Consider the following 113088-nt stretch of genomic DNA (forward strand, 5'->3'; position numbering starts at 1 on the left):
ATGGTGGACACCCTACTGCTGATGGTATGGTGGAAACCGCTTTAGAACATATTCGTATCTTAGAATCTTTAGAATATGATCAAATGAAAGTTTCCATCAAAGCCACAGATGTACCTTTAATGATTGAAGCGTATCGCAAATTATCCAGCAAAATACCATATCCATTGCATTTAGGTGTCACAGAAGCTGGCACTATCAAACAAGGAACGATTAAATCGGCTATCGGTATTGGAACACTCTTGGCAGATGGTATCGGTGATACAATACGTGTGTCTTTAACAGGCGACCCTATCCATGAGGTAGAAGTGGCAAAAACTATTTTAAGCTCCTTGGAACTTCGTACCTTTGGAGCGACTATGATTTCTTGTCCTACCTGTGGCAGATGTCAAGTCAATTTATTCAATATGGCAGACATTGTTGAAGAACGATTGAAGGCTATAAAAGCCCCAATCCGTGTAGCTGTTATGGGATGTGTAGTAAATGGACCTGGAGAAGCACGAGAAGCTGATTTTGGTATTGCAGGAGGTAAAGGACAAGGTATTATTTTCCGCAAAGGAAAAGTATTAAAAACTGTACCAGAACAAGAATTGGTAGAGACCTTATTTGCTGAAATCGATCAATATCTTTTAACATTAGAAGATAATTAAGAGTATGAATCATATAGAATATAAAGGAGTATGTTATGTTAGCAAGTCGCTTATATGCACCAACATTACGGGAAATGCCATCCGATGCTGATGTAATTAGCCAACAATTAATGTTGCGCGCTGGCTTTGTTCGTAAAGTGGCTGGTGGTTTATACACCTATTTACCATTAGCGTGGCGCAGTATCCATAAAATTAATGCTATTATCCGTGAAGAAATGGAAGCAATTAACAGCCAAGAAATTATGATGCCCATTCTTCAACCTAGTGAATTATGGGAAGAATCTGGTCGTTGGGCTGCGTACGGTGCAGAAATGATGCGTATTTCCGACCGTCATGGCCGTGAATATTGCTTAGGACCAACTCATGAAGAAATGGTAACTAATCTAGTTCGAGGGGAAGTCAATTCCTATCGTCAATTACCTTTAAGTTTATATCAAATTCAAAATAAATATCGCGATGAACGTCGCCCACGCTATGGATTGATGCGTAGCCGTGAGTTCATCATGAAAGATGCCTATTCCTTTGACATCGATGAAGAAGGTATGAGCAAGTCTTTTTGGGATATGTATGAGGCATATAGTAAAATTTTCAAACGTTGTGGCTTAACATGTAAACCAGTAGAAGCAGATAATGGTGCTATTGGTGGTTCCGGTAGCTTTGAGTTCATGGCTTTGGCGGAATCCGGTGAGGCAGATGTTATCCACTGCACAAAATGTGATTATGCTGCAAATATTGAAATTGGCCAACCAAAAGCATTGGAAGTGGATACAGAAGAAGCTAAGGCATTGGAAACAGTATCTACACCAGATGCTAAGTCAATTCAAGCAGTAGCCGATATGTTACAATTGCCATTGGAAAAAACAATTAAAGCAGTAGTCTATAACATTGAAGGTAAAGTTATTCTTGCCATTGTTCGCGGTGACCATGAAGTGAATGAAATCGCTGTACAACGAGCTGTAGAAGGTGGCATTGAACCAGAAATGGCAACCCCAGAAGACTTAACACGTGTAGGCTTAACAGCTGGATTCATTAGCCCAGTGGGACTTTCACAATCAGAAGAGTTTGCCATTGTAGTGGATGAAACTGTGATGAACTTACATAATGTATGTGGCGGTGCTAATACAACAGATGCGCATTATATCAATATCAATCCTAACCGTGATTTCAATATGGATGATATCATTGTGGCACCAATCCGTTTGATTACTCTCGATGATCCATGCCCTAAATGCGGTGGTCAACTACGCATCGACAAAGGCATCGAAGTGGGGCAAGTATTCAAATTGGGTACGAAGTACTCTGAATCTATGAATGCCACAGTATTGAACCAAGGTGGCCGTCCAACTCCATTCCAAATGGGTTGCTATGGTATCGGTGTAGGACGTACATTGGCGGCTGCTATTGAACAAAGTTATGATGAAAATGGTATCATTTGGCCAGTAGCGATCGCTCCATTCGAGGTTGTTATCGTTCCAATTAATGCGAAAGATGATGCTTTGATGGAAGTGAGCGAACGCTTGTATAAAGAGATGAAACAAGCTGGTGTTGATGTACTATTGGATGATCGTAAGGACCGTGCAGGTGTTAAATTTAAAGACGCAGATTTGATTGGCTATCCTGTACGCATCACGGTAAGTAAAAATACTATCGAATCTGGCGAAGTAGAATTACGTATTCGTAAAGATGGTTCTACAAGCACTCTTAAAATTGATGAGGTAAGTACCTCTGTACAAGGATTACTTCGTCTGTTGAAAGATGGATATAGCATTTAATTACAAAAAACCGCTTATTCATCGTATTCGTGAACACTTACGAACACTTATGAATAAGCGGTTATCTTGTTTTGTATTGTGGTGGAGACGAGGGGACTAGAGCCGATTAAGACTAATATATCAATGGTTTATATAATTAGTAAGTAAAAAATGGGCAAAAAATGGGCAAGGGCAATTTTTGCCAAATTTTACTCATATTGCATTCCAGTGGACATTCTATTGTAGATAGACATCTACTTAACCAATTTCTCCGCAACCAATTCCATAGCATTTACAGCTTCTTTATTCATGGAAGCGGTGACATGAGTATAGACACCCAAGGTTGTACTAGGATCATTATGGCCAACACGTGCCATCGCTGCTTTAAGTGGCACATTGGCAGCCGCTAATAAGCTAATATGAGTATGTCGAAATATATGTGTACTCAAATGCTTGTGATAGTTTAACTTTTTCAACACCTTATTAACAAAATGGTGGTCAAAAGGGTAGCCACCTTCTGTAGTAAAAATGTAATCGTTATTGCGTTTTTGATGTTTCCAAAGCTCACGGACTTTGTTGGACAACATGAAAGATTCTAAGATAGATTCTGAACGTGAGTCTAAATCTACATAGCGAATTGAATAGACATTTTTAGGGGTTGTACGAGATAATTGTGATGTAGTTCCTTTATCAACACATAAAGTGCCATTTACGTGGATGCGGTGATTGTCTTTATCGTAATCACAATCACGCAGCGCAACCATTTCCCCAAACCTCAAGCCCGTAAGAGATTGAAACTCACATAATTTAGCCACAACGGGATTAGATATTTCCAATAAGGAAATAACTTCTTTCAATTCTTCTGGTTCTAGGAATTTATCTTTGGCACGATCAATGTCAATCATAGATATTGGCTTGCGCTTTAATTCTAAACGCTCAATTATGCTGATATCCTTAATTACACCTAAACGGAAGTTATACCGCAATGCTGACCTAAATAGGTGCAAGAGTTGCTTAGTTGTGCTATATGCATGCGTTTCGTAGTACACATTAATTGCATGCTGCACCATGGAAGCGGTAAGATTCTGGTAAAGCGTTTCACCTGGAATGCTAGCTAATAACCCTGCACGTGCATGATGTAGGTTCCTAATAGTGGAAACCTTAATAAAATTGCTGTGGTACTCAATATAGGAATCTAATAACTCACTCAATGTAATTGCGGTAGAATAACCTGCAATGATTTCATCGATACGGTCTTGTAGATATTGTTGAGCAGTCTTTTGTGTAAGACGTGATTTATTAGGATACACAACACTAACCCTTTTCTTCTTGCCAGTAAGAGGGCACGTATACCGCTCAATATAGGCATAGGAAATATTGTCATTTTTATCTTTGCGTTCTTCAATCCACATGTAATGCACATCCATTCTATTCTAATAATTTAAAAATTGAGTAGAACTTCCCCTGATCCATTTGGAGTAGGGGGTTCTTTTTTTTATAAACTTGATTTGTTTCCATTTTGTTGGAGCCAACAAATTCATAGAGTTACCTTATCTACTTTTTAAAAACAAAATATACTCAAGCAGCTTATCCAACTGTTCATTATTGAAGTCTTGGATATTTTCCAATACTTCTTTTTGCTTTAAAGTTAAATTTTCAATGAATGTTGTATTATTAACATTATAATCTATGGGAAAATCATACCCCATAAGCCATGCGGAAGTGACACCTAAAATAGAGGAGAGCAAATCTATCTTGGATTGTTGTGGTTTATAATCTCCTTTTAAATAGGTGCTTAAAGAGGACTTTCCAATACCAGTCAAGTTACTTAAATCAGTTTGGCTCAAATGTTTTCGTTGCATTGCTATTTTTAATCGATTAGCAAATGTATCTTGAATTGAATTAGACTGTATAGAATGACCTGTTAATGCAGTAAGTTGATCTGCAAAGTAAATATCTTCACGCCATCCCAGTAAATAAGCGGGAGGAACATTTAGAACTGTTGCGAATTTTTCAATTTTGTTGCGGGTAATATCTACTAATCCAGATTCAATTTTGTTAATTGTTGAACGGGAAGAGTATCCCATTTGTTTTGCCAACTCATCTTGCGTTAATCCTAATTCAATTCGCCTTGCCTTTATTTTTTCATAAATTGTATTCATAAAAACATATCCTCCATTATCTTTTTCGTTCTTCAATCGACATTATCATACACATCCATTCTTTTGTAATAATTTTCAAATATTGTGTAGCAATTCCCCCATTCTATTAGAGTGAGGGATTCTTTTTACATTTTTTTAAATCTATGATGATTTAGAAAGTTTAATAAAATTAATATAATCAAAGAGTTTATCATATTGTTCATCAGTAAATGATGCGGTTTCAGCAAGAAGAGTTTGTTGTTTAGCGGTGTAGGTGATAGGTTCCCATCCCATAAGAACTTGAGGGGTTGTATTTAGAACTTTAGCAAACTCTACCGCTATTGAGATACTCACGTTTGTAATATTACCAGATTCGTAGCGCTGCACAGTTCCTTCGCTTAAACCTAATTGATTAGCTAGCTCTAATAAAGTTAGCCCTTTTAATTTTCTAAAATAACTAATATTTTTTCCTATAGTTTGATTTATAATATCTTTACTCATGAGATTACTCCTCTTAGAAAATTTAAAAAAGTTACTATAGTTAAATCGCTTATCATATTCATCATTGGTAAATGAAGTGGTTTGAGCTATAAGTGTTTGCTGTTAAGCGGTGTAGGTGGTAGTGCATCACTAAATGTATTTACAGCACATGACAACAATGCCAATGAGTTGCAATTCCTCAGCTTGTTCATAGGAAAGAATTATATCCGTATGAATAGGGTTAGTAGAATCAGGTCGAAGGATAACACGATTATTAGTTTGATCGTTAAAGAAATGTTTTACCGTATATTCGCCATGTAGTTCAACGACCACTACATCACCATTTTCTATATGAGAGAAAGAAGGAAGCGGTGTGCACATAATTGAATCACCATCATTAAATAAACGGTTCATACTATCCCCATTAACATGCATAATAAACACATCAGTATTGCCAGCATAGTTACCCATCATACAATCAGGTAATTGGATGGTGGGTAACTCTGAAAGACCCTCAATTGTTTTTAAGGTTCCAGCAGAAACACTAATAGGAATATAGGTGTAGGATGAGTAATTCTGACAAGTATCTATGATTGCACTATTATTAGCAAAATTTATATTATTGGAAATAGACGACATATTGGTGCTATTAGATGTAAAATCAATAACTTGATCACCATCCAATTGTGTTAATAACGTATTAATTGGTATATTAAGACCTTCAGAAATTTTTTTCATAGTAGCAACTGAAGGAGCAATAGGGTTTCCACTTCTGGAGTTTTTTTCATTTTCCAACATTGATATGTATTGTTTTGAAACACCTATTTTATCGGCTAAAAGTTGTTGCGAGAGTTTATGTTCTCTTCTATATTCTTTTAATAGTTGACTCAGTCTCATGGTGTTCTCCTTTATAAATATTAATGTCAACTACAGTTTACCATTGAGGAAAAATTATGTCAAATCTGCTTGACATCGTTTTTTTATTGATGTATACTATGCACAATAAGGTAGTCAAGCATGCTTGACATTTTAAAGGAGGTATATTTTGAATAGATTAAGAGAATTTAGAGAAAAAGCAAAGTTAACGCAACAAGAACTTGCTAATCGTGCTGGAATTTCCAGGGCGACAATTATCGATATTGAAAATAATAGCAAATCCGATATAAAGGTATCTACATTAATTGCGTTGGCAGATGCGTTAAATAGTGATCCAGGGACTATTTTTTTTAGCTCAAAAGTCAAGCATGCTTGACTTATTGTCTAAAAACAAAAATCTAACTCATAAAGTAACCAGGTGAAGCGGACTTTCAGAAGGAGGAATTATGCTACCAGGATTAACAGAAGAACAAAACTCATATTTGGAAGCCTTACACATCAAGGCCATTGATGATTCAATAGAACTAGGCAGGAAATATCATAAAACTAAAAACCACAAATATTTTGAAATGGGCGAAGCTGAATTAGCAAAAGCAAGAGCCTATCTAAAATTAGGTGACTTTGATCCCGATGCAAGACTTTGCGAGATGTAAGGAGGAATACAACATGCTACCAGAACTAACACCAATTCAAAATCGATATTTTGAACAGTACTATCTAACCGCGCTAGACCAAGCGGAAGAAAGCTTTGCATTGGCCACTGCGACAGGCTCAAAGGATCATGCACAGGATTACGTCACATCAATCACAGTGGCAAATTTGCTGTACGGATTAGGGAACTTTGAGAAAGACCCACGACAAAGTGGGTGTAAGAGGTAAAGGGGATGAAAACACGGAAAGGGATGATATACCGTGGAAAAACAGTAATAGGATTCGTTGAATTGCCATTCAGTAGTAACACGGAGGAACATTGTTTGAACATAAGGCATGAAGAGTATAAACAAAATATGCATCACATTACAGGAAGAGGCGAACTTAGCTTTTGCATCCTACGACCAAAAACAAGCATGCCCCTAGGAATACGACCTTTCAACTATAAAAATCGGCACAAGAAAGTAAGAGTTTAGTGCACTTACAACCAGGTGAAGCAGATTTTCAGAAGGAGGTAATATAACATGTTGCAGAAAGAAGGTAAATTAATCATTACTATTTCAGTGGATACTACCGAATTAGATGAAGCGATTAAGAAGATGAAAGAGTTACTTGAATTGCAAGAAAAAGTAAAGAGCAATTCTAATATGGAGATGACAAATGGATAAAGAAAAAGAGCCCCTACAAGAGAGGACCGTAACTAAAGGTGAGGGATGGAAATTAGTTAGAATTACACTACGATGCGTATTCTTACTAATGATACTGTTAGTTGTCGATGATATAACACGTATCACCTACCCAATGATTGCATTGTTTTTTATAGAATGCTTGTTTATTTCATTAGAGGTTTTAGAATCTAAAATTTAATAAAGGTTTCTATTAGTTTTTCAAACAATGCGGTAATGAACTTAGAGAATATATAAGAAATAACACTTTCCATAGTTGCTTTAGAAAGTTTAGGAAAATGTGTTTTACACCAGTCAAGCAACCTTTTATCTTTAATTAACCATTCCAAAATACTTAATTCTGAAGGGTTCAGATTTGTATTAAGAGGCAATACTTTGAGTGAGTTAATAGGTGGGATATCGTGTTTTAAAGCTGATAAGTCGATAATATCTGGCACTTGATAGGTTGAAACAGCATTAAAAATAGCATTAGTTAGTGTTTCATAGTTCTCCATTCTTCTTATTATTTGGTGGATTTCTAAAAAAGACATAGAAGAATAAAAAGTGGTATGTGTGGAGTTTAATTGCTCGTAAACTTTGTAAGCGGCTGAACAAAGAGGTGCCGAAGAAATACAAGCATTAAATAATGATGAGTGGGTTGTTAAAAATTTACTGGCAGGTAAAGTTATAACGCGTTCTATCAACTCACGATTCTTTACATATATCTCTAGAGCTGTTTTGTTTTTTTCGTTATTTTTCATAGGAATCACCCCCTTTCAGTGTGATTATAACATATAGATGAGGTGACTAGATTGGATGAAGATAATAAAGTTCTGAAAGAAGCTTTAGAAAAGGCGATAGTGAATGACATAAGGAATAAGATACTCAATTTATTATTAGGGTGGCCGTACTATTTATGCATGCTCATTATAATCATAGAAATATTGATAAAAAAAGGAAAGTAGACATACTGAGTTAATAAAAAATAGATGTAAAAAGGAGGTGGAGAGGTGGATACAGAAAAAGAGCCTCTAAAAGAGAGGCCCATTACAAAAAAAGATTTATACATGATAGCAAATCAAATTGTGGTCACAATATTGGGATATGGATTGGCATTTTTAAATACCCCTAATAGTGACTTAATGTTTTATGGATTATTATCACTAGCTGTTGTTTCGCACTTACTATTAGCCTTGCCTTTATTTTGTGAATCTATAAAATCTTGATGAGCTTGTAGAGCATCGAGGTGGGCTTGTTGAGCATCTTGATGAGCAACATACCCGGCACAAGCAACAACTATTATAGAGATAATAGTCACTAAGTTTGTTATAAAGGCAGCTTTATTAGATTTATACAGTGATTGAAGTTTTTCAGAAAAGTTTTCTAGCAAACTGCTAGGGAATAGGATCTCCTCTGGTGATGAATCAGTCATTATTTGAGAGGTATAAGAAGATAGTTCGCATAGCAAATCAGATGGAATATCTATAATATCATCTATAAAATCATGTAAATAATCTGCATCACAACTTTGAAGTTCTTGTGATAGATGTTCTAATTCTAAAGAATTTAATAATTGTTGTAGTCGAATTGTAGAGGAATGTTCAAAAAAATAAGATAAGGACTTAAAGAGTTTATCCTCTAATTTAGTGGGAAACAAATCTACCGGCTGAGAAACTTTTTGGATGCTCGTGAATAATTCATTAAAAAGTGATGTTGCAGCATTAATGCGACTAATAGAATCGGGTAAAGATTGAAAACATTTTTTATTGGACATGTAATCACCTCCTTTCATGGTGATTATAACACAGAAAGAAAAAGCAGGAGGTGGAAATATGGCTTGTGAGACAAAAGAAAAAAGTAGGGAAGAGCAGTCATGTAATGAAGAAACTGCAAGAGTTTCATTTTATTGCATGATAGAAAATCAAAAGAACTTAATAGAGGTTCTGAAAATCCTGAATAAATGTGAAACGATGACTTGTAGTAATGAAATGAAAAGTGAATATAAGAAACTCATCAAAAAGATAGAAAATGCATATCTTAGAGAAGCTAAATATGTAATGGGTGCAAGAGGGGTATCGTAATTATGAAAGTAGAAGTAATTGAGGTTAAGCCTTTACAACAACAATATGCCAGGGTCGGTAATGTTGCGACACTATTTGATTTAGGAAGAACAAAGACATCTGAGTTAATTAATGCTATGGAAAAAACTAAACCATGGAACGAGTACATAATTACAATCAATGAAAGGGCAAAACTGGTAAGAGTAGATGCATTTGAAGCGTATCTCAAGAGTATTAGAATGCAATGAAGACAATCTGTATAATTTGCAATGAAAAGAATAAAAGGACAAGGGCATATGTCCGATGTTCACTGCATAAAGGAACAATCTGCATGGAGCACTGCGAACATTGCAGATACAGATACACATCAAGGGGCAGTACACACTGCACATATAAAGAAGGAGGGAATACACATGAAAAGCAATAACTTTAAGCCACGATGGGGGAGAATCATCGGAGCTATTATTATCGTACTGGTGTTGATTATGGGGATTGTACAAGTATTCAGTGAAAGTACATCAGTAGAAACACAGAAAAAAACTATTACGATCATGTACCAGGTAGAAGAAGGTGACACATTATGGTCGATTGTGAAAGATTTGATGGGGGAATCGGTGAATGCACAACAGGTAATCTATCAAATTAAACAAGATAATAAAATCCAGGACACACTTAATGCAGGGCAGGTAATTAAAATTCGGATGCCAAAGCAATGAGCGATTTACTCATTGAATTACATGAATTACGTAGAGGGATGAACCAAGCCCTACGGATTGCCAAAGAAAGAGGAATGGACTTGGCAAAAAAAGAAGCCACATACAAAGTGGCCAAAGGAAAATTAGTATTATGTGAGCGAGAAAAGAAGACTCCAGTATCGGTCATTAATGACATCGTGCTGGGGGATCCTATTATCAGTGAATTACGGCAAGAACGAGATATTGCCAAAGCACTATATATTAACGCCCAGGAAGCTATCAATGTGAGGAAACTAGAGTTGCGTATTGTAGAAGCACAATTGGGACGAGAATGGAACGAGGTGAAATAAAAGAATGAGACCAAGAAAAGGATTGAGGGCACGAACGCCATTAAAGCGGTATACTCCCCTAAAGAAACAAGGAAAGAAAGGGGCTAAATATGAAAGAGAATTAAACCGTGTGCGTAAACAAGTGAGAGAGCGGGATGAAGATAGATGTATACTTTGTTATCAACCATACCAAGAGATTCATCACATTGTACCACGGTCAGCAGGCGGCACCAATGATTTGGATAATCTATGTTGCTTATGTTGGGAATGTCATCACACCAGGGCGCACGGATCCAATGCAAAAGAAATCCAAAAAGTATTGCAACAATTAATTAGGCAAAAAAAATAGAGCACACGCATGTGCTCTATCGGCTTGCAGACATAAGGTCATAAAAAACCACTCACATACAGTATACCATATGTCTACAAAAACATCTATAAATAGCGGTAGTAAGCCGTTAATTTATAACTTGATAGTATATATTATTAACTCAGACATAAGGAAATATTATGCGTAAGAGAAAGACCATTACAACAAGAAATATAAAATTCACATGGGATTATCTTACGGGTAGATCCTACGTAAAAGGAAAGGGACGAAGAAAAAAAGAAAATGTCAGCCCCGAAGCGATAAAAAAATATAATGCTAAACGGGCAGAGGTAAAATTATGTGCTTTGATAGATACAAATTTCATATCTATGGATTGGTACCTAACATTTACATTCAAAGAAAAGGTGACATTTGAAGATGCTAGGCACTGCATGCAGAACATGATAAAGAGAATGCAGCGACTCTACAAGAAAAATGGTGAAACACTCAAATATATATATGTGGTAGAAGGTGTGAATAGAGTACACTTTCACATGCTAATCAACAATGCATTTCCAATCACAACAGAAATGATAGAAGCATTATGGTCACATGGCTACGTAGATATGAGGGTGTATCATGGCAAGGCAGAAGATGCCACGGCACTGGCATCATATCTATTGAAAGAAACGAAAACAGAGAATTATGAGAAAGTGGAAGTATTCAAAAGAAGGTGGTACGCAAGTACGAATTTAGAGAAACCAAAAGAAAGTACAAGAACTTTGGCATCGAATCGGTGGCGTGATGATATTCACGTACCAGATGGATATTACCTTGACAAAGATAGTCTAATTGAGGGAGTAAACTTGGAGGGATATCCATATAGATTTTACAAATTAATTAAATTAGATACCAGGAGGCATAGATGGAAAATGTCAATCACGTAACAGTAGCAGGGCACTTGGTAAAAAGTGCTGAAGTGCGTTATACAAGCACAGGCAAGGCAGTGGCATATTTTGTAGTTGCTGCAAATAAGAAAATATCTGAAGAAAAACAAATCGTATCTTACATTCCAGTGAATGCATGGAATCAGGCAGAAGAACTTGGGGCATTAGTAAAAGGTGATGCGGTGCTAGTAACTGGAGAGTTGCGTACAGGATCATACGAAAAGAATGGTCGGACTATTTACACCTGGCATGTGCAAGCATCGAACGTCATGGTAGCACCGTTTGTTAATAACAAGGGGAATGAAAATTTTGATTCATTTGCAGATGAACGCAGAGACGAAATACCATTTTAAGGAGTGAAGTATGGGACGAAAAAAAGAACATAAGAAAGCCAAGACGTGTATCCACAGCCATGGAATGAATGACAAAGGCATCGTACGTACCACAATGGAATGTCCACACCATATTCACAATGTAATGGTAGGGAGAATGCATGTAGTGTTGGCCGCAAAATGCGACACGTGTAAAAGTTATAAGGCAAGGAAGGAGTGATTGGGTGATTATCAGAAAAATTTCAATCGTAGGAGAAACGCAGGTCTTTGAGTATATCAAAAATAGTGACACAGGTACTCGGTGTGGATATGTCATGCGCCTTAAAGAGGAAGGTAGACAGTCCCTATATGATGCATGGGAAGGCTTAGAAAAAATTATCCATAATCACCACAAAGACATCACAGGGACATCAGTATTCAAAGGGGCAAAGGTATTACTAAGACAACTAGAATTAAAGTATATTTCAACAAAGATGGAAGGAAAAGAGATTAGAATACCATCGCACATTCGATTCAATGGAAAAGCAATAACAGAAGATAAATCATTTAAATTTACAACAGAGTGGATAGGAATAGATGACAATGAATTAGAATCGGTTCAAACTATGATCCTTGAAACGATTGAGTACATTAAAGGTAGAAGGGCGCAAGAAAATCTATTCGATGAGTAATCTTAGAGAAGGAGATATGATGCGTAAAGAAAAAAACAAGCATGGACTATTGCCGTGCCCATTTTGTAATAACAAAGAAGTAAGAACCATTGTAGGGGTTGGAACAGGTGCCAAGCATAATATGGTGGTGTGTGATAAATGTAGTGCCATAGTATCGTTTGAAGATGAACCACAGTATTTGGCAATGGTTAGGGCATGGAATCGTAGATAGGGGTGAGCATTAATGAACTTGCCAATGTTCAGCTACTTATGGAACAAACACTGCAGTGAGTTATTCAAAGATGTAGAAATGACAGAAGATGAAGCCAAAATAGTGGCTGACGTAATCATTGAAAGTTATGAAGAAATTTTAAGAAGAATAAGGGAGAATCAACATGCAAAGGAAATGCCAGGGATGTAATAAGACATTCACACCGCCTAACTATACGATGATGCGGTGCAGATCGTGTGCAAAAGGTGTAGGGTGGCCAAAGGAACTAACTGAAACGGAAATAAAAGAGCGTGCCTACAAAAAGGAAGAAAAACAAGGTGGAAAAGAAGATAGTATAAGATGGGCGGATCATAAGCCTAAACGTAAGAAGGCGAAAAACACTTCATGCACATGTAATGTATGTGGAGCTGAGTTTTTGGGAACCGATAAACGCTGCAGATTCTGCTCACCAAAATGTAGAAAAATAGGGGAATCACAATACAATAAAGAACAGTACAAAATAAGAAAAGCAGCAAGAGGAGCAATAAAATGAAAACATCAAGAATGGGTGAAGTATTAGCAAGCTATCCAGCAAAGAAAACACAAGAAGCGGAAGACATGGTAAATAGTCCTAAGCACTATAAATTGCGTGGATTAGATATTGAGTCTGTTGATGTAATTAAAGCCACTCTAACCCCTGAAGAATTTCAAGGGTGGTTAAAAGGGAATGCTATGAAATATTTACATCGGCTAGGCAAAAAGGATGATGCGGTACAAGATGCAAAAAAAGCGATGAAGTATTTGGAGTGGCTAGTTAAGGAGATGGACGAATGAAAATACTATTGACAACGATGGTGAAAGCAACGATAAGAGAATATAAAAATAAACAATTTGACTGGGTTATTCGTATGTCATTTCATGTATTGGATTCTATGAAGGGGGAAATTAAGCACATACAATTCCCACCAAATTACTGTCTACAGTATAGAGATTCGAACGTGGTAGACATAGCAGATTTATCAGCGACGACATCAAAATTACGTATAGAAATAGAAGCGGCGAAAGCAGTATTACTTGACATATTAGATTCAGAACGGTCCCAAATAGATAATGATATGCGTATCGCCGGTGTGGTGTGCTTACTAGAGCAAGTAGAAGCAGAACTCACTAGTTCTGAAAGTTTGCAACGAGATATTCTAGTGGAACCGGAAGACTTTATGGATGGATTATCGGCTTGTATAAAGCTATTAAAGTTACATCTTGAATTGTTTACAGTAAGCGACAGGGATATAGAGTAATGGCGATTAAATATTTAAATAATCAAAATAAGAGACGACTGCTTATGCTGCGCTGTATGTCATCTGAGTGTAAAGGGATTGTCGAATCTCTGTTGCAATAAAAGATATCACAATCTTAAAAGGAGGAAAAATGAAAGTAAAAATTCAGAGAACACATCAAAATGGTAGAATCCCTACATATGCAACTGATGGAGCAGGGGCGTTTGACTTCTACAGTGCAGAGGAAGTAGATATTAAAGGATTAGAAGTAATGGCAATCGATTTAGGAGTAGCCTTAGAAGTGCCAGAGGGGCATGTAATGTTACTCTTTCCTCGTTCAAGTATAGGAAAAAATACACCTTTGCGAATGGCCAATAGCGTGGGAGTAATTGACAGTGATTACAGAGGTACTATTCATGCACTATATGAAAACAATGATATTTGCCCTACACTGATTAAAAAAGGCGACAGAATCGCCCAAGGAATCATATTACCAATTCCTAAGATAGAGTTTGAAGAGGTGAAATTATTATCTGGAACAAAACGTGGTCATGGTAGGTTTGGAAGTACTGGAGTATAAAAATGACGGAAGAAGAAATTAAACAAGCAAAAGAGGAACTCAATGAACTCACATTGACGATGGAATACTGGCAAGGTAAACATGATAAGAAGTTCAAGGTGTTAATGGATAAAGCATGGGATTTATTGGTAAAACTAAGACCAGTGATAAGTGAATATGAATATTGGGAACTATATGATTATTATGGTCAAGCAATAACATGGGATTGATTGAATGAAGCTGAAATATTTAAACAAGCAAAACAAAACCCATCTATTGATACTAGCACTAATGGCTAGTGAAACAAGAAACATAAGTGAAAGCCTAAAGTTAGATGGGGCACAAAAGCAAAAGGCATCGACAATTAGCACACATGCCAACACGCTATTTGGTGAAATCATGGAAAGTTTAGATGATAATCAGAGGGCACAAATGTTGCGGTTGATTCGTGATAAAACGATTGAGGTGGTGCCATCTAATGTATTCACTCGTAAAGAAAAAGAGAGTGAAGAAGATGAATGGGTTAGAACATTGGCGCAAAAGGCATTTGAAGCGAACTGTATCAAATGCGAACGAAAAGACCACAATTCATGCGAATTAAAATGTGCATTGATTAATATGTCAGTGCCAATGATCCATGAAGAGACCGAGGATTGTCCTTACCGAGTTCTATATGATGCGGACGGCAATTTCATTAGGGATTAATAATAAAGTGAGGTGATACGTTGACAATACATGAAATGTTAATGAAGATTAAAAATTTAAATAGAGACATAGATTATGTGTATAAACAGCTCCAACAAATGAAATCACAAATAGATGGATTACGAGCCACGGATTATTCAGCATGTCATGTCGACGGCGGAACACCTAGCGACATTGCGGATAGGATTTACAGAATCGAAAAAAGGCGCAAGGAATTGATTGAGTTACAAAAAGAATTATATGATTTTTTAGAAACTATTAATGATGTGCTAGACAGAATGCCAGATCAAACCTATGCTATCGTAATTCGTCAACGGTATTTATTTCACGAAAACTGGCGAGACATCGCTAGCATGATAGGAGTTAGCCGTGAATGGCTAAGAAAAAAAATACATCCTATTGCTGTAAAAAAATTTGAAGAAGAGTTGGCAAGAGTTGGCATAGTTGGCAAAATGAAATGATATAATACTAGTGTAAAGGTTTAACAATCAACCTACTTTCATAAAAATATAAAAACCACAAAAAATGACATCAAATGCTGCGATGTCATTTTTTGTTTAAAGGGACATCATTAGATGTCCTTTTTATCTTAGAAAAGAGGTGAGAATATGACGGATGTACATTGCAACAAAAAACAATGCTTAAATAATTGTAAGGGATGGTGTAAGGCCAAGGCGATACACATTGACGGTATGTGCAAGTCATATGCTCCTGCATCGTCATTGATCAACAAGAAGAATACAAACATAGTGAAGCGGTCGGGACGATACAAACAAGGTCCTAGCGATGTATTGAAATAAGGGTGTCTTTCAAAAAAAGGGGTATGCTTATAAAAATGAGCGAGGGTATTTTTAAAAACTTCTATAACTCTAGGCGTTGGCGACGATGCGCTAAAGCCTATGCCAAATCAAAGCTACATATATGCGAACGGTGTGGGGGATATAAAACAGGCACTAAGGATGATGGCACACGGCAACGATGGGTAGTGCATCATAAAAAGCCAATGGATGCCATGACGATACAAGATGACAATCTTGCTTATGGTTGGGATAACCTTATGTTCTTGTGCATAGAATGCCATAATGCTATACATCATGAGATGGAGACCTACAGCAAGCATGAAGTATTGACTAGTGGCGCTAGGTTACTACGAGCACGCAAGCGTGAGGTTTCATTTGATGAGAATGGCGATGTAATTTTGATAAATGATATTGATAACACTGATGAGAACACCCCCCCATAAAGCAGCCTAAATAATCAAAAACTGCACACCGGGGCCGCAGATTCGTAGAACATACAGGCCTCGCACGTGAGGGGTGTAGTTAACAATAGCAAGAAAGGAGCGTGAGAAGGTTGACAAACGATGAAAAGGCTAAGGCAAAAAAGAAGAGAATATCTGAATATAACAAGATTTTCAAAGATTTATCACTGGAAAAAAAGAAGTTAATAAAAAAAGCCATTGAACAAGCCGTACACATGGAATTTCAACTGGATCAGCTCCAAACAGCACTAGAAAAAGTCGGATTTGTTGAAGAATATCAAAATGGAAATAACCAATATGGCAAAAAAGAAAGCACTGAATCAAAGGCGTATAACCAGTTGATGAAGAACTATACGGCGGTTGTAAAAATTCTACTTGCTGAATTGCCACGTACTACACCAGTTGATGAGGATGACGAATTTAAAGAGTTCTTGAAGCGGGTGAGCAATCGATGAACCCGATTAGAGAATACTACAACGCTATCGTGGATGGTGAGGTAGTCACATCGGATCGAGTGAGACGTGTGTATAAGCATTTAGTAGAAAAGTTAGAGAATCCAGGGCAATACATCTATGATAAAGACCGTGCAGCGCTTGCAGTCGACTTTATAGAAATGTTTTGTAAGCATTCAAAGGGGAAATGGTCGGGTAAGCCTGTTATATTGGAATTATGGCAAAAAGCACTAGTCAGTGCACTGTTTGGTTTTATAGACAAAGATACAAAGCTTCGTGAATACACGGAGCTTATTTTAATTGTGGCTCGTAAAAATGGAAAATCTACGTTATCTGCTGCGATTGGTTTATATTTGCTGATAGCTGATGGTGAAATGGGTGCAGAAATCTATAGCGCTGCTACGAAACGTGACCAAGCCAAAATCATATGGGAAGAATCAGCTAATATGATTAAAAAATCTAAGTCACTAAGTAGGGTATGTAGTATTCGGGTAAATAAAATTATCAGTAGCACCAATGAAGGAAAGTTTATACCACTGTCTTCGGAATCGAATAGCCTTGACGGATTGAACGTACACGGCGCCCTAATTGATGAGTTGCACGCCATCACCGATAAAAATTTATATGATGTTATCGTGGACGGAATGAGTGCCAGGGAACAACCATTGACGGTGATTACATCCACGGCAGGGACGGTGCGTGAAAATATCTACGATATCAAATATGACGAAGCATGCCAAGTAGTCGATGGCTATGATGACCCAGAAGGATACCAAAATGAAAGAATTTTACCAATCGTCTATGAGTTAGACAAACGGAAAGAATGGACTGACCCGAGTTGTTGGCAAAAGGCGAACCCTGGTCTAGGCACTATCAAAAAAATTGAGCAATTGGCAGATAAGGTTAAGACGGCACAGAACAATCCTATCTACGTCACAAACCTTTTGACCAAGGATTTCAACGTTCGGGAAACATCGAGCGAAGTATTCCTTACGTTTGAACAACTTAACAACACAAGCGAATTTGATATATCCATACTAAAACCACGGTACGGCATTGGTGGCATTGACCTATCAGCCACAACAGACCTTACGTGTGCCACTATGCTATTTATGGTACCTAATGATCCTGTGAAGTATGTAAAGCAGATGTATTGGATACCAGAAGAGGTATTTGATAAACGTGTGGCGGAAGATAAAGTACCTTACGATGTATGGTATAAGCGCGGATTCATTCGTAAGTCACCAGGTAACAGAATCGATTACCGATTGATAGTGGATTGGTTCATAGAGCTACAACAAGAAGACGATATTTATTTGTATAAATGTGGCTATGACGGATGGAGCGCTGCGTATTTGGTGGAAGATATGAAAAACAAGTTCGGACGTTCCGTTATGGAAGCGGTTATACAAGGTAAAAAAACGCTTAGCGGGCCCATGAAGGCACTTGGAGCAGAGTTAGAGGGTAATCGTATTAACTACGGTAATAACCCTGTTCTAAAGTGGTGTATGGCCAATGTAGAGATTGATATAGATAGGAATGGAAATATTCAACCAGTCAAATCAATTCATGCAAAGAAACGAATAGATGGTTTCGCATCGCTCTTAAATACCTACGTGCAATATGAACGTTGCCAGGAAGATTACCACAACATCATTTAAAGGAGGTGAGACAATGAATGTTAGAGGGCTATTCAATAAAATATTTGGATACTTTATAGATGAACCAAGGAGACTGCAGAATGCAGAGTTCTTAGATGGATATACGAATGTATTCACACCGTTTCATGGAGTACCATATGATGATGCGACCTTTAGAGATTGTACGGATTCTATCGCAAGACATCTTGGGAAAATGAAATTAAAGCATGTACGCCAAACAGCCCATGGAACAGTTGAAGGAAACGCCACACTAAATTATTTGCTATCTACAAGACCGAATCCGATGATGACGGCTACAGAGTTCTTAGAAAAGGTTGTGGCGCAGTACTACAACTACAATAACGCATTTATTTATATTCAACGTGATATAAATGGAGCAGTACTGGCACTATATCCTGTTGATTTCGGTAGTGTAGAAATAAAAACGGATAGCAACGATGATTTGTACGTAAAATTCCAATTCCTGAACGGGAAAAGTATTACTGTACGATATGATGCGGTCATCCACATCAAGCGACATTTTTCTACACATCAATTATTCGGTGAAGATAATTCCAAGGCGATTAAGGAAGACTTAGACATGCTCCATGCGGTCAAGTCATCTATCATCAATTCTGTAAAGAATGGTAGTGCCCTTCGAGGAATTATCAACTTTGAAGGCACGTTGCGTGAAGATGATCAAGAAAAAGCATGGAAGCGGTTCACGGAAACCTATGCCAGTAGCAAGAATGGGTCGGGTATTGCCACATTAGACAATAAGGCGAGCTTTCAACAGCTAACAACAACTATTAGCACGTTTAATAAAGGTCAAATGGACTTCGCAAGGGATACAGTATATAAGCATTTTGGTATCAACGAAAAGATTATAACTGGAAACTACACCGAAGACGAATATATTGCATTCTATGAATCTGTATTAGAGCCAATCGCAATTAAGCTGACACAAGAATTTACAGAAAAGCTATTTACGAGCCGAGAAAAAGGTCATGGAAATGAAATCATTATGGAAAGCAATCGACTTTCCTACATGAGTGTTGCTAGTCGTATCAAGGTATGCGAAACATTGCTGCCTACTGGAGCTATTACAGTCAATGAAATTCGTGAAATTTTTGGTTATGAAGGAGTTGAAGGTGGAGACGATAGGCTAGTAAGCTTAAACTTCACAAAATACTCTGATTTAACACAGTATCAATTAGATGATGAGAAGGGAGGTGAAGGGAATGAAAAAGGGAAAAGAGTACCGCACGATGGAGATACGAGCAATGCTATTGGAAGCGTCGGAGGAAACTCAAACAAGAATGATTGAGGGATATGCTGCTGTATTCGAAGAAGAAACCATTATGTATGTTTCTGATTATAGTGGCTATACGTACAAAGAAGTCATTGCACGTGGAGCCTTTGATAATACTGACTTTACACATTGTGTATTGAATTATAATCATGGTGGGATGATGATGGCTAGAACGCAAAGTGGTACATTACGACTTGCTACAGATAGTAGAGGGTTGAAAGTGGAAGCGGATATGGCCAATACATCAAATGGGAATGATGTATATGAGCTTATCAAGCGTGGAGATTTATCGAAAATGTCATTTGCATTTACAGTGGCAAAGGAATCAGAAACGGTGGATAGGGAAAATAAAATATACACAAGATACATAGAACAAGTAGACCGTGTATATGATGTATCTATTGTAGATAACCCAGCCTATGAGGGAACCACTGTTGCATCTCGAGATCGGGGCGCACGTGATTGGGCTCATGAAAAGGAACAACGAAAACGATTGTTATTGAAGTTAAGAACTATGTAGAAAGGAACTATTATGAATAGATTAAAAGCTATTTTACAACGCAAAAAAGAAATTCGTGCATTATTAGAAGATACAGAGCAACGCAACTTGGATCTCGATGCATTAGAAAAAGAATTAGGCGAATTGGAGCAAGAAGAAACAGAAATTCGTCGCCGTGTAGAAATTTTAGAGAAAGCACCAAAAGGAACAAAAGAAGTAGAAAAACCAAAACAAGAAGAGCGTGAAGCGGTAGATATCTATGATTCTGTAGAGTATCGAAATGCATTCATGAACTATGTGGTGAAAGGCACACCAATTCCACAAGAATACCGTGCCAATCAAAACACATTAACTACAGATATTGGTGCCGTAATTCCTCCAACAACATTGAATAAAATCATTGAGAAGATGGAAAGCGTAGGCATGGTATTACCATTGGTAACGAATACATCCTTTAAATCTGGTTTAGCCATCCCTACATCTAATGTAGTGCCAGTAGCAACCTGGGTAAACGAAGGTCAAGGTTCTGACCGCCAAAAGCAAGCACCAGTAGGCAATGTAACATTCAGTCATTTCAAATTGCAATGCCGTGTATCCGTCTCCTTGGAAACATCTGTAATGGCATTATCTGCTTTTGAATCTATGTTGACGGCGAACATCGCAAAAGCAATGGTAAAATCCATCGAAACAGCCATCATTAATGGTACTGGTACAGGTCAACCTACAGGCATTTTAAAAGAAGCTGCTGAAGGTGTAAAAATCGATGTGAAAGCCTTTGATTATGCTACTTTGGTAAAAGCTGAAGCGGAATTACCTGTAGAGTACGAGCAAGGTACTATTTGGGTAATGTCCAAGAAAACATTCATGGAAATTGCTGCAATGGTTGATACAACAGGTCAACCGATTGCACGTACTAACTTTGGCATCGGTGGCAAGGTAGAACGTACTATCTTGGGACGTACTGTATTACTAGTACCGTACTTGAAAAACTTTGATGTAGCGCAAGCTGGAGACATCGTAGCGTTCATGTTCCGTTTTGAAGATTATGTGTTGAATACAAACTATCAAGTAGGCATTAAAACATATGAAGACAATGAAACGGACGATATCGTACGTAAATCTACAATGATTTGCGATGGTAAACCAGTTCAGTATCATTCTTTAGTTAAGTTAGCTAAGAAAGGCTAGGTCTTTAGATGGTTATTCTTGAAGATTTAAAATTGTTCTTGCGAATTGATGAAGACATCACAGACGATGACCAATATTTGGAAGAGTCAATTATCGCAGCGACAATTTACATTGAACAAATGACAGGAAAACCATATAAGAATGATCCATTGTACGATAGAGCCATCACATATATGGTGGCTCATTGGTACGAAAACCGAGATATTAACTCCACAAAAACTTTCGTACATGATTTGCCATACACATTAACACCTATTATTCAACACATTGCACTTTCACAAGCCTATTTGACGGCTAAGGAAATGGAAGATGTTAAGAAACAGACAGATGAGGTGAATACTCATGCTTAATATGGATGGAATTGGACGATTAAATAAGCAAGTAGATGTATTTCAATATAAAGACGAAAAAAAGGATGGTATTACTAAACAAGTGTTAGTAAGAGCCATCCCTAATCGTATATGGGCAAGAATTGAACCATTACGTGGACGTCAATATATGGAAGTGTATAAAGAAAAGCTAGAAGAAGTCCATAAAATCACAATACGATATCGTAAAGGGATTACGGCAGGGATGTTGATCAAGTACCAAGACACAACATACAAAGTCAATACAGTGGTAGACCCTTATATGGGTCATGTAAAACTGGAGTTGATGTGCAGTATTCATACGGCAGGTAAGAAGAAATGAAGATAGAAGAGTTTATCTCTAAAATGGATTCTTTCATCAAGGAATATCCAGAAGAATCGAAGAAAGCCTTGCGTAAAGAAGCGAATGCTATGCGAAAGGAATTAGTAGATGCATCACCAGTAGGGCGTGGCAAGAAAAAGAAAATCTCTAAAAGTTGGAAAATGAGCATGAAAGGCTCAACTGATACAACTCAAGAAGCAACTATACGAAATACATCGCCGCACTATCATTTGGTAGAGCGTGGTCATGTCATGCGCCACCCATCTGGCAAGGTATTAGGATATAAGCAAGGAACATATTTCTTCAAAAATACAATAGATAAAAGGAAAGATAGTTTCACAGAGAATATTGCCGAAAACCTATTTAAGCAATTGAAAGGAAAGTTATAATGGCTAAACGAGTATCACAAGTAAAATTGTGGAAACGTATAGCAAATATGATAGGGGATGAGTTTGATACCAAAGTGTATTCCGATGAAGTAAGAGAAGAGTTTGAAAAACCATGTTTTTTCATAAAATCTCTTATGCACTCACAATTACAGAATAAATTCTACATCAAACGAAATCTATCAATCATATGCACGTACTTTTCTGATGAAGATAACAAAAACGAAGACCACTATCTGGAGATGACTGACCGATTCTTACTGTTATTTCAACGAGGAATACATATAGAGGATAGGTATTTTGATGTTACAGACATCCATGGGGATAGAATTGGTGAAGATGACGACATCATGCAATTCACAATTGAAATTTCGTACATGGATACAACTGGAGTTCTTGAAGAAAAAGCAGAGAACGGGGAATCCATGGATACAGTTCAAGTTAGATATGAAGTAGAAACTGAGGAGGGAAAAAATGGCAAAATTAGGAATGCCTAGTGTAGTTGTCAAATTTGTGGAAGCGGGAATTGAGGCAATCCAACGTTCACAACGTGGTATTGTTGGATTAATTCTTGAAGATACAAAAATAGCAATCACTAAACTAGGACAAAAAACAGATGAACATGAAGCATTGAAGAATCCATTCACTGTATACACAGTGGATGATATTCCATCTGAATTAAGTGAAAAGAACAAAGATTATATTTTGAAAGCGTTAAAAGGGTACAATAAACCACCATTGAAAATTGTTGTATATATGATGGAAACTGCACAAGGTGGTGGCGCAGACAAATTCCAAGATCCATTAAAAGCAATGCTTACGGAACGATTCGATTATTTGGCAATTCCAACAATCGAAACGGCTCAGTTAGAATACTTAGGAACATGGGTTAAAACAGCACGAGAAAATAAATTTAAAAAGGTTAAAGTAGTATTGCCTAATCACCCTGGAGACTATGAGGGGGTCGTAAACTTTGCTAACACAAAAGTAGTGACAGCTGATAGAGAATATAAGCCAGCAGAGTATACTGCACGCATTGCAGGTTTAATTGCTGGAACCAATATGACACAATCCGCAACATATGCACCATTGAATGAAGTCATTGATTGCGATCGTTATACACAAGACGAAATGAATCAAATGGTAAATGAAGGAAAATTCTTCATTTGGTTTGATGGTGAAAAGTTCAAAATGAGCCGTGCCGTTAACTCATTAGTAACAACGAGCCAAGGCAAATTGGAAGGATTCCAAACGATGAAAATCGTTGACATCATGGACATGATGTACGACGACATCAAAAAGACGGCAGAAGATTCTTATATTGGTAAATATACGAATGACTATGAGAACAAGTGCTTATTGATTTCAGCCATTATGGGATATTTTAAGCAATTGGAAAACGAACGATTACTTCAAAAAGGATACAGTACATGCGAAATCGATACGGAAGCAGTCAGAACATATCAACTATCTCATGGATTGTATACTAAAGAAGAATTGGCTAAGATGTCCGATGAAGAAGTCAAACGCTTGGATACGAAAAAAATTGTATTCTTGAAAGCAAAAGTACGACCATTAGATGCAATGGAAGACATCCAATTGCCTATTTCTATTTAATAAGGAGGGACTATGAAGAATTTTGCACCACAACAGGTCATGACAGGGTCACACGGTCAAGTATGGATTGATGGTGACCTCGTTGCAGAAGTCACAGCCTTTAAAGCTGTCACTAAATTAAAAAAAGAGGAAGTTAAAAAGGCAAAAACCATGTCAACACAGTACAAATATGTAGGTTACGAGGGGAGTGGCAATATCACTATGAACAAAGTATCCTCATTATTAATTAAAAAATGTGCTGATAACATCAAGAAGGGTCGTGCTACGGTATGTCATGTGGTGGCACAATTGGATGACCCTGATGCGGTGGGCGTAGAAACTATTAGCATCTATGATGTGACATTTGACTCCCTCACATTGGCGAACTGGAAAGTAGGAAGTATTATTGAGGAATCCGCAGATTTCACATTCACAGATTTTGATATTATAGATGTAGCATAAGGAGAATAGAAGATGAGTTTATTAGAAAAATTGTTATCTGCAGATATTGGAATTATTACAACTGAATCTAAAGCAGAATTAGAGGTGCCACGTTTAACACAATTATTGGGCGAGCCATTTGTAGTAGAATTAAAAGAATTACCATTCCAACAAATTGAGGAAGCACGTAATTTTGCGACTACTGGTAAGGGAAAACATAAAGTGGTAGATAATGGAGAGTTCACATGTATCGTATTATCTAAAACTATTGTGACACCAGATTTAGGTGACCGTGATTTACACCAAAAATTTGGAGTTACCAATAAGTTAGACTGCATCAAAAAGTTATTCAAGCCAGGCGAGATTGACTTATTAGCAACAAAAGTATTTGAGTTATCTGGCTACAGCGATGAAGCGGTTAAGGATATTGTTGAAGAAGCAAAAAACGAATAACATCCGATGGTGATATGAACTTGGCATTTTATTTATTTGCCAATCATCATATGAAACCGTCGGATGTATTTAAAATGGGGCATGGAGAAAAAACAATTCTTCGTGCCTTTGTTGATGAAGAAATCCGATTATACGAGGAGGCACGGAAACAAAATGAGTAAAGTAATAGATTTAGTCATGCGCCTGCAAGACGGTGTAACATCCGTGCTTTCAGGTATTAATGCTCGTATGCAAGATACGGCAGTCGCTGCTAACAGCGCAGGTAGACGTGTACAAAAAGTCGGAGAAGGTATTACAGGCATTGGAGATAAGCTAATGCCTGTAAGTGCTGCTATTGTTGGTGCTGGAGCTGCTGCAGTTCATGCATTTGTAGGATTTGACAGCGCCGTTACATCGGCAGGTGCAAAGGCAGGTGCTACCGCAGAAGAAGTAGAGCGCTTGCGTGATGTTGCAAAAGGGTTAGGTGCTGACTTCCCAATTAGTGCAACAGAGGCGGCAGTTGCTATGGATGGATTAGCTGCTAGCGGTATGAATGCCAATCAAATTATGGGAACTCTACCGTCAATCGTGGAGGCCTCAGTAGCTTCGGGAGAATCATTAGAAGTAACATCTAATGTAGTTGCTGGAGCATTGAATACGTGGGGGCTAATGACTGGCAATGTGGCAGAGAACTCACAACGAATGGCTGACGTTATTCAGATGGCGGCGAACAAGTCAAAGCTTGGCATGGCAGATTTTGGAGTGGCCATGCAATATGCAGGTGCTCCAGCGGCTGCACTAGGTATCCAAGTAGAAGAACTTGCCACATCTATGGCGATTATGTCGAATAATAACATAGAAGCGAGTACAAGTGGTCGTGCCTTACGGATGATGTTAAGCAGATTAGTAGACCCACCAAAAGAAGCAAGCGAAGCACTCGCTAAGCTGGGTGTAAATGCAGTAGATAGTAGCGGTAAGTTTGTAGGTCTTGGAAATGTATATGATCAATTGCGTTCGAAGATGCAAGGGCTAACAGAGGCAGAGAAATTTAAACTAGCTGGAGATATTGCTGGTACAGAATCTGCATCCGCACTGTTAGCCGTATTAAATACTAGTACGGAAGATTATAATGAGTTGCGTCAAGCGATGGATGACGCTAGCGGTTCATCTAAAAAGCAAGCTGATTTAATGAAACAAACCCTGTTAGGGACATTTAAGGACTTAGCTAGTAAGGTGGAAGCATTAGGCATTTCATTTGCTGAGGTACTACAGCCTAAGATTAAAAGTGTATCCAATTCCTTGGGCGCATTAGCTACATGGTTTAAAAATTTAAATCCAGCGGTAAAAGATATGATTGTCAATATTGGACTAAGCGTTGTAGGATTTACGGCACTTACAAAGATATTGGGACCAGCCGTGAGCGGTATAGGAAGTCTAATGCGAGTGTATGCAGATATTGGCAAGGTGTTAGCGGGTTCACCGATTCAAAACAAACTGTTAGAGGTCTCCATTCACGGTATCATTAAGGCGTACAACCTATTAGGAAGTGTTGCAGGAAGAGTAATTCCATGGATTGCTAGATTATTACCAATGGCATTTACAGGTCCCGTAGGATTGGCAGTCGGTGCTATTGCATTGATTGGTATTGCAATTTGGAAGAACTGGGATACAGTAAGACCAGTATTAGAATCATTCGGTAGAGGGTTCATGGGGTTGGCTAGATATGTAGGAGATGTAGTCGCTAAAATATGGACACACCTACAACCATTCGTTACTAAGCTAACCGAAACATTTGGTAAAGGCATAGACCGACTTATGGCATCTTTACAAAGAATCGGAAAAGTATTGTCCCCCGTGTTAGATTTCATCATGTATACGGTAGGTGCCATTGCTGCCGTAATTATTGGCGGTCCATTAGCTGTGGCCATAGGACATTTAGTGATTGGGTTTAATCTTGCCGTTGCGGCGATTGAAGGAATCCTTACAGGGTTAGTGGTTGCCATTACAGGCATTATAGACGGGATTTCACAAATATTGAGTGGAATCATCGACTTTATCACAGGAGTATTTACTGGTAATTGGGCATTAGCATGGAGCGGAGTTGTAGGAGTATTTTCAGGAATTATTACAGGAATCACAGGTATTTTAGATGGAGTAATTGAAGGAATTAGAGCTTCTATCAATAGTTTAATTTCATCTATCAACGGCATTTCATTCACAACACCAGATTGGATTCCTGGAATTGGTGGAAAATCATTTGGACCATTAAACATTCCACTATTATATAGTGGTACAGACAATTGGGGTGGTGGTCCCGCCATGGTCCACGATAGAGGTGCAGAAATTATCAACTTGCCTAGTGGATCACAAGTCATTCCACATGCACAATCATTACGCAGTGCGTATGATCAGGGGAAACGAAGTGGAAATGGTGGAGGTGGTGGATTACAACTCACCATCCAAAACTTGAATGTACGTAACGATGGTAAAAGTGTAGAAGAATTGGCCAAAGAAATTATGGAGCATATTCATTATGAAATGTCGATTCGGTCGATTAACAAAATGGAAGGAGCCGTATAATGTCATTTTTTGATACAGTCCTATCCTTTTTTGGTGGTAAAGAACTCCCACAAGGTTGTACATTCACTCTATCATGTGCAGGAGAAAAGGTAGTCATGCCAGTGACCCCAGAGTCATTTAAAGCAGGCATTACATACAAGAATAGCACAATAGAAATCAATGCCATTGGTGAAATCAATATGATAGGTAATAGAGGCCTTGAGGTTATTTCATTTGATGGTTTTTTTCCTGCACAAAAATATGAATGGTCAGAAACAAATGATACGATGCCTTACAATTTAGTGAGGAAAATTAAACGATTTGCAACTATGAAAAGGCCGTGTAAGATAGTTATCTCTAACACGGCTATTTCAATGCCGTGCACAATAGAATCATTTAATTATGATGAACATGATGGAACAAGTGATGTGTACTATAGTATTTCCTTGAAAGAATACAGATATGTAAGGCCTACATCCGAAGTAAAGAATGACACAACAGGCTTGTACAGTCGCATCGCAGAAGCGCCAGAAGAAAAAGACGTGGTTGCTTATGAAGGAAATCACCTACTTGATACAGCAAATAAAATGGTATCAAAAGTGATGCCAATTGCAGAACAAGGGCAGAAGGCTATTAAAGCCTATAAAGCTATGGTAAAAAGTGGAGTAAATCCAATCAATGCCGCCATAAAAGTTAGTAAAAGAAGCGCAACAATTAAAGGAAAGGTAATACCATTATGAACACCTTAATTGAGCACATTACATATGATGGCCACACGCATGATATGACCCATTTAGTAGAGTCTTTCACCTGGTCGGGAAGTCAAGAGGAAGCAGCACGAAAAGTTGAATTGACTTATGCATATAATCCTAAAGACTTGAGTTTCTACAATCATCAAATACATCTTGGCGATAAGATTGCAATCACAGTGGATGATCATAAAATATTTGAAGGTAGAATATTCTTTAGAAAACGAGATACAAATGCATTCACAATGGCTATCACTGCATACGACCCAATGATCTACTTAGCAAAGTCAAAGGTGTATTTAGTATTTAACCAGGTAAAGGCAGTCGATGCATTCAGACGACTATCTGCAGAAGTAGAAATTCCATTTACAGCATTACCTAACATAGGGACAGTCGTAAATTTTGTGGCAGATGGCAAAAGCTGTACCGAAGTCATGAAAATGTTATATGACAATATCAAGGCAGATACAAAGAAAGATTTTATGGCTGTGCACTTACTAGATGGCATACATTTAGTAGAAAAAGGAACATTGATAGATGGATTTATTGCCAGCGATTCTTACAACGTAATAAACTCATCACATTCAGAATCAATTGAAGATATTGTGAATCGTGTAAAAACCGTTAATGAATCTGGAAATGTAATATCCACAGAAAGTGATGCGGAATCCATTAAAAGATACGGAATTTTCCAGGACATATATAAGCAACAACCAAAACCAAAAGGGAAAACAGTTAGTAATGTTTCTATGGCCAAGACAAAACCAAAGGGCGTAAAAAATGATTCTAGCATATCAGCACTAGGGAATATTCAGTGCATTTCAGGATATTCCATTATGGTAGAAGAAGAACAGCTACGAGGAAAGTTCTACATTAAAAGCGACACACATAGATTTCAAGGAAATATACACACTATGGATTTAACATTGGAATATATAGAAGAACAAGGGGGTGGCAATACAAATGGCAAGCAAAAACAATGATCCTTATTTAGGGGTGATTGACTTGATGCACAATATTGGTGGTACAGCTGGAAGACAAGCTATGCCAGGAATAGGAACCATCGTATCACCGCCACCTAACTTAGTTGTTGCTTATAATGGAATGGAATTGAATAAGTCGTTCTTATGGGTAGATGAGTATTGGTTGCAAGGTCATTATAGAGAATCTAAAGGACATATTATAAGCGAAACACAACCACGTGCAGGTGGAGTAGGTGCTGCTGAATACCAAAGCCACACGCATGATATTCATAATGATTATACGAAAACAAGGATTATGACTGATACATGGCATGCAGGCGATAAGGTTATGTTGATCCCCATTGTAGGAGATGATAACTCTACAGCAGAACAATACTTTGTATATGGTAAATGCAGGAGGTTGGACGGCAATGGCTAATCCATTTATTAAAGGTGGTACTGTTGCCACGGCAGATATTCAACGAAACTTACCATTATGTAAGGAATATGCTTGGGATTTCGCCAGAGATAATTTTATCTATGGAAAAGATAAACAGCCCAAAATTGTAACAGGAAATAAGGCGATTGAAATATGGGTGTGGAAAACTCTTAGAGTAGAACGATATAGATTTAGAGCATACTTTGATGACTATGGTATTGAGCTAGAACGATTCATAGGGAAAGTTACGAATGATTCTATCAGCCACTTTGACTTATTTGAATACGTGAAGGAAGCATTGTTGGTAAATCCTTATATTATCGAAGTAGAAGAAGTTGATTTCACGCAAGAACATAAGCAAGTAGTGTTACATATAGCATTACAAACCATATATGGTCATATAACGATTGGAGTGGAGGTATAATGTTTGAAATACAAACTAGACAAGATGTATTAAAAAGATTACTTCAAGATTTTAAAACAATTGATACAAATGGCATGTCAACGCATGAGGGAACATTCGCATTTGATACATTAAGTGCCAATGCTGTAGAGTTTGAAAAGAGTTACGCAGAAATGCAATTAATACTGGATGCAGCATTTCCACAAACATCGTGGGGGCAGTATCTAACCATGCATGCAGAAGCACATGGAGTAATTAGGAAGAAGGCTACAAAGTCAAAAGCAGTAGTTAAGCTAACAGGTGTGGCAGGAACTATAGTGCCTAAAGGTGTAACAGTAGGCACGGCAGAAGGCAAATTATTTCAAACTATTGAAACGGTAACAATTGGAAATACTGGTGATGCAATAGCAAATGTAGAATCCGAAGAAATTGGTAAAGATAGTAATGTGAATGCTAATACAATTACGGAGATTATTACAAACGTTGATGGATTAAAGTCAGTAATAAACGAAGAAGTAAGCTATGATGGATTCGATGAAGAAAACGATACGGATTTACTACAACGCTTGCTATTCAAAGTACGACAGCCAGCCACCAGCGGTAATGTATACCATTACATGCAATGGGCTCAATCCGTCAACGGTGTAGGGCAAGTAAAAGTATTACCACTATGGAATGGTGCTGGAACGGTTAAGGTGCTACTAGTAGATGTGAATAACGAATCTGCAAATACATCGTTATTAGATCGAGTAAAAGCAGTCATTGCAAAAGAAGCGCCAATTGGTGCTACGGTAACAGTGACTACACCAACGATTATGAATGTAAACATCTCATTTAGGGTAACAAAAGGACAAGCTAACAATGAAGCGGTCAAACGAATACTGAATGAAGAGTTTAAACGCCAAACATTTAGTATGAACTACATTTCCTATGCCAATATAGGGAAAGCATTATTGGCCAATGCAGAAACAGGGATTATTGATTATTCCGACTTACGAGTGAATGGTGGCACAACTAATATCACAATTACAGATGATCAACTCCCACGAGTCAATGAGGTGACAATCAATGGATAATTTTATTCGTTGGAAGACGGTAGATATACTTAAGTATCTACCGTTTTTTATTACAAAAGATGAATTGTTCAAAACAACAAATGATGCGGACAGTCGTGAGCATGAAAGAATTAGGGTTAAATTGTTGAAAATATTGGCTCAACTCAACATACAGAATGCAACTGACGGTATAAAGTTATGGGATACATTCATCGGAATTGACACATCTGCAGATGGTATTGATGTAAGAAGAGCGAGAATCATAGAACGATTGAATCATAATTCTAGTAGCACTAAAGAATTTCTTGAATATATTGCCAATCAATACATTTCAGATGAATCCGCAAGAATATCTTTATTCAATGAGCATTATGCGATGGACCTTGAATTTAATAAGGAAATGTGTTTTGATTTAGCGAAAATGAAAGAAGCGATTGATACATACAAGCCAGCACACATTGCTTATAGAACAATTGAAGTATCAAGCTTATCACATGATATTCAAATAGGTATATTTCCTTGCATTTCGGAAAGCACATATATTGGCTTTGACTCATCACTTAGCAATGAAGTGATTTCGTTAGAATTAAAAACAGTGAATGCATTGGCGATCACTGAAAATACGGTTATTAGTTAAAGGAGGTAATCATGGCACAGTTTCCAGGGTTGCGACTAACACAGCAAGGCAACCAAATGATTATACGATCTACTAGCGGTAGAGAAAGTGACCAATTGATCGTTACTAAGGCAATATTAGGCGATGGCAATTTAACATCATCCATTGAAGGAATGACAAATATTGTTAGCCCAAAATTGAATGTAAGCCTTACAAATATGTCAAACGGCGAAAATGGTACAAGAGTATTCAAATTTGAATTTGACAATAAAACCGTGAATACTGGATTTTACTGGCGTGAAGTTGGCGTGTATGCAAAAAATGGACAAAATGGCCAAGAAAAGCTAATTGCATATTCCAATGCTAGCGGATTAACATCATATATTCCAGATAAAAATAGTCCGATTCCGATGCAATCGTTACAAGTTGCAATAGCAGTTGGCGATTCCACGAATGTAGCAGCACAAATCGATTTAGGAGTATCAGTTTCTAGGGCTGATGTGGAAACTCTAATTAATACACACAAGGCAGATGCTAATGCTCACGGATTGGAGAAGTACGCAGGAGGCACAACCATTCCAAGTAACATTCGTAATTGGAACGACCTTACTAAGCCTGGCATCTACGAGTGCAACGCAGGTGTTCTTGGTTGGAGCAATGCACCATCATCCAGTAAAATCTATCCATACGGGCAGATTCACGTTACGAAAACAGAGGGTAACGTCATCACACAAACGTTTTACTCGCATGGTCAAGGTAAAGCGATTAAGCAGGCCAGCCGTACGTTCTATGTTGCCTGGGGAGCATGGCAATACTTTGGAGATTGGGAAAATACGATTACAGGTATTGCCAAACATAACGAGGGAATTAATGTCACAAAAGGTGATGCAACGGAACTGATTAAACTGATTACAAACAACAAGTCCGATTCTAACACCTTGTTGGCGCCTACATTGTCGGTTGTAAAATCATTGATTGGTGACGTGAATATAGACGTTCCTAGCATTCTGAAATCTAAAGGAGTTCGCTACGATTTTAGTAACGAAAATGCCTGGTACATCTGCTTTGGCGAAGCTTTTGGCGGTTTAATTATCCAAGGGGGAACTACTGCTAGTATTTACGATACTAAAGTAGATATTAATTATCCGATTTCCTTTAAGAGTAAAGTTTTATGGGGCGGTGTTACGATTGATCATAGTGGTATATCTAGTGGCGGGCTAGCAGCATATTTCCAAAGTGCCGATCTTAAAAGAGGGAAAGTTACATCGGATGCTATCAGCGATGCCTTTACAGCGGATATTAAATATATCGTAATCGGATATTAGTCTCCAAGGGGGAAAACGCCAAGAAAGAAACGAGGATTTAGTAACATTTCCTATTGCATTCTCTCATAAAATTTTAGGCATCCAATTGACAAAAGGGTGGGGCGTTAATGCTCCAAGTTACAAAAACGCCACATTGACTAATTTCACCATGTATTCCCACGACAATAGAAATTATCTAACTACATGGCTAGCTTACGGAAGTTAAATTCCTATCGCAATCCAGCAACCATTATTGCGAGATTTAGGATAATTAGTGTTGTTGCTTCCGCTTACAATCTTAAAATTGCTTGTTGTGATAGACTTTGGCCGCGCCATCATTTCGTGCCATGCCGTTGGCTCATCTAACATCATAGGCAGTACAGCCAATACTTTAGTGAATCTAATGGAATATGTAATATTTGCAGTTTCAGGAATGAATTTTCCCCCTTGGTGATTACTTACCAATGGCAATCCACTGTAACTTGGAAACGCCATTTTGTGCAGTTTGGTATTTAAACTTCGTTAAACTGATTACAGAAATTGCGCTTGTTGTCCATTCGTCTCGATCAAGAGTTTCAGCCGTATTTGTAGCTGTAACAATTGGCGTTCTTGTAAATGTTATAGGGAAATTAATAAAATCATCAAATATCCTGGAGGATACTTCAACATTAGCTTTTCCCCCTTGGTTATTTGCCAATTGCAATCCAATGGAGTTTTGGAAGATTTGCATCATCGCTACTTACTGTAAAGCTTGTTGTTGTTAATTCAGTAACAAGTGGGTAATGCTTATACGTATTAACCCAAGTCTTGCCAAGAGAGTTTACAAGGATGCTAAATACCGTTTTAAATGACAAAGGAAACGATTTTGTTGATCCTCGTGTAGATGTTACATTCTGTAATATTCCCCCTTGGTCATTTCAACGCCCTAATTGCCTTACGCAATTGATCGAGTGACTTATGGGTGTACACGCCATCTGTTACATTACTGCTAGCATGACCAAGCAGTAAGCGCTTAGCATTGTAGTTGGCACCTTCATTATCCAAACGTGTAGCGAAGGTGTGACGGCAGTCATGGGTGGTGTGTTTCGCATTAATAGCATGTATTGCCTTATTAAACTCACGGCTAAGTGATGAATAGGTACGGCATTCATGAATGACGTAGATCGCATCAAGCCTATTTGCGATGATAGGCCATATTCGATCGTGGATTGGAATCGTGCGGATACCTGATTTCGTCTTAGCCGATGTAATGCGGAGCGTACGTTGCTTGCGATTAACATCACGAGCCTTGAGGTTGATTAATTCCGATGCACGCATACCTGTATATAAAAGAATCAGCGGAATGTCATGCAGTGGTGATTCTAACCGCCATAAGCGGTTGATTGCTTGAGTAGTGAATGGCTTATGCGGTCGTACTGGTTTGTTATTCCCTAGATTTAGGAATTTGGCATAGTTGGTGGTGCACCATCCATTGATTATTGAATAGTCATATAGTTGACTAATAAGAGTTCGAACTTTCTTACAAGAACTGTAAGAAAGACCGCCATTAAGCATATTGTCAATAATTGACTGCAATTGTAAATATGTGATGTCGCTCATGGAAACATCGTGAATGCTCACTAGGTGCGCAAAGGCAGAACCGTAGTTGTTAAGGGTGTTAGTGCTTACACTCTTAGCGTGCGATGGTAGCCACATTTCATAGACATTAGTAAGGGTTGGGGACTGGCGAATTTGTTGGAGTGCATCCACCGCTTCATCGTAGGTGGCATAATAGCCAACTACAGAATAAACAACATAAGGGCGCTTAGTTGCGCCCTTTAATTTTTGAATTAATTTCATTTTGATTACCTCGTTGAAAGGAGAATAAAGAAATGGAAAATCAATATGTATTTATTTTAAATGAAAAAGGTGAGCGAATCACGTCTCTATTAATTGGCGTGCATGGAGAGACAGAGGAGGAATGTCTCGAACTTGCTAAACGAGATTATCCAAATCATACGTATGTCACTGGTGGGGATGAAATGCAATCGCAGTTTGTCGATTACAAATGCTACATCGATGGAAAATTTGTTGATTACGTGCCAGAAGTCATTGAGCCAACAAAAAAAGAAAAAATTGAAGCCTTGAAGAAAGAGGCGGAGGCTGAACGTGAAAAGCTGAAAGAAGTATTCTTGACTAAGCAAATGAAAGGCTTACCCACTGACGACATCAAGGCGCAATTCAAACAAATTGACATTGACTTAATCAAGAAGATTAAAGAATTGAAATAGGAGGTATTGGCGATGCAAGATAAATATTGTGAATGGTGCGGAAGTGTACTTTTAGAAAACGGTCGTTGCCCTGTAGAAGATTGCGTGCAAAATGTGCTGCTAGATGCATTACATGATGCAGAGCAAGAAGAAGGTAAGAAAGATGACAATTCAAACACATAATATTTTAATGGAGCAGGGCGTTCCTTGCTCCTTCTTACTTGAATATAACAAAGAAGTTAAAGCAGAGGATCTATTCGCTGTAGTGCGGGTAGATACTAACGATGAGAAATTCGTGGCGAAGTTCAATATCACCAAGGTAGAGAATGTAAGCGAGGATGCAGTAAGTACATTCAAACTCACTTTAGGAGGAGACATTCCGCAGGGGCGACACGTCTATGATGTTTTTGTGTATGATCAAAATAACAAGCCTAAATATAAAATTTTAAAAGGTCACATCTTAGTTAAAGGTAGCGTATCAGATAGGGGGCGATTGAATGGATGACGTAGTGCGCATTATTGATAGTGAAGAGCACGATGTCGTTAGGGTCGCTGACTATTCGGGAACAGGGGGCATTGGTCCACGTGGACCTAAAGGTGATAAAGGCGACAAAGGTGAGCAAGGACCCCAAGGCATTCAAGGTGAACGTGGTCCAGAAGGTCCGATAGGTCCAGTAGGACCTAAAGGAGCCACAGGGGAGCGAGGCCCTAAGGGTGATGATGGTCAGCAAGGCCCACAAGGGCTAATTGGATTAACAGGCCCTAAAGGCGAACAAGGTGATGTAGGTCCGAGAGGTCCACAAGGATTAGAAGGACAGCAAGGCCCTAGAGGGTTGCAAGGCATTCAAGGTGACGTGGGCCCAAGAGGGCCACAGGGAGAGCAAGGACCGCCAGGTGCAGTAGGACCTATTGGGCCACAAGGATTACAAGGCGCTCAAGGTCCACCAGGTCCTAAAGGTGATGTAGGCCCTCAAGGTCCACCTGGTCCAGTAGGTGCCAATAGTGCGCCTCAAACTCTATCTTATACTAATGGTCAATTAAGTATTAGCGGTGGCAATACTATTACAATTCCGACCACATCGACCACATCAAGTGGTGGTAGTGCTGTAGAACCTACTACGCAAAAGAAGTATACATACAAAACTCCTAAGGGAGCTTCTTGGATGAATGGTGAAAGTCATTTCCTATTTACGAGGATTGGAAATACCGTTGTTGTCGGAGCTAAAGGTGACTCATGGGCTAGTATTTCCATAACCCCGCCAAATGACCAAAATTTCGCTAAATTGCCGAAGCGTGAGTCAGATGTAAATGGTCATGGAGGCACATGGTTACTTGTGCAAAAACCCAATGCTAGCGGGACATCTTTCCAAGGACATCAAATTATCCCGCAAGGGTTTACACCGATAGGGTCAGTATATGCAGATATTGTTGATGATAACGGAATGCGAATAGGTTCCGTTATGTTTGGAGACAGTGATAATCTGAGGTTAATTCGTTTCCATTTTGAAGGAAAAGGAACACAGGCAAGGAACGCAATCCCTACACGGATATTGCGTTTGGGTGTTTGTACGTGGGTGACTGAGGACGATCCGCCAACGAAAGAAATCAACGACCCATTTCAAGGACAATTAACTATTTCGACGATTAAGAAAGGCTAAAGAATGAACTATGGATTACTTGAAATTGTAACGCTGATAAGCGGCGTATTTGCCATCGCCAAGATGGTGGTTTGGTTGTATGATTCAAAAGTATCAACCGAACGAGAAATGGAACTCCAAAAGGTCAAGAATGATTTCCTACTCAAGCAAGACGAACTCCAAAAACGGCTTGAAATCCAAGGAGCGATGGCGGAAAACACCGTGAAGATGAATACTCAAGCCATGCAACACTTGACGAAAAGCATTAGCGACCTAAAGGAAACGATTAAGGATACGCAAGAGCAAATGGTATTTTTGACAAAGGAACAAGCAACGTTAAAGGCATCCGTGAAATCAGCACATTACAGAATCGACGAATTAAGAGAGCGAGGATGCGACAATAGAGTTAAACGAAATTGTAATGATTAATAAGGCAAAAGATGTAGTGAGAAATATCCCAAGAATGGCTTTATATGAACGTGGCCAACATATGAGATTGGAGATTTTATGATTAAAGAAGAGTTAATTAATAAGGCTAAAGGTGTATTTCAAAATATCCGAATAAGCAATATACATCCTACTGGAGTATTGGCGACACGGCTATTGGTGCTGGTAATGCTAGTGCCTATATTGCTAGTGGTCGTTGAGTACGTGCTTGCCTTTACCAAAGGGCAAGTATCAGATGACATGGGAAAGCTAATTGCGGTCGGCATTAACATTATCGACCACATCTTTATTCCGTCGGTGTTGACAGCGCTCGTAGGGTTCCTAGCCCTATGGGTGGATAGAGATAATGACGGTATTCCTGATCCGTTAGAAAAGGAGGATAAAAAATGAGAGTTTTCATTAATCCTGGGCACCACCCAGGAATAGACAGCGGGGCGGTTAACCCTAACAAAGGAACAAGAGAATGTGACATTGTAAAAGAAGCTGGTGAAATGCTTGCTGATTACTTAACTAATGCAGGGTGTGAAGTTAAAATCATGCAAAATGATGACCTTGATATGGTATGCGCCACATCCAATGAATGGGGTGCTGACTTATTTGTATCTTTGCATTGCAACGCATGTAATGATCATACTGCACGTGGCACGGAAACTTGGTATAAGTCATTCAATGGGCAGAGACTCGCAAACTACATCCAATCACAAATTATTCGGAGCACTACCACTATTGACCGTGGCGTTAAACAGTCCGACGGCTTATGGGTGTTGAAACATACAGATGCAGTGGCAGTTCTTGTTGAGATGGCTTTCATCGATAATGACGATGATTTGGAATTTATGAATGCTAACCTTGATAAGATTGTAAGGGCCATTGCAAGAGGTGTGACGGATTACCAAGGAGGGATTTAATGCATGACAGACTTAAAACGTATTTCACTCGGTATTCTGGCACTGTGTATATTATGTTGGCCATCCTTATCATTGCATGCGGATGGTTTATCTTCGATGGAGGTAACGACTCAGACTATCAACGTGCCACTGACCACTTGGAACGAGTTAAAAGCGAACAACGGGAAAGCCTTGAACTTAATCAGACAGTCAAGGATTCCATTGACAGAAGTACAAGCCTTAACCGTGAAGCAGGCGAACGAATTAGCCGAGCTCAAGAATATCAACAACGAGCAAGCCAAAGTTTTGAGCAAGGCACAAAACGACTTGATGAAGCAGAGCGCTTACTTGAACGAAATGAACAACTCATTAGAGATGTTGAGCAAAGACATCAAGCGCAATCATCAAACGGAACGACGGCTGCACAGACAGCGCAATACGTGGGTGTTGATTAGCAGCTTGTTACTTGTTGGCTTATCCATTAAATAAAACTTGATTTTTCTTAAATTTGTGATACAATTAAATCATCCAATGTATAATCGTATGAAAAGAACCCCTTACCTTAGTTGTAGGGGGTTCTTTTCTTTTTATAAAAGTTTAAAAATAATTGCTGACAACTACCCGTCAGTTTTGGAAAAATAAAAGCATGGGAGATACCTTGGTATAGCCTTAGAAATAATACATTATAATGGATTAAAATAAATGCACGCAGTTTTACAAATTAACTAAAACAGCTATCCATGAATTGCGTGCATTTTTCAATTAATCAAGTTTGAAAAAATAAGGTGATGTCAAATTGATGAAGAATAGTAATAAGCCTACAGACTACAATAGATCGGTAGGCTTGTTTATATAAAGGGATTTTTATTAATATTATATAGTGCACAGAGTGGACACTACCATTGAATCTCGGAAGACGCATAGTTATCGCATTTATAAGGCCTATTGCCCATTTTTTTAGCGAAATTTGCCCATTTTTAAATAAAAATGATACACAAATCAACTTATTCTCACTAGAAATGGCTTAATAAAGCTGTATTCTCATATCGAACCCCGTCACGCACTTTGTGGATTTTGAATGGGCAAAAAATGGGCAAAATCCCCCAAACTATACGAACACTTACGAACATTAAAAATAGTATAGAACACTAAAAAACCGCTTATTCATCGTATTCGTGAACACTTACGAACACTTATGAATAAGCGGTTATTTCATTTGGTATTGTGGTGGAGACGAGGGGAGTCGAACCCCTGTCCAAACATGTTGCCCCCTAGACCTCTCCGAGCGCAGTTGATGTTTTTAACTTCGAATAGTGTTTGGACATCAACAACCTAAGCTATTCTAGCTCATGAGATTTAACTAGCTTTAATTGAGCGGATAAAACTAGCTAGCCCGTAGTTTGACGCCACATCCCTCTCCACGGGCGAGAGAAGGTGTGACGTAGCTTATGCAGCTAATGCAAAATTTTCTTCTGCGTTTAATTTAAGTTTCACTGTTTTATGGTCAAGTGAGACACCAGCTCGCTTTCTAAGATACATCCATACCTGTCGAAACCTTTACGTCCCCATATGTAATTATTGTCTTATAATTATATAGATATATCTTGTGAAAGTCAAATGTAATATGTACTTTTTTTTAAAGATAGTGTATACTATTAAATATCATTCCTAGTACAGCGTCACAGGAGGAATCCTATGTCATATGAAACAGAAACAGTAGCTGAGTTTGAAAGGTTTTCATCATTATCTGATGAAGAGATTGTTGATATCTATCAACGTGAAAACAATCATTTTGCTACTGATTATATTGTTCAACGATATAAAAATTTTGTACGCTCTAAAGCTAGGTCCTATTTTTTAATGGGTGCTGATAAAGAAGATATTATTCAAGAAGGTATGATTGGTTTGTATAAAGCAACGAGAGACTATAATCGAGACCGTGAGGTCAGTTTTAAATCATTTGCTGAATTATGTATTACAAGACAAATCATTTCTGCTATCAAAGGGGCTAGTCGTCAAAAGCATATTCCTTTGAATTCCTATATCTCTTTAAATAAACCAGCCTATGATGATTCAGAGCGAACTTTAATAGAAGTACTGGAAACAGAAAAAAATTTAGACCCAGAGGAAGTAGTTATTAATAGAGAGCAATACGCTCTTATTAAAGAAGTGATGGAGGCTGTTCTGAGCCCTCTAGAATGGGATGTATTACGTGGATATATGGATGCCAAATCCTACCAAGAAATGGCAGAAGAACATCATCGTTCTATAAAATCTATTGATAATGCATTGCAACGAGTAAAGAAAAAAATGGAAGTTTACTTCGGGCATAACCGTTAATACAGAAAGGAAGAGATTCATGAGAGATTTTCTAATGGTTGTTGAAATTATTATTTCTATTCTTTTAATTGTGGTAGTAGTAGCACAGACCGGTAAAAGTGCAGGTATGGGTGGTGCTGTTTCTGGCGCAGCTGATTCCGTATTCGGTGGGAAAGAACGTGGTGTAGATGGATTCTTATCACGGTGTACAGTTGTGTTAGCGACACTATTCATTTTGGTTAGCTTAGCATTAGATTTAGTGTTAAGTTCTTATTAATACACAAAAAACCCTACCCTATGGTAGGTTTTTTTTATAGATATATTGAGGTACTATGAGAGACGAAATCTTACAATTTTTTAGAGATATATGGCCTGAATCTTATCATATAGAAGATGTTCCTTTCATCTTGGGCTATAAAGATGAGGAAATTAAAGCATATTTTTCTATTTTACATGATTTAGAAACTGCAGGCTCTATTTGCATTAAAGATGGTGAATATGCAACCTATCAAAAAACAGAAAATAGGAAATTACTAGGTATCTATAAAGCTAGTAAAAAAGGGTTTGGATTTGTTATACCTACAGAGGGACACTTACAAGATGTATTCATTCCCAATGGTTGCTCAGGCACAGCCATGCATGATGATGAAGTAGAATATATAATCAAACGAAAAGGAACTATTGAGCGAAAAGCTGAAGGTATTATCCATCGTATTGTGACTCGAAATACGAATCGTGTAGTAGGTGTTTTTGAGCGTCTAAAAACAAGTGGATTTGTTACACCTCATAATGAACGATTAGGTGAGGATATTTATATTCCTTTAGAAGCTACTTTAGATGCTAGAAGTGGTGCTACCGTAGTGGTAGAATTAACTGCTTGGCCAGAAGAAAATCGTAAAGCAGAAGGAAAAATTGTAGAAATTGTAGGGGATAGTTCTACCCCAGATTTAGATGTCTTGTCAGTGATGGCTACCTTTAATTTGCCAAAAGAGTTTCCAAAAGATGTGCAAAAAGAGGCCCGGAAGATTTCTTTCGCAGTTACTGATGATGCAGACCGCTTAGATTTGCGCCACCAAGAAATGATCACCATCGATGGAGAAGATGCGAAAGATTTAGATGATGCTGTGCATGCGAAAGTATTGGACAATGGCAATATTGAATTGGGGGTTCATATTGCAGACGTCAGCCATTACGTGCCAGCTGGATCAATCATTGACCAAGAGGCATACCGCCGTGGCACCAGTGTGTATTTGGTGGATCGTGTGATCCCTATGTTACCAGTGGAGCTATCAAACGGTATTTGTTCCTTACAAGCCAAGGAAGATCGCTATGCCATGTCCTGTATTATGGAAGTAAGTCCTCAAGGTAAGGTATTGCACTATTCCATAAAGCCATCCATTATTCATATCACTCGTCGTTGTAGCTATAAGGAAATCTATTTAGCTTTAAAAGAAAATATCATTCCTGATGATTTGGCACCACTCATGGCAATGGTGCGGACCCTAGAAACATTGGCATACCAATTAATGAAGATGCGTCAACAAGCAGGAGCCATAAGTTTTGAATTCCCAGAATATAAGGTTCTTTTAGATGCTACCGGCATACCGCAACGAATCGTACGAAAAGATAGAACCATTGCAGAAAAATTAATCGAACAATGTATGTTATTAGCCAATGAAACGGTAGCTACATTTCTTAGTGAACGATTAGATACTTCTGTGTATCGTATTCATGAAGAACCAAAAGATACGAAGTTAGAACAACTCATTACAGTATTACACCATGCAGGATATCCTGTAAAACTGCCGACTAAGGTTGAGCCTAAACATATTGAGGAGTTATTACAATCTGTGTCTGGTACAGAGATTGAACCTGTGGTACAAATCATGGTCCTTCGTTCTATGCAACAAGCAAAATATAGTTCTGAGAATATGGGACACTTTGGTCTGGCATCTTCTACGTATACCCATTTTACATCACCTATTCGCCGCTATCCAGATTTAATGATTCATCGGCTATTGCGCTATGTCCTAGAAGGCAAACCAAAACGGCTCACGCCGATTGCTGATGAGTCCTATTTAACACATAGTGCCAGTCATTGCTCAGAGCGTGAACAAATCGCTACAGAAGCAGAACGGGAAACTTTGGATATGAAAAAGGTTCAGTATATGGCGCAATATGTTGGTGAAAGTTTCGAGGGACATGTAAGTTCAATTACTGCCTTTGGTTTATTTATTGAACTTAATAATGGGGTAGATGGTTTGGTACCGTATAATTTAATGGATGATGACCATTATGTCTTTGACGAGCCACATTATATGGCCTATGGTAGACGAAGTGGAAAGGAATATCACTTAGGTACACCGGTGACAGTAACATTGATTAAAGCTGATACAGAGCTTCGCCAAATCGATTTTGTCATTGGTGAAGTGGAATCCATTGATGGATACTTACGGCGAGGGCAAGGTCGTGAAGACTCACTTTCAAAACCGAAACGGGGAAATAGAAAATCCTATAAGAAGCAAAAAGAAGAGAAACGAAAACGTCGAGATAGACAAACTCATGATATAATAGAAACGACAGGTACCACGAAAGCGGTAGAGCGAATGCTACGCAAGTTGGATACAAAAAAGAAAACAGCATTTTATGAAACGATACACAAAAAAAGTAATCATAAAAAAAGAAAGAAACAGAGGAAACGGTAATGGCGAAAGATAACAATGCATTAATTGTAGATAATCGCAAAGCTAGGCATGACTTTCACATTCATGAAACCTATGAAGCAGGGATTGCCCTTACGGGAACGGAAGTGAAATCCATTCGAGCTGGTCGCATCAATTTAAAAGATAGTTTTTGCCGCATTGAACATGGTGAACTTTTCTTATACCAAGTACATATCAGTAAATACGAGCAAGGCAATCAATTTAATCATGAGCCAGAACGGACACGTAAATTGCTTATGCATAAACGGGAGATTCATAAATTATTAGGGCAAGTAAAAGAAAAAGGTTATTCTTTGATTCCCTTGAACTTTCACTATAGTCATGGATATGTTAAAGTCACTATTGGCCTTGTAACAGGTAAGAAAAATTATGATAAACGACAAGATATGGCGGAGCGTGATGCAAAACGTGATATTCAGCGCCGTATGAAAGAACAAAATCGTTAAGAAAGGAAAGTCTATGTTAGTCGATTTCCACATGCATACGAATGTATCAGATGGTACATATATGCCAAGAGATTTGGTGGCATTAGCAAAGGAAAAACATTTACAAGCTATTTCTATTACAGATCACGATGAAGTAGGAGCCTATGCGCAATTAACGGCAAATGATAGAACAGGGATTCAAATCTTTCATGGTTGCGAGTTTAGTACCTATTACCATGAAAAAGAAGTTCATGTGTTGGGATATCAGTTTTCCTTAGAGCATCCAGAACTACAGGATTATATTTCTCATTTTAAAGAAGTACGACGCTCTAGAATTCATAAAATGGTAGATAAATGTGCGGACGCAGGATATGATATTTCCTACGAGGAATTAGTAAATACATTCACTGATGCAGTGTCCTTTGGACGCCCTCATATTGCGCAATTACTTATTGCTCATGGGTATGTGGAAACCGTAGGAGAAGCCTTTGATACGATGTTAAACCCAAATGGTCCTTGCTTTGTACCAAAAGAAAAGTATGAGCCTCAACAAGCTATTGATTTGATTCATCGTGCTAGTGGTATAGCTGTACTTGCACACCCGAAACTAGTAGAGAATGATACCTATGTGAATGAGTTACTAGACCTACCATTTGATGGTGTCGAGGTGTATCATTCTAGTCATTCCACCAAGGATAGTACTAAATATCGCAAGATTGCAGAGACTCGTGGATTGTTAATATCTGGTGGATCCGACTTTCATGGCATTCAAGATCGTTTCCCTGAAAGTATCGGTCTTGGAGAATACGAAATACAACATGAGTGGGTAGCTAATTTTATGAAAGCCTTACAAGGCGCATAGAGGTGTAGTATGGATGTAATCGCATTTATTGGCCCTAGCGGAACAGGTAAAAGTCATAGAGCATTGGTGGTGGCACATGAACATCACGCATCTTGTATCATTGATGATGGAATTTTAATTCATAATAATCGTATTGTAGGTGGTTTTTCTGCAAAAAAAGAAGAAAATCGCATTAAAGCAGTTCGACGTGCTATCTTTCAGGATAAAAAACAGGTAGAAAGCGTAAGAAAAGCGCTAGATGAAATTCAACCAGAACGCCTTATGATATTAGGTACGTCGGAAAATATGATTGGAAAAATCACGAAAGCCCTCGGCATCCCTGGGCCGTCCTATTATATCCATATTGAAGATGTAGCCACCCCAAAAGATATTGAAAAAGCACAACACGCTAGATTAAAGGAAGGAAAGCATATTATTCCCGTTCCAACTGTTGAATTGAAGCCTCATTTTAAAGGCTTTTTAATCGACCCTATTAAATCTTTCTGGCGAAGAACTAGATTATCTTCGAAACAAGATGAAGGATGGGAAAAATCTGTTATCCGTCCAGCTTTTAGCTATTATGGTAAACTAGTTTTTGAAGATGCAGTGATTCAAGCACTCATCAGGAATAGCATTGAAAAATCTCCAGGTGTGACAGATGTACGCAGTATGGACATTAAGAAAAGTAAAGAAGTCACTAATGGTTTAATCTTACAAATTGACGTTACCGTTATGCTAGGATTCGTGGTAAAGGAAATCATGGATACCTTGCAAAAAACGATACGTCAAGAAATTGAATATATTACAGGCATGTCTATCGAAAGGCTTGCCATTAAGGTAGGTGGCACCATTGAGCCATCAAAAGTAAAATACAAGCATAAGGAGTAATATGAAGTCATACTATATTTATACATATGGTTGCCAAATGAATGAAAGTGATTCAGAACGATTGGCACATCAATTAGAGTCTGTTGGATATGTACCTACAGAAGATGTAGATTCATCGGATTTGATTATTTTAAATACTTGTTGCGTTCGTGAAACAGCGGAAAATAAAATTTATGGCCGTATTGGCGAGTTAAAGCATTTGAAAGAAAAGAATAAAAACTTAATCATTGCCATCACTGGCTGTATGGCACAAAAGAACCAAGCGGATATGTTCAAACGAGCACCTCATATTGATATTGTATTGGGTACGCATAATATCCAACATATCAATGAAATGGTAAAAGAAGTGCAACGTACGAAAAAACGCCAAGTCAATGTAGAAATGGATAACACTGTATTACCAGAACTAGCGGCGAAACCAAATGGTACTTTCTTTGCATGGGTACCAATTATGAATGGTTGTAATAAGTTCTGTACATACTGTATCGTACCCCATGTGCGGGGCCGTGAAATTAGCCGTCCTGTAGAGTCCATTGTGAAGGATGTGCGTGAACTAGGTGAAAAGGGCTTTAAAGAAATCACTTTGTTGGGACAAAACGTAAACTCCTATGGTTTGGATTTTAAAGATGGTACAGACTTTGGTACTTTAGTAGATGCCTTAGATGGCATTCCAGGTATCGAGCGTATTCGTTATATGACAAGCCACCCCCAAGATATGACGAAAGGCATGGTAGATGCCTTAGGTCGTTCTTCTAATATTGTGACACAATTGCATTTACCAGTGCAGTCTGGATCTGACAATATTTTGAAACGCATGAATCGTCATTATTCTGTGGAACAATATAAAGATTTGTTGCAATATTGCCGTGAAAAAATCGATGGAGTTACTATCACTACAGATATTATTGTTGGATTCCCTGGAGAAACAGAGGAAGATTTCCAACAAACATTGCAATTATTGAAAGATGTACGCTATGATATGGCATTTACTTTCATCTATTCCAAACGTTCTGGTACTCCAGCGGCGGAATTTGAAGAGCAAGTGCCAGAGGAAGTGAAACGTGTTCGCTTACAAGCCTTGATGGATGTGCAAAATGAGATTTCCCTCGAGTTGAATCAGGCCATGGAAGGCAAGGTCTACGATATCATCGTAGAAGGACCGAGCCGTACTGATGAAAACATGTGGTTTGGACGTACATCGGGCAATAAAATGGTCCTATTCCCTAAACAAGAGACCTTAAAAATTGGGGATACTATCGATGTACGTATCGATAAAGGGCAAACGTGGGTATTATACGGCACTGTACTATAGAAAGGAGTTAGCAGGATGGGCAAGAAACAAACGCCTATGATGGAGCAGTATTTTAGTATTAAAGCTCGCTATGAGAAGGAACTATTATTTTTTCGGTTAGGTGACTTTTACGAGCTTTTTTATGACGATGCTATCACCGCATCACGAGAATTGAATATAACCTTAACAGGTCGCAATGCGGGTGAAGAAGATAAAGCTCCTATGTGTGGCGTTCCCTTCCATTCTGCGGAATCCTATATTGAAAAACTCATCAGTAAAGGATACAAGGTAGCCATCTGTGAACAAGTGGAAGATCCTAAAGAGGCAAAGGGAATCGTAAAACGTGATGTGATCCGGGTTATCACACCAGGTACAGTACTCAGTGAAAACGGTACAAAAGATGGGGAAAATAATTTCTTAGCCTTGACCTATGAAACAGGGGGGCAGCGCATTGTGTTGTTCACAGATATCACTACTGGTGAAGTGATTTGGGAACGTATGGATAGTTCTAGTGAAAGTTCTTTATTTGATGCTTTCACTATGTACCAACCAAAAGAGCTTATCCTAGCTGGTAGTAGTGAATTACCTACTAGTATCCAAGATTTTTTGACACGTCAAATGTCAGGCATAGCCTTGTCTCCGTTCACGCCTACAGAAACTATAGACAATATTCGTCTAAAAGGTCGTGAACATTTTTCTGACGCCGGCTTGCTAGAAGAAGATGTATTAGAAGCCTTAGGTTATGTCATTCTCTATTTACAAGAAATTATTAAAACAGATACGTCTCACATTAATTATGTGCACCAACTATCTGTGGGAGACCGCATGATATTGGACACATCTTGTTTACGCCATTTGGAGATTACAAGAAATGTTCGAGATGGATCTAAAAAAGGTACGCTCCTAGATGTACTAGATAAAACATTAACCCCTATGGGGGCTCGCATGTTGAAACAGTGGATTGAGCATCCTTTAATGGATATCCATCGCATCGTACGCCGTCAAATGGGCATAGGTGAATCTATTGATAATCCGACCATGCGTAGTCAACTGCGTTCTTTATTAACTTCTGTCTATGACTTTGAACGCATTCTAAGCCGTGTAGAAACGGGGAGTGTGTCTCCTAGAGATTTTACATCCTTACGAGAATCTTTGCGGGTCTTACCGATGATTCAAGAGGTAATACAACATTGTACCTCTAATATTCTTCAAGACTGTCATAGTATGATTCACACCCATAATGACCTATGTGACCTATTAACACGCGCTATTGTGGATCAGCCGTCGTTGGCGTTGAAAGATGGTCATGTTATCCGTGATGGATACAGTGCAGAATTAGATGAATTGCGTTCTTTGGCTACCAATAGTCAAGAGTGGCTACATCGCTTAGAAGAAGAGGCGAAACAGGCTACAGGGATTCGCCTAAAAACAGGATACAATAAAGTATTCGGATACTATTTTGAAGTATCCCAAGGGCAAGTGGGTCTCGTACCAGATTATTTCATTCGTAAGCAAACCTTAACCAATGCAGAGCGCTATATTACGCCAGAGCTAAAAGAGTTTGAAATAAAAATGCTCAATGCAAAAGAACAGATTCAAAAGTTGGAATATTCTTTGTACCAAGACTTGCGTTTGATTGCTAAAGCACATATTAAAGAGATTCAAGAAACGGCTCGTGGCATTGCACAGTTAGATGTGATTTTGAGCTTAGGGGAAGTGGCCTTTACTAATAAATATGTATGTCCTACTATTGTTACAAATGGGGCGATTTCCATCAAAGATGGTCGCCATCCAGTGATTGAAACCTTGCTGAAACAGGAATTGTTCATTCCTAATGATGTGGTGTTGAACCATTCCGAAGAGGAGTTTATCCTCATCACAGGTCCTAACATGGCAGGTAAATCTACCTATATGCGTCAAGTGGCTTTGCTCATGATTATGGCGCAAATTGGCTCATTTATTCCTGCTAGAGAAGCCACCATTGCTCCTGTGGACAGAATTTTTACCCGCGTCGGTGCCAGCGATGATATTTCCACAGGCCAAAGTACGTTCATGGTGGAAATGAAAGAAGTATCCTATATCCTAGAACATGCAACGTGCAACAGTCTAGTCATCCTCGATGAAATCGGCCGTGGTACGTCTACCTTTGATGGTCTTAGTATTGCTCGTGCCGTGGTGGAGCACATTTGTGAAACCATTCACTGTAAAAGTTTGTTCGCTACTCACTATCACGAATTGATTGAACTGGAAGACCAATATAGTAAACTGAAAAACTATACGGTGGCGGTTAAGGATAAAGGCAATGATGTGCTATTTTTGCGCCGCATTGTAAAAGGTGGAGCAGACCGCAGTTATGGTATCCATGTGGCTAAATTAGCAGGTCTTCCTAAGGCTGTTCTAGATCGAGCTAACGCAATTCTATCTCATTTGGAAGATGGAAAAGTGGTATCGGAAGCAGTGCCTAAGAAAAAAGAAAAACAAAGTGTTACAGGCCCTCTATTCGGGAGTGGTGATTTATTTACACAACCTGTTCTGGATCAATTATTAAAGCTAGACATAATGAGTATGACACCCATAGAGGCCATCAGTGAATTATATCGTTTACAGGAAGAGGCGAAACAAGGAGGTGGCAAGTAATGCCAACCATTCATGTCCTAGATGAAACGACTATTAATCAGATAGCAGCTGGCGAAGTGGTAGAACGCCCTGCCTCTGTTATCAAAGAGTTAGTAGAAAATGCTATCGATGCAGGGGCTACTTCCATTGAAGTAGAAATTGCAGAAGGTGGCATCGAATACATGCGTATCACCGATAATGGGTGCGGTATGTCCGAAGTAGATGCACGGCTAGCCGTATTGCGTCACGCTACTAGTAAAATTCGCAGTGCCGACGATTTATACGATATTGCCTCTTTAGGTTTTCGTGGTGAAGCGATTGCCAGCATTGCTTCTGTATCTAAGTTTACCTTACGGACTCGTCAGGAAACGGATACTATGGGCACACGGATTTATATCGAAGGTGGTCATATGGTAGATTGCGATCCATGTGGCACATCAGTGGGCACCTCCATTGAGGTGAAAGATTTATTCTATAACACCCCTGCTCGTAGAAAGTTTTTAAAATCTACTCGTACAGAAGCGAATAAGATTCAAGATATGATTGGCAAACTGGCACTGAGCCACACCCATATTGCTTTCAAATGTATTGTTGATACACGAGTTACCATCATGACACCAGGGAATCATAAGATGGTGGATACTATCGCCGCTCTCTATGGATTTAAAGTCAGTGAAGACGTATTTCCCATTGCTTATGAGGCGGAAGGTATTTATGTGGAAGGTGTGGTCAGCAAGCCAACGGTACTAAAAAGTAGCCGTCAATGGCAGACGACCATCGTAAACCAACGTGTTATTTCCGACAAAGCTATCTACAAGGCTATCGATACAGCGTACCATGCCCTATTACCGAAGGGTGGCTATCCCTTGGTAGTGTTACAAATTGTAGTACCTCCAGGGACCGTAGATATCAATGTACATCCACGAAAAAGTGAAGTGAAATTCTCTGACGATAAGCCGGTTTTTAAAGCAGTGTATAACAGTATTTTACAAGCCTTAGAACATCCGACTCATCACAGGACTAGCCAGCAAGAAGAAACCATTGCTACAGCCATCGACTACGATAAAGTATTCACTGGACGTTCCCAAGGATTTACAGTGATGCGTGAAAAAACAGAGGCTCTCGTGGATACAATCCGTCAAAAGGGATATACAGCGCCACAGCGCACTGTGTATGAGCAAGGTAACTTTAACAAAACCCTAGATGTAAATGAAAACTTTGTGCCTAAAAGTTATACCCAAGAGGATAAAGATCGGTTCAGAGCTATCCGTGAATCACGGCCTAATTTAGTACCAAGTTCTGTAGAGCCATATATAAACCATGCTGGAAATGAATCCGTATCGATATATTTAAGTACAGTACAAGGTCTAGCAGGTGATTCTCGTACTGGAGATGCTCTTGGTATAGATAGTTCCTATGATACTGATCATGGTAATTCATATGATACTAATGCTAGTAAAACAGTAGCTAATCACGGATTACTTCCTATGGGCCAAGTAGCCTCTTGCTATATTTTGGCAAAAAAAGGCGATGATTTATACATTATCGACCAACATGCAGCGCACGAACGTGTGCGGTATGACAAACTATGCAAATCATCCGAGTCCATTCCTATGCAGGAATTATTAATGCCTATGTACATGGATGTTAGCGAGGAAGAATTAACATTGGCGGAAGAACAGAGAGATGCATTGTTAGACTTAGGATTCCAAGTAGACCAAGGAGGACCCACTTCCTTACGTATTGATGGTCATCCTGTGGATATTATTGAAAGTAAAGTTCCAGAGATTTTACAATACGTATTTTCCTATATGCATGATCATCAAAGTCCAAGTGCAGCGCAATTACGACATGAAATGTTGGCCTATGCTTCCTGTCGTGGTGCCATTAAAGCGGGGCATAATCTAAACTTGGTACAAATTGATGCTTTACTGCAAGACCTATTCAGCACAGAAAAGCCCTATGTGTGTCCTCACGGACGACCTACGATCATTAAATTTACACCAGACGAATTAGGAAAATTATTTTTACGGAGTTAATATGTATCTTATTAGCACAAGTTCAAAGACAAATGCATATCTCATTGAACAGGCTAAGGATCTAAGTCAACTCCTGCAAATGCCCTATGTGCCGCGTAAGCATCAGTCCGTGGAAGAATTATTAGATGCACATCATTGTGCGGGTGCCTTAGTAGTGACCAAGGAAGGTCCTTCTTTTGTAACAAAAGAGGGAATACCTCATCAATTTCATCTATCTATGGCACATTTGCGCTTGTTAGAAATCGACCGTGGACATACAGACCATCTTCTGCGAGCTATCGGCTATGAAACGGCCACATCTGTTTTAGATTGTACTGCCGGCTTAGGATCCGATAGTGCTATTATCAGCTATGGTTGTCCACAGTTAACACGTCATACGGCTATTGAAGGACATCCTATCTTGGGGTATATCACCAATTATGGATTTCGACACTTTCAACATAAGAATCCAAGCGTAACAGAGTCGTTGCGCCGTATTCAACTGGTCATTTGCAATTATCAGGATTTTTTAAACCAGATAGAACCTAATCGGTATGATGTTATCTATTTGGACCCTATGTTTGAAAATCCTGTTTATGAAAGTCCTCAATTTCAGCAGTGGCGTGGTCATTTACTAGAATCTAAGATACATCCAGATATTGTAGAACTCGGCTTGGAAAAATCGAAACGTTTGGTCATTAAAGAGCGCAAAGGCAGTCGTCTATTCAAAGACATACCACCTATAGAAATGGTAGGTGGTAAATATAGTTCCATTGCCTATGGTATCTATGAAAGGAGGTAAGATGAATCAGTTAATCACTATTTTGGGGCCTACCGCAGTAGGGAAAACAGCCCTTACCTTGCGGATGGCAGAAACCTTACAATCTCCCGTATTATCTGGGGATGCATACCAAATCTATAAAGGGTTGACCATTGGCACTGCCAAACCTACCCTTGAAGAATTGAACAGAGTGCCTCATTATTTCATCGATACCCATGAGCCTAATGACTCGTATAGTGTGGCAGAGTTCAATACACAAGCTAACACTGTCATAGATGCTGTTAACAAAAATGGTAAGATCCCCATTTTATCCGGTGGGACAGGGCTGTATGTGCAATCCTTGCTCGAAGGATATTACTTTTTAGATGTGCCTCGCAATGAAAGTTTACGCCTTGAATTAGATAACATTTTTGATACCTCTGGATTAGAAGGTTTGCAAGCCTATGCTAATGAATTGGCTGAAAAAGAAGGTCTTACCTTACCATTTCAAGATAAACATCGCCTATACCGTGCGATCGAGTGTGTCTTAGCTGGTGAGGGACATGCCTTATTAACGCCATCAAAAGAAGGATTAGTCTTTCATGGTCCTGTCATCGGCTTAGAACGGTCCAGGGAAGAACTATACGAACGGATTAATCTTCGAGTAGAGTATATGGTTCGAGATGGCTTATTCGAGGAAGTAGAACACCTATTAGATGCTGGGGTAAAAGCAGATTCGCAGGCTTTCAAAGGCATTGGATATAAAGAGATTATTCCTTACTTTCACGGGGAATATTCAAAAGAACGAGCTATTGAATTAGTCCAACAACATACACGACAATTTGCAAAGCGGCAAATTACGTGGTATAAAAGGATGCCATATATTCAGTGGATTTCTATCACTCCGAATCGCAGTGAAGAAAGCATTTATGAGGAAGCTATGGAGCTGGTTAAAACTAGTTTTGAGTTTTCTATACATAGAAAGGAATAGAATGACTGTAGAAGAAATCCGTCAACAGGCTCTTGAGTTAGCTGAAAAAGAGTTCAAAAAATTTGAGCCTGTGGCGTTATATAATACAAAAAAAGTACTGGAAGCATTTAAAGAATGCCAGCTTTCAGATTATCATTTTAATGGCACCAGTGGCTATGGTTACAATGATGTGGGTCGTGAGAAACTAGACGAAGTATTTGCTCACGTATTTAAAGGAGAACGTGCCATCGTCCGTCCTCATTTTGTGTCCGGCACCCATGCATTAGCCACCACATTGCAAGCTATCTTAGGAAACGGGGCGAAAGGAAAAGAGTTTGTCTATGCTGTAGGGCAACCATATGATACGATGCAATCCGTCATTGGTGCATCACGCCATGTGCCAGGATCATTAACAGAGCAAGGTTTCATCTATAAAGAAGTTCCTTTGGTGAATAACACTTACGATTTAGAGGGCATTCGCCAAGCTGTTACAAAAAACACTCGTGTAGTGGTCATCCAACGTTCTAGAGGGTATAGTACGCGAGAACCTTTATCTGTAGAAGACATTGGTATCATTGTGAAAGCTGTAAAAGAAGTGAATCCTGAGACCATAACCTTTGTGGATAATTGTTATGGTGAATTTACAGAAACTAGAGAGCCTCTAGAAGTAGGAGCCGATATTATGGCAGGCTCCCTCATTAAAAATGCTGGTGGCGGTATTGCGCCTACCGGTGGCTACGTGGTAGGTCGAGATGACCTAGTGGAACAAGTGGGGTATCAGTTAACAGCTCCAGGCTTAGGAGACCATATGGGATCCTACGCACCGGGATATCGCTTATTCTTCCAAGGACTATTCTTAGCACCACATGTAGTATTACAAGCTCTAAAAGGGGCAGTCTATACAGCAGCGGTGGGAACCTTATTGGGATATGAGGTATTTCCAAAAGTCGATGCACCACGTTTTGACTTGATCCAAGCTATTAACTTACATGGACCAGAAGAAATGGAATACTTCTGCCGTGGTATGCAAGCCTATAGCCCTGTAGATGCCCATGTACATCCAATCCCAGGAGATATGCCTGGCTACGAAGATAAAATTATCATGGCAGGTGGAACCTTTGTACAAGGATCTTCCATTGAACTAAGTGCAGATGGACCTGTACGACCACCGTATACCATCTTTATGCAAGGCGGACTTGTGTTTGAACACTCCATGCTAGGAATCTTGGGGGCTGCGGAAGAAATATTAAAACATAGAGGGTAGAATATTTTTTTACTAGTATGGAAAGGGGGACGATGTGAAAGAAAGAATGGATGGAGATTGTCGGTTCGATAGTAGCCTTACTGCTAGAAGAAATCTCTCAATATATATCCGTTGTGACACGTGAAAAGTATGAAAACAATATTGAAAGTGTACGTAGTATTAGTAATTGTTGTGTTTATCGCCAAAATTTACACAGGGTTAGATTGGAATTCATGGATTAATGGCTTTGTTGTTAGCTATGCAATTACAATTATAGCTAAATTCATGGGTGGTGATAAGGATGCCTAGAGGTGGAGCACGAGAAGGTGCAGGCCGTAAAGTTGGGTGGCGTAAAGGATATAGCGAGGCTAAACAAGGTCATCAAATCCGATTGCACGAAGATGAATGGGAAGTCGTTAAAGCATTTGCCAACTTAGTAAAACAAGATATTTCTTAGTTATATAATGAAAATGGACACCCATTAAAATTAAAAATCCCAATACTCACATTATAAATTACATCTGTTTATTTTGAAATATTATATATTTAATATGCTATAATCTTATAAGAGGTAATTATGAATAAAAATAATATACAAAAACTGTCAATAAGTGCATTGCTACTGTCTATAGGGCTTTTTCTTCCATTTCTTACCGGACAAATACCTGCTATTGGCAGTATGCTTTTGCCGATGCATATACCGGTGTTGCTGTGCGGATTTATTTGCGGACGGAAGTACGGTTTTGCACTGGGCTTTATCCTTCCTTTATTTCGTTCCTTCCTTTTTGGGATGCCGCCCGTCTATCCTGTTGCAATATCAATGGCATTTGAAATGGCAGCCTATGGCAGTGTATCAGGACATCTGTTTTTTAAATCCTCTCTAAAGGGATTATATAAAATTTATTATGCACTTATTAACGCAATGATTGCAGGAAGGGTGATATGGGGATTATCACAGCTTGTTTTACTTAATGTAAAGGGAACAGGTTTTACCCTGTCGGCATTCCTTGCGGGTGCATTTGTTAATGCAATACCCGGTATAATAATTCAATTAATACTTATTCCGCTGATAATCACTGCACTTTCCGGAGCAAAATTATTAAAATTCAGGAATACCGGTATATGATTATGCTTATAAAAGATATTTATTCGGTTATAGATACAATGATTCTAAAAAAATCCGATTTAATTATCGGTATAGACGGAAGATGCGGAGCCGGTAAAACCACTCTTGCAGATATACTTGAAGAAAAATATAATGCCACAGTTTTTCATACTGACGATTTTTATCTTCAAAAACATCAAAGGACAGAGGGAAGGCTTCTTGAAATCGGAGGAAATATAGATTATGAACGCTTTGAAAATGAGGTTATTAATAAACTGATTTTCAAGGAAAATATTTTATACCGTCCCTTTGATTGTAAAATAATGGACTTTCCAAAATCCGGAGAATGTATAAAGCGGTATTCAAATATCAGTGTGATAGAAGGAAGCTATTCTCTGCATCCAAGATTTGTTAAAATCTATGATCTTAAAATCTTTTTGGATATCACAGTGGAAAGGCAGCAAACCCGACTTTTCATTAGGGAGGGAGCCGATAAACTGCAGGAATATAATAAAAAATGGATTCCTAAAGAAAAGGCATATTTTAATAAATTTAAGATAAAAGAGAATTCAGATATTATCGCTATTATTTAGAATTAAATTCCGGCCGCAAAAATCAGATTTTCTTATCATGATCTTTTATGCTGATTAAAAAAAGCCTAAAGATATATTTTGGTTAGGGTGTCAAAAGCAGATATTTATACGCCCACTTTCCTCTCCTAAATTATTTTCGAGTGAAAATTTATTGTATTATTTATGATATTGCTTTATATGCAGGGGTATCTTCCACTATTTTCTAGGCTATTGCCAGATTTTGGGCAGACTGTCCCCCTATGCGTCGGTTATGTCTTAACAGCTTGTTAAAATTATATGTCCCGATCTTGAGCAGAACGAATTGCCTAGACCTCAGGTATCCGAATGTCGGTATATCATCTATACGAAAACGTCTGCGCAGTACGGATGGAATTCCTTCTACTGCGTTCCGCTTTTTCGTCAATTGTATATATTTGTCTGTGGATAATTTTTCCATGTATCGAGCTCTTTCTGCCATGGTGGCCGAAACATGAACTGCGTAGTTTTTCCTTTGAGGTTTGCATCTGCAGGTTTCCGCCATAAGCTCCATCGGTAATCATGATTTCGGGTTCGGCATCTTCTGCACGACGTTCAAGATATTCCTTGAAAAAGGCACTGTCACTGTGTATGTTTTGCTCATACCCAGTCATGGTAATGAGGCTGTCACCATTTTCGCCAACCGTTTCAACAAGATTACAGACATAGCCTTTATGATTTTTGCCCGCTTTACTCCGATAGGTTGCATCCGGATCCGATGGATTCTGAAGACTGGATGCAGTAATTTCATTTTTGTTTTTGGGCAGAGTTTTCCGTCCACATCGCTCTTGCTCTGTTCAGCAAGAACAGGTATGAGCAGCTGATACTCAGAAAATTCATACCAGGATTCATCTGACATGAGTTCTTTGACTTTTTCGGCCTCTTGAAGTGCTTTCTCTAAACGGGGCATGACATCGTCACTCTTGCAATAGTAAATGGCCCGGTTGTAGTCATCTTCATTCAGGTAATGCATAAGGTCAGCAGCGATCAATTCCTCGTTACCAAGTCTGTGGATCAGACGAATGGCATTGGAAGTGCTTTGATATATGATTTCAAGCCGAGACATACGTTTGCATCTGGATGCGATCATCAGACTGTCCATGCGCTTGATATTGGAATTGAGGTTCATATATTTATCATATACATCTGCCAGATGCATCATTTCCTCTTCAAGGAGGTTACGGCCTGTTTCCATTTCATAGTTGTAAAGTCGTTCGCGGAAACGGCTGAACGTCCTGTCACTGACAGGCTGTTCCTTTAAATGTGTGGTGTGAAGTGCATACTGATAGCGGACGTCACAACAGATAGATTCAACAAGTTCATCATCAGTAAGGCCGTTATTTTCTTTGAGTATCAGACTACCAACCGTAAAATTAACAGGTGTATTTGGCCTTGATGCGCTATTGCAACTATAAAGTACAGAAAAACGTTCTTCATTAATTGCCGGAAAGACAATATCGGCAAAATCTTTACACCAGGAATTCATGATCATCTTTTGTGTTCTTGGCGTTTGGTTTATAAAACTGTCATGCAGGGTAATCTGCTGATTTTGATTTGGCTTAAAAGACATATCGGAACACCTCTCATTTGATATGTCTCTATTATACTACCTGACTTCCGTCGTTTCTCTCAAAACCTAGTACTCTAGTTATCCAAGAGCATGCAGTTTTGAAAGAAATTGTCGACTTCAGCTTTTGTTAAATAGAGGGCATCAAGGTTACTAAAACCAACCAGTTTTTTAATCTTTTCGTTAATAGCCTGATCTCTTGATATATTGATATATGTATTATCACCTTTATTTACCACCCTAAAATCACGCATAAAGTTGATCAAGTCATAAGAGTTTATTTTATTCTTGAAGCACTTGATTTCTAATACTCTTAAAAGAAACAAGCTAAGGTAGCATATCAAAAAATGCCCATAGATTGTTTCTTTTTTCTGTAAATAAACAGGTCTTGCATCCAGGTATGATTTTGTAAGTCTAAAAGATTCCTCGATCTTCCATAGGCTATGGTATGTTTTATATACCTGTAAAGGCTCCATATCTATCTCGGATGTCACTAAAAGATTATATCCTGCATATTTAAGGTCTTCATCAATCTTAGATTTATTTAAATCTATTATAGGCTTTATTGTCTTGCCTGCACTATCTTTAGTTATAATATCTACATATTTAGCACAATCTCCAAGTTCATCTTTTGCTATATTTTTGTATGTAGAAAACTTTGAAGCTTTATCAACCATCTTCATTATTTCAAGCCTTTGTTTCTTTGCAAGGTTAGGATTATAAGAGACGATACGCTTTTCCTTTACAGAGAACCTTGTAACACTTTCTTTTCCTGTTTCCGGATCAATCTCTTTAAAACTGTAATCAAAGCTGTCAATACATGATTTAAGACGAAAAGATATATTACCTTTTTCATCAGTGTAGTTAGAAAAGACATTTGCGTCATTTTCAAGTAGAATCCATTTCTTTTCCTTTTCACTTAGATTCTTACCATGTATTGATTTTGAGAATATATAGCCGTCATTAGCTTCTTTAGCGGCAGTATAAATATTTCTTGCACAATTAAGGCCTTTATCAGCCACCTGTATGGTCTTACCTGATACGTTATGTCGTTGCTTCATTTCTTCAATAACTTTTCTGATATATGGTTTTTCCGATTCATTTCCGGGATACATTTGCATGGAGACAGGTACCAGATCAGTGTCTAAAAGTAAAGCTTGCCCTATTATCGGAGAGTGCCTATTCTCTTTTGAAGGTCCCTTTTGCTTGTCATCGCTAGGAAGATCAATTTCAAAGTAATAATTAGTACAATCGAAAAATACATTGCTTAAATCTCTTTTAAAATATTTTTCATAAGAGTGATTAAATAAATCAATGTACTTTTTATAAGACTCTCCTATGAAAGAACACCCGTCATATACTTGGTCTTCAGAGATTGTTGAGCTGCCATAAAGGTATGGAAAGACATGAGAGGCTGCCTTTGACTTAGAGCATGGTGATATAACCCTTGCATAAATAAGTTGAGTAATTAAGTCAAATACAGAGAACTGAAAACGCATTTGAGAAGCAATTATATCAATAGTTTCCTTAACATCAAGCTCATCAATTAATGAGTAGAGCAAGAAGTGTCCTATATTAAGTTCAACAGGGGTAAAAAATGCACGAGGACGTGATTCTTCAGAAAGAGCTTTTGTTCTATTTTCATTTTGATCTTTTACATAGTCGCTGTAAAATTTAACAGGATCCGGAATCTCACCTGAAATCAAATCCTCAACATAACCAAAAGATTTTACATTTTTTGTTCTCGGTTGCTTTTTATCCTTATCCCAAAATGATTCATACATCTGAAGATAAGTCCCTTTTTTCTTCTTTTCTTTTCTCAAAAAATAAGCCATAACCACCTCTAAAATAAAAGTACTATGAAGTACTATGGTTATAACATACTTTAAAAATTTAATCAAATTTTTTGAAATATTTTTTGTGCAAGAAAAGCCTTTAAAATAAAGGGTTTAAAAAAATTGCGTAAAATTAAATAGGCTATTAGAAATTTAAAACGTCGGAACTTTCATAGTACTTCGACGGAAGACGGGAGTGAAATTTGGCTTGACAATACAGGGCATAGGAAATATAATTGATATAGATTATCACATACAAATTTAAAGTAAATCAGTTCTTAACTTTATTTTGATGTTAAAAGGTTTTATGATATCAAAAGATGTTTACTATTAATTAGAAAGGCTGGATAAATGGGAAAAGGCATCTTTAAAAATAAAAAATTATGCATATTGGTTCTCTCTGTATTGTTATTGCTTTTAATACTAACTTTTATTTGTTTAGGAAGATATCCAGTTAGCCCCCATGAAGTATTTATGATTATATACAAAACAATAACTGGAGATGTTAGTGGCTTAGATGCACATGTAGCAAGCGTAGTGATTGACATAAGACTACCTAGAATACTTATGGGAGTTTTAGTAGGCGCTGGGCTATCGCTGGCAGGGGCAGCATATCAAACTGTTTTTTCAAACCCATTAGTTAGCCCAGACTTACTAGGAGTGTCTTCAGGAGCAGGTTTTGGGGCAGCTTTATCTATATTATTATCTCAAGACATGATAGTAACCCAGCAGGTTTCTTTGTTTTTGGGGCTTTTAGCAGTCTATATAGTTTTAAACCTATCTAGGGTAAAAAAACGAACAGATTTGTATGTATTAGTTTTATCTGGAGTAATTGTAAAGTCACTATTTGATGCTTTAATATCATTTACTAAATATATAGCAGATCCAGAAGACAAGCTTCCAACTATTACTATGTGGTTGATGGGAAGTTTAGCAAGTGTATCCTATAGAGATGTTGCTATTTGTTCAATAATAATAATACCCTGTATTTTCGGCTTCTTCCTCTTAAGGTGGAAATTGAATCTTTTATCTCTAGATTCTGACGAGGCTAGGTCTTTAGGAATTAATGTAAAAAAATTACGTATTGGGGTTATCTTATTATCAACATTGATAACTGCAACTACAGTTTCTGTATGTGGAATTATAGGATGGATAGGTTTAGTAATTCCCCATATGGCAAGAATGGTTATTGGAAATGATAATAGGTACCTTATTCCAACTTGTTGTGTTATGGGTGCAATTTATTTATTGTTGATAGATACCCTTGCAAGAGCAGTTACAAGCAATGAAATTCCTATTTCGATATTAACAGCTATTATAGGAGCGCCATTATTCGCTACTATACTTAGAAAAAATTCAGGTGAGAGAAGATGATACTACAAGTTAAAAATGGTACTTTTTCATATGGTAAGAAAAAAATTTTAAAAGATATTTCATTTGATTTAAGAGAAGAAGAAGTAATGTCCATTCTTGGGCCCAATGGGGTGGGCAAAACTACTTTGTTAAGGTGTCTTATGGGATTTTTAAAATGGGACACGGGAAAAGCCTTGCTTTTTGGCAAAGATGTAAATGAATATGGTGAAAAAGAATTATGGGAAAACTTAAGCTACGTTCCTCAAGCTAAGAAGAGTGTCTTTAGTTATGGGGTTTTAGAAATGGTTGTGATGGGCCTAGACAAGGAAAACAGCTTTTTCCATATACCCACGAAGGAAGATTATGAAAAAGCTTATGAAGCTTTAAAAGAATTAGGAGTTGAAAAGCTATCAAATAGATACTGTGATGAGTTATCCGGGGGAGAGCTTCAAATGGTTATGATTGCGAGAGCTCTTGTTTCTAATCCAAAACTGCTTATTTTAGATGAACCCGAGTCAAATCTGGATATGAAGAATCAAATTAGAATATTAGAAGCAATTAAACATATAAATGTAAATAAAAAATCTGCTTGCATAATAAACACTCATTTTCCCGGTCATGCATTGCAGATATCTGACAAAACCTTGTTTATCGGTAGTGACTACAAAAAAACCTTTGATGAAAGTTCAAAAACAATTACTGAAAGCAACTTACAAAAGTATTTTGAGGTTAAAGTTAAAATTTTAAATTTTCAAGCAGAAGAAATTGAATACAAAACAATAGCACCATATAAAACTATTGAGAACCAATAAAAGGAGGTTAATGATTTGGAATATAGAAAATTAGGATCTACAGACATACAAATTTCAAGGATATCTATGGGAAGTCATCACTTAAAGAATCCAGAAGATATAGATAAACATGCAGAAAATTTCTTTTATGCATATGAACAAGGAATAAATTTTTTTGAAACCAGCGATACTTATGGAAATAATTGTTCAGAACTTATATTAGGTACAGCAATAAAAGAAATGAAGAAGCAAAAAAAACCATTTTATATTATGTCAAAGACGCATGCTGGAGACTCTAAAACATTTCGAAAAAACCTTGAAAATTCTTTGAAGAATTTAGGAATAAGTTGTATTGACTCTTTTACTTGTCTTTGGGGTGTAAAATCTTTTGAAGAATGGAGAGGAGCTAAAAGCTATGGAGCCATAAGAGAGATGGAAAAAGCAAGAGAAGAAGGGCTTATTAAGCATATTACTTTTTCTTCACACTTAAAAAATAAAGAACTAATTAAGATGATAGAGGAGTATAAATTTGATTATAGCTTACAGGGTTTTAATATAATTAATTCCAAATACAGATTAAAAGGAATAATGAAGACTTATGAAAAAAAGATAGGTACAATAGCTATGAACCCGCTGGCAACAGGAGACTTGTTGTTTTATAAAGATATTTTTAACGCTATTCGTATAAAAGAAGACCAAACTTTGGTTCAGGCGGCATATGCATATGTTTTGTCCTTTCCTTTTATAGATTCTGTACTTGGAACCTTTAATTCAAGAGATGAAATTAATGAAGCAATTAAAACCCTATATCAAAAACCATACTCTGCAAAAGAAAGGGGTGAACAAGAAAGCAAATTAAAAGAAAGAATTAATCAGGTTGATTTAGAAAGAAAGATAGAAGTTGGTAAAGCTCTTAGACAAAGACCTCATATATTAAGAGAAGAAGTTGCAGATTTGTTTAGAGTTTATCCACTAAGTATATAATTTTCAAAGGAAGAAGAATGAAAAAAAGTATTAGTTTATTATTCATTTTAGCTTTAGTCTTAATTTTAAATGCTTGCTTCGGCAACTCTCAAAGCAATAAAAATGAAACCAGTGAAAACAATCAAAGCGGATATTCGGTTACTGATGTTAGAGGAAAAACGATTAAATTTGAAAAAGCACCGGAAAGAATTGCAACGGTAGATAAGCCTTTTCCGTCTATAATATATGCAATTGATGGAAGGACAGATAAAATTGTAGGAAGTAACCCATCTTCTATTAAGGCCCTTGAGGAAAGTGTTTTAAAAAACATGTATCCAGAACTAGCTAATGCGAATACTAAATGGGTTTCAAAAGACTCAGTTGTTAACGTGGAAGAGTTATTGAAGCTAAAGCCAGATGTTGTGTTTATTTATTCAAATGGTAAAAAAGAAATTGAAAAAATGGAAGCGGCAGGACTTAAGGTAGTAGCTTTAAAGAGGGCAGAATTTGACAGTATAAAAGAAAATATAAAAATAATATCTGAAGTACTTAAAAAGAAAGAACGTGGCGACTTATTAGTTGAATATATGGACAAAGGAATTAATGAAGTAGCATCAAAGTTAGCTGAAATAAAAGATGAAGATAAACCAAAAGTTGTAGAGTTTTATAGTGACATGAAAATAGCTGTAAATCAATACAACCATTGGATGAACCCAAGTGGAGCTTATAATCCGGCCCACAAGCTTGAAGGTAAATTAGCTGAAGTGGACATGGAGCAGATGCTACTATGGAACCCTGATATCATTTATTTAGGAAATCAGTCAGACTTAATGCCGGAAGACTTTATTGAAAATAAGCAGGAAGGTAGAGATTGGTCAATAATTAATGCTGTAGCTAATAAACAAGTATATAAAATTCCTATAGGTGTTTATAGGTGGGATCCACCCGGGGTTGAAACTCCGCTTATGGTTAAATGGGCTGCAAAAATCCAGTATCCACAATTATTTTCAGACATGGACATGGAAGTAGAGTTAAAGAAATATTTTGAATATGTATATGATTACACATTATCAGATGATGAAGTTGCTACAATATTGCGTAAGTAGTTAAATGGAGGAGAAAGAATGAATAAAATAAAAGTATTAGAAAAGGGACAAGAATTAGAATATAGCTTTGATGATTTACTAAACTATCATGGCGTAGGTTATCCTGGGGGAGTAGCTCATGCATTTCAGGTCATGAGCAGAGCATTTCCACTTTTAAATGATGGGAAATTATTAGAAAGAAGAGAGATATATCTGATTACAGCATTTCCGGGACCAGGAGGGATAGATGCTTTTGAAATGGTAACAAGATGCGTAACAGATGGTAGAATTTCTGTTGACATTAACTTAAAAGAAGCTGAAGGAATCTTAGAAAGTCCTCATGGAAGATATTATTTTAAATTCAAATATAGAGATAAAACAGTTGTTATAACCATAAAACCAGGCTTTGTATTAAAAGAATTTGTTGAATTAGCAAGAAAAGAAGATAGAAGTGAAGAAGAAGAGGCTACTTTGGTTCAGATGAAAAAAGATATGGCAGCAAGACTATTAGCCGCCAAGCCCGAAGAAGTATATGACGCAAAAGTTCTATAAAAGAAAAAGGGGCTGTTGCAAAAGTCCCATCATAGAAAAAGACGAGGAAATATAAAAATCGGCTCTATAATAAATGTTGGGGCTACTCATATAAGAGTAGTCGCCAACATTTTTTGTTGCAATAAAATAGACATATACAAACTCATACCGTATCATTAAAAGCAACCAAACCATTAAGAAAGGATGAGTCATATATGTCTAACGTCAATTATACAGAAATTGTCTTTAAAATTAAAGAGGAACATATTAAATATATGAAAGTTAATGAAGATGGTTCTATTCACTATACACTTGAGATGCCGGTAGCTGAGCAAGTATGTCCACATTGTGGAGCAAGCACTAGAAAGTCTAAAGGTAAACGTCCGAGAGAGGTTAAGTTTGGTACTGCACAGCATCACAGAGTGACTGCTACCTACTTACAGAGACGTTACAAGTGCCAGGAATACAATCATACTTTCATAGAAAAGAACCCTTTTATTTGCCGCTATTTGCGACTCAGTAAAACTAATATGGAGTATCTATTTAGACAATTAGGTGAAAAAGGATCCTACACTGAGATGGCTAAACGCAGTGACGTCTCTGTATCTACAGTCATTCGGTATTGCTCTAAATTAGCCATTCCAAAGCCTACACAATTGCCTACTGTACTGGGTATCGATAAATATAAAGGGAATGCCGAAGGTCAAATGTACCAAGTTATCATAACCGATTTAAACAATCATTCTATCGTAGATATTTTACCTAAACGAAATACGCAAGCTCTTATCCAATACTTCAAAACCTTTTCTAAAGAGGCTAGAGAACAGGTTAAATACATCATTATGGATATGTCTCCATTATTTAGGTTAGTGATGCAAACGGTGTTCCCTCACGCGCATATTGTAGCAGATCGTTATCATGTGTGTCGCTTGGTCGATTGGGCTCTTGAGCGTGTACGCAAGCGTGAGCAAAAGAGGCTAGTGGCACATTCTAGAACACTCAAATATAACCGAAGGGTTCTTATGAAGAACCCAGGTAAATTAACTGAAAGCGAGCGAATAAAGCTGTTAGAAATATTACGTATATCCGATGACCTACGGCGTGCATATGGGCTTAGATTAGCCTTTAGAAAGATATTTAAGATATACAGCATACCTAACATAGAAAGATATATACAATAAGCCAAAAGAATAGCACTAGCTATTTAGATAGCTAGCGCTAAGAACTTTTTATATGAGTAGCCCCCACATTTGACAAAGCATCTATAAAAACAATTTCAGCTTTCGTTGACTTATTTTTATTTCTATTTTTTATCTGTACTGATTCTATGACAGTACATGCCTAAAGTGGACAGAGAGAGCGCGCGATTCAAGAAATTACTAATCATTGCAAATCGGTATTCTTATTATAGATTACGCATTTGCAAGTTTTCTCGACAAGAATGGCACAATAGAGCCTTTATTTTCGATATACTCTTCTATGTCTTCTGGCGTCATTAATAATAATCTAATTGACCATTTATGCATAAGGTCCAAATCGAAGCTGAATTGCCACAGTTCACGCATTCGACACATTCTTTCAATTCTATAAAGAAGAGTTTTAAAGATATATCTTTCTACATAGAGTGGCGGTGTACTTCTTCCGTATTCCCAATTCTCAAAACTTCTGCTAGGAATCATAAGGAAGGAGGCAGCCGTCTTTCTTGTTAAACATAATGATTCCCGAAGATCCTGAATAGTAGGTAATCCAATAATATACTTATACAACCACCAACAAAATTCAACAGCTTTAAATTCGACATATTTGTCTTTGTCTTTTCCTTCCTTTTCAATAAATGACTCATATGTGTCATAATCTTTGAATACTAAATTAGACATACAGTCAAAATAATGGTCTACGATTCGACCACCTTCAGCACAGATATATAAACTACTAGATTCATTCAAATACTCTTTTAATAAACTATCTTCAATTTCATTATGTAACTCTAACAATTCTTTTTTATATTTTAAATCTTCTACAGGCTCGAGACTTTCAAAAAACTCTTTGATTAACTTCATAGACATTACCTCTTTCTTTAAAATATTACGCTATCTAAGTAATTTATTTATCTATAATATACTGCTATCTAATATAGATGTCAAACTAATCACTTGTTTTTCTCATCTCAGATGGTATGTACAAAAACATTTTATAACTAACTAGGATTAGGTCTCATCAATGTGAAAGGGCTAGACCTGGTGCTATTACTAAAGAGATCCACTAAGAAGTTACATACTAGAAAAGATAAACGTGCATTAGGAAGATCGATTGGTTAACGAGTAGCTAGTGTAGATGAACGGACTGAGTTCGGTCATTAGGAACTAGACAGTGTTCGTGGTATCAAAGATAAAGAAGGTAATATTTTACTTACCTTTGAAAAACGAAAAAGCCGTTTATATGTGGTTTTGCGATGTACTTCAGCAAAAGCTGATGATGGGAAAGAAAACTTGAAAGAATGGTTGCTTTCAGTCCAAAGCAAATTACCATTGCTCAAAGTATGTCATACAATTACTGCAGATAACGGTCGAAAATTTGCTAGTATTTCAAAGTTGGCAGCATTGGGCATACAGGTATATTATTCCCATTCTAACTCTGCCTAGGATCGTGGCTCTAATGAACTCCATAATGGATTACTGCGACGATGCATTCTTAAAGGGACTCCCATAAAAAGTGTTCCCGAAAGTGTCCTAAACAATTCTGTAGCTTAGTGAAATACATTACCCAGAAAGATTTTGGGATATGAGTCTCCAGTGGATGCTTTCAAGAGGAATTTAAGTTTTAAAAAAATTTTGAACAATTTTATATATGTGTTCAATTTTTAATTTCAATTTAAGAAAACAAGATATTAATAAAGCGAGAGAAAAGTTAAAAGAATTAGAATTTTAAGTACATTTTCTAAAAAATGGAGGGATGATACTATGATGGATATGCCGTATTTCTTAGAAAATGAAGAATGGTATACGGAATATAGAGATGGAAGAGGGCGAGTGAAGTTTAAACTAACAGACAAAGCTCCTAAAAAAGCGATAGAATCATATTATAAATATTATAAAACTTTAAAGTACGCAGAAAAACATAATATTAATCTCTAAACCACTTTTCTATATAAGTGGTTTTTCTATTAGTTATCATAACCGATTTGAGCTATCATACGTTTAAGTGATTGTCACACTCCCCTAAAATACGATATAATATATTGATATGTATAAGTATAATTTTTTGTTCAATTATACATCTTCAGACTTTCAATCTGTTTTGATGTATCAATTTGATGGTAGGAGATAATATGGACAAAGTATATGCAGTAGCTATGAGCGGTGGCGTAGATAGTTCTTTAACCGCTTCAATGTTATTAGAACAGGGGTATAAGGTATTTGGTATTACCTTGCGTTTGTGGGTCAGCGACACGGAGGAAGACGAAATTCCCCAAGCTGTGGTGGATGCGAAGAAGATGTGCGATTTTCTTGGCATTGAACATCATGTAGTAGATGCGAAAGATATTTTCAAAGATAATGTAGTAGATTACTTTATCACGGAATATTCCAATGGTCGTACACCGAATCCATGCGTGTTCTGTAATCGCAATATTAAATTCGATTTGTTATTACAACGTGCCTTATCCTTAGGGGCTACACACATGGTGACAGGTCATTATGCGCAGGTTATGTACAATGAGGCAGCACAGCGGTATGAATTACATAAAGGTGACGATCCAACGAAGGATCAAAGTTATGTATTGTACACATTAACTCAAGATATTTTAAAACATTTAGTCTTTCCTTTGGGGAATCAACCAAAAACGAAAACTCGCGAAATGGCTCATGAAAAAGAATTGCCTGTATGGGATAAACCAGATAGCTTAGATATCTGTTTCTTGCCGAATCACAATTACCAAGGGTTTATCGAAAAAACATCGAAATCGAAACCTAAATCAGGGCGTATTATCCATGAAAATGGTGAGGTGTTAGGCACGCATAATGGATTATACAATTATACAATTGGACAACGTAAGGGCTTGGGCATTGCCTATGCATATCCTCTCTATGTTGTGAAATTAGATGGCGAAACGAGTGAGGTTATCGTAGGTCCTAATGAAAGTTTATTCTCTCGCACGATGTTGTGTAAAAACTATAACTTCCTAGACGGAGTTGTGCCCACATCATTACAAGCAGAAGGTAAAATTCGGTATGCCGCGAAACCATCACCATGTACTGTTACTTTCACAGAGGACGGTACTATGAAAGTTGAATTTACGGAACCACAACGCGCCATTACACCGGGGCAATCTGTCGTATTCTACGAAGGAAGTCGAGTTCTTGGTGGTGGTGTAATAGATATTGTTTGTTAGAAAGGGAAGTCATGAGTACATCACATATTCGTAATTTTTGTATCATTGCTCATATTGACCATGGTAAGTCCACGCTGGCGGATCGTTTAATCGAAGAAACTGGGTCTTTGACGAAACGAGAAATGCAAGCCCAAGTCTTAGACTCCATGGACCTAGAACGGGAACGGGGCATTACGATTAAAGCCCAATCCGTTCGTTTATTGCACACTGCAAAAGATGGACAAGAATATACATTAAATTTAATCGACACACCGGGTCACGTGGACTTCAGCTATGAAGTATCACGTTCCTTGGCAGCTTGCGAAGGAGCCTTGTTGGTAGTTGATGCTGCACAAGGTGTTGAGGCACAAACTTTGGCCAATGTCTATTTAGCATTGGAACATGATTTGGAAATCATTCCTGTCATTAATAAAATTGATTTGCCAAGTGCAGATCCTGAACGTGTGAAACGTGAAATTGAAGATGTTATTGGATTAGATGCATCCGATGCTATTCTGGCCAGTGCTAAGTCTGGCATTGGTATTCAGGATATCTTAGAAGCGATTGTAGAGAAAATTCCTGCACCACCAGATCATTCTGATAAACCAGCACGTGCCTTAATTTTTGACTCTCGCTTTGACTCCTACAAAGGTGCCATTGCATACGTGCGTGTACAAGAAGGTTCTTTGAAAGTAAAAGATACCATCCGTATGATGCACAGTTCTAAGGATTTTGAGGTCACTGAATTAGGTGTATTTACACCGCATCTGTTGCCAGTCCAAGAATTACCATGTGGCTCTGTAGGCTGTGTGGCAGCAAGTATTAAAAATGTTCGTGACTGTCGTGTAGGGGATACGATCACAAAAGCAGATAATCCAGCTGAAGAACCATTACCAGGATACCGTAAAGCCGTGTCCATGGTATATTGTGGTCTATACCCAACAGATTCCAAAGATTATGAAAACTTACGGGATGCCTTAGAAAAACTAAATTTAAACGATGCTGCTTTAGAATACGAAGCAGAAACATCCTTGGCACTAGGTTTTGGATTCCGTTGCGGTTTCCTTGGACTATTACACATGGATGTCATCCAAGAACGATTGGAACGGGAGTATAATCTATCCTTGATTACGACTGCTCCAAGCGTAAACTATAAGGTATACAAAACAAATGGGGAAGTCATCGAAGTGGATAACCCTGCTAAATTACCGCCACCAACTGAAATTGACTATGTAGAAGAGCCATATGTAAAGGCTACCACTATCGTTCCTAAAGATTATGTGGGGGCCATTATGGAACTTTCACAGGACAAACGTGGGGAATACATCAGCATGGAATACATTGATGAAAGCCGTGTATCTATCGTATACCACTTGCCGCTAGGGGAAATCATTTACGATTATTTCGATAAATTGAAATCTGCTACGAAAGGCTACGCATCCTTGGACTATGAATTGATTGGCTACCAACAATCTCCAATGGTGAAAATGGACATCTTATTAAATGGAGATCCTGTCGATGCCTTGAGTATTATTGTTCACAAAGATCGGGCTCAATTACGTGGCCGTGCCCTCGCTGAGAAATTGAAAGAATTGATTCCACGTCAAAACTTTGAAATTCCAATCCAAGCGGCAGTAGGAACAAAAATTGTAGCTCGTGAAACGGTAAAAGCTTGGCGTAAAGACGTATTGGCAAAATGTTACGGCGGTGATATTTCCCGTAAACGTAAATTGCTAGAAAAACAAAAAGAAGGTAAAAAACGGATGAAAGCTGTAGGGTCTGTAGAGATTCCACAAGAAGCATTCATGGCGATTTTGAAAGTAGAAAACTAATGAATACCACTCGTATTCCAGTAGGTCACAGGGGAATGTATATCCACATTCCCTTTTGCCGTCAAAAGTGTACCTACTGTGATTTCCCTTCGTACCAAGGATTAGAAGACTATTTTGATGTGTACGCCTATACGTTGCGCCAAGAGATTGAATCTAGTCAATCCCTGTTAGGAACAGAGCCTTTCGATACGATTTACTTCGGCGGTGGAACACCGACTGTATTGTCCATCAAGGAATTGAATCGTATATTAGAGACAGTGTACAAAACATATACGGTTAGCAGTGATGTAGAAATTACCATTGAGGCTAACCCTGGTGAAGTGGATGCACAATACCTGAAACAATTGCATGAACTAGGAATTAACCGCATTAGCTTTGGTGTGCAAACATTTCGTGATGACCATTTGCGTGTATTGCACCGAACCCATACGGCAAAGATGGCACAACAAGCAGTTCTAGATGCCTATGAGGTAGGGTTCCGCAATATTAGCATTGATCAAATTTATGGATTACCCCGACAAACATTGGAAGATATTTCTTATAATCTAGAAGTCATTCAGTCTTTGCCCATAAATCATATCTCTATCTATGGCCTGCAAGTGGAACCTAGTACCTTATTACATCGCCAAGTTATGGATCATTCGGTCATATTACCGTCTGAAGATATATGCGAACAGATGTACGACTACCTTGTAGAAGGGTTAGAAAAACAGATGTTCGATAGATATGAAATTGCTAGTTTTGGTAAAGATGGAGCTTTCAGTCGTCATAATATCAAATACTGGCATGGCGCTGATTACATCGGCTTTGGTGCTGGTGCTCATTCCTTTGTTGGGAATCGGCGCTTTCAGAATACCCCTTACGTGGTGCCTTACATCCATAAAATTGAAATGGGTGAAAGTCCATGCATTGAGGAAGAAATCATCACTAGCCCTCGTGACTATGAAGATTTTAGCTTTCTTGCGTTGCGCACGAAGTGGGGATTAGTACCTAGTTTGTTTGAAAGTCGATTTAATTTAGACTTTCACAATATATATGGATCTGTTGTAACAGATCTAATACGTAAACAATTGCTTGTTTATGAAGATGATGCATATCGTCTCACTAAGGAAGGGGCCAAGCACGGCAATTATGTGTTTAGTCAGTTCCTTACGTCCTAAGTAGGAATGTACGCCCATACAGTTAATTTAGGAGAGTTTTATGAAAACAGCAGTTATTTTACATGCCTTATTCAGTGAGTTCACATACGAACAAATGGAGGCAATTTTTAGCCTAGCGAAAGAACATAGCGGAAAGTTCCGTATCGTTCCTACAGGCATTCAAATTTATGACATTACAAAAGAACAAAAAGAATCCATCTTAGAACACTTACCAGATGGAGTGGTGCAAGTACAACATAAATCGGTGAACTCCATCGTGGCATGCAGAGGTACAGATGGATGTAGCCATGCCTTTATGGAAACCATTCCGATGGCGACCATGGTAGACCAAAAACACTACGGCAAAGATATGCCGAACAAAATTCGCATCGGCATCAGCGGTTGCCCACGATGCTGCGCTGAATCCATGATTAAAGACATCGGCCTAGTGGGAAAACCAAATGGCTTTACCTTAGTAGCAGGTGGCACAAGCGGTGCCTTACCTCGAAAAGCAATTACCTTGCTAGAAGGATTATCCCCGGAAGAAGCAGAGCAGAAAATCTCAGAGCTTTTAGAATGGTATAGCACTAATGCGAAGCCAAAAGAGAAGTTTGAACATGTATTACAACGATTGGGGAATCCGTTCCAGTAAAACGTCACTTGTGATGCTATGTAGCCTGTGGCTAACTAAACTAAATATATTAAAAGGAAGAGCACGGTATACTCCTCACAAACGGTATTTCATAATGTTTGAAGTCGTCACTTCTTCTGTTATGTAATCTTGTGGCTATTGACTAACTAGCAAAGGGAAACGAGCAACATATTCCTCCAGAAACTGATACAGTGGTTAGGTTTCCTCCGGAACATGTTGCTCGTTTCTAGTTATGTGTGATTTAGGTAGTAAGGGGAGCCACAAGATCTGCTACGCATAATGGTGTTCCTCAAGGGGAAAAAATTAGTAGAGTTTGCTACTAAGGAGTCGCCTAACAGTTTTACTGAACTACATGTTGCTCGTTTCTTGTGTATACGTGATTTAGGTAGTAAGGAGGCCACAAGATATGTTACGCATAATGGCGTTCCTAAGGAGAATATGAGTACGATAACACATAAAAAGACCAGTACGAGTTACATGCTTGATGTCTTGTACTGGTCTTATTAATGAATATAGATATTATTTTGTTGTTATGTTAGGTGTATTATGATGCCAATCATTTGGAAAACCTAATCGTTTTGAGATATCATTAATGCTTATAGATGTAAGTCGTTTTTCTAGGATGTTAAATTGTTTTCTTATAGTATTTTGAAGAGTTGCATATTCATGATGGCTTAAGAAACAGTGTAAAGATATCATTACAGAATATGGTGAGTTTCTCAATTGATTGTGCTTAATGTTAAAGGCTTTATGCAAAGGAGCCCAATATTTAGAATCTCGTTTACATTTTGAATCAAGTAAACGATTTGTATGCGCACAAATATTTCTAATATCATTTATATTTTCAACAAATGATATCATAACCTCAGGAGGAAATGGTGCTGTGGTAGAAATATGCTCTTCAATAAAAGTGAATAAGTCTTTAGAGATTATATTTTGGAGTTTTTTAGTACTATTTATTAGAATATGTTTCAAACAACCAAAATCTAAAAAATTTATTAGTACCCAGATAGGAACATCGTTGTAAGTGTTAATATAATGAGCAATGCTATTATTAGGTTTAGTTTTATACTTAGAAATTACATGAGATATTCTAGAAATACTTTTAATAGATTCAAGGGAGCGAGTTTTGTCGTAGCAATTTATATCTAAATATGCATAAGGAATTGTAGAATATAGTTGGGAAAATCTATGTGATAAAATTGCCTTTAAATGAGTTTCCATAGCTATTATAGCTTCAAAAAATGCATGTTTTATTTCCCGTTCGAATACAAAAAGATGTGTAATTTCATCGAATGTTGAGCCATTGGTATATTGTTCTTTATTCCTCGGAAAAAACTTACCGTACCCATTAATAATGTTATAGTAGTTTTGGGTTAATAAGTATTTTTTTGCATGCTTTATATCTTTTATTAGTAAACCTCTATCCTTTAATAGTTTTATCTGTTGAACGATTGATAGAAATGGTTTCAAAAAAATAACCCCCTCTATATAATAGAGGAGGTTACTTTCCGCACAGGTCCCCGTAGGGATTGTTGCACTAATCTTGCCTCTATTATACTGAATGAAGAAATATATGTCAATTTTAATTACTACTAATTCTTATAAATGGAAACATAGGAATTATGTATTATATTACATCAAATGCGATATCTTAGGTAATGAGAGTAAATTAACGGATAGTTTTATAGTACACCCCAGCTTTTGGATTAGTGATACGTAGTTTAAGCGGTTCTTCATCATTAATGATGTATAACGTATCTTCTTCAAGTCCAGTCCATTCTAATGATATGGAAGTTTCACCTGTAGTGATACCAAGTTCTTCCAAGGGTGGAATATACAGCAGTCGTAGTCCTTTAGGTAGGAGCGTACTGCTTTTTTTTATGAACTGTAATTGTTCTCCGTGTTTTGCATAGTCCAATATGTGTGCTAATTCGTTATGATGATCTTCGTTTATTAAATCATGAACTTGTGCTTGCTCGACATGTACAAAATTTTCAATGTCATCACGTTGTAATACAATAAATTTCATATACTACCTTTCCTTTATAGAAATCATTAATCTAAAACAAGATTAAGCTAAGGCCTAGCATCTTACAAAGCCTAATATCTTAATAGTTACCAATATTTAATCTTAATATCATTATACTATCAATTCTATGACGATACAATTATAAAAGGGAGTATACATCGATTAAATCTCACACCGAGTAGATGCGTTAGTGAGGTATGTCTATATAATGCACTATGTAAGAGCTAACGTAGAGGATCACAGCAACGCTCGCCCTCAAACTTCCACCAGATTGGATGCGTTGGTGAGATATGTTAAGCTAATGGGCTAATTGATGACAACCCTAGAAGAGCACGGCATGTTCCGGAGCAAACCTAACGAAGTATCAGTTTGCGGAGGAATGTGCCGTGCTCTTCCCTTTGCCCGAATCAGACCATGAAATACCTCACCAAACCAGACAATCAAAAAGTTTGTTTTTTTGACTAATACGGTATTTACTGAACTTTCACCAATTTTTCACTTGACATATGTTGTAAATGTGATACTATATATCTTGTAGTTAGCACTCAACCTTAGTGAGTGCTAATAATAACGAGGTGATACTATGGATGAAAGGAAAGAGCGCATTCTGCGTGCTATCATTCAAGATTACATTAAAACAGCGGAACCTGTTGGTTCTCGTACCATCGCAAAGAATTATGATTTAGGCATCAGTCCTGCGACGGTACGAAATGAAATGGCTGATTTAGAAGATCTTGGCTTTCTTGAACAACCTCATACATCAGCAGGTCGGATTCCTTCGGCAAAAGGCTACCAGTACTATGTAGACACTTTACAGGAGTTTGAAGACGCTGCTGCTGAAGATATTCCTGTAATTCAAGAGTTATGGCAGACTCATCAACAAGAACTTGATGATTTTTTTGTAGAAATAGCAAAACTTATTTCTCGTATTAGTCATAATGTGAGTATGTTTTTAGCTCCCGCCCATGATTCATCTACTATAACCTATATCCATGTTCTTCCTATCGATGAACATAGAGCGGTCATGGTGGTGGTAACGAATACAGGTGCTTTGGATAATGAGCCAATTTATTTTACAGAACCTATTAATAAAGAAGAATTAGCTATGCATGCACATCGCTTTAATAGTGTACTTCATGATGTATCCATCCAGGATATCACGCAAGAAAACTTAGACAAAATGCGGGTAACTTTAGATTTACAAGATACAACGTATGTAGTTTTTTGTGACACATTATATCGAGCCATTGCTAAGCGAAAACTATTCTATACAATAGGAACTACATCCTTATTAGAACAACCAGAGTTTAACGATATTAAACGGGCCCAACCACTGTTAGCCTTATTGGAACAACAAGATGAATTAACCCAATTATTAACGCCAAACTCTAGTAGTCCTATCGATGTAAAAATAGGTCACTCCAACGAACTGGTGAAAGATATCAGCGTTATCCAAGCAAGTTTCAATGTTCCTCATCAAGTAGGTACCCTCGCTATTGTAGGGCCTACACGAATGGAATATGGCCGTATTATGGGTATCCTAGCCTATATTAATAAGTGCATGGAAGAATTACAAGAACAGAAAAAGAAGCTGTAAAGAGGTGAAGTATGGAAGAAAATAAACAAGAAGAAACAGTCACTCCTGAAGTGGAAGTTTTGGAAGAAGAAGCTCCTGAAGCAGTAGACCCTACGAAAGAATGGGAGCAACGATACATGCGTTTGCAAGCAGATTTTGAAAACTTCAGACGTCGTACAAACCAAGAAAAAGAACAATTAGGGGTATTTGTTAAATCTCATGTTATTGAAGGTTTACTCCCAGTATTAGATAATTTTGAAAGGGCACTTTCAGCACCTGAAACGCCAGAAACGAAGGCTTTCATGGAAGGATTTGTAATGATTCAACAAAGCTTGATGGCAAGCCTATCAAAACAAGGATTAGCGGTGATTGAAGCTGTGGGTCAACCATTTGATCCAAATTACCACCAAGCTATCATGCGTGTGCCAGCTGAAGATATGGAAGATGACACTGTGTGTGAAGTATTACAAACTGGCTATACTGTAGAAGGCCGCGTGGTACGTCCAGCCATGGTGAAAGTAGTCCATAACGGATAATTAATTATTATAATTAACATATTAGAAGAAGTATTAGGAGGTCATGTTAAATGGCAAAAGTAATTGGTATTGACTTAGGTACAACAAATTCTTGTTTCGCAGTAATGGAAGGCGGCGAACCAACTGTTATTACAAACCAAGAGGGAGCTAGAACGACTCCTTCCGTAGTAGGTTTTGCAAAAAATGGTGAACGTTTAGTAGGTCAATTAGCTAAACGTCAAGCAGTTTCTAACCCTGAAAACACAATCATTTCTATTAAACGTCATATGGGTACAGATTACAAAGTGAATGTAGAAGGTAAATCCTATACACCACAAGAAATCTCTGCTATGATTCTACAAAAAATTAAAGCTGATGCAGAAGCTCATTTAGGGGAACCAGTAAAACAAGCAGTTATCACTGTTCCTGCATACTTCACTGACTCTCAACGTCAAGCTACAAAAGACGCTGGTACAGTAGCAGGCTTAGAAGTATTACGTATCATCAACGAACCTACAGCAGCTGCTTTGGCATACGGTGTAGATAAAGGTGAAGACGGTAAAATCCTTGTATTCGACCTTGGTGGTGGTACATTCGACGTATCCATCCTTGAATTGGGTGAAGGCGTATTTGAAGTATTGGCAACATCTGGTAACAACCATTTAGGTGGTGACGACTTTGACCAACGCATTATGGATTATTTAATCAGCGAATTCAAAAAAGAAACTGGTATCGATTTATCCAATGACAAATTAGCTGACCAACGTTTAAAAGAAGCTGCTGAAAAAGCTAAAATTGAGTTGTCTGGAGTGGCTAGCACACAAATCAACTTGCCATTCATTACAGCTGATGCAACAGGTCCTAAACATTTAGACGTAACATTGACTCGTGCTAAATTCGATGAATTGACTCGTGACCTTGTAGAAGCAACTATCGAACCTACTCGTAAAGCTATGAAAGATGCTGGTTTATCTGCTTCTGAAATTGACAAAGTATTGTTAGTAGGCGGATCTACTCGTATTCCTGCAGTACAAGATGCGATCAAACGCGAATTAGGTAAAGAACCAACTAAAAATATCAACCCTGACGAATGTGTAGCTATCGGTGCTGCGATTCAAGGTGGTGTATTAGTAGGTGAAGTAAAAGACGTATTGTTACTTGACGTAACTCCATTGTCTTTAGGTATCGAAACTATGGGTGGCATCTTCACTCGAATTATCGACCGCAACACAACAATCCCTACATCTAAATCTCAAGTATTCTCCACAGCAGCAGATAACCAACCTTCCGTTGATATCCATGTATTGCAAGGGGAACGCGACATGGCAGCATCTAACAAAACATTGGGCCGTTTCGAATTGTCCGGTATCCCAGCAGCTCCTCGTGGAGTACCTAAAATCGAAGTTACATTCAACATCGATGCTAACGGTATCGTTAATGTAAAAGCAAAAGATCTTGGTACTGGTAAAGAGCAAGCAATCACAATTACATCATCTTCCGGTTTAAGCGATGAAGAAATCGAACGCATGGTAAAAGAAGCTGAAACACATGCAGCTGAAGATAAAGCTAAAAAAGAAGAAGTAGAAGTGAAAAACAATGCTGATAACTTGGTATACCAAGCTGAAAAAGCAGTGAAAGACTTTGAAGGTAAAGCTGATGCAGCACAATTAGAAGCTGTTAAAAAAGCGACAGAAACGTTAAAAGCATCTATTGAATCTGGCGATATTGAAAAAATTAAAGCTGATAGCGAAGCATTGACAGCTCCTTTATACGAATTGTCCTCTAAAATGTACGAACAAGCGCAAGCTCAAGGCGAACAAGGTGGACAAGAAGCTCCTAAACAAGATGATAATGTAGTAGACGCTGACTACACAGTAGTTGACGAAGACAAAAAATAATAAGAAGGGACATAGATAATGGCTCGTGATTATTATGACGTCCTTGGCGTCAACAAAAATGCATCCCAAGATGAAATTAAGAAAGCATTTCGTAAGAAAGCACGTCAATACCATCCAGACGTAAACCGTGATAATCCTGAAGAGGCAGAAAAGAACTTTAAAGAAGTGAATGAAGCCTACGAAGTATTATCTGATGACACTAAAAAAGCACAATATGACCAATACGGTCATGATGCCTTCACTGCTGGCGGAGGTAACTCCGCTGGCGGTTTTGGCGGTGGTTTTGGTGGCGGCGGATTTGGCGGTTTCGGCGGTGGCAGCGGATTTGAAGATATTTTTGGTAATATCTTTGACATGTTCGGCGGCGGTGGTGGCCGTGGTCAACGTGGTCCAGAGCGTGGTGCCGATTTACGCCAAGATGTACGCATTTCTTTCCGTGATGCTGTATTTGGAACAACGATGAAAGTCAATGTACAGCGCCATGAAGAGTGTGATCATTGTCATGGTACAGGTGGTGAGCCTGGTTCTAAAGTAGAAACATGTCCAAACTGTCATGGTTCCGGTCAAGAAGCTGTCATTCAAAATACACCATTTGGACGTATGCAAACGGTGCGCACATGTTCTCGATGCGGTGGACAAGGTAAAATTATTGAAAAACCTTGTAAAGTATGTCGTGGACAAGGACAAGCAATCAAACGTCGTGATATAGAAATCAAAATACCAGCTGGTGTCGATGATGGTGCACGTCTTCGTGTATCCGGAGAAGGGGAGCCTGGTACATTAGGTGGCCCTAAGGGCGATTTATATGTGTATATCTCTGTGTCTCGTGATAAAGAATTTGAACGTAGTGGCAACGATGTTGTATTACGTCAAACTATCTCTTTCTCACAAGCTGCACTAGGTGCTACTATACAAGTTCCTACTTTAGAAGGTAAAGTAGAATTAAAAATCCCTGAAGGTACACAAACTGGTACTGCTTTCAGAATTAAAGGACAAGGTGTTCCGTATTTACGTCAACCAAGCCAACGTGGTGATCAACACGTAGTTGTCACTGTGGAAACACCTAAAAAATTGACAGATAAACAACGTCAATTATTAGTTGAGTTTGCTGCAGAAAACAAAGAAGATGTAAATACTTTGAAAGTGAATAAAAGCATATTAGAAAATTTAAGTGATAAGGTGAAACAGTTATTTTGCCAAGATTAAACCTTGGTAAGTAAGGAGTCATCTATGAAATGGATAGAAATATCCATTACTGTAGAAGTGGCAGTCATTGATGAAATGGCTGCCATTTTTAATGATATAGAGAGTAATGGATACATAGAAGAAACAATAGAAAATAACCCCAACTTAAGCCGTGTGACCATCTATTTAGGCATAGACAAAGATGAGGAGCAGTGGAAACAGATCATAGAAACAGCATTACAAGTTGCTAATATTTCCTATAGTGATATGGTAAGTAAAACTGTAGACGATGAGCAATGGTATCATAGTTGGCAACAATATATTATGCCTACGAGATTGTTACCAGACTTGGTGATTTGTCCCGCTTGGCAAAGCTATGATGTCTCTACAGATCCACTCGCTACAGAACAAGATGTGGTAATGACCATGGATACAAAGCTTTCTTTTGGCACAGGAGACCATGAAACTACAAGAAACTGCGCCACTTTATTAGGCAAATATATACACCGTATTCCCACAGATTTGAGCCAACAGGTTTGCCTAGATATTGGTACTGGTACAGGTATTTTATTACTAGCAGCCCATCATTTAGGGATACCTAACCTAGTGGGCATCGACCTAGAAGAAGAGGCAGCTATACAGGCCAAGGAAAACTGTGAAAATAATGGTATTGAGGCAACCATCATTCATGGCAATTTAAGCGATGACTTTCACGGTAAAGCTCATCTTATACTAGCGAATTTAACAGTAGATCCTCTAAAAATTTTATTGCCTATGATTAGGGAAAAACTACACGATAATGGTATACTAATAATAAGTGGTATTGTGGACGATCGGTATGATGAAATTATGCCGTATATTACTAACCACTGGACTATTATGGAAGAAATGGTAGAGGGTCCTTGGCATACCTTTGCCTTGGCATAAGATAGGAAGTATATGAAAAAAATATTTATTGATGGCATTATAGATGAAAGTATCCAGTTACCTACAGATACAGCACATCATCTCTTTCATGTATTGCGCCATTCTAAAGAGGAACCGTTTATTGTGAGCAATCATGAAGGGAATACAGGTGAATTTATGCTAATATCTGAGGAATCAGATATATATATGGCGAAACGATTACGTACCATTGACGTGCCTACAACAGCTACGAAAGTAGTGTTAATTCAATCCTTTTTGAAAGGCGATAAGTTCGAGTTTTTATTGCAAAAGGCTACGGAATTAAACGTTCATCACATCTATGGTGTATCTTCGGTCCATTGTGTAGCTAAATATGATGCTAAAAAATTAAACGCCAAGAAAAATAGATGGGAAAAAATTATCATAGAAGCAAGCCAACAATGTGGTCGCCCTGATGTACCTACATTAACAGTAGAACAGTCACTTTCAGAGGTACTGCAAACCTTACAATCTGATGAGGGAGTTCTCTTGTTAGGTGCCTATGAACGAGAAGATGACAAGACGATCAAAGATATTTTACAAACACAGTTACATACTAATTCATACCATACCATAGCCATTTGCATTGGTCCTGAAGGTGGTTATAGTCCTACTGAAATGGAATTATTAGAAGCGTGTAGAGGCCATAAGGTTAGCCTAGGATCCACTATATTGCGTGCTGAAACAGCAGCCTTAAGTGCTGTGAGTATGATTCAATATGAATTACTAGATTAGGAGTCTCATGAAGACAGTTGCATTTACTACCTTAGGGTGTCGTGTCAATCAATATGATACGGATGCCATGAAAGGTTTATTTATAAAAGCAGGATATACTCCTGTTGGTTTCGATGAAGAAGCCTCTATTTACGTGATTAATACTTGTTCTGTAACCAATATGGGAGAGAAAAAATCACGCCAATTAATCCGACAAGCAAAGCGCCGTAACCCAGAAGCATTTATCGTAGTAACTGGTTGTTACGCTCAGTTAGCGCCAGAAGTAATTTCTGCTATCGATGGGGTTAACCTTGTCATCGGTACGGCAAACCGGAATAAAATCGTGGAATTAGTAGAAAATATTCCATCTACAGAAGAACAGATTTCCATCGTTCGTAATGTGATGGAAGAGTCTACCTTTGAAGAAATGCCTTTATTTGGCAATGAAATTGAAAAATGTCGGGCTTTCATGAAGATACAAGAAGGATGTAATAATTTCTGTTCCTTCTGTATCATTCCGTATACACGAGGAAAATTAAAGTCTAGAAAAATTGAAGACATTGTGGAAGAAGCAAAACGCCTGGTTGCCTATGGGTATAAAGAGGTTGTCCTCACAGGTATACACCTCGGTAACTACGGTATTGAATTACCAGAGCGACCAACCTTAGGCCGCGTTGTGCGTGAATTATTGACCATTGATGGCTTAGAGCGCATTCGTTTTGGTTCTATTGAGTCTGTAGAAGTATCGGAAGAATTAATCGAGTTAATGGCAACGAACCCTCGTGTATGCCCTAACCTACATTTGCCATTACAAGCAGGATCTGATCCAGTGTTAAAAGCGATGAACCGTCACTATAATTTGCAACAATACAAAGATTTAGTGAAGTATTTACGTAGCCGCATTCCGAATCTATCCATTACAACAGATATTATCGCCGGATTCCCAGGGGAAACAGACGAATTATTTGAGGAAACCATGCGCACAGTCAAAGAAGTTGGTTTTACGCATATCCATGCCTTCCCATATTCTATTCGAGAAGGTACGCCAGCTGCTAAGATGGAAGACCAAGTGCCAGAGGCAGTGAAAAAAACACGTGTTGCCTTATTAAACCAACTTGGTAAGGAAGGCTTTAAAGCCTACGCCAATCGTTTTCTTAACCAACCTGTGAAGGTTCTCATCGAACAAAGCGATGACTTTTATTATTATGGCTTAACTAACGAATATGTACATAGTAAAATTCCTAAACAGAATCACCATTTTAATGTAGGAGACATTGTAAGTGGAGTTGTAACAGAAGTACATAGCGATGTGGTACTAGTGGAGATTTAGAGCGAATTTGTTAGAAGGCTCATCATCTAGCAGTTGGGATTATTGGAAAACATCTGATGGTGAAACTAGTAATATTTTTAGAAAGAAATAATAGACTATATAGAATATTTTTGATATAGTTAATATCATAGTATGTAAGTATCATACAGTAGATAAGAAAGGGGACTCCCATGAAAGAAGATTGCTTATTTTGTAAAATTATTAATAAAGAAATTCCAGCTAAGGTTGTATTAGAAAATGATAAATTCTTAGCATTCCATGATATTGCTCCCGTAGCACCTGTGCATGTGTTGATCATTCCTAAAAACCATGTGTCTAATATTGCGCATTTAAATGAAAATAATGAAGCCTATGTGGAAGGTATCTTACCCTTTGCTAAATTGGTTGCAAAGGAATTAGGTCTTGCTGCTGATGGATATCGCTTAACATTAAATACAGGTGCGAAAGCAGGTCAAACTGTATTCCATTTACATGCACATTTGATGGGCGGTAAAGAATTAGGTTGGCCAAATATTGACTAATCTAGGAGGAACAAGTGTCAATAGAACAAACTATCATGAATCAATATAATGTGGATAATATTCTGCATTACTTTCAAGAAATCGCTAATATTCCTAGAAAATCTGGGCATGAACAAGCTATTTCTAACTATATAAAGAACTGGGCGCTAAACTTGGGCTTAGATGTATTCCAAGATGAACAGTATAATCTAATCATTAAAAAAGCTGGCACAAAAGGTTATGAGAATCATGAACCAGTGATTTTACAAGGTCATATGGACATGGTGTGCACGAAATTAGAGTCTGTGGAGCATGACTTTATTAACAGTCCTATCGCTTTGCGTGTAGAGGATGGTATCTTACATGCTAATGGAACCACCTTAGGTGCAGATGATGGATTTGCTGTAGCCTATGGCATGGCTATCTTAGCATCTACAATGATTCCACATCCTCCGTTAGAGGTAGTATTCACTGTAGAAGAAGAAACTACTTTCAAAGGTGTAAAAACATTAGATTACAGTCATTTACAAGGCAAACGTCTCATCAATATGGATGGAGAATGTATGAATGAAGTGACCATCGGCAGTGCTGGCGGTCATGGTTCTACCGTAACATTGCCTATTGCACAAGTATCTGTGAATAATGAAATGACAAAGCGCAGAATTACCATTGAAGGCTTAAAAGGTGGTCACTCTGGTTGTGATATCCATTTAGGGCGGGGTAATGCCATTTACATTCTATCTAAGGTGTTAGAACGTATTACTGGAGAACACAATATCCGTATTACAGAAGTAAGCGGTGGCAGTGCGCCTAATGCAATCCCATTACGTGCCTATGCTGATGTGTATCTACATTTACAAGATGTGCCATATGTGCAAGTTCTTTTACAAGAAGAACAAGATAAGTGGAATGCTCACTATGCTAAGGCTAACGAAAATATGACAATTTCTTTATCTGTTGTTCCTAAAATAAATCGTGAAGATTTAGTGGAATTAGATTTAGATGCTATCACCATGGAACGAGCTTTCAGCGGTGACACTGTACAAAAACTATGTGCTCTTATTCAAGGAATTGAACAAGGGGTGTTACAACATGCTCCTGGAAATCCGAATGAAGTATGGTACTCTAATAATATTGGTCTTTTGGGTATGACAGATGATGTAGTATACCTTAAAATGCAAGTACGCAGTACCGATCCGAAGAATTTAGAGACTCATTACAAAGGGTTATCGAAATTGGTAGAAACTCATGGTGCTACGACGTCCCTTGAAAGCCCGTATCCAGGGTGGCTACCCACATTTGATAGTCCATTACAACAAGCCTATCAAAAGGCTTATGAATCTGTAACAGGCACTAAAGACTTGCAGTTCAATGTAATCCATGCAGGTCTTGAAGTTGGCTACATGTTAGATAATTTACAAGGCCCTGTAGATGCTATTAACATTGGACCAAATATTCATGACTTACATGCACCTACAGAACGTATGGAGCTAGAAAGTTTTGTTACTACTTGGAATATATTGAAAGAGTTCTTAAAAAGCTTATAATACAGCATATTTGCCATTTGTTTTGGGTTATGATATAATTACTTCCGATAACGATATATTATCGGAAGTAATTTTTTGGTTTAAAATAGCTATATAGGTACCAATATCTCTATATAGTACATTTGAGGTGCTTATGAGTCAATCTAATACACACTTCTATTTACGCAATTATAAAGAGATTATGAACAACTCCAAGCTTAGCGATAAGGCTAAGTCTAGTATTCTATTATCCAAAGCAGAAAATACTGTAGATGCCTACGAATCTGATTGGATGGATTTTGTGGATTGGTGTCGACATAAACAAGAATCCTTTTTTCCTAGTTCACCAGAAATTATTGTCAATTATATTAATGATTTAGCTGATTACGCTAAGGCTAATACTATATCACGTCGTATTAGCGCCTTATCGGAAAACTTTAATGCTTCTGGTATTGAAAGTAATCCTTGTAGTGCTCCTATCGTTAAACAAGCGATGCGAGGTATTCGTCGATCCTTAGGTACTTACCAGCAAGGTAAAACTCCTGTACTACTGGATGATCTTATGGATATCATAGAATATATGGAAACTGCCGATATAGCACCTATACAAAAACTACGTGATAAAGCTATTTTATTATTAGGCTTTATGGGAGCCTTTCGACGTAGCGAATTATCTGCCTTAACTGTAGAATCATTAAAGTTTTTGCCACAAGGTCTAGAAATCTTCGTATCCAGTTCAAAAGCCGACCAAGAAGGACAAGGTGCTATTGTTGCCATACCTTACATCGAAAATGACTCATTATGTGCCGTAAAGGCTGTCAAAGCATGGCTTCGCTTTGTGCCTATTACAACAGGACCTATTTTTCGGGGATTTACGAAAAGTATGAGTGTACGCAAAACGGCTATCAGTGATAAAAGTATTGCTGATATTGTAAAATACTATATAGCAGCTATTGGTGCAGATCCATCCTTATATGGAGCTCATAGTCTACGTCATGGATTTGCTACTACAGCCGCCCATTATGGCGTAGAAGAACGTAATATAATGAAACAAACACGTCATCATAGTGTCAATATGGTACGGAGATACATTAATGAAGCCAATAAATTTGTAGATAATCCTATATCTTCTATATTCAAGTCTAAATAGCACCATATTAACTACATATTACTTGAGTTAAATGATGTATATTGAATCTCTATATAATCGTACATAGACTATATAATACAGAAAATAATCAGATACAATTCTGTCTCCAAAACATGAGAAAGAACAGACAAAAAGACTGCATACCCCTATGAATAATACATAGGATATACAGTCTTTTTATTCTATCATTCAATATATATATTTTAATATTTTACCGAACATACACATGCTATAATTTAATTATTTGCCCAAGCTGTAATAAAACCGAACATAGTTTTTTCTTTCAGTGTAGGAATCATTAAAGTTTCTCCAGCACGTAATGCCTTACCATGTTGTAAATGATTAATTTCTTCGATCGCTACGATATACTCGCGAATATCAATATCTTCAGTTTGTGCCAATGCCTTTTGAGAGATACTCCATAAGGTGTCCCCAGCATCTACTTGTACAGCTTTAATATTTTGAGTATCCATCTCTAATGTTGTAGTATTAATCATACCATTTACTACAAATACCATAGCTACCATTACTAAAATAGAAAATAATTTATTCATAATATATACCTCTCTCTAATAATATCGAACAAAATAAATAGTACATCTGTTTGTTTATGTTCACATTCTAACACACATACAAATGTTCGGTCAAGCATAATTTTTTAGAACGCATATTTGACAATTTTCGATATTAAATTTATAATAGGTGTATATAAATTAAGTTCCATAATACTGTAGAATGAGAGGTTATTCCCTTGAGACGTCCTGCCACTGATATAAATAGCAAACAACAAAGAATATTAGATTTTATTATTGAAAGTTTACAACAGCGCTATCGCTGCCCAAGTGTTCGTGAAATTGGCGATCATATGGGGTTAAGCTCCACTTCTACTGTTCAAAGTCATTTAAATACATTAGAAAAATTTGGCTATATTACTCGTGATGCTAATAAGAATCGCTCTATTACCGTTGTAAATATGCCTGATGTACCTGCTTTAGAAATGGATGAAGAAACTCACGAAGTTACGTCAAGCCCTGAATTTAATTTTTTAGAGGCTGGCCTTCGTCGTGTCCCTTTGATTGGAACTGTACAAGCAGGTCTTCCTGTAACAGCTATTGAAAACCGTGAAGATGAGTTCGTATTACCTACTGCTCTATTAGGTAGCTCTGAATGCTTCTTATTACGTGTTCGTGGCGAATCCATGCGCGATATCGGTATGTATGAAGGTGATTTGCTTATCGTTCGCAATCAATCCACTGCCAACAATGGGGATATCGTAGTTGCTCGAATTGATGATGAAGCCACTGTAAAACGCTTTTATAAAGAGTCTGACCATATTCGTTTAATGCCAGAAAACGAAGAGTTTGAGCCTATCATCACACGTAATTGTGTGATTGAAGGTCGAGTGATTGGGCTCATTCGTGACCATATTTAATCTAATATACTAAAAAAAAAGATAGTAGTCTTTAATAAGACTACTATCTTTTTCTTTTTAAATTTTTATTGTTTATATGATTCTATAGCTGCATCGATGATCTGCGCTTCTTCTACAGATGGATCACATAATGGTAATAGTAATGGCCCTGTTGTAAATCCTAATTGCTTCATCGCATATTTTACAGGAATAGGATTTGTGGTAATAAACATAGCTTTTAAGATAGGTACCAAGGATAGCTCAATAGCTCTTGCTTCTTTTACCTTTCCTTGTCTGAATAATCCTATCATCTCTTGCATTTCATTTCCTACAATATGTGCGGCCACAGAAATAACACCGGCTCCTCCATTTTGTATCACATCTAATGTTAATGCATCATCACCAGAATAAATCATGAAATCATCACTTGGTAGTAATGCACGAATTTGTTGAGTAATACTAATATCACCTGTAGCTTCTTTAATAGATGTAATATTAGGGCATTCCTTTGCTAATCTAGCTACTGTTTTCGGTTCTATACGACCACCTGTTCGACCCGGTACATTATATAGCATAACGGGTAAATCAGTACTGTCTGCAACTGCTTTAAAATGTAAATAACAACCTTCTTGATTGGGTTTGTTATAATATGGTACTACAGCCATCACGCCATGAACACCAGTATGGCTAGCAGCCTTCGTTAAAGCGATCGATTTTTTAGTAGAATTACTACCTGTATTCGCAATAATGGTAGCACGATGACCATACTCTTTAGCGATTAATGTAAATAGCTCAAGTTTATCACGATCATCAATATTTGGACCTTCACCAGTAGTGCCACATACAATTAAGCCATCAGAACCATTGTCCAACAAGTATCCGGCTAGACGTAGTGCTTCTTGAAAATTTACATGACCATCGTCAGTAAAAGGAGTGATCATTGCTGTTAAGATATTTCCAAATGTTGTCATCTTAGCACCCCCTGAAATATATAATTAGAAAGATTGATATTCTACCAAGTATTCTGCAATTTGTAATGCATTTAATGCAGCGCCCTTACGAATTTGATCTCCTACAATCCAAAAATTCATAGCATACTCGTTAAATAAATCTTTACGAATGCGGCCGATTTCACAATCATTTTGATTCGATGTATATAAAGGCATTGGATATTCTTGTGCTGCTGGATTATCGTTCACACGTAAACCAGGGAATTTTTCACAAGCAGCTTTGAAATCTTCTACAGATACTGGAGACTCTGTCTTTACTAATACAGATTCAGAATGAGATCGATATACTGGTACACGTACTGTAGTCGGTACTACAGCAATAGTGTCATCATGGAAAATCTTTTGTGTTTCCAATACCATTTTCATTTCTTCTTTAGAGTATCCATTTTCCATGAATACATCAATTTGCGGAATTAAATTAAAAGCGATTGGATAATGTTTGTCCATAGAGCCTGTAGGTAATAAATTAGCTACCATATCTTCCCCTGCAACATGTTGAGCTACTTGGGAATCTAATTCTTCAATCCCCTCTTTGCCAGCGCCAGATACAGCTTGGTATGTGCTGACAACAACACGTTTAATAGGAGATAAGTCATGCAATGGCTTTAATCCTAAAGCCATGATAATAGTAGAACAATTAGGATTAGCAATAATACCTTTATGTGTATCAATATCCTCTGGGTTTACTTCAGGTACTACTAATGGAACGTCTGGATCCATACGGAAAGCGCTGGAGTTATCGATAACAATAGCACCACGTTTAGCAGCTTCTGGAGCCAATGTTTTAGAAATAGAACCTCCTGCAAATAAAGCAATATCTACACCTTCAAAAGATTCTGGTTTTGCCTCTTCCACCACATACTCTTTTCCATCTACTGTCAATACTTTACCCGCAGAACGAGCAGATGCTAATAGTTTAATGCTTTCATAAGGAAATTTACGTTCTTCAATTAATGTAATAAACTCTTGTCCTACTGCACCAGTAGCACCTAATATGGCTAAATGAGGTTTTCTCATAGTGACTCCTTAATATTAATAACTTAATGTATAGTTATATGTATTATACTATTTAAGTTTTTCTTTAGCAAGAATTATATAGAATATAGAATTATAAATAATGTTCTAATCCATAAGTTAAGCCTGCAAAATCTTTGATTTTTTTACAAGCTAATACCACACCAGGCATAAAGGATAAGCGACTTAATGAATCATGACGAATCACCAATGTTTCATCATATCCACCAAAAATAACTTCTTGATGTGCCACATAACCTGGCAAACGGACACTGTGAATTGTCACATCATCCACCTTAGCACCTCGAGCACCTGGTAGACTCTCACGAGTTAAATCTTCAGCAGCTTTCACATTGGCTTTTTGTTTTGCATCATTGATCAATTTAGCCGTTAATACAGCTGTACCAGAAGGTGCATCATATTTATGATTATGATGTAATTCAATAATCTCCACATCTGGAAAATACGGAGCTAGTTCGGCTGCCGTTTTCATCATCATCACCGCACCTAACGAGAAATTAGGAGCTACCAAACAATTCGCATTATGTGCTCTACCAATGGAATCTAATTCTTGGCGCTGTGCTTCTGTAAGACCAGTTGTACCAATCACAACGTGAATTCCTTTTGTTAGCATAAGTTTTGCATTTTCAAAAATAATGGCTGGCGTTGTAAAGTCCACAATCACATCTGGATGTACGGCTTCAATAGCTTCCTCTAATTGACTGTAGATTTTACAGTCTAAAGGACTAGTGCCCATAAATTCACTAACATCTTTACCTCCATGGCTAGGATCTACCCCCCCCACTAAGGTTAACTCTGTATCATTATGAACAGCTTTTAGAACCTCACGGCCCATTTTGCCAGCTGCTCCATTTACTAAAACTTTCATTGTTCCTCCTAGAGTAATTCCTGTTGAAAGTATTGAATCATTTCTTTTGCTGTTTCTAAGGCTGTATCTGAGAAAGATTGGCCTGACATCATACGGGCAATTTGTGCAACATGTTCCTCTTCTGAAAGGATGGTAACTTTAGAAATAGTTCGACCTTCTTCTTCTACCTTGTGTAGATGATAATGTTGTTTTGCCACGCTTGCTGTTTGTGGTAAGTGAGTAATACAGAATACCTGATTACCAGAACTTAACTGTAGAATTTGTTTAGCCACTTGTAAGGCTATATCACCGCTAATACCTACATCAATTTCGTCAAATACTAATGTCTTACGAGTTGCTTTATTAAATACGGATTTAAAAGCTAAGGCGATACGCGCTAATTCACCGCCAGAGGCAACTTTATGTAGTGGTAATAAAGCTTCCCCTGCATTGGCAGAAAACAATAGCTCTATCCGGCTCGCTCCCAAAGGAGATAAAATCTCAGTACCTTCTATGACAAATTCTAACTTTGCCTTTGGCATACCTAATTGAGTTAAGTTTTGCTGTAAGGCATCAGTAATCTCTTTATGATGAGCATAACGTATTTTTGTAAGCCTTTCTAAAGCTTGTACCGCTTGTGTTTGTAAGGTTTCCACGCGTTCCACTAACTGCGATTCTTCACTTTCCTCTGATTCTAGTAATTCTAATCGCGTTTGTGCCATTTCTTCAAAGGCTAAAATTTTTTCAATAGTATCTCCATATTTACGTTTTAAATTGTATATAAGCGTATCTCTCTCTTGTAAGTAATAATAGCGTTCTTCGTCATAGCTAATGGAATCACGGTATCTATCTAAAGCTTGTCCAGCTTCTTCTAATTGATAATACGCAGATCGCAATAACTCAGCTATTTCTTCCATATCCTTATCATATTTTACAAGATCAGTCACTTCATTAGTTATACTATTCAAGCCATCAATAAGCGGAGTTCTACCCCCATAGATACCATCATAACAACTAGAAATTGTAGATTGAAGATGCTCATAGTTATCTAATTTCTCTAATTCTTCAGATACAGCTGTATCTTCATTAGTTTGTAATTGGGCTTCTTCAATTTCATCAATCTGAAAGCGCAACATATCTAATTCACGAATTCTTTGTGCCGACTCTTCACGCAATGTTTCTAATTGTCGCTTTGCACTGGCATAGTCAGTATAGGCTACTACGTAATTTTCATAAGCCTTCGTGGCATCATCATTATACGTATCTAAATAGATATGATGTGTATCCGGTAATAAGAGCTGTTGGTTACTATATTGACCATGAATATCTGCTAAATAGGTGCCGATTTCACGTAATGCCTTCAATGGAATCACTTGGTCATTAGCTAAAATTTGTGATTTACCGTTTCGATTAAAAGTTCTAGATAAAATTAAAGTATCTTCTTCTACTAAAATATTTTTATTTACTAATAACTCTTGTAATGCTGTATCTCCTGCAATATCAAAAGCGCCTTCAATCAGAAAAGAATCCTTCTCATGACGAATAAATTCACTACTAGCTCTTTCTCCTAATAGAATAGAAAACGCATCCATCAATATAGATTTACCAGAACCTGTTTCTCCAGTAAAAATTGTGATGCCCTTGGCAAACTCTAGCTGCATATGTTCGATGAGGGCAAAATTTTTAATCCCCATGCGTACTAGCATATTAATCCCTCATTAAGTCTTGAATACGGTCCAATACCATTTCTACACTTTCTACAGAATTACATATCAATAAAATTGTATCATCTCCAGCAATCGTACCTATAACTTCATGCCATTTTGCATGGTCAATAGCAAAGGCTACTGATTGCGCAGAACCAGGTAATGTATGTAATACGACTTGATTCAATACGTGGTCAATACGCAAAATAGAATCTTGGAACAAGCGATTGATGCGTGTTCTAGATAACATAATATTTTCTTCTGGAGATAAGGCATATCGATATCGTCCATCCCCTGTAGGAACTTTAATTAACATCAATTCCTTAATATCACGTGATACTGTTGCTTGTGTAACGGTAATCCCTTCTTCTACCAAGGCTTGCGCTAACTCTTCTTGTGTTTCAATAGCCTTAGTTTGAATAATTTCTTTTATCTTATTATAACGAAAACGTTTCATTATTTCCTCCGACGAATAATATATAAAATAGGCGGTTGATTCGCTTGATTTAATGGTCGCCATGTACTGCAGTGAAAATCTTTTTGACTAATAGAAGCTATATAGTCTTCTAAATCTTCTGCCTCTTTACGACCAGTTTCTGTTCCAGGATACGCTACAATGGTACATAATCCATGTACTGAAAGTTTTTCTAATCCCTTTGATAAAGCTTTAATTGTTGATACAGATTGTGTCATAATTTGATGGTCTGCATTCGGTAAGTACCCCAAATTAGCTACCATTAAATCGATAGTAGATACAGGAAGTGTTTCCAGTGCACTATCATGTGACCCCAATATGAAATCCACTTGTTTTATAGCCTGTGGAAGCTCTTTCAAAAGCTTTTCTTTCGTCCTTGTTAGCGCTACTTCTTGTATATCAATAGCATATACATGAGAATTTTCATGACAATGTGACAATAGATATACTGTGTCATGTCCATTGCCACAAGTAATATCTACAATAGTTCTAGCTGTAACTAGGGCGTCCAACCATAAGTGATGCTGAAATTCTACACTATGGTGTAGAGGAATCATAGAACCTCCTTAGATCGTGCGGTCAACTTTTTAAACAAGGTAGCAAAGAATTTTTGATCTTTAAATCGCACATATTTACAATATTGTGGATGTGCTTCAATATGTAAAGAGTCAGTATTACTAAATTCGTAATCAAAAGTGCCATCTACAGAGATATGTAGATTTTTCTGACGCTCTGGCATAGTAATATCAATCTTTGCACTTTCTTTTAGCACCAAAGATACGCCCTGCAATAAATGAGGGGCAATCGGTGTTACTATAAGAGAGCGATTATCTGGCGCCATAATAGGACCTCCAGCAGATAAGTTATACCCTGTAGACCCAGTGGAACATGCTACAATTAAACCGTCAGCAGGATACATTTGAGTATGTCCACCGTTAATCGACAAATTAATGCGAGCCATTTTACCCGGTTCTGAGCGGGATACAACAATATCATTAATAGCAGGACGCAGCACGCGTTCTCCTTCTGGAGTATGCAAAGTTCCCACTAAATGAATGCGATCTTCCACATAAAAATCGCCTTTACTAATTCTTTCAATGGCCATCTCTAAGTTTTCAAGCTCTATTTGATTTAGGAAACCTAATTCCCCTAAATTAATGCCACAAATTGGTACATTATATGGGTAAATTTGACGGGCTAATTGAATAATTGTACCATCACCACCAAAGCTAAATGCCATATCCAAATGTTCAAATATGTCTGGTCGTGATAATAAGTGAGATTTCTCTATCCCCAACGCATATACATCATGATGTTCTAATTCTTTAGGCATATAGACTTCTATACCATATGTATGGCAATAGGTAATTGCTTGTGATAATATATCTCGAATATTCTCTTTTTTCATATTAGGAAAGAAACCGATTCTCATAGATCCTCCTATAATCGATGAGCCTCCTCTACCGTGGCTGTAATAAGCCCTTCAGTAATGTCTAAGGAACCCTCTGCTTGTTTTGTAAAATATCCTAAAAATTCAATATTTCCTTCCATTCCTTTAATGGGAGAATAGGTTAGTCCATGTAAATATAACCCACAATCTTTAGCAATGTGCAAGATACGATCTAACACCAATCTATGTGTGGATTTCTCACGTACTATTCCACCTTTACCGACTAGTTCTTTACCAGCCTCAAACTGAGGCTTGATTAAAGCTACTAAAGAACCAGTATCTTTAAGTAAAGTAGTCGCTACAGGTAACACTTTATCCAAAGAGATAAATGCTACATCTATGGAAATAAAATCGCTAAGTTCCCCTAATTGTACTGGAGTAACGGTGCGAATATTTTGTTTTTCCATATTAATGACTCTAGGATCTTGTCGTAACTTCCAGGCTAGTTGATTATACCCTACATCAATGGCGAACACTTTGGCTGCTCCATGCTGTAAGGCACAGTCTGTAAACCCTCCTGTGGAAGCACCAATATCTACCATTACGGCATTCGTTAGATCGATAGGATATAACTCGATGGCTTTTTCCAACTTTAAGCCACCACGGCTTACATATGGTAAGGTATTACCTTTTACCTCCAAATGTGTATCTACTGAAACTTTAGTACCAGCTTTATCCAATCTCTGTGTACCAGAAAAGATAAGCCCCGCCATAATAGCAGCCTTGGCTTTTTCTCTACTTTCAAATACACCACGTTGCACCAGTAGTATATCAAGACGTTCTTTTTGACTCATACGTGTCTCCTACTGTGTGCGATCCATTAAATATTGGACTAGACCTTCAAGAACAGGTGATGTGCAGTTGGAATCATGTAACGCTGTTAATGCTAGATTAGCCACCTCTTGAGCTCGTTCTTTAGCAGTATCTAATCCTAAAATAGATACATAGGTTGCTTTATGCTGACGTTCATCACTGCCAGGAGTTTTACCTAATTCTTCTTGTGTGCCTACTACATCTAAAATATCATCGGTAATTTGGAATAATAAACCTAAATGATCAGCATATCGTAGGTAGGCCTCTCTTACGGATGTTGTGGCCTCCATAATAATCAGACCAATTTCAACAGCTGCAGTAAATAATGCTCCTGTTTTACCTTTGTGAAGAACTACTAATTCATCCAATGGTAGGAATTTTCCTTCTGATTGTAGGTCAAAAGCTTGTCCACCTACCATTCCGCTAGGCCCTGCACCTTTGGCTAAGACATGAATAATTTGCACTACTTGTTCTGCAGATAATGTTGTGTGTTTGCTAACTAATTCAAAGGCATAGGTTAATAATCCATCTCCTGCTAAAATAGCCATACCATCGCCATATACACGATGATTGGTTAGTTTTCCTCTACGATAATCATCATTATCCATAGCTGGTAAATCATCATGAATTAAAGAATAGGTATGAATCAATTCTATAGCACACACTACATCTTTATAAGCATCCCAAGATCCACCTAAAGATTCAATGACAGCTTTTGTAATAATAGGCCGAATTCTTTTACCACCCATCAATAAGCTATAATTCATGCTATCGTATAAACGAGCATATTCCGTATTAGGTGATTCTAATACAGAGGATAAATAACTTTCAATGTCTGCTTTGCTTTGTTGCAAGTACTCTTTTAACATAATATCCTCAATTCTTTGAAAGATAATAATTTTTGTATAAATATTCTAATTCTATTATACCTAAAAAAACGTACTTTGTCTCCTAATTCGTATCTACTTGTACAGTTTCAATTATTTGTTCAATTTCTTCTTCTACAAGTTGCAATAAATCAGAACATTCTTTGACTAATGTTAATCCTTCTTTATAGGTTTTTAACAATTCATGCATAGATAAGCTTTCGTCATCTAATTTTTTTACTACTTCTTCTAAGGCTGTATATTTCTTTTCATAATTTTTTATAGATTTAGCCACGATGTGTTACCTCCTGTACAGTCGCTTTCACAGATCCATCTTGAATATGTATATCTAATGTATCGCCAATTTGTACACTTTGAATCGTTTGTAATGGAGTACCATTAAGATCAACTTTTGCAAATCCCTTAATGACCTTAGCTAAAGGATTTTTGTTATCTAATTGAGTCGCTAATATAGCTAATTTACGTGATTCATCTTGGGATTTCTTTTGTATTGCACTATGTAATAGGTGTTCAAAACGTTGTAATATATTTCTCTGTTGATGCACCAAGTTCATGGCAGGTACAATAATCTTGCGGTTGGCAATAGAAAATAACTGTTGCTTTTCTTTTTGAATACGATACTGCACAGTATTGTGAATAAAGTCTAATTTCTGCTGTACTTCTTCTTGTAAGTCCAACAGTGGATAGATAGATAATTCTGCAGCATGACTTGGGGTTGCCCCTCTTACATCTGCGACAAAATCACATAGTGTATAATCTACTTCGTGACCTACTGCAGACACAACCGGTGTTGTACATTGGAATATAGCTTCTATTAAAGCTCTATCATTGAAGCACCATAAATCTTCCATAGAGCCACCACCACGACCAACAATAATTACATCTACATCTGGGTCAGCATCTGCCATAGCTACACCACGAGCAATAACAGGGCCCGCTGTAGGTCCTTGTACAGGTACATTAAATACTTTAAATGTTACTAATGGATTGCGATGGGATGCTACATGTAAAATATCGTGAATAACTGCTCCTGATGCAGAAGTAACAACACCAATACAACTCGGTACAGGTGGCAAAGGTTGTTTGTGCCGTTCGTCAAAATACCCTAACGCATATAGCTCTTGTTTTAATTTCTCATAAGCAATTTGATAGTCACTTTTGGCACCAATACGAATATCTTCGCAAATAAAACTTAAACGACCAGTTTTTTCGTAAAAACTAATGTTTCCTCGTACTTGTACTAACAAACCATTTTCAAGGGCACCTTCCAAGCCACGTTGTTGCACTTTAGAACGCCACATAGCCATATCAATGGAGCCTGTATCATCGATGAGAGAAAAATAATAATGTCCTGTACTATGACGTTTTACATTAGAGATAACACCTTCAACAATACAGTTCTTTAAGAGAAATTCTCCCTCTACGGTTTGCTTAATAATTTTATTTAATTCTCCAACGGAGTAAGCATCCATTCTATTCTCCTTCAACAACCTTTGCTCCATAGGCATTACCTGAGGCATTATCTGCACTATATTTAGAGGATACACATAACACATCTAAATCATGATGGTGTCCCCAATGAACTAAACGATCTTGTAAGTAGGTATTAGCCATGACACCACCGGCAGTAATTAAGGTTGTAATATTATGTTTTGTTAAAATATGAGATAAGGCTTTCTCTAGGGAATTTCCAATACAATGGAACACAGAGGCTGCCAAGATTTGTGCATTTTTTTCTGTACTAAATGATTCCCTATCAGTCCAATCTATAGGCCCATGTTGTAATGATTCCCACCAGCGTTGTCCAGCGCTATATGGCCCACCAAAGCTAATGGTAGATTCTTTTACTGATACAGGGAGCACCGAGTCTACATTGTATTTAATACGCCTTCCTAATGTTTCCATGCTTGGGCCCGCTGGAAACTTTAAGCCCATTAAAACACCTAATCGGTCTACTAACTGGCCTCCTGCTATATCATCAGAGCCACCTACTATTTGCACTTTAAAACCACTTTTATAAATGCGTTCACAAAGAACAAATTCCGTGGTTCCTCCAGAAAGGTGTAAACTTAAAAAGGGACCTTCTGGAATTTCACCAATTTCACGTAAGGCTGCCCATATATGATTCTCTTGATGAGAAAATACATGTACAGGAACTTGTAAACAATGTCCCAGTGATTTTGCTGTATTAAGACCTACTAAGAATGCCGGCATATAGGAATCTTCTTCTCGTCTTGGAAAACCGCTGACACCGATAGCTGAAATGGGTTGATCCAAATGTAAAGACTGAATCAGTTCACCTAAAGCACGAGTATGTTGAAACACCATTTGTGACTGTTGTAATCCTCGTTTCCCCTGCGGTACTTCTAACAGTTTTCTAACTTCCTGTACTAATCTACCTTCCTCATCAACAATTGCACAAGATGTAGTATAACAACTTGTATCTATTCCTAAATAATAGGTCATGTTATTGTCTCGATTTAGCTAAATTATGAAGGATAGCATTAATGTACTTATAGGAAGTCTCTCCACCAAACTCTTTCGCTAATAAAACAGCTTCATTAATAACAATCTTTGCTGGTGTATCCTCTTGTGGATGTAATAGCTCCCACGCTGCCATACGTAAAATAGTAAGTTCTACTTTAGGAAAACGTTCCATTTTACGTTTAGGAGAAAATTCTTGTAAAGCTGCATCTAATTGTTCTTTTTCACTACGCACACCTGCAATTAATTGTTTTGCAAATTGATTGGCTTTTCCTTGCATTTTAGTGGTATCTAAAACTGCCTCCTCAACTATTTCTTCTGAAAATGTATCTGCATAAATAGTTTCAAATGCAAACACTCTTGCTAACCTACGATGATTCATGATTAGGTTCCCTTCTTTCTAGACCGTCAATGTGTACATCTACACGAACACGATATAAGTCTAACATATTTCGTAAATCTTGCCGCACTTGTTGTTGTATTTGTCGTGCCACTTCTAATGGATGAGATCCACAATATAAACGAAGATATAAATTAATTTCTATAAAAGCCTCTCCAAAGCTATCTCGTTTATGTTTAACATTCATTCCAGGCCAACTTTTTTGCCCTAGTTTTTGTGAGATACCATCTACAACACCATCAAAAAATCGTTTGCTCATGGAGTGTATTTCATCGAAAGATGACAATACTCTTGCAGTGACATCTAAAATAACGGCATCTGTAATTTCAATTTCTAAATGATCTGACATACAAATCCTCTATAATATGGTACTTTCAAAAATTATATCTTGCACATAAATATCCACACTATTCACAGTAGCATCTGCCATAGAAACAAGAGCACTTTTTACTCGCTCTTGTAAACGCAAGGCTATATCTGGGACGCGATATCCATAATACACTGCAATATGTAGAGATACTTGCAATGATCCATCTTCTAAAACTTGTACTTTTACACCTTCCATGGCATTTTTTCTGCCAAATATGCTACTGACCGTATCTCCAAATGTTGTACTCATACCCGCAACACCTTTAGTTTCCAATGCTGTCATGGTAGCAATCATTTCATAAACAGAATGGTCGAACTGTATCAGTCCTTCAAAAAAGCGATTATCTTCCATATATTTACCAAAAAAGCATTTGTCGTCCTACCACAGGCCAACAAATGCTTTTAATTACAATACTATACTAGTTGTTAAAAGATCAAATCTGTGGTTTAAGCACGTTCAATATATTGTCCAGTACGTGTATCTACACGCAATACATCGTCTACTTCGATGAATAAAGGTACTTTTACAACATAACCTGTTTCTAATGTAGCAGGTTTATTACCACCAGTTGCAGTATCACCACGGATACCAGGATCAGTTTCAACTACACGTAACTCAACAGCTACTGGTAAATCGATACCGATTACGATACCTTGGAAGAACATAATGGATACTTCCATATTTTCTAACAAGAAGTTTTTAGCATCCCCTAATTGATCTACTGTTAATTCAGTTTGGTCATATGTTTCATTATCCATGAAAGTATATGCTCCATCAGATTCATATAGGTATTGCATGCGACGACGGTCAACATGAGCTTTTGGCACTTTTTCACCAGCATTGAAAGTACGCTCTACCACAGCACCTGTTTGTAGGTTTTTCAATTTAGCACGTACGAAAGCTGCTCCTTTACCTGGTTTAACATGTTGAAAGTCAACTACTTGCCATACATTACCATCTAATTCGACAGTTACGCCTGGACGAAAATCATTACTGGAAATCATTATAAATCCCTCCATTACACATCTAGTTCTATTAAATCTTTAGGAGTTTTTGTGAGAACTTCACAACCCTCCTTAGTAACTATAACTGTATCTTCAATACGTAATCCCATATGCCCTGATAGATATATACCTGGCTCTACTGTGACTACCATATTGGATCTTAATATATCTTTTGATTTTGGTGATACCACTGGTAATTCATGAATATCTAAACCTACCCCATGACCTGTGCCATGACGAAAGTTTGACCCATATCCTTGTTCTTTGATATAGTCTCTACAAATTGAATCTATCTCTAAAGCAGTTACACCTTCTTTTATAGATGCAACACCACGTTGTTGTGCTTCTAACACAATAGAGTACAACTCTTTTTGTTCATCACTAGCCTTACCTAATACGATAGTGCGTGTCATATCTGAATGATATCCTTTATACATAGCACCAAAGTCAAAGGTAATAAAATCGCCTAGCTCCATCACTTTATCACTAGCGACCCCATGAGGCATACTAGAACGATAACCAGAAGCAACAATAGTTGCAAACGATGGCTCTTTAGATCCACGTCGTAACATTTCTGTTTCTAGAATAATACGTGCCTCGTTTTCAGTCATCCCCACTTTTAGCTGTGGTAACATAGCTGCAAATGATTCATCTGCAATATTAAACGCTTGCCGTAAATATTTCAGTTCATCTTCTCGTTTCACTATACGAAGGCTAGCAAAATCGAAGGATAAAAATTCTGTTTCATTCAATGTATCACAAACTTGCTGAAATACATCGACACTCATATAGTTTCCTTCAAAGCAACATGTAGTTAAACCAATACTTGAACGTTTTAGTAAGTCCCTAATTGTTTCATATACATCACCTGTATATTCTACTACTTCGTATCCTTCACATTGTTCTTTTGCCTGTTCTGTATAACGACTATCCGTTATCATATACGCTTTGTTAGGCGTTACAAGGGCAACCCCTGTAGTTCCTGTAAAGCCAGCAAAATAATGCAGATTAATAGGACTAATAAGAATAGCGCCCCCGTATGATTCTTCTTGTAGGAATCCTTGTAAAGTTGCTAATCCATTCATCATCTCGCCTCCTTAAAAAGCATCAACTAATGATACCATATAATGCATAGATATGACAAATTGAATAGATTCGATTAAACAATTTCTTTTTCTTCTTCTGTTAAATCTATGAATGTGCCCACTTCTTCAATAGAATCAAGGGTAATTCTACCGATAGCAATGCGTTGTAAGTACGTTACCGTCCCACCACAGGCACCGATCATACGTTTCACTTGATGATATTTCCCTTCGTAAATAGTCAATTCACAGGAGTGAATGATTTCACCAAACTCATTCATCACTCCTTCATCATTGTGAAGCGATAGTTCTGCCGGCTTACACTCTGTACCATCCCCTAAAACTATACCAGCTTGTATACGTTGTATGCCTTCATCTGATAAAGCCCCACTATATTCTACATAGTAAGTTTTACCAATATTTTTTTTGCCATGAATAATTTTATGAGCCCAAGGACCATCATTGGTTAATAATAACAACCCTTCTGTATCTTTATCAAGTCGTCCCACAGGGAATACCTTCAAAGTTTGAAACTCTTCAGGAAGTAACTCCATGATAGTAGGATCTGTAGAATCTTCTACAGCTGTTACATATCCAGCTGGTTTGTGAAATTTAATATAATATTCTAATTGTGCTTGTACAACTTGATCTTGAACCGTAACCACATCTACATCAGGATTGATATGCATGTCTTTTTTCTTAACAATACTATCATTTACCTTTACAAGACCCTGTTTGATTAAATCATGCACTTCTTTTCTTGTACCAAAAGCCTTATGGGCTAAAAACTTATCAATCCTCACCGTAACCACCTTCTCTCACATGAGTATGAGATGTATCATTTAATATACAAATACGATTATAAGGAGATTGGTCACCCCAGAAATCCACCACACTAACGGCTGTATTCCCCTGTGCTAACCGCCATAAACAATTCAGTGGAATACCCGTTAATGCACATAATAATGTACGTATGGTTCCTCCGTGACAAACTACCAATAACCGTTCACCATCCTCCATACGCGCTAACTCTTCTAATAAACGAGTATAGGCACGTTCTTGCACCATTTCTACTGTCTCCCCATTAGGAATTGGTTTCTCTGATGGATCTTCATAAATAGCTTCGATTTGGCCAGGCCAGCGTTCATTAATTTCAGAATATGTTAAGCTTTCCCAGTCGCCAAAGTTAATTTCCCGTAATCCTTCTGTAAAAGTGGTAGGAATATACCGTCCTTTTAGAATTTCTTCAGATGTAACCCTAGCTCTTACTAGGTCTGAAACGATAGCTCTATCAAAATGAACATCTCGTAAGGCATCACCCACATCTACAGCTTGGGCCATACCTTTTTCATTTAAAGGTATATCACTAAATCCTTGGTGCTTTCCTAGATGATTCCAATCCGTTTCACCATGGCGAACAAAGTAAATTTGTATCATAGTATCTCCTGTTATAATGTAAAATATGCTCGTAAAGCTTGCAATAATTGTTCATTTTGCTCTCTTGTTTTGACAGCGATACGAAACCAATTGGGGCCTAGCCCAGTATAGTGAGAGCAGTCTCTAATTAATATAGATTGATGATACAAGTGCTGAATCATATCTTCTAAAGAATACTGATCATCTAGATGACAGAGAGTATAATTCACAGATGGTTCAATGCACTGTAATACATCCATCTGTACAATCTTCTTATATAGCCATTCTTTTTCTTGTTTTAGTACTGTCCGAGTCTCTTGTATATAGTCTGTATCTTGTAAGGCTTTTTCACTATATATTTGCGCTAAATGATTTACAGTCCAAGATGGAATATGAGATTTAATGAAGTTAATAATCATAGGATTTGCCATCATCGCCCCAATACGTAGACCGGGAACTGCGTAAAACTTAGTTAAAGAATGTACAACTATCACATTGTCATACTCTTTCACATAGTTTCGCATAGAATAGTCATCCCCTAAAAAATCAACAAATGACTCATCAAACACTAGATAGTGACCATTTTTCTTGCAAACTTCAATTAATTCACGACTTTCATGTTTCCACAAGGTGCCACATGGATTATTGGGATTCCCAATAAATACTAAGCGATGCTTAGACTGATTTAAATCATGTAATATCGTTGTTAAAGGATAGGAAAAGCAAAATGAATCCGCATCAAATTGTAATTCATATTCTATGACTGGTAGGCCACACGAATGAGCACCATGGCTATACTCTGAAAATCCAGGAGCTGGCACATACACAGCTTCTATTTCTGGCAATCGGCATATGGCATAGATTAATTCAGCTGCACCATTACCGAAAGCAATGTATTCTTTTGGCATATCCCACAATTCGGACGTGATAGCAAAAAGGTTCGTCATGTCTGGATCTGGATAATGTATCACATGTTGAAATGCCTCATTCATAGCATCCATCCCCTTGGCGCTCATACCCAAAGGGTTAATATTGGCACTAAAATCTAAAATCTGATCTAAGGAAGTACCTAATAGTCGACTCGCTTTATGCACATTACCACCATGCACATTCGTTTTTTTCACCATCATAACCTCCTTTATCGTTCCATGAAAGTAATTCCTTCATTCGTGGTTTCCACTATATCCATGAAGGTAAGATTTGGCAATTCCTGCTTTACTTGTTGCAAGCAGTGTACAATACTTGGTGAGTCTGGGGGAAATAGCAATCCCAGTACAGTTCCACTATGAGCAATAATCGTTCCTATAGCATTACACTCCACTCCAATTTGATGTAATGCATATAAGTTTGCCTTATGCAAAATACGTTGATTGCCGAAAGAACTAATGGTAGAGGCTTCACCAATAAGTTTCATATTATGCTTATGTATACCTTCTTTAAATTTTGCTAAAGCTTCTACCATCAACTCTTCTTTTTCATCAATTAAAGCATCTAAATTTTGCTGATGATTAAATTGTACTGTATCTATCGTACCGCCTTCATCAAACATGACGATACGAATCGGTGGACATGTGCCTAATAATTCACAACATGTACCATTTAGATAGTCGAACTGAACAATACCAGGGTAAAAGGGAGCATCTGTAGGTTCGATTGATAAGCAGATAGAGGCTAATTGCTCCATAGAAAGATCGTAGCCATGACTTTTTGCTGTAGCCATAGCTACTACACTAATATCTGCACTACTAGAAGCCAATCCTTTTCCTTGTAAAATATCGGAATGTAAATATACAGGCTTCGCCGTATATCGATCGATTCCCAATGTATCCAATACCGTGATGTAAGCTTGATAGGCCTTTGACTGTAAAGAAATCGATGAAAGAGGAAGTGGATATTGTACATCACCAATGGCATAAGAATAGCGATTAATAGGACAGGTTACTAGAAATCGTTGTCCTTTTATGGAGCCTTGAATAAATTCTCCACAAGTGCCTGGCGTTCTTACATAAAATGCCAACTCTACTTCCTCCTTTCATTTATATAACACTTACAATAATTGCGCCTAAAATGATAAAAATTTCTGATAATTCACATACAAATCCATACGTGTCCCCTGTAGTCCCTCCTAAATGTTTTGTCACATAGGAGTTAATGATAAGGTTAACTAAGAGGGCAATAGCAAATAAGTATACATATAACCACTCATAATACAATATAGGTAATAATGCTAATAGGGTCGCTACTGGCAAAGCATACTTAGGAGCATTGTCTGCAAAAAATTTACCGATTCCTTCTGGTCTTGCATAAGGAAACTTTTGAATACTAATCACCATAGTATATCGACTTAACAGAGGCATACTGACCAAGACTAAAGGGACTACATAGATTGGTAAATTAACTAATAGTTGCCATTTTAAAAGGGTTAAAAATACAAAGCCTACTACTCCATTACTCCCTACTCGGCTATCTTTCATAATCTCTAATTTACGTTCCCGATCTCGTCCTGAAAATAAGCCATCACAGGTATCCATAAATCCATCTGCATGAAGTCCACCAGTAAATAGAAATTCAAAGATAACTAACATAAGCATCAGTAAGGATATCGGAATATACGAATTTGCTAAGGCATAAAAAGCCCACATAAAGACACCAATGACAAGACCTACTAAGGGAAAATAGGTAACGGATGCTCCAAAGTCTTCTACTTTCCACTCTGTTTGGTTTACAATTTTTAAGCGTGTTAAAAACTGAAGTCCTACAAAAAATCCTTTCATTTGCCACCTCTACCATTGATTAATTACATACGTACTGACCATTGTTAACGCAACACCCAAGATAGAAACAGTATACATCAAATATATAGTTTGATAAATGTGTTTCCCTACCATAGATGTTATAGGGTCTCCCATATAGGCCCGAAAGGTGACTTTGTCATGATACACATTTTGTCCACCTAACCGAATATGTAAAGCCCCTGCTACGGGAGCCTCTGCATAGCCCCCATTAGGACTAGGATGTTTATGCGCATCACGAGTGGCTATACGGATGGCATGTTTCCAATCTTTGCCACAGAGAAAAGAAGCTGTCACAAATAAAACACAAGTAATACGTGCAGGAATATAATTAACTACATCATCTAAGCGGGCTGCAAAACGACCAAAGTATAAATAGCGCTCATTTTTATAGCCTAACATGGAGTCCATCGTATTAATAGCTCGGTATCCAATAGCTCCCCATGGACCTAATAGGACAAACCAAAATAGAGGGGAAATAATGCCATCTACTGTATTTTCCGCTACTGTTTCAATGGTAGCACGAGTAATTTCACTTTCATCAAGTTCACTAGTCTTACGACCTACAATCCATCCCACTTTACGGCGTGCTTCAGATATATCTTGTTTTCTCAACAAATTAGCAATTTCTATGCCTGCCTCTGCTAAACAACGAGGGCTAATAGCAATGTATAGGCACAATAAGGATACTATGAAATAGCCGATTGGATGTATGGTCCCTCCTATAAATAGGAGCCCTGTAACAATGACCATCACAGTCATTAAGACTAGTAATACAGTAGATATCCCTAATAGTATTTGATTCCTTGCCATAGTATTCTTTTTATACAATAGATGTTCATAGAAAGAAATACAATTACCAATTAAAACAACAGGATGGTATTTACTTCTAGGGTCACCCACTAAAGTATCTAACAAAAGTGCCCCTAAAGGAATAAAATAAAGAAGATGGTGTATAAACCATTCCATTAGTCTTGCTCCCATAATGATTGAATATATTCCATATCTAAATGTTCTTCTACAATCTTGGCTAATCGATTATAGGCAGCTTCTTTATGTTCAAAGTAGCGGAATACAATATCTAATGGCTCTAATCCTTTTTTTGTACGCAATGCATTCAGGATTGAGCGACGTAATCCATCATTATCTAAAATGCCGTGAATATATGTGCCCATCACTTGACCATTACTAGTGACAAAACCATCGATCACATCTACCTTAGTATCACTACGCTTTTGAATATGGAAACAACGTTCTCCTGCTCCTACTGGCTGTGTATCTCCCATATGGATTTCATAGCCTACAAGATTTTCACCACTAAAGTTAGTACCTAAGAAAGATAAATCCTTTACATCAAAACAAACTTGATGTGTTAATTTTTCAGTTTTCATAGTAGTAGCTGTTGGAAGCAACCCTAATCCTTTTAATTCAGGAATATCCCCTTCAATCCCTTCTGGATCATAAAGCATTTCTCCCAGCATTTGATTACCACCGCAAATACCCAATACAGGTACCCCAGCATTTGCTAAGTCGTGGATATCTTTATCATAGCCATGCTCCTGCAAGTACGATAAGTCAGCTAATGTGTTTTTAGAGCCTGGTAAAATTACCATATCTGGATGACCAATTGGCTCCCCTTGTTTCACAAAACGAACAGATACATCTGGTTCATAGGCAAGAGCATCAAAGTCTGTAAAGTTAGAAATTTTAGGAGTTTGCATGACCGCAATCGTAATCTCCTTAGATACTCCTCTATATTTACTTTCTAATGCTACAGAATCTTCTTCATCAATATCAAGGTTTTCTATCGCCGGTACTACACCTACTACTTTTTTACCTGTTTTTTCTTCAATAAAATCCAATGCAGGTTGTAATAATGTGACATCACCTCTGAATTTATTAATGATAATACCTTTTACTAGATCTCTTTCATCTGGTTCTAATAATTCTAAAGTACCCACCACAGATGCGATAGCACCACCACGATCAATATCTGCAATAAGCATTACAGGAGCCTTTGCTAACTTGGCAACACGCATGTTTACAATATCATTAGCTTTTAAATTGACTTCCGCAGGGCTACCGGCACCTTCAATGACAATCATATCAAAATTTTCATCAAGATATTGTAAACTTTCTTTTACTTTATCTAAGGCTGTTAAGGAGTATTTTGTATGGTATTCTCTAGCGCTATACACACCTACCGGTTTGCCCATTAACACAACTTGAGAGGACTGATTGCCTGTAGGTTTTAATAGGACGGGATTCATTTGTACAATAGGCTCTAAACCTGCTGCTTCCGCTTGTGCTACTTGGGCTCGCCCAATTTCATCCCCTGCTTTGGTAACATAGGAATTTAACGCCATATTTTGTGCTTTAAAAGGTACTGTTTTATATCCCTTATTATGTAAAATGCGACACATTGCTGTAGCTAAAATACTTTTACCTACATTAGAACTGGTACCTTGAAACATAATTTTTTTAGCCATGGTTGCTTACCTCCAATGCTTTTATATCTATTGTCATACCACTGATTGTCATATATGATTCATCAGCCTCTGCTGCTACCATTCGATTGACACGTCCCATAATATCTCTAAAAATACGAGCTAATTTATTCTCTGGAACAATACCTAAGCCAATTTCATTGGTCACAAAAATAACCGTCTTTTCATTGTTTCCCTTGTAGGATCGAATCACATCAAGTACAGCTTGTACTTCTGAAAGTATAGCTCTTTCACGGCAATTTATATCTTCCTGAGATGTAAATTCACCATCTTCTAATAATAGATTAGTAGTCCACATCGTTAAGCAATCTACTAATACCACAGAACATTCACCTAAAATTTGTTGAATCTCTTTACTAATGGCACAAGGGATTTCATAATTGTTCCAAATCATTTTCCGTCGTTCTTGATGTAAATGAATACGATGCTTCATCTCTTCGTCATAAGCTTGCCCTGTAGCAATATATCCTTTTTGTCCTTCTTTAGATAAAGCTAGTGTTTCTGCAAACTCACTTTTGCCACTACGGGCACCACCTGTACAAAATATTATACGATTTTTCATAGTATACCTATACAAAGTTGCCCTTTATCAGTTATCATATGTACTATACGTTCATTATAAAGGAGACAACTATGGAATTATTAAATTTAGACATCCAATTAATGGCCACTCTATGGGAAAATACCTATCGTGCAGCCATTAAAGATCAAAATGGAAATTATGTAGCCTCTGTACGCATTATCGTAAATGTTCCACTTTCACCAGACCGTTTACCACCCAATGCACCAAAAGCAGATCCACAATTATTTGTATTGGTAGAAGACGCTGTGATGGAATCGGAAGATATCATTCAGTTTGAAACTTTATTATCCGTACACATCCGAGAAAAATTTAAAAATGAAATCGATCAGATCTATTTCTTCTATCCAAGCCCTGAAGATGTGCTAAACAAAACTGTAGATGTACAAGAAGTACAACATTAATCACAGTAACTACATACATAGTATTATAGCACATCCAAGAAGATTTGATAGAAATAATCTAAGAGATACTAAAAGGAGGTACCCAACATGGAGTACCTCCTTTTATATCGTATACTATTTCACTTCATCTTCTACGCGCGCTAAGATAAATAGCAAGTCGGATAAACGATTTAAATAGCGAAGATTTGACATATGAATCTCTTCTGTTTCTCCTAACTTCCATAGGTCTCGCTCTGCACGGCGAACGATAGTACGACCTAAGTGCAAGAAACTGGATGTTTTACTATCACCAGGTAAAATAAATTTAGATAATGGCTCTAATTGTTCATCAAATTTGTCGATAATCTGTTCTAAATTAGTCACGTGCTCATCTGTAATAGTAGCTTCTTGCCCTAAACTAGAGATATCAGCCATAATCATCCATAGTTCTTTCTCAAGTTGCAATAATGTGTCTTGTACTACCTTTTTGTCAGAGTACGCTCGAGCTACTCCAAGAAAGGCTTGTGCCTCGTCAATTGTTCCATACGTACAAACACGTTGAGATGCTTTACTTACACGTTCACCAGTATATAAACCAGTAGAACCTGCATCGCCTGTTTTCGTGTACACTTTTGCCATAGTATACCTCCTTAACAACTAGAAACCTTACGATCTCTGTAACATAAGATATGCATTGCTCCCTTTAAATACGACTCGCTATCTCACGCAAACGTTGAATACGACTTTCTGTAGATGGATGCGTACTAAATAATTGAGTCATAGTGGAAGAAATTCCACTTAAAGGATTAATGATAAACATGTGTGCTGTAGATGATACGCGGCTTTCGCTTTGATCAGGAAGCACACCAAATTTAGCATAATGCTCAATTTTGGCTAATGCGGATGCTAAGGATAATGGCTTTCGACTCATCATCGCCCCTTCTTCATCTGCTAAATACTCACGAGATCGTGAAATAGCCATTTGAATTAAGCTAGCTGCCAAAGGTGCTAAAATGATAGTGCCAATTAATGCTAAAGGATTAGAATGCTCCTCATCATCACGGCCTCCAAAAATAGCTGCCCATTGTAACATATTCGCCACCATAGCAATAAATCCTGCCATACTGGCTGCAATAGTACTAATTAATGTATCTCTATGCTTCACATGAGAGAGCTCATGAGCTAGTACACCTTCAATTTCATCATCTGTTAATAGTTTCATAATACCCGTTGTCACAGCTACTGCTGCATGCTCAGGGTCACGGCCTGTAGCAAATGCATTAGGTACTTCTGATTCAATAATATACACCTTTGGCATCGGTAACCCAGCATTATGAACTAATTTTTTTACAATTTGAAAAATAGTAGGGTTGTTTTGCTCTGTAATTTCTTTTGCATTATAAGCCCGCAATACCATAGATGCACTATTCCAATAGGTATAGAAATTTATTCCTAAAGAAATAATAAACATTAGTATCATCCCTGAATGCCCACCTACCATTTGACCTATAACCATCAGTATTCCTGATAATAATGCCAATAAGGCTGCTGTTTTTATATGATTCATGTATTCCTCCTACTTAGTTTTTTATAGAATGTATATACTTAGTATAGCATACAAAATGTAAAAGAATCATGAAGTTTTTTATTCATATTTAATTTTTACAACTTTAGCGCCCTCACGGTCTGCATGCAGCACAAAACGACGACAGTCAATATCGTTGTTCATAAAAACCGAACTCATAGCATCTGCCACTGTCACTGCATGTTCCGGAGAACAATAAGCAATTAAAGTTGAGCCTGAACCACTAATAGTAGAGCCATACGCACCATGATCCTTAGCTGCAGTAAATACATCATCACAATAAGGAATCAAGGTTTTACGATACGGTACATGTAGATAATCCTGTAATGCTACAGACAAATTATCCATCCTATTTTGTATCATGGATCCTACAAATAATGTAGCAAATCCTACATTGGCAACAGCTTCTTTATAGCTTAACTCCGTTGGCAATACGCTTCGCGCATACGATGTTTCTACAATCACTTCTGGTACCACTACAGCAAAGGTTAAATTACTTGGTACATCGATATGGGAATGGAATACTGTATCATTCCCACCAACAGCACAGACTAAATTCCCCATAATAGCTGGCGCTACATTATCAGGATGCCCTTCCATATCATTGGCAATGAGCAATAATTGATCTTTATTTAAAGGTTCTTGTAAATAGGCATTGGCTAATAGCAACCCACCCACAATGGCAGTAGAACTACTGCCAAGACCTCTTGATGGTGGAATTTGTGTATTAGAATGAATACGACCATAAACAGGTTCAGCATTCACTTCTTTAAATACCCTTTCCATGGCAATTCCCACTAGATTTTGGCTATGGTCTTCTTTCTCCAATAAGTCCGCCCCAAACCCTTCAAAGGTATATGTATTAGATGTGGCCTCTTTGTCAGGTTCAAAGGTAAATACATTATATAAATTTAATGCTACTCCAAGACAATCAAACCCAGGACCGCAATTAGCACTCGTAGCCGGCACTTGCACCGTAATAGATTTCATGAACACTCCTTTATTCAACCATGATGCGGATGACACTCCCCACTTCTCTAACTACACGTAAATGGTTGAAAGAATCAATTAGATTTTGAATATACGCATGAGGACATTTAGAAGTAATTATCGCTAATGTAGCAGTATCATTATCTGCTTTACGTTGGATAACAGAATGAGCAGAGATGCGTTGTTCTGCTAATTTGGTAGCTACTTTTGCTAATACACCTGTTGAGTTATCCACAGTCATACGAATGTAGTAAGCAGATTCAATTTTACTAGAACTATACATTGTTTTTTGCGGATAATAGAACTGCTTCATTTCCCCTGTTTTTCCTTGTACTACATTACGAGCTACTTCCATCACGTCACTCACGATAGAACTACCTGTTGGTAAGCTACCAGCTCCACGACCGTAGAACATAGCCTCATCAAAACCATTACCACGTAAAAATACAGCATTAAAAGAACCCCGTACAGAGGCTAATGGATGAGTGTTTGCAATGAAGGCAGGATGTACATTTAAGGACAGACCTTTTTTCGTTTCTCTTGCAATGCCTAACAACTTAATAGTATAGCCAAACTCTTTGCCAAATTGGATATCACTAGCATCAATTTGCGTAATCCCTTCACAACTTACATCTTCAAAGAAGATACGTTTATTAAAGGCAATAGAACCTAAGATGGCTAATTTACGTGCTGCATCATAGCCTTCCACATCAGATGTAGGATCTGCTTCTGCATAGCCAAGGTCTTGTGCTTCTTTTAGGACTTCTTCATAGCCTAATCCATCTTCACTCATCTTAGACAAAATAAAGTTAGTGGTTCCATTTAAAATACCCATAATTTCTGTAATTTGATTACCGCCGAAGGAATCATATAAGGCGCGGATAATTGGAATCGCCCCTGCCACACTCGCTTCAAAGCGTAAGTCCACATGATGCTTCGTAGCTAGCTCCATTAAATAGGGACCAGCTTCCGCTAATAAATCTTTATTGGCAGTCACCACATGTTTTCCAGCAATAATAGCTTCTTCAATGCAAGTACGGGCAAAGGTAGTCCCTCCCATCACTTCCACTACAATATCTACAGATGAATCCTGTAAAATTTCTTTATAATCTGTTACAAATGTAGCGGTTGCAGGTAGTGCAACATGACTATATTTATCTGGATTTCTCACATAAATTTTATCTATAGTCACAGGTACACTAATACGATTTTGTATGACATCTAAATTTTTAGTCAATAATTCTACTGTACCTTGTCCAACTGTACCAAAACCCAAGAGGGCAATCTTAACGCCTTGCTTCATTCTTTATCTCCTTAAGCACTAGGCTTGACCAATTAGTTCCACCTTAATAACTCCCTCTAATTGTCGTACTTCGTGCAATACATCTTCTACTGGTAATGTTAATTCCTTTGTTTCAAAAGAAATATTTACATGTGCTACACCTTGTAGCGGCAAATTCTGATTAATCGTTAATACACTGCCATTATAATCTGCAATAATCCGTAAAATATTAGATAGCATACCAGACTCGTTAGAAATCAGTGCATTAATTGACACAATTTTACCTTGTGAAAGTTCATAAAATGGAAATACATAATCTTTGTATTTATAATAAGCAGAACGACTTAAGTCCATTTTTTCAACAGCTTCATTAATCGTTTTAGCCTCTCCTAGTTGTAAAATAGATTTTACTTTGATCGTTTTTTTAATTGCTTCTGGTAAGATTACTTCATTCACTAAATAAAATTTGTCTTTTTTGCCTTTCACAGCCATAACTACACCTCTTCACTACTAGTGGAAACGGAACTTGCGATGTGTTGTCCATATAGAGTAAATACGGAATACATACCGATAAAAAATGGAACATATTCTGCTACAATCCGCCACGCCACTGCAACTAGCCCCACCGTTCCAATTGGCACAAAAGAAGCAAATAAATACACAAATAATCCTTCTGCAACGCCTGTTCCACCTGGTGTAGGAGCAAAATATAAAATTAAATTTAATAAAATCATACGATTTAAGATTTCAACAATACTAATATCTGAAGTAAACGCATACATCAATGCTGGCGC

General features: G+C 37.6%; 139 protein-coding genes and 1 other RNA gene (2 of these 140 cut by a window edge). 92 read left to right on the forward strand and 48 right to left on the reverse strand.

Features of this window, described 5'->3' with window-relative positions; genetic code table 11:
- A protein-coding gene (ispG, locus tag EO113_RS00820) for a flavodoxin-dependent (E)-4-hydroxy-3-methylbut-2-enyl-diphosphate synthase (protein WP_127135247.1) crosses the window boundary here: on the forward strand, positions 1 to 647 show its 3' portion. The gene continues 430 nt to the left of window position 1, outside the view; the window shows 647 of its 1077 coding nt (coding positions 431-1077); its start codon lies beyond the left edge, outside the window; the stop codon is at positions 645 to 647.
- Between the two features lie 35 nt (positions 648 to 682).
- Positions 683 to 2419 carry a proline--tRNA ligase gene (locus EO113_RS00825; protein WP_127135248.1) on the forward strand — a complete coding sequence of 579 codons (1737 nt, stop codon included), beginning with the start codon at positions 683 to 685 and terminating at the stop codon, positions 2417 to 2419.
- 233 nt (positions 2420 to 2652) lie between these two features.
- On the opposite strand, the gene EO113_RS00830 is transcribed toward EO113_RS00825, so the two are convergent.
- The 4 genes from EO113_RS00830 to EO113_RS00845 form a co-directional block, all read right to left on the reverse strand.
- Positions 2653 to 3825, reverse strand: a complete 1173-nt coding sequence (locus EO113_RS00830; RefSeq protein ID WP_127135249.1) for a site-specific integrase — start codon at positions 3823 to 3825, stop codon at positions 2653 to 2655.
- A gap of 123 nt (positions 3826 to 3948) precedes the next feature.
- Positions 3949 to 4560 carry a helix-turn-helix domain-containing protein gene (locus EO113_RS00835; protein ID WP_127135250.1) on the reverse strand — a complete coding sequence of 204 codons (612 nt, stop codon included), beginning with the start codon at positions 4558 to 4560 and terminating at the stop codon, positions 3949 to 3951.
- A gap of 141 nt (positions 4561 to 4701) precedes the next feature.
- Positions 4702 to 5040, reverse strand: a complete 339-nt coding sequence (locus EO113_RS00840; RefSeq protein ID WP_127135251.1) for a helix-turn-helix domain-containing protein — start codon at positions 5038 to 5040, stop codon at positions 4702 to 4704.
- Positions 5041 to 5169: 129 nt separating this feature from the next.
- Positions 5170 to 5916, reverse strand: coding sequence for a S24 family peptidase (locus tag EO113_RS00845; RefSeq protein ID WP_127135252.1), 747 nt, complete (start codon positions 5914 to 5916; stop codon positions 5170 to 5172).
- A 148-nt stretch (positions 5917 to 6064) separates the two neighbouring features.
- Between EO113_RS00845 and EO113_RS00850 the strand changes: the two genes are divergently transcribed.
- The 4 genes from EO113_RS00850 (at position 6065) to EO113_RS08050 (ending at position 7214) form a co-directional block, all read left to right on the forward strand.
- Positions 6065 to 6271 (forward strand): helix-turn-helix transcriptional regulator, encoded by a 207-nt coding sequence (locus EO113_RS00850; protein ID WP_206168637.1) that lies wholly within the window; start codon positions 6065 to 6067, stop codon positions 6269 to 6271.
- A 70-nt stretch (positions 6272 to 6341) separates the two neighbouring features.
- Complete coding sequence (locus EO113_RS00855) at positions 6342 to 6548, forward strand: hypothetical protein (RefSeq protein ID WP_127135254.1); 207 nt, start codon at positions 6342 to 6344, stop codon at positions 6546 to 6548.
- 13 nt (positions 6549 to 6561) lie between these two features.
- Complete coding sequence (locus tag EO113_RS00860; RefSeq protein WP_127135255.1) at positions 6562 to 6774, forward strand: hypothetical protein; 213 nt, start codon at positions 6562 to 6564, stop codon at positions 6772 to 6774.
- A 296-nt stretch (positions 6775 to 7070) separates the two neighbouring features.
- Entirely contained in the window at positions 7071 to 7214 is a 144-nt protein-coding gene (locus tag EO113_RS08050; protein ID WP_164726273.1) for a hypothetical protein, read from the forward strand.
- A 188-nt stretch (positions 7215 to 7402) separates the two neighbouring features.
- Here EO113_RS08050 and EO113_RS00865 read toward each other — a convergent pair whose 3' ends face one another.
- Together EO113_RS00865 and EO113_RS00870 are read right to left on the reverse strand one after the other, a co-directional pair.
- A complete protein-coding gene (locus EO113_RS00865) occupies positions 7403 to 7972 on the reverse strand; it encodes a hypothetical protein (RefSeq protein WP_127135256.1) in 570 nt (189 codons plus the stop codon).
- Between the two features lie 386 nt (positions 7973 to 8358).
- On the reverse strand, positions 8359 to 8985 hold the full coding sequence (locus tag EO113_RS00870; protein WP_127135257.1) for a hypothetical protein: 627 nt from the start codon (positions 8983 to 8985) through the stop codon (positions 8359 to 8361).
- Positions 8986 to 9043: 58 nt separating this feature from the next.
- Between EO113_RS00870 and EO113_RS00875 the strand changes: the two genes are divergently transcribed.
- The 39 genes from EO113_RS00875 to EO113_RS01055 all read left to right on the forward strand — a co-directional run bounded on the left by EO113_RS00875 (position 9044) and on the right by EO113_RS01055 (position 33291).
- On the forward strand, positions 9044 to 9292 hold the full coding sequence (locus EO113_RS00875; protein WP_127135258.1) for a hypothetical protein: 249 nt from the start codon (positions 9044 to 9046) through the stop codon (positions 9290 to 9292).
- Between the two features lie 2 nt (positions 9293 to 9294).
- Positions 9295 to 9519: a hypothetical protein gene (locus tag EO113_RS00880; protein WP_127135259.1), complete on the forward strand. Its 225-nt coding sequence runs from the start codon at positions 9295 to 9297 to the stop codon at positions 9517 to 9519.
- A gap of 165 nt (positions 9520 to 9684) precedes the next feature.
- Positions 9685 to 9987 carry a LysM peptidoglycan-binding domain-containing protein gene (locus tag EO113_RS00885; protein ID WP_164726274.1) on the forward strand — a complete coding sequence of 101 codons (303 nt, stop codon included), beginning with the start codon at positions 9685 to 9687 and terminating at the stop codon, positions 9985 to 9987.
- The gene (locus EO113_RS00890) at positions 9984 to 10316 is read left to right on the forward strand and encodes a hypothetical protein (protein ID WP_127135261.1); all 333 of its coding nucleotides are present in this window, start codon (positions 9984 to 9986) and stop codon (positions 10314 to 10316) included. The genes EO113_RS00885 and EO113_RS00890 overlap by 4 nt, the downstream gene beginning before the upstream one ends.
- 4 nt (positions 10317 to 10320) lie before the next feature.
- Positions 10321 to 10644, forward strand: a complete 324-nt coding sequence (locus tag EO113_RS00895) for an HNH endonuclease (protein ID WP_127135262.1) — start codon at positions 10321 to 10323, stop codon at positions 10642 to 10644.
- Positions 10645 to 10805: 161 nt separating this feature from the next.
- The gene (locus tag EO113_RS00900; protein ID WP_127135263.1) at positions 10806 to 11552 is read left to right on the forward strand and encodes a hypothetical protein; all 747 of its coding nucleotides are present in this window, start codon (positions 10806 to 10808) and stop codon (positions 11550 to 11552) included.
- Positions 11531 to 11905, forward strand: coding sequence for a single-stranded DNA-binding protein (locus tag EO113_RS00905; protein ID WP_127135264.1), 375 nt, complete (start codon positions 11531 to 11533; stop codon positions 11903 to 11905). Before EO113_RS00900 ends, EO113_RS00905 begins: the two co-directional genes overlap by 22 nt.
- A gap of 10 nt (positions 11906 to 11915) precedes the next feature.
- Entirely contained in the window at positions 11916 to 12104 is a 189-nt protein-coding gene (locus EO113_RS00910; RefSeq protein ID WP_127135265.1) for a hypothetical protein, read from the forward strand.
- A gap of 4 nt (positions 12105 to 12108) precedes the next feature.
- Positions 12109 to 12555: a hypothetical protein gene (locus tag EO113_RS00915; RefSeq protein WP_127135266.1), complete on the forward strand. Its 447-nt coding sequence runs from the start codon at positions 12109 to 12111 to the stop codon at positions 12553 to 12555.
- The gene (locus EO113_RS00920) at positions 12548 to 12766 is read left to right on the forward strand and encodes a Lar family restriction alleviation protein (protein WP_127135267.1); all 219 of its coding nucleotides are present in this window, start codon (positions 12548 to 12550) and stop codon (positions 12764 to 12766) included. The genes EO113_RS00915 and EO113_RS00920 overlap by 8 nt, the downstream gene beginning before the upstream one ends.
- Positions 12767 to 12778: 12 nt before the next feature.
- Complete coding sequence (locus EO113_RS08055) at positions 12779 to 12955, forward strand: hypothetical protein (RefSeq protein WP_164726275.1); 177 nt, start codon at positions 12779 to 12781, stop codon at positions 12953 to 12955.
- 339 nt (positions 12956 to 13294) lie between these two features.
- A complete protein-coding gene (locus EO113_RS00925; protein WP_206168638.1) occupies positions 13295 to 13579 on the forward strand; it encodes a DUF3310 domain-containing protein in 285 nt (94 codons plus the stop codon).
- On the forward strand, positions 13576 to 14043 hold the full coding sequence (locus EO113_RS00930; protein WP_127135268.1) for a hypothetical protein: 468 nt from the start codon (positions 13576 to 13578) through the stop codon (positions 14041 to 14043). Before EO113_RS00925 ends, EO113_RS00930 begins: the two co-directional genes overlap by 4 nt.
- Before the next feature lie 130 nt (positions 14044 to 14173).
- Positions 14174 to 14602: a dUTP diphosphatase gene (gene dut / locus EO113_RS00935; RefSeq protein WP_127135269.1), complete on the forward strand. Its 429-nt coding sequence runs from the start codon at positions 14174 to 14176 to the stop codon at positions 14600 to 14602.
- A 2-nt stretch (positions 14603 to 14604) separates the two neighbouring features.
- Complete coding sequence (locus EO113_RS00940) at positions 14605 to 14811, forward strand: hypothetical protein (RefSeq protein WP_127135270.1); 207 nt, start codon at positions 14605 to 14607, stop codon at positions 14809 to 14811.
- Between the two features lie 61 nt (positions 14812 to 14872).
- On the forward strand, positions 14873 to 15286 hold the full coding sequence (locus EO113_RS00945) for a DUF5651 domain-containing protein (RefSeq protein ID WP_164726277.1): 414 nt from the start codon (positions 14873 to 14875) through the stop codon (positions 15284 to 15286).
- A 98-nt stretch (positions 15287 to 15384) separates the two neighbouring features.
- Positions 15385 to 15747: a hypothetical protein gene (locus EO113_RS00950; protein ID WP_127135272.1), complete on the forward strand. Its 363-nt coding sequence runs from the start codon at positions 15385 to 15387 to the stop codon at positions 15745 to 15747.
- A 374-nt stretch (positions 15748 to 16121) separates the two neighbouring features.
- On the forward strand, positions 16122 to 16529 hold the full coding sequence (locus EO113_RS00955; protein WP_164726278.1) for an HNH endonuclease: 408 nt from the start codon (positions 16122 to 16124) through the stop codon (positions 16527 to 16529).
- Positions 16530 to 16639: 110 nt separating this feature from the next.
- Positions 16640 to 17002, forward strand: coding sequence for a hypothetical protein (locus EO113_RS00960; protein WP_127135274.1), 363 nt, complete (start codon positions 16640 to 16642; stop codon positions 17000 to 17002).
- Complete coding sequence (locus tag EO113_RS00965) at positions 16999 to 18660, forward strand: terminase large subunit (protein WP_127135275.1); 1662 nt, start codon at positions 16999 to 17001, stop codon at positions 18658 to 18660. The genes EO113_RS00960 and EO113_RS00965 overlap by 4 nt, the downstream gene beginning before the upstream one ends.
- A 13-nt stretch (positions 18661 to 18673) precedes the next feature.
- Positions 18674 to 19966 (forward strand): phage portal protein, encoded by a 1293-nt coding sequence (locus EO113_RS00970; RefSeq protein WP_164726279.1) that lies wholly within the window; start codon positions 18674 to 18676, stop codon positions 19964 to 19966.
- Entirely contained in the window at positions 19881 to 20471 is a 591-nt protein-coding gene (locus tag EO113_RS00975; RefSeq protein WP_164726280.1) for an HK97 family phage prohead protease, read from the forward strand. Before EO113_RS00970 ends, EO113_RS00975 begins: the two co-directional genes overlap by 86 nt.
- 12 nt (positions 20472 to 20483) lie before the next feature.
- A complete protein-coding gene (locus EO113_RS00980) occupies positions 20484 to 21638 on the forward strand; it encodes a phage major capsid protein (protein ID WP_127135278.1) in 1155 nt (384 codons plus the stop codon).
- Between the two features lie 8 nt (positions 21639 to 21646).
- Entirely contained in the window at positions 21647 to 21988 is a 342-nt protein-coding gene (locus tag EO113_RS00985; protein ID WP_127135279.1) for a head-tail connector protein, read from the forward strand.
- Positions 21981 to 22328 carry a phage head closure protein gene (locus tag EO113_RS00990; RefSeq protein ID WP_127135280.1) on the forward strand — a complete coding sequence of 116 codons (348 nt, stop codon included), beginning with the start codon at positions 21981 to 21983 and terminating at the stop codon, positions 22326 to 22328. Before EO113_RS00985 ends, EO113_RS00990 begins: the two co-directional genes overlap by 8 nt.
- Positions 22325 to 22717 carry an HK97 gp10 family phage protein gene (locus EO113_RS00995; protein WP_127135281.1) on the forward strand — a complete coding sequence of 131 codons (393 nt, stop codon included), beginning with the start codon at positions 22325 to 22327 and terminating at the stop codon, positions 22715 to 22717. The genes EO113_RS00990 and EO113_RS00995 overlap by 4 nt, the downstream gene beginning before the upstream one ends.
- On the forward strand, positions 22717 to 23211 hold the full coding sequence (locus tag EO113_RS01000) for a DUF6838 family protein (protein WP_127135282.1): 495 nt from the start codon (positions 22717 to 22719) through the stop codon (positions 23209 to 23211). Before EO113_RS00995 ends, EO113_RS01000 begins: the two co-directional genes overlap by 1 nt.
- Entirely contained in the window at positions 23189 to 24331 is a 1143-nt protein-coding gene (locus tag EO113_RS01005; protein WP_127135283.1) for a phage tail sheath subtilisin-like domain-containing protein, read from the forward strand. Before EO113_RS01000 ends, EO113_RS01005 begins: the two co-directional genes overlap by 23 nt.
- A 12-nt stretch (positions 24332 to 24343) precedes the next feature.
- Positions 24344 to 24772 (forward strand): phage tail tube protein, encoded by a 429-nt coding sequence (locus EO113_RS01010; protein WP_127135284.1) that lies wholly within the window; start codon positions 24344 to 24346, stop codon positions 24770 to 24772.
- Between the two features lie 12 nt (positions 24773 to 24784).
- Positions 24785 to 25204 carry a hypothetical protein gene (locus tag EO113_RS01015; protein ID WP_127135285.1) on the forward strand — a complete coding sequence of 140 codons (420 nt, stop codon included), beginning with the start codon at positions 24785 to 24787 and terminating at the stop codon, positions 25202 to 25204.
- A gap of 20 nt (positions 25205 to 25224) precedes the next feature.
- The gene (locus EO113_RS08065; RefSeq protein WP_164726281.1) at positions 25225 to 25365 is read left to right on the forward strand and encodes a hypothetical protein; all 141 of its coding nucleotides are present in this window, start codon (positions 25225 to 25227) and stop codon (positions 25363 to 25365) included.
- Entirely contained in the window at positions 25358 to 27763 is a 2406-nt protein-coding gene (locus EO113_RS01020; RefSeq protein ID WP_164726282.1) for a phage tail tape measure protein, read from the forward strand. The genes EO113_RS08065 and EO113_RS01020 overlap by 8 nt, the downstream gene beginning before the upstream one ends.
- Positions 27763 to 28482, forward strand: a complete 720-nt coding sequence (locus tag EO113_RS01025; RefSeq protein ID WP_127068963.1) for a phage baseplate protein — start codon at positions 27763 to 27765, stop codon at positions 28480 to 28482. Before EO113_RS01020 ends, EO113_RS01025 begins: the two co-directional genes overlap by 1 nt.
- Positions 28479 to 29474, forward strand: a complete 996-nt coding sequence (locus tag EO113_RS01030; protein ID WP_127135287.1) for a hypothetical protein — start codon at positions 28479 to 28481, stop codon at positions 29472 to 29474. Before EO113_RS01025 ends, EO113_RS01030 begins: the two co-directional genes overlap by 4 nt.
- Positions 29455 to 29892 (forward strand): DUF2577 family protein, encoded by a 438-nt coding sequence (locus tag EO113_RS01035; protein ID WP_127135288.1) that lies wholly within the window; start codon positions 29455 to 29457, stop codon positions 29890 to 29892. Before EO113_RS01030 ends, EO113_RS01035 begins: the two co-directional genes overlap by 20 nt.
- Positions 29885 to 30316 (forward strand): DUF2634 domain-containing protein, encoded by a 432-nt coding sequence (locus EO113_RS01040; protein WP_164726283.1) that lies wholly within the window; start codon positions 29885 to 29887, stop codon positions 30314 to 30316. Before EO113_RS01035 ends, EO113_RS01040 begins: the two co-directional genes overlap by 8 nt.
- Positions 30316 to 31371 (forward strand): baseplate J/gp47 family protein, encoded by a 1056-nt coding sequence (locus tag EO113_RS01045; RefSeq protein WP_127135290.1) that lies wholly within the window; start codon positions 30316 to 30318, stop codon positions 31369 to 31371. The genes EO113_RS01040 and EO113_RS01045 overlap by 1 nt, the downstream gene beginning before the upstream one ends.
- Entirely contained in the window at positions 31364 to 31987 is a 624-nt protein-coding gene (locus EO113_RS01050; protein ID WP_127135291.1) for a putative phage tail protein, read from the forward strand. The genes EO113_RS01045 and EO113_RS01050 overlap by 8 nt, the downstream gene beginning before the upstream one ends.
- Before the next feature lie 11 nt (positions 31988 to 31998).
- Entirely contained in the window at positions 31999 to 33291 is a 1293-nt protein-coding gene (locus EO113_RS01055) for a pyocin knob domain-containing protein (protein ID WP_127135292.1), read from the forward strand.
- Between the two features lie 201 nt (positions 33292 to 33492).
- On the opposite strand, the gene EO113_RS01060 is transcribed toward EO113_RS01055, so the two are convergent.
- From EO113_RS01060 to EO113_RS08275, 3 genes are all read right to left on the reverse strand, one after another.
- Entirely contained in the window at positions 33493 to 33765 is a 273-nt protein-coding gene (locus EO113_RS01060; protein ID WP_164726284.1) for a hypothetical protein, read from the reverse strand.
- On the reverse strand, positions 33725 to 34003 hold the full coding sequence (locus EO113_RS01065) for a hypothetical protein (protein WP_127135294.1): 279 nt from the start codon (positions 34001 to 34003) through the stop codon (positions 33725 to 33727). Before EO113_RS01065 ends, EO113_RS01060 begins: the two co-directional genes overlap by 41 nt.
- A 179-nt stretch (positions 34004 to 34182) precedes the next feature.
- The gene (locus EO113_RS08275; protein WP_127135295.1) at positions 34183 to 35109 is read right to left on the reverse strand and encodes a site-specific integrase; all 927 of its coding nucleotides are present in this window, start codon (positions 35107 to 35109) and stop codon (positions 34183 to 34185) included.
- A 32-nt stretch (positions 35110 to 35141) separates the two neighbouring features.
- Between EO113_RS08275 and EO113_RS01075 the strand changes: the two genes are divergently transcribed.
- The 8 genes from EO113_RS01075 to EO113_RS01105 all read left to right on the forward strand — a co-directional run bounded on the left by EO113_RS01075 (position 35142) and on the right by EO113_RS01105 (position 38945).
- On the forward strand, positions 35142 to 35540 hold the full coding sequence (locus EO113_RS01075; protein WP_127135296.1) for a hypothetical protein: 399 nt from the start codon (positions 35142 to 35144) through the stop codon (positions 35538 to 35540).
- A gap of 12 nt (positions 35541 to 35552) precedes the next feature.
- Entirely contained in the window at positions 35553 to 35702 is a 150-nt protein-coding gene (locus tag EO113_RS08070; protein ID WP_164726285.1) for a hypothetical protein, read from the forward strand.
- Positions 35683 to 36024, forward strand: coding sequence for a hypothetical protein (locus EO113_RS01080; RefSeq protein ID WP_127135297.1), 342 nt, complete (start codon positions 35683 to 35685; stop codon positions 36022 to 36024). Before EO113_RS08070 ends, EO113_RS01080 begins: the two co-directional genes overlap by 20 nt.
- Positions 36017 to 37177 carry a collagen-like protein gene (locus EO113_RS01085; protein WP_127135298.1) on the forward strand — a complete coding sequence of 387 codons (1161 nt, stop codon included), beginning with the start codon at positions 36017 to 36019 and terminating at the stop codon, positions 37175 to 37177. The genes EO113_RS01080 and EO113_RS01085 overlap by 8 nt, the downstream gene beginning before the upstream one ends.
- Before the next feature lie 3 nt (positions 37178 to 37180).
- On the forward strand, positions 37181 to 37585 hold the full coding sequence (locus EO113_RS01090; RefSeq protein ID WP_127135299.1) for a hypothetical protein: 405 nt from the start codon (positions 37181 to 37183) through the stop codon (positions 37583 to 37585).
- Positions 37586 to 37663: 78 nt separating this feature from the next.
- Positions 37664 to 37993: a hypothetical protein gene (locus EO113_RS01095; RefSeq protein WP_127135300.1), complete on the forward strand. Its 330-nt coding sequence runs from the start codon at positions 37664 to 37666 to the stop codon at positions 37991 to 37993.
- Positions 37990 to 38511 (forward strand): N-acetylmuramoyl-L-alanine amidase, encoded by a 522-nt coding sequence (locus tag EO113_RS01100; protein WP_127135301.1) that lies wholly within the window; start codon positions 37990 to 37992, stop codon positions 38509 to 38511. The genes EO113_RS01095 and EO113_RS01100 overlap by 4 nt, the downstream gene beginning before the upstream one ends.
- Positions 38511 to 38945 carry a hypothetical protein gene (locus EO113_RS01105; protein ID WP_127135302.1) on the forward strand — a complete coding sequence of 145 codons (435 nt, stop codon included), beginning with the start codon at positions 38511 to 38513 and terminating at the stop codon, positions 38943 to 38945. Before EO113_RS01100 ends, EO113_RS01105 begins: the two co-directional genes overlap by 1 nt.
- A 770-nt stretch (positions 38946 to 39715) precedes the next feature.
- Here the strand turns inward: EO113_RS01105 and ssrA are convergent.
- Positions 39716 to 40057: a transfer-messenger RNA gene (ssrA, locus tag EO113_RS01110) on the reverse strand.
- Positions 40058 to 40185: 128 nt separating this feature from the next.
- On the opposite strand from ssrA, the gene sigH reads away from it, so the two are divergent.
- The 15 genes from sigH to EO113_RS01180 all read left to right on the forward strand — a co-directional run bounded on the left by sigH (position 40186) and on the right by EO113_RS01180 (position 56282).
- Positions 40186 to 40830, forward strand: coding sequence for an RNA polymerase sporulation sigma factor SigH (gene sigH / locus EO113_RS01115; protein WP_062402655.1), 645 nt, complete (start codon positions 40186 to 40188; stop codon positions 40828 to 40830).
- Between the two features lie 19 nt (positions 40831 to 40849).
- Positions 40850 to 41086: a preprotein translocase subunit SecG gene (gene secG / locus EO113_RS01120; RefSeq protein WP_038144301.1), complete on the forward strand. Its 237-nt coding sequence runs from the start codon at positions 40850 to 40852 to the stop codon at positions 41084 to 41086.
- 55 nt (positions 41087 to 41141) lie between these two features.
- Entirely contained in the window at positions 41142 to 43514 is a 2373-nt protein-coding gene (gene rnr / locus EO113_RS01125) for a ribonuclease R (RefSeq protein WP_127135303.1), read from the forward strand.
- Positions 43514 to 43978 carry an SsrA-binding protein SmpB gene (gene smpB / locus EO113_RS01130; protein WP_009352740.1) on the forward strand — a complete coding sequence of 155 codons (465 nt, stop codon included), beginning with the start codon at positions 43514 to 43516 and terminating at the stop codon, positions 43976 to 43978. The genes rnr and smpB overlap by 1 nt, the downstream gene beginning before the upstream one ends.
- 13 nt (positions 43979 to 43991) lie before the next feature.
- Entirely contained in the window at positions 43992 to 44819 is an 828-nt protein-coding gene (locus tag EO113_RS01135) for a PHP domain-containing protein (RefSeq protein WP_127135304.1), read from the forward strand.
- A gap of 9 nt (positions 44820 to 44828) precedes the next feature.
- Positions 44829 to 45686 (forward strand): hypothetical protein, encoded by an 858-nt coding sequence (locus EO113_RS01140; RefSeq protein WP_009352777.1) that lies wholly within the window; start codon positions 44829 to 44831, stop codon positions 45684 to 45686.
- Position 45687: 1 nt separating this feature from the next.
- Positions 45688 to 46998, forward strand: coding sequence for a tRNA (N6-isopentenyl adenosine(37)-C2)-methylthiotransferase MiaB (gene miaB, locus EO113_RS01145; RefSeq protein WP_127060886.1), 1311 nt, complete (start codon positions 45688 to 45690; stop codon positions 46996 to 46998).
- A gap of 15 nt (positions 46999 to 47013) precedes the next feature.
- Positions 47014 to 49614 (forward strand): DNA mismatch repair protein MutS, encoded by a 2601-nt coding sequence (mutS, locus tag EO113_RS01150; protein WP_127135305.1) that lies wholly within the window; start codon positions 47014 to 47016, stop codon positions 49612 to 49614.
- A complete protein-coding gene (gene mutL, locus EO113_RS01155) occupies positions 49614 to 51632 on the forward strand; it encodes a DNA mismatch repair endonuclease MutL (protein ID WP_127135306.1) in 2019 nt (672 codons plus the stop codon). Before mutS ends, mutL begins: the two co-directional genes overlap by 1 nt.
- Before the next feature lies 1 nt (position 51633).
- On the forward strand, positions 51634 to 52413 hold the full coding sequence (locus tag EO113_RS01160; RefSeq protein WP_009352774.1) for a class I SAM-dependent methyltransferase: 780 nt from the start codon (positions 51634 to 51636) through the stop codon (positions 52411 to 52413).
- 1 nt (position 52414) lies between these two features.
- On the forward strand, positions 52415 to 53362 hold the full coding sequence (gene miaA / locus EO113_RS01165; RefSeq protein WP_127135307.1) for a tRNA (adenosine(37)-N6)-dimethylallyltransferase MiaA: 948 nt from the start codon (positions 52415 to 52417) through the stop codon (positions 53360 to 53362).
- 1 nt (position 53363) lies between these two features.
- Positions 53364 to 54605, forward strand: coding sequence for a methionine gamma-lyase family protein (locus EO113_RS01170; RefSeq protein ID WP_127135308.1), 1242 nt, complete (start codon positions 53364 to 53366; stop codon positions 54603 to 54605).
- Between the two features lie 280 nt (positions 54606 to 54885).
- Positions 54886 to 55041 carry a hypothetical protein gene (locus EO113_RS08080; protein WP_164723725.1) on the forward strand — a complete coding sequence of 52 codons (156 nt, stop codon included), beginning with the start codon at positions 54886 to 54888 and terminating at the stop codon, positions 55039 to 55041.
- Between the two features lie 120 nt (positions 55042 to 55161).
- Positions 55162 to 55710, forward strand: coding sequence for an ECF transporter S component (locus EO113_RS01175; RefSeq protein ID WP_127060873.1), 549 nt, complete (start codon positions 55162 to 55164; stop codon positions 55708 to 55710).
- The gene (locus EO113_RS01180; protein ID WP_206168639.1) at positions 55707 to 56282 is read left to right on the forward strand and encodes a shikimate kinase; all 576 of its coding nucleotides are present in this window, start codon (positions 55707 to 55709) and stop codon (positions 56280 to 56282) included. The genes EO113_RS01175 and EO113_RS01180 overlap by 4 nt, the downstream gene beginning before the upstream one ends.
- A gap of 202 nt (positions 56283 to 56484) precedes the next feature.
- Here the strand turns inward: EO113_RS01180 and EO113_RS08295 are convergent, their stop codons facing one another.
- The 3 genes from EO113_RS08295 to EO113_RS01195 all read right to left on the reverse strand — a co-directional run bounded on the left by EO113_RS08295 (position 56485) and on the right by EO113_RS01195 (position 59699).
- Complete coding sequence (locus EO113_RS08295; RefSeq protein WP_127060870.1) at positions 56485 to 56811, reverse strand: transposase; 327 nt, start codon at positions 56809 to 56811, stop codon at positions 56485 to 56487.
- Between the two features lie 96 nt (positions 56812 to 56907).
- Positions 56908 to 57867: a transposase gene (locus tag EO113_RS08215; RefSeq protein WP_240633645.1), complete on the reverse strand. Its 960-nt coding sequence runs from the start codon at positions 57865 to 57867 to the stop codon at positions 56908 to 56910.
- Between the two features lie 74 nt (positions 57868 to 57941).
- On the reverse strand, positions 57942 to 59699 hold the full coding sequence (locus tag EO113_RS01195) for an IS1634 family transposase (RefSeq protein ID WP_127060867.1): 1758 nt from the start codon (positions 59697 to 59699) through the stop codon (positions 57942 to 57944).
- A 351-nt stretch (positions 59700 to 60050) separates the two neighbouring features.
- Here EO113_RS01195 and EO113_RS01200 point away from each other — a divergent pair, with 351 nt between their 5' ends.
- The 6 genes from EO113_RS01200 to EO113_RS01225 all read left to right on the forward strand — a co-directional run bounded on the left by EO113_RS01200 (position 60051) and on the right by EO113_RS01225 (position 65603).
- The gene (locus tag EO113_RS01200; protein ID WP_127060865.1) at positions 60051 to 61073 is read left to right on the forward strand and encodes an iron ABC transporter permease; all 1023 of its coding nucleotides are present in this window, start codon (positions 60051 to 60053) and stop codon (positions 61071 to 61073) included.
- On the forward strand, positions 61070 to 61864 hold the full coding sequence (locus EO113_RS01205) for an ABC transporter ATP-binding protein (protein WP_127060862.1): 795 nt from the start codon (positions 61070 to 61072) through the stop codon (positions 61862 to 61864). Before EO113_RS01200 ends, EO113_RS01205 begins: the two co-directional genes overlap by 4 nt.
- 15 nt (positions 61865 to 61879) lie before the next feature.
- Positions 61880 to 62827 (forward strand): aldo/keto reductase, encoded by a 948-nt coding sequence (locus EO113_RS01210; RefSeq protein WP_127060859.1) that lies wholly within the window; start codon positions 61880 to 61882, stop codon positions 62825 to 62827.
- A 17-nt stretch (positions 62828 to 62844) separates the two neighbouring features.
- The gene (locus tag EO113_RS01215; protein ID WP_127060856.1) at positions 62845 to 63912 is read left to right on the forward strand and encodes an ABC transporter substrate-binding protein; all 1068 of its coding nucleotides are present in this window, start codon (positions 62845 to 62847) and stop codon (positions 63910 to 63912) included.
- Positions 63913 to 63930: 18 nt separating this feature from the next.
- Positions 63931 to 64443: a hypothetical protein gene (locus EO113_RS01220; RefSeq protein ID WP_127060854.1), complete on the forward strand. Its 513-nt coding sequence runs from the start codon at positions 63931 to 63933 to the stop codon at positions 64441 to 64443.
- 194 nt (positions 64444 to 64637) lie between these two features.
- Positions 64638 to 65603, forward strand: coding sequence for an ISL3 family transposase (locus tag EO113_RS01225; protein ID WP_127135309.1), 966 nt, complete (start codon positions 64638 to 64640; stop codon positions 65601 to 65603).
- Positions 65604 to 65834: 231 nt separating this feature from the next.
- Here the strand turns inward: EO113_RS01225 and EO113_RS01230 are convergent, their stop codons facing one another.
- Positions 65835 to 66482 (reverse strand): DNA-binding transcriptional regulator, encoded by a 648-nt coding sequence (locus EO113_RS01230; RefSeq protein ID WP_127060849.1) that lies wholly within the window; start codon positions 66480 to 66482, stop codon positions 65835 to 65837.
- Between the two features lie 381 nt (positions 66483 to 66863).
- Between EO113_RS01230 and EO113_RS01235 the strand changes: the two genes are divergently transcribed.
- The 6 genes from EO113_RS01235 to EO113_RS01255 all read left to right on the forward strand — a co-directional run bounded on the left by EO113_RS01235 (position 66864) and on the right by EO113_RS01255 (position 72414).
- Positions 66864 to 67064 (forward strand): hypothetical protein, encoded by a 201-nt coding sequence (locus EO113_RS01235; RefSeq protein ID WP_164726289.1) that lies wholly within the window; start codon positions 66864 to 66866, stop codon positions 67062 to 67064.
- 318 nt (positions 67065 to 67382) lie between these two features.
- Positions 67383 to 67556, forward strand: coding sequence for a hypothetical protein (locus tag EO113_RS08085; RefSeq protein WP_164726290.1), 174 nt, complete (start codon positions 67383 to 67385; stop codon positions 67554 to 67556).
- Positions 67557 to 67750: 194 nt separating this feature from the next.
- Complete coding sequence (gene mnmA, locus EO113_RS01240) at positions 67751 to 68812, forward strand: tRNA 2-thiouridine(34) synthase MnmA (protein ID WP_127135311.1); 1062 nt, start codon at positions 67751 to 67753, stop codon at positions 68810 to 68812.
- A gap of 11 nt (positions 68813 to 68823) precedes the next feature.
- Positions 68824 to 70623, forward strand: coding sequence for a translation elongation factor 4 (gene lepA, locus EO113_RS01245; RefSeq protein WP_062403449.1), 1800 nt, complete (start codon positions 68824 to 68826; stop codon positions 70621 to 70623).
- Positions 70623 to 71783, forward strand: a complete 1161-nt coding sequence (gene hemW / locus EO113_RS01250) for a radical SAM family heme chaperone HemW (protein ID WP_164726291.1) — start codon at positions 70623 to 70625, stop codon at positions 71781 to 71783. The genes lepA and hemW overlap by 1 nt, the downstream gene beginning before the upstream one ends.
- A 40-nt stretch (positions 71784 to 71823) precedes the next feature.
- A complete protein-coding gene (locus EO113_RS01255) occupies positions 71824 to 72414 on the forward strand; it encodes a nitrite reductase (RefSeq protein WP_127135312.1) in 591 nt (196 codons plus the stop codon).
- 519 nt (positions 72415 to 72933) lie between these two features.
- Here the strand turns inward: EO113_RS01255 and EO113_RS01260 are convergent.
- Both EO113_RS01260 and EO113_RS01265 read right to left on the reverse strand, forming a co-directional pair.
- The gene (locus tag EO113_RS01260) at positions 72934 to 73887 is read right to left on the reverse strand and encodes an Abi family protein (protein ID WP_127135313.1); all 954 of its coding nucleotides are present in this window, start codon (positions 73885 to 73887) and stop codon (positions 72934 to 72936) included.
- A gap of 199 nt (positions 73888 to 74086) precedes the next feature.
- Positions 74087 to 74446 (reverse strand): hypothetical protein, encoded by a 360-nt coding sequence (locus EO113_RS01265; RefSeq protein WP_127135314.1) that lies wholly within the window; start codon positions 74444 to 74446, stop codon positions 74087 to 74089.
- A gap of 583 nt (positions 74447 to 75029) precedes the next feature.
- On the opposite strand from EO113_RS01265, the gene hrcA reads away from it, so the two are divergent.
- The 10 genes from hrcA (at position 75030) to EO113_RS01315 (ending at position 85785) form a co-directional block, all read left to right on the forward strand.
- The gene (hrcA, locus tag EO113_RS01270; RefSeq protein ID WP_127135315.1) at positions 75030 to 76043 is read left to right on the forward strand and encodes a heat-inducible transcriptional repressor HrcA; all 1014 of its coding nucleotides are present in this window, start codon (positions 75030 to 75032) and stop codon (positions 76041 to 76043) included.
- An 11-nt stretch (positions 76044 to 76054) separates the two neighbouring features.
- Positions 76055 to 76558, forward strand: a complete 504-nt coding sequence (grpE, locus tag EO113_RS01275; RefSeq protein ID WP_127135316.1) for a nucleotide exchange factor GrpE — start codon at positions 76055 to 76057, stop codon at positions 76556 to 76558.
- Positions 76559 to 76608: 50 nt separating this feature from the next.
- Complete coding sequence (dnaK, locus tag EO113_RS01280) at positions 76609 to 78435, forward strand: molecular chaperone DnaK (protein ID WP_127135317.1); 1827 nt, start codon at positions 76609 to 76611, stop codon at positions 78433 to 78435.
- An 18-nt stretch (positions 78436 to 78453) separates the two neighbouring features.
- Complete coding sequence (gene dnaJ, locus EO113_RS01285; protein ID WP_127135318.1) at positions 78454 to 79641, forward strand: molecular chaperone DnaJ; 1188 nt, start codon at positions 78454 to 78456, stop codon at positions 79639 to 79641.
- A gap of 24 nt (positions 79642 to 79665) precedes the next feature.
- A complete protein-coding gene (locus EO113_RS01290) occupies positions 79666 to 80547 on the forward strand; it encodes a 50S ribosomal protein L11 methyltransferase (protein ID WP_127135319.1) in 882 nt (293 codons plus the stop codon).
- Positions 80548 to 80559: 12 nt separating this feature from the next.
- The gene (locus tag EO113_RS01295; protein ID WP_127135320.1) at positions 80560 to 81300 is read left to right on the forward strand and encodes a 16S rRNA (uracil(1498)-N(3))-methyltransferase; all 741 of its coding nucleotides are present in this window, start codon (positions 80560 to 80562) and stop codon (positions 81298 to 81300) included.
- A gap of 7 nt (positions 81301 to 81307) precedes the next feature.
- Positions 81308 to 82609, forward strand: a complete 1302-nt coding sequence (mtaB, locus tag EO113_RS01300) for a tRNA (N(6)-L-threonylcarbamoyladenosine(37)-C(2))-methylthiotransferase MtaB (RefSeq protein WP_127135321.1) — start codon at positions 81308 to 81310, stop codon at positions 82607 to 82609.
- Positions 82610 to 82779: 170 nt separating this feature from the next.
- Complete coding sequence (locus EO113_RS01305; RefSeq protein WP_127135322.1) at positions 82780 to 83130, forward strand: histidine triad nucleotide-binding protein; 351 nt, start codon at positions 82780 to 82782, stop codon at positions 83128 to 83130.
- Positions 83131 to 83144: 14 nt separating this feature from the next.
- Positions 83145 to 84656, forward strand: coding sequence for a beta-Ala-His dipeptidase (gene pepD, locus EO113_RS01310; RefSeq protein WP_127135323.1), 1512 nt, complete (start codon positions 83145 to 83147; stop codon positions 84654 to 84656).
- A gap of 133 nt (positions 84657 to 84789) precedes the next feature.
- Complete coding sequence (locus tag EO113_RS01315; RefSeq protein WP_127135324.1) at positions 84790 to 85785, forward strand: site-specific integrase; 996 nt, start codon at positions 84790 to 84792, stop codon at positions 85783 to 85785.
- Positions 85786 to 86021: 236 nt separating this feature from the next.
- On the opposite strand, the gene EO113_RS01320 is transcribed toward EO113_RS01315, so the two are convergent.
- Positions 86022 to 86339: a LysM peptidoglycan-binding domain-containing protein gene (locus tag EO113_RS01320; RefSeq protein WP_062402758.1), complete on the reverse strand. Its 318-nt coding sequence runs from the start codon at positions 86337 to 86339 to the stop codon at positions 86022 to 86024.
- Between the two features lie 197 nt (positions 86340 to 86536).
- On the opposite strand from EO113_RS01320, the gene lexA reads away from it, so the two are divergent.
- Entirely contained in the window at positions 86537 to 87217 is a 681-nt protein-coding gene (gene lexA, locus EO113_RS01325) for a transcriptional repressor LexA (protein ID WP_126940308.1), read from the forward strand.
- Between the two features lie 65 nt (positions 87218 to 87282).
- On the opposite strand, the gene dapA is transcribed toward lexA, so the two are convergent.
- The 25 genes from dapA to cobU form a co-directional block, all read right to left on the reverse strand.
- Complete coding sequence (gene dapA, locus EO113_RS01330; RefSeq protein ID WP_127135325.1) at positions 87283 to 88167, reverse strand: 4-hydroxy-tetrahydrodipicolinate synthase; 885 nt, start codon at positions 88165 to 88167, stop codon at positions 87283 to 87285.
- A gap of 24 nt (positions 88168 to 88191) precedes the next feature.
- Positions 88192 to 89223, reverse strand: coding sequence for an aspartate-semialdehyde dehydrogenase (locus EO113_RS01335; RefSeq protein ID WP_127135326.1), 1032 nt, complete (start codon positions 89221 to 89223; stop codon positions 88192 to 88194).
- A 91-nt stretch (positions 89224 to 89314) separates the two neighbouring features.
- The gene (gene dapB, locus EO113_RS01340) at positions 89315 to 90109 is read right to left on the reverse strand and encodes a 4-hydroxy-tetrahydrodipicolinate reductase (RefSeq protein WP_126940305.1); all 795 of its coding nucleotides are present in this window, start codon (positions 90107 to 90109) and stop codon (positions 89315 to 89317) included.
- Positions 90110 to 90117: 8 nt separating this feature from the next.
- Positions 90118 to 91794 (reverse strand): DNA repair protein RecN, encoded by a 1677-nt coding sequence (gene recN, locus EO113_RS01345; protein ID WP_127135327.1) that lies wholly within the window; start codon positions 91792 to 91794, stop codon positions 90118 to 90120.
- Between the two features lies 1 nt (position 91795).
- Positions 91796 to 92251 (reverse strand): arginine repressor, encoded by a 456-nt coding sequence (argR, locus tag EO113_RS01350; RefSeq protein WP_009353250.1) that lies wholly within the window; start codon positions 92249 to 92251, stop codon positions 91796 to 91798.
- Entirely contained in the window at positions 92251 to 92826 is a 576-nt protein-coding gene (locus EO113_RS01355) for a class I SAM-dependent methyltransferase (RefSeq protein ID WP_127135328.1), read from the reverse strand. The genes argR and EO113_RS01355 overlap by 1 nt, the downstream gene beginning before the upstream one ends.
- Positions 92823 to 93701: an NAD(+)/NADH kinase gene (locus EO113_RS01360; protein ID WP_126940302.1), complete on the reverse strand. Its 879-nt coding sequence runs from the start codon at positions 93699 to 93701 to the stop codon at positions 92823 to 92825. The genes EO113_RS01355 and EO113_RS01360 overlap by 4 nt, the downstream gene beginning before the upstream one ends.
- An 8-nt stretch (positions 93702 to 93709) precedes the next feature.
- On the reverse strand, positions 93710 to 94513 hold the full coding sequence (locus EO113_RS01365) for a TlyA family RNA methyltransferase (protein ID WP_126940301.1): 804 nt from the start codon (positions 94511 to 94513) through the stop codon (positions 93710 to 93712).
- A 9-nt stretch (positions 94514 to 94522) separates the two neighbouring features.
- Complete coding sequence (locus tag EO113_RS01370) at positions 94523 to 95401, reverse strand: polyprenyl synthetase family protein (RefSeq protein WP_127135329.1); 879 nt, start codon at positions 95399 to 95401, stop codon at positions 94523 to 94525.
- Positions 95402 to 95483: 82 nt separating this feature from the next.
- Positions 95484 to 95693: an exodeoxyribonuclease VII small subunit gene (gene xseB, locus EO113_RS01375; protein ID WP_126940299.1), complete on the reverse strand. Its 210-nt coding sequence runs from the start codon at positions 95691 to 95693 to the stop codon at positions 95484 to 95486.
- Positions 95686 to 96891 carry an exodeoxyribonuclease VII large subunit gene (gene xseA, locus EO113_RS01380; RefSeq protein ID WP_127010438.1) on the reverse strand — a complete coding sequence of 402 codons (1206 nt, stop codon included), beginning with the start codon at positions 96889 to 96891 and terminating at the stop codon, positions 95686 to 95688. Before xseA ends, xseB begins: the two co-directional genes overlap by 8 nt.
- Position 96892: 1 nt before the next feature.
- Positions 96893 to 97885, reverse strand: coding sequence for a metallohydrolase (locus EO113_RS01385; protein WP_126940297.1), 993 nt, complete (start codon positions 97883 to 97885; stop codon positions 96893 to 96895).
- Position 97886: 1 nt separating this feature from the next.
- Positions 97887 to 98285: a transcription antitermination factor NusB gene (gene nusB / locus EO113_RS01390; RefSeq protein WP_126940296.1), complete on the reverse strand. Its 399-nt coding sequence runs from the start codon at positions 98283 to 98285 to the stop codon at positions 97887 to 97889.
- Positions 98272 to 98652 (reverse strand): Asp23/Gls24 family envelope stress response protein, encoded by a 381-nt coding sequence (locus EO113_RS01395; RefSeq protein WP_126940295.1) that lies wholly within the window; start codon positions 98650 to 98652, stop codon positions 98272 to 98274. The genes nusB and EO113_RS01395 overlap by 14 nt, the downstream gene beginning before the upstream one ends.
- Before the next feature lie 9 nt (positions 98653 to 98661).
- Complete coding sequence (locus EO113_RS01400; protein WP_126940294.1) at positions 98662 to 99024, reverse strand: Asp23/Gls24 family envelope stress response protein; 363 nt, start codon at positions 99022 to 99024, stop codon at positions 98662 to 98664.
- Positions 99025 to 99119: 95 nt separating this feature from the next.
- Positions 99120 to 99677: an elongation factor P gene (efp, locus tag EO113_RS01405; protein ID WP_126940293.1), complete on the reverse strand. Its 558-nt coding sequence runs from the start codon at positions 99675 to 99677 to the stop codon at positions 99120 to 99122.
- Positions 99678 to 99691: 14 nt separating this feature from the next.
- A complete protein-coding gene (locus tag EO113_RS01410; RefSeq protein WP_126940312.1) occupies positions 99692 to 100762 on the reverse strand; it encodes a Xaa-Pro peptidase family protein in 1071 nt (356 codons plus the stop codon).
- A gap of 74 nt (positions 100763 to 100836) precedes the next feature.
- Positions 100837 to 101562, reverse strand: coding sequence for a pseudouridine synthase (locus EO113_RS01415; RefSeq protein WP_126940292.1), 726 nt, complete (start codon positions 101560 to 101562; stop codon positions 100837 to 100839).
- Positions 101552 to 102196, reverse strand: a complete 645-nt coding sequence (locus tag EO113_RS01420; RefSeq protein WP_126940291.1) for a histidine phosphatase family protein — start codon at positions 102194 to 102196, stop codon at positions 101552 to 101554. The genes EO113_RS01415 and EO113_RS01420 overlap by 11 nt, the downstream gene beginning before the upstream one ends.
- Positions 102197 to 102207: 11 nt before the next feature.
- Positions 102208 to 103305 (reverse strand): threonine-phosphate decarboxylase CobD, encoded by a 1098-nt coding sequence (gene cobD, locus EO113_RS01425; protein ID WP_127135330.1) that lies wholly within the window; start codon positions 103303 to 103305, stop codon positions 102208 to 102210.
- 8 nt (positions 103306 to 103313) lie between these two features.
- Entirely contained in the window at positions 103314 to 104192 is an 879-nt protein-coding gene (locus tag EO113_RS01430; RefSeq protein WP_127135331.1) for a GHMP kinase, read from the reverse strand.
- 19 nt (positions 104193 to 104211) lie between these two features.
- Positions 104212 to 104949, reverse strand: coding sequence for an adenosylcobinamide-GDP ribazoletransferase (cobS, locus tag EO113_RS01435; RefSeq protein ID WP_127135332.1), 738 nt, complete (start codon positions 104947 to 104949; stop codon positions 104212 to 104214).
- Positions 104950 to 104958: 9 nt separating this feature from the next.
- On the reverse strand, positions 104959 to 105936 hold the full coding sequence (gene cbiB, locus EO113_RS01440; RefSeq protein ID WP_127135333.1) for an adenosylcobinamide-phosphate synthase CbiB: 978 nt from the start codon (positions 105934 to 105936) through the stop codon (positions 104959 to 104961).
- The gene (locus EO113_RS01445) at positions 105936 to 107456 is read right to left on the reverse strand and encodes a cobyric acid synthase (RefSeq protein ID WP_127135334.1); all 1521 of its coding nucleotides are present in this window, start codon (positions 107454 to 107456) and stop codon (positions 105936 to 105938) included. The genes cbiB and EO113_RS01445 overlap by 1 nt, the downstream gene beginning before the upstream one ends.
- Positions 107449 to 108036, reverse strand: a complete 588-nt coding sequence (cobU, locus tag EO113_RS01450) for a bifunctional adenosylcobinamide kinase/adenosylcobinamide-phosphate guanylyltransferase (protein ID WP_062402824.1) — start codon at positions 108034 to 108036, stop codon at positions 107449 to 107451. Before cobU ends, EO113_RS01445 begins: the two co-directional genes overlap by 8 nt.
- A 71-nt stretch (positions 108037 to 108107) precedes the next feature.
- Between cobU and EO113_RS01455 the strand changes: the two genes are divergently transcribed.
- The gene (locus EO113_RS01455; RefSeq protein WP_009353780.1) at positions 108108 to 108458 is read left to right on the forward strand and encodes a hypothetical protein; all 351 of its coding nucleotides are present in this window, start codon (positions 108108 to 108110) and stop codon (positions 108456 to 108458) included.
- A 114-nt stretch (positions 108459 to 108572) separates the two neighbouring features.
- Here the strand turns inward: EO113_RS01455 and EO113_RS01460 are convergent, their stop codons facing one another.
- The 6 genes from EO113_RS01460 to EO113_RS01485 all read right to left on the reverse strand — a co-directional run.
- Positions 108573 to 109076, reverse strand: a complete 504-nt coding sequence (locus EO113_RS01460) for a cob(I)yrinic acid a,c-diamide adenosyltransferase (RefSeq protein ID WP_009353784.1) — start codon at positions 109074 to 109076, stop codon at positions 108573 to 108575.
- Between the two features lie 64 nt (positions 109077 to 109140).
- Positions 109141 to 110004: a zinc metalloprotease HtpX gene (gene htpX / locus EO113_RS01465; protein ID WP_127135335.1), complete on the reverse strand. Its 864-nt coding sequence runs from the start codon at positions 110002 to 110004 to the stop codon at positions 109141 to 109143.
- A 78-nt stretch (positions 110005 to 110082) separates the two neighbouring features.
- Positions 110083 to 111012 carry a homoserine kinase gene (thrB, locus tag EO113_RS01470; RefSeq protein ID WP_127135336.1) on the reverse strand — a complete coding sequence of 310 codons (930 nt, stop codon included), beginning with the start codon at positions 111010 to 111012 and terminating at the stop codon, positions 110083 to 110085.
- A gap of 10 nt (positions 111013 to 111022) precedes the next feature.
- The gene (locus EO113_RS01475; protein ID WP_009353786.1) at positions 111023 to 112315 is read right to left on the reverse strand and encodes a homoserine dehydrogenase; all 1293 of its coding nucleotides are present in this window, start codon (positions 112313 to 112315) and stop codon (positions 111023 to 111025) included.
- A gap of 18 nt (positions 112316 to 112333) precedes the next feature.
- Positions 112334 to 112786 (reverse strand): ACT domain-containing protein, encoded by a 453-nt coding sequence (locus EO113_RS01480; protein ID WP_062402832.1) that lies wholly within the window; start codon positions 112784 to 112786, stop codon positions 112334 to 112336.
- 2 nt (positions 112787 to 112788) lie between these two features.
- Positions 112789 to 113088, reverse strand: partial view of a lysylphosphatidylglycerol synthase transmembrane domain-containing protein gene (locus EO113_RS01485; RefSeq protein ID WP_009353790.1) — the final stretch only. Its footprint extends 699 nt past the window's final position; the window shows 300 of its 999 coding nt (coding positions 700-999); its start codon lies off the right edge, out of view; it ends in the stop codon at positions 112789 to 112791.

The sequence above is a fragment of the Veillonella sp. 3913 genome, from assembly GCF_003992235.1.
Classification (GTDB): Bacteria; Bacillota; Negativicutes; order Veillonellales; family Veillonellaceae; genus F0422.

What these genes read in the sequence shown, in the direction of transcription:
- sigH (WP_062402655.1), top strand. Translation starts at nt 40,186, where the DNA reads ATGTCATATGAAACAGAAACAGTAGCTGAGTTTGAAAGGTTTTCATCA.
- EO113_RS01105 (WP_127135302.1), top strand. Translation starts at nt 38,511, where the DNA reads ATGCATGACAGACTTAAAACGTATTTCACTCGGTATTCTGGCACTGTG.
- EO113_RS08080 (WP_164723725.1), top strand. Translation starts at nt 54,886, where the DNA reads ATGCCTAGAGGTGGAGCACGAGAAGGTGCAGGCCGTAAAGTTGGGTGG.
- EO113_RS01420 (WP_126940291.1), bottom strand. Translation starts at nt 102,196, where the DNA reads ATGATACAAATTTACTTTGTTCGCCATGGTGAAACGGATTGGAATCAT.
- EO113_RS01370 (WP_127135329.1), bottom strand. Translation starts at nt 95,401, where the DNA reads ATGTTAAAAGAGTACTTGCAACAAAGCAAAGCAGACATTGAAAGTTAT.
- EO113_RS01195 (WP_127060867.1), bottom strand. Translation starts at nt 59,699, where the DNA reads ATGGCTTATTTTTTGAGAAAAGAAAAGAAGAAAAAAGGGACTTATCTT.
- EO113_RS00950 (WP_127135272.1), top strand. Translation starts at nt 15,385, where the DNA reads ATGAAATCACAAATAGATGGATTACGAGCCACGGATTATTCAGCATGT.
- EO113_RS00895 (WP_127135262.1), top strand. Translation starts at nt 10,321, where the DNA reads ATGAGACCAAGAAAAGGATTGAGGGCACGAACGCCATTAAAGCGGTAT.
- dapA (WP_127135325.1), bottom strand. Translation starts at nt 88,167, where the DNA reads ATGACAACATTTGGAAATATCTTAACAGCAATGATCACTCCTTTTACT.
- EO113_RS01085 (WP_127135298.1), top strand. Translation starts at nt 36,017, where the DNA reads ATGGATGACGTAGTGCGCATTATTGATAGTGAAGAGCACGATGTCGTT.
- EO113_RS01290 (WP_127135319.1), top strand. Translation starts at nt 79,666, where the DNA reads ATGAAATGGATAGAAATATCCATTACTGTAGAAGTGGCAGTCATTGAT.
- EO113_RS00840 (WP_127135251.1), bottom strand. Translation starts at nt 5,040, where the DNA reads ATGAGTAAAGATATTATAAATCAAACTATAGGAAAAAATATTAGTTAT.
- EO113_RS00860 (WP_127135255.1), top strand. Translation starts at nt 6,562, where the DNA reads ATGCTACCAGAACTAACACCAATTCAAAATCGATATTTTGAACAGTAC.
- EO113_RS00930 (WP_127135268.1), top strand. Translation starts at nt 13,576, where the DNA reads ATGAAAATACTATTGACAACGATGGTGAAAGCAACGATAAGAGAATAT.
- EO113_RS00910 (WP_127135265.1), top strand. Translation starts at nt 11,916, where the DNA reads ATGGGACGAAAAAAAGAACATAAGAAAGCCAAGACGTGTATCCACAGC.
- EO113_RS01080 (WP_127135297.1), top strand. Translation starts at nt 35,683, where the DNA reads ATGACAATTCAAACACATAATATTTTAATGGAGCAGGGCGTTCCTTGC.
- EO113_RS01030 (WP_127135287.1), top strand. Translation starts at nt 28,479, where the DNA reads ATGAACACCTTAATTGAGCACATTACATATGATGGCCACACGCATGAT.
- EO113_RS01005 (WP_127135283.1), top strand. Translation starts at nt 23,189, where the DNA reads ATGGCAAAATTAGGAATGCCTAGTGTAGTTGTCAAATTTGTGGAAGCG.
- EO113_RS01480 (WP_062402832.1), bottom strand. Translation starts at nt 112,786, where the DNA reads ATGGCTGTGAAAGGCAAAAAAGACAAATTTTATTTAGTGAATGAAGTA.
- EO113_RS08085 (WP_164726290.1), top strand. Translation starts at nt 67,383, where the DNA reads ATGATGGATATGCCGTATTTCTTAGAAAATGAAGAATGGTATACGGAA.
- cbiB (WP_127135333.1), bottom strand. Translation starts at nt 105,936, where the DNA reads ATGGAATGGTTTATACACCATCTTCTTTATTTTATTCCTTTAGGGGCA.
- EO113_RS00905 (WP_127135264.1), top strand. Translation starts at nt 11,531, where the DNA reads ATGGAAAATGTCAATCACGTAACAGTAGCAGGGCACTTGGTAAAAAGT.
- EO113_RS00990 (WP_127135280.1), top strand. Translation starts at nt 21,981, where the DNA reads ATGCTTAATATGGATGGAATTGGACGATTAAATAAGCAAGTAGATGTA.
- EO113_RS00975 (WP_164726280.1), top strand. Translation starts at nt 19,881, where the DNA reads ATGAAAAAGGGAAAAGAGTACCGCACGATGGAGATACGAGCAATGCTA.
- EO113_RS08055 (WP_164726275.1), top strand. Translation starts at nt 12,779, where the DNA reads ATGAACTTGCCAATGTTCAGCTACTTATGGAACAAACACTGCAGTGAG.
- EO113_RS00885 (WP_164726274.1), top strand. Translation starts at nt 9,685, where the DNA reads ATGAAAAGCAATAACTTTAAGCCACGATGGGGGAGAATCATCGGAGCT.
- EO113_RS01460 (WP_009353784.1), bottom strand. Translation starts at nt 109,076, where the DNA reads ATGGCAAAAGTGTACACGAAAACAGGCGATGCAGGTTCTACTGGTTTA.
- EO113_RS00845 (WP_127135252.1), bottom strand. Translation starts at nt 5,916, where the DNA reads ATGAGACTGAGTCAACTATTAAAAGAATATAGAAGAGAACATAAACTC.
- EO113_RS01000 (WP_127135282.1), top strand. Translation starts at nt 22,717, where the DNA reads ATGGCTAAACGAGTATCACAAGTAAAATTGTGGAAACGTATAGCAAAT.
- EO113_RS01445 (WP_127135334.1), bottom strand. Translation starts at nt 107,456, where the DNA reads ATGGCTAAAAAAATTATGTTTCAAGGTACCAGTTCTAATGTAGGTAAA.
- rnr (WP_127135303.1), top strand. Translation starts at nt 41,142, where the DNA reads ATGAGAGACGAAATCTTACAATTTTTTAGAGATATATGGCCTGAATCT.
- EO113_RS00865 (WP_127135256.1), bottom strand. Translation starts at nt 7,972, where the DNA reads ATGAAAAATAACGAAAAAAACAAAACAGCTCTAGAGATATATGTAAAG.
- EO113_RS01385 (WP_126940297.1), bottom strand. Translation starts at nt 97,885, where the DNA reads ATGACCTATTATTTAGGAATAGATACAAGTTGTTATACTACATCTTGT.
- efp (WP_126940293.1), bottom strand. Translation starts at nt 99,677, where the DNA reads ATGATTTCCAGTAATGATTTTCGTCCAGGCGTAACTGTCGAATTAGAT.
- EO113_RS00995 (WP_127135281.1), top strand. Translation starts at nt 22,325, where the DNA reads ATGAAGATAGAAGAGTTTATCTCTAAAATGGATTCTTTCATCAAGGAA.
- EO113_RS01455 (WP_009353780.1), top strand. Translation starts at nt 108,108, where the DNA reads ATGGAATTATTAAATTTAGACATCCAATTAATGGCCACTCTATGGGAA.
- mtaB (WP_127135321.1), top strand. Translation starts at nt 81,308, where the DNA reads ATGAAGACAGTTGCATTTACTACCTTAGGGTGTCGTGTCAATCAATAT.
- hemW (WP_164726291.1), top strand. Translation starts at nt 70,623, where the DNA reads ATGAATACCACTCGTATTCCAGTAGGTCACAGGGGAATGTATATCCAC.
- secG (WP_038144301.1), top strand. Translation starts at nt 40,850, where the DNA reads ATGAGAGATTTTCTAATGGTTGTTGAAATTATTATTTCTATTCTTTTA.
- EO113_RS01015 (WP_127135285.1), top strand. Translation starts at nt 24,785, where the DNA reads ATGAGTTTATTAGAAAAATTGTTATCTGCAGATATTGGAATTATTACA.
- EO113_RS01180 (WP_206168639.1), top strand. Translation starts at nt 55,707, where the DNA reads ATGATTATGCTTATAAAAGATATTTATTCGGTTATAGATACAATGATT.
- EO113_RS00875 (WP_127135258.1), top strand. Translation starts at nt 9,044, where the DNA reads ATGGCTTGTGAGACAAAAGAAAAAAGTAGGGAAGAGCAGTCATGTAAT.
- EO113_RS08050 (WP_164726273.1), top strand. Translation starts at nt 7,071, where the DNA reads ATGTTGCAGAAAGAAGGTAAATTAATCATTACTATTTCAGTGGATACT.
- EO113_RS01205 (WP_127060862.1), top strand. Translation starts at nt 61,070, where the DNA reads ATGATACTACAAGTTAAAAATGGTACTTTTTCATATGGTAAGAAAAAA.
- hrcA (WP_127135315.1), top strand. Translation starts at nt 75,030, where the DNA reads ATGGATGAAAGGAAAGAGCGCATTCTGCGTGCTATCATTCAAGATTAC.
- EO113_RS01335 (WP_127135326.1), bottom strand. Translation starts at nt 89,223, where the DNA reads ATGAGAAAACCTCATTTAGCCATATTAGGTGCTACTGGTGCAGTAGGA.
- EO113_RS00925 (WP_206168638.1), top strand. Translation starts at nt 13,295, where the DNA reads ATGAAAACATCAAGAATGGGTGAAGTATTAGCAAGCTATCCAGCAAAG.
- EO113_RS00980 (WP_127135278.1), top strand. Translation starts at nt 20,484, where the DNA reads ATGAATAGATTAAAAGCTATTTTACAACGCAAAAAAGAAATTCGTGCA.
- EO113_RS00880 (WP_127135259.1), top strand. Translation starts at nt 9,295, where the DNA reads ATGAAAGTAGAAGTAATTGAGGTTAAGCCTTTACAACAACAATATGCC.
- EO113_RS01095 (WP_127135300.1), top strand. Translation starts at nt 37,664, where the DNA reads ATGATTAAAGAAGAGTTAATTAATAAGGCTAAAGGTGTATTTCAAAAT.
- cobD (WP_127135330.1), bottom strand. Translation starts at nt 103,305, where the DNA reads ATGATGGTGAAAAAAACGAATGTGCATGGTGGTAATGTGCATAAAGCG.
- EO113_RS01365 (WP_126940301.1), bottom strand. Translation starts at nt 94,513, where the DNA reads ATGAGTCAAAAAGAACGTCTTGATATACTACTGGTGCAACGTGGTGTA.
- EO113_RS01060 (WP_164726284.1), bottom strand. Translation starts at nt 33,765, where the DNA reads ATGGCGTTTCCAAGTTACAGTGGATTGCCATTGGTAAGTAATCACCAA.
- EO113_RS01035 (WP_127135288.1), top strand. Translation starts at nt 29,455, where the DNA reads ATGGCAAGCAAAAACAATGATCCTTATTTAGGGGTGATTGACTTGATG.
- EO113_RS01265 (WP_127135314.1), bottom strand. Translation starts at nt 74,446, where the DNA reads ATGAAATTTATTGTATTACAACGTGATGACATTGAAAATTTTGTACAT.
- EO113_RS01215 (WP_127060856.1), top strand. Translation starts at nt 62,845, where the DNA reads ATGAAAAAAAGTATTAGTTTATTATTCATTTTAGCTTTAGTCTTAATT.
- EO113_RS01230 (WP_127060849.1), bottom strand. Translation starts at nt 66,482, where the DNA reads ATGAAGTTAATCAAAGAGTTTTTTGAAAGTCTCGAGCCTGTAGAAGAT.
- cobS (WP_127135332.1), bottom strand. Translation starts at nt 104,949, where the DNA reads ATGAAAGGATTTTTTGTAGGACTTCAGTTTTTAACACGCTTAAAAATT.
- xseA (WP_127010438.1), bottom strand. Translation starts at nt 96,891, where the DNA reads ATGGATGCTTACTCCGTTGGAGAATTAAATAAAATTATTAAGCAAACC.
- EO113_RS08275 (WP_127135295.1), bottom strand. Translation starts at nt 35,109, where the DNA reads ATGAAATTAATTCAAAAATTAAAGGGCGCAACTAAGCGCCCTTATGTT.
- htpX (WP_127135335.1), bottom strand. Translation starts at nt 110,004, where the DNA reads ATGAATCATATAAAAACAGCAGCCTTATTGGCATTATTATCAGGAATA.
- EO113_RS01220 (WP_127060854.1), top strand. Translation starts at nt 63,931, where the DNA reads ATGAATAAAATAAAAGTATTAGAAAAGGGACAAGAATTAGAATATAGC.
- EO113_RS01135 (WP_127135304.1), top strand. Translation starts at nt 43,992, where the DNA reads ATGTTAGTCGATTTCCACATGCATACGAATGTATCAGATGGTACATAT.
- EO113_RS00945 (WP_164726277.1), top strand. Translation starts at nt 14,873, where the DNA reads ATGGCTAGTGAAACAAGAAACATAAGTGAAAGCCTAAAGTTAGATGGG.
- EO113_RS01395 (WP_126940295.1), bottom strand. Translation starts at nt 98,652, where the DNA reads ATGTCAGATCATTTAGAAATTGAAATTACAGATGCCGTTATTTTAGAT.
- dapB (WP_126940305.1), bottom strand. Translation starts at nt 90,109, where the DNA reads ATGAAAGTTTTAGTAAATGGAGCAGCTGGCAAAATGGGCCGTGAGGTT.
- EO113_RS01045 (WP_127135290.1), top strand. Translation starts at nt 30,316, where the DNA reads ATGTTTGAAATACAAACTAGACAAGATGTATTAAAAAGATTACTTCAA.
- EO113_RS01175 (WP_127060873.1), top strand. Translation starts at nt 55,162, where the DNA reads ATGAATAAAAATAATATACAAAAACTGTCAATAAGTGCATTGCTACTG.
- argR (WP_009353250.1), bottom strand. Translation starts at nt 92,251, where the DNA reads ATGAAACGTTTTCGTTATAATAAGATAAAAGAAATTATTCAAACTAAG.
- EO113_RS01410 (WP_126940312.1), bottom strand. Translation starts at nt 100,762, where the DNA reads ATGAATGGATTAGCAACTTTACAAGGATTCCTACAAGAAGAATCATAC.
- EO113_RS08070 (WP_164726285.1), top strand. Translation starts at nt 35,553, where the DNA reads ATGCAAGATAAATATTGTGAATGGTGCGGAAGTGTACTTTTAGAAAAC.
- EO113_RS01320 (WP_062402758.1), bottom strand. Translation starts at nt 86,339, where the DNA reads ATGAATAAATTATTTTCTATTTTAGTAATGGTAGCTATGGTATTTGTA.
- EO113_RS01050 (WP_127135291.1), top strand. Translation starts at nt 31,364, where the DNA reads ATGGATAATTTTATTCGTTGGAAGACGGTAGATATACTTAAGTATCTA.
- EO113_RS01200 (WP_127060865.1), top strand. Translation starts at nt 60,051, where the DNA reads ATGGGAAAAGGCATCTTTAAAAATAAAAAATTATGCATATTGGTTCTC.
- EO113_RS01400 (WP_126940294.1), bottom strand. Translation starts at nt 99,024, where the DNA reads ATGGAAGATAATCGCTTTTTTGAAGGACTGATACAGTTCGACCATTCT.
- thrB (WP_127135336.1), bottom strand. Translation starts at nt 111,012, where the DNA reads ATGAAATCTATTACGGTGCAAGTGCCGGCTACGAGTGCTAATTGCGGT.
- EO113_RS00900 (WP_127135263.1), top strand. Translation starts at nt 10,806, where the DNA reads ATGCGTAAGAGAAAGACCATTACAACAAGAAATATAAAATTCACATGG.
- EO113_RS01305 (WP_127135322.1), top strand. Translation starts at nt 82,780, where the DNA reads ATGAAAGAAGATTGCTTATTTTGTAAAATTATTAATAAAGAAATTCCA.
- EO113_RS01295 (WP_127135320.1), top strand. Translation starts at nt 80,560, where the DNA reads ATGAAAAAAATATTTATTGATGGCATTATAGATGAAAGTATCCAGTTA.
- lepA (WP_062403449.1), top strand. Translation starts at nt 68,824, where the DNA reads ATGAGTACATCACATATTCGTAATTTTTGTATCATTGCTCATATTGAC.
- miaB (WP_127060886.1), top strand. Translation starts at nt 45,688, where the DNA reads ATGAAGTCATACTATATTTATACATATGGTTGCCAAATGAATGAAAGT.
- mnmA (WP_127135311.1), top strand. Translation starts at nt 67,751, where the DNA reads ATGGACAAAGTATATGCAGTAGCTATGAGCGGTGGCGTAGATAGTTCT.
- EO113_RS08215 (WP_240633645.1), bottom strand. Translation starts at nt 57,867, where the DNA reads ATGTCTTTTAAGCCAAATCAAAATCAGCAGATTACCCTGCATGACAGT.
- EO113_RS00870 (WP_127135257.1), bottom strand. Translation starts at nt 8,985, where the DNA reads ATGTCCAATAAAAAATGTTTTCAATCTTTACCCGATTCTATTAGTCGC.
- EO113_RS01010 (WP_127135284.1), top strand. Translation starts at nt 24,344, where the DNA reads ATGAAGAATTTTGCACCACAACAGGTCATGACAGGGTCACACGGTCAA.
- smpB (WP_009352740.1), top strand. Translation starts at nt 43,514, where the DNA reads ATGGCGAAAGATAACAATGCATTAATTGTAGATAATCGCAAAGCTAGG.
- EO113_RS00855 (WP_127135254.1), top strand. Translation starts at nt 6,342, where the DNA reads ATGCTACCAGGATTAACAGAAGAACAAAACTCATATTTGGAAGCCTTA.
- EO113_RS01315 (WP_127135324.1), top strand. Translation starts at nt 84,790, where the DNA reads ATGAGTCAATCTAATACACACTTCTATTTACGCAATTATAAAGAGATT.
- grpE (WP_127135316.1), top strand. Translation starts at nt 76,055, where the DNA reads ATGGAAGAAAATAAACAAGAAGAAACAGTCACTCCTGAAGTGGAAGTT.
- EO113_RS01255 (WP_127135312.1), top strand. Translation starts at nt 71,824, where the DNA reads ATGAAAACAGCAGTTATTTTACATGCCTTATTCAGTGAGTTCACATAC.
- EO113_RS00965 (WP_127135275.1), top strand. Translation starts at nt 16,999, where the DNA reads ATGAACCCGATTAGAGAATACTACAACGCTATCGTGGATGGTGAGGTA.
- EO113_RS00985 (WP_127135279.1), top strand. Translation starts at nt 21,647, where the DNA reads ATGGTTATTCTTGAAGATTTAAAATTGTTCTTGCGAATTGATGAAGAC.
- recN (WP_127135327.1), bottom strand. Translation starts at nt 91,794, where the DNA reads ATGCTAGTACGCATGGGGATTAAAAATTTTGCCCTCATCGAACATATG.
- EO113_RS01140 (WP_009352777.1), top strand. Translation starts at nt 44,829, where the DNA reads ATGGATGTAATCGCATTTATTGGCCCTAGCGGAACAGGTAAAAGTCAT.
- EO113_RS08295 (WP_127060870.1), bottom strand. Translation starts at nt 56,811, where the DNA reads ATGGAGCTTATGGCGGAAACCTGCAGATGCAAACCTCAAAGGAAAAAC.
- EO113_RS00970 (WP_164726279.1), top strand. Translation starts at nt 18,674, where the DNA reads ATGAATGTTAGAGGGCTATTCAATAAAATATTTGGATACTTTATAGAT.
- EO113_RS01170 (WP_127135308.1), top strand. Translation starts at nt 53,364, where the DNA reads ATGACTGTAGAAGAAATCCGTCAACAGGCTCTTGAGTTAGCTGAAAAA.
- cobU (WP_062402824.1), bottom strand. Translation starts at nt 108,036, where the DNA reads ATGAAAAATCGTATAATATTTTGTACAGGTGGTGCCCGTAGTGGCAAA.
- nusB (WP_126940296.1), bottom strand. Translation starts at nt 98,285, where the DNA reads ATGAATCATCGTAGGTTAGCAAGAGTGTTTGCATTTGAAACTATTTAT.
- EO113_RS01355 (WP_127135328.1), bottom strand. Translation starts at nt 92,826, where the DNA reads ATGATTCCTCTACACCATAGTGTAGAATTTCAGCATCACTTATGGTTG.
- EO113_RS01225 (WP_127135309.1), top strand. Translation starts at nt 64,638, where the DNA reads ATGTCTAACGTCAATTATACAGAAATTGTCTTTAAAATTAAAGAGGAA.
- dnaJ (WP_127135318.1), top strand. Translation starts at nt 78,454, where the DNA reads ATGGCTCGTGATTATTATGACGTCCTTGGCGTCAACAAAAATGCATCC.
- EO113_RS01040 (WP_164726283.1), top strand. Translation starts at nt 29,885, where the DNA reads ATGGCTAATCCATTTATTAAAGGTGGTACTGTTGCCACGGCAGATATT.
- EO113_RS01055 (WP_127135292.1), top strand. Translation starts at nt 31,999, where the DNA reads ATGGCACAGTTTCCAGGGTTGCGACTAACACAGCAAGGCAACCAAATG.
- dut (WP_127135269.1), top strand. Translation starts at nt 14,174, where the DNA reads ATGAAAGTAAAAATTCAGAGAACACATCAAAATGGTAGAATCCCTACA.
- EO113_RS01090 (WP_127135299.1), top strand. Translation starts at nt 37,181, where the DNA reads ATGAACTATGGATTACTTGAAATTGTAACGCTGATAAGCGGCGTATTT.
- miaA (WP_127135307.1), top strand. Translation starts at nt 52,415, where the DNA reads ATGAATCAGTTAATCACTATTTTGGGGCCTACCGCAGTAGGGAAAACA.
- EO113_RS00830 (WP_127135249.1), bottom strand. Translation starts at nt 3,825, where the DNA reads ATGGATGTGCATTACATGTGGATTGAAGAACGCAAAGATAAAAATGAC.
- EO113_RS00890 (WP_127135261.1), top strand. Translation starts at nt 9,984, where the DNA reads ATGAGCGATTTACTCATTGAATTACATGAATTACGTAGAGGGATGAAC.
- EO113_RS00940 (WP_127135270.1), top strand. Translation starts at nt 14,605, where the DNA reads ATGACGGAAGAAGAAATTAAACAAGCAAAAGAGGAACTCAATGAACTC.
- mutL (WP_127135306.1), top strand. Translation starts at nt 49,614, where the DNA reads ATGCCAACCATTCATGTCCTAGATGAAACGACTATTAATCAGATAGCA.
- EO113_RS01075 (WP_127135296.1), top strand. Translation starts at nt 35,142, where the DNA reads ATGGAAAATCAATATGTATTTATTTTAAATGAAAAAGGTGAGCGAATC.
- EO113_RS01025 (WP_127068963.1), top strand. Translation starts at nt 27,763, where the DNA reads ATGTCATTTTTTGATACAGTCCTATCCTTTTTTGGTGGTAAAGAACTC.
- EO113_RS00825 (WP_127135248.1), top strand. Translation starts at nt 683, where the DNA reads ATGTTAGCAAGTCGCTTATATGCACCAACATTACGGGAAATGCCATCC.
- EO113_RS01360 (WP_126940302.1), bottom strand. Translation starts at nt 93,701, where the DNA reads ATGAGAATCGGTTTCTTTCCTAATATGAAAAAAGAGAATATTCGAGAT.
- mutS (WP_127135305.1), top strand. Translation starts at nt 47,014, where the DNA reads ATGGGCAAGAAACAAACGCCTATGATGGAGCAGTATTTTAGTATTAAA.
- EO113_RS01065 (WP_127135294.1), bottom strand. Translation starts at nt 34,003, where the DNA reads ATGATGCAAATCTTCCAAAACTCCATTGGATTGCAATTGGCAAATAAC.
- EO113_RS00920 (WP_127135267.1), top strand. Translation starts at nt 12,548, where the DNA reads ATGAGTAATCTTAGAGAAGGAGATATGATGCGTAAAGAAAAAAACAAG.
- EO113_RS00955 (WP_164726278.1), top strand. Translation starts at nt 16,122, where the DNA reads ATGAGCGAGGGTATTTTTAAAAACTTCTATAACTCTAGGCGTTGGCGA.
- EO113_RS01160 (WP_009352774.1), top strand. Translation starts at nt 51,634, where the DNA reads ATGTATCTTATTAGCACAAGTTCAAAGACAAATGCATATCTCATTGAA.
- dnaK (WP_127135317.1), top strand. Translation starts at nt 76,609, where the DNA reads ATGGCAAAAGTAATTGGTATTGACTTAGGTACAACAAATTCTTGTTTC.
- EO113_RS00835 (WP_127135250.1), bottom strand. Translation starts at nt 4,560, where the DNA reads ATGAATACAATTTATGAAAAAATAAAGGCAAGGCGAATTGAATTAGGA.
- EO113_RS01020 (WP_164726282.1), top strand. Translation starts at nt 25,358, where the DNA reads ATGAGTAAAGTAATAGATTTAGTCATGCGCCTGCAAGACGGTGTAACA.
- EO113_RS01475 (WP_009353786.1), bottom strand. Translation starts at nt 112,315, where the DNA reads ATGAAGCAAGGCGTTAAGATTGCCCTCTTGGGTTTTGGTACAGTTGGA.
- EO113_RS01100 (WP_127135301.1), top strand. Translation starts at nt 37,990, where the DNA reads ATGAGAGTTTTCATTAATCCTGGGCACCACCCAGGAATAGACAGCGGG.